Source organism: Bradyrhizobium sp. YCK136 (assembly GCF_044570075.1).
Taxonomy (GTDB): Bacteria; Pseudomonadota; Alphaproteobacteria; order Rhizobiales; family Xanthobacteraceae; genus Bradyrhizobium; species Bradyrhizobium diazoefficiens.
The window spans coordinates 8,434,595-8,545,564 of sequence record NZ_CP172424.1 but is presented as its reverse complement, the minus strand read 5'-3'; the positions used below and the strand labels follow the sequence as shown (position 1 = coordinate 8,545,564).

The following is a 110,970-nucleotide window of genomic DNA, read 5'->3' as shown; positions in this document are numbered from 1 at the left end:
GTCCCACGCGATCGGACGACGCTCCTGCGCCGGCGCAGCCGCGCAGCCCATGAGCGCTGCGCAAAAAGTAAGCAAGACGAAGCCGTGTCGCATCATGCCGAACCCTCAGTGCGGTACGCGACACACAAAGTCCGCGTGAGGGATTTTGCATCGCGTCGGTTAAATGGAACCTAAGGGAAACGAAGTGGCCGGCATGGCCGGATAGGAATATGGAGTCTCGATTCGCATGACTTTGCGAGAGCAGTGGGGCCGCTTCGTGAAATGATCGGGACCGCATCGCACAACAACTGGCGCAATAATAGGCTGTGAACTGCCTGTCAAAATCGCTAATCATTCCTTCATAAATTCTACAAACTGGGATGGGCGTACTTACAAGGGGAGCGACCGATGGCAGCGGCGCTACAGATCAATTTTGCACTTTGGGGTATGCTTATCTGCGCGAGCATGGAATTGGCGCAGATGATCCAGAGGTTCTTCTAGAACCCGGCGACCGCGTGACCGGCGTAATTTCGCCGGCGTGCTTGCGTGCTAGCTCACGAGCAATGCGATGAGCGTGAAGCTGACGCTTGCGATCACAATCATCGAAACGACGTAGTTGCGCGGCCGCGCCGTCCGCGAGGGCGGCGGTCTCCTCGGTCGTAGCGGCGCGATGTCGTGCCGGGCGGGTTCCGTCGGCGCGAGTGCGGCTTCTGCGCCCGAGCCGATATACTTCACGTAGGGCTCGAGCAGCCGCAGTTCGGACGGCAGGTCCATCAGGCCCTCGCGGTCGCGCCGCGTCAGCAGCTCGAATTCGACGGTTTCCTCGGCGCTCAGCTGGCCAAGGACGATCCGTCCCCGGTCCGACAGGCGGTAGCGAAAATCGATGGGCTGCATACCGTGCGACCCCTTTTAAAAATGAGCAATCTTGAAAAAAAACGGGACCATCCTCGTCCGTGACCGCCGCTGAGATCGTGACGCCGCCGCGGCCTCAGTCTGAGCCGCGACCATCATAGACTGCAGGGAAAGGCTGGAAACCGCGTAAATTGTGCAGGCATTGCGAAGCGGTTGAGCGGATTCGGCGTCCGGAAAGTCGAAATTCTGCAAAACTGCTCAATCGTCGGACAGCGGCGGACGCAACCTGGTCAAGCGGCTGGTGGCCGCCTGATCCTCACCGGCAGCGCGGATAGATCGCGGCGAGGTCGCGCCCCTTCAACAGCAGCAACCGTGAGGTGAGGCCGCCGCGGTGGCTGATCCAGTCGCGCACCGGCCCCGGATAGGCTTGGAGCACCGCGTCGGAGGCTTCCGGCTCGGCATAGAAGCGCCCGCGCCGGTCGACCGAACGCGCGGCATGGAAGCCGAGCACGGCGCGTTTGGTGACACAGATGCGCTCGCCCGGCACGATGCTCAGCACCAGCGTGCAGGCGGACAGGCAGGGACCGTCGATCACCACGCGCTCGCCGCTCTCGCGCACCTTCTCGAACAGGTCGAGGAACGGCCCGACCCGTCCGCCGGGTGACTGGATGATGCGGATTTCGGCGGCAACCGGTGCGGAGGCGAGCAGGGCGGTCGCGAGCATCAGGGCTTTGACCAAAGCGGCGCGTTGCATCGTACTCTCCGCACATTCGACGTCGTCGGGCGGGCAAAGCGTCGCGCGCCCAACAATGGCACCCAAATCCGGAGACGGTGATGGGCACGGCGCGTCGCGCCTTTGTCCACCCTACAAATCCTGTGCCTACCCGTTGCGGCGCTGGCCGCGCAACGTGGGCAGGCCGATACCCGCTGCATCGAAGCCGCCATCAACGGCCAAAATTTGACCGGTGATGTAGCTCGCGCGTTCCGAGCACAGGAAATAGATCGCTTCCGCGAGTTCCTCCTCGAGGCCGTAGCGGTTGAGCGGAATGGCGTCGTGATAGTCGGCGCGGATCTCCTTGGTGTGCACCTGCTTGGCCATCGCGGTGTCGACCGGCCCCGGCGCGACCGCGTTGACGCGGATGTTGAGCGAGGCGAGCTCGACCGCTAGCTGCTTGGTCAGGTGCGCGAGCCCCGCCTTGCTGGTGCCGTAGGCCGAGCGCAAGGTCGAGGCACGCACCGCCGAGATCGAGGTGATGTTGACGATGGCGCCGCCGTCGCTGTCGCGCATCAAGGGCACCGCGGCCTTGGTGCAGAGGAACGGGCCGGTGAGGTTGACCTCGAGCACGCGGCGCCAGTCGGCATCCGGCGTCTCCATCAGCGGCGCGAACACGGCGATGCCGGCATTGTTGACGAGCGCGTCAAGCCGGCCGAACCGCCGCTCAATCGTCGTCATCGCGGCACCGACCAACGCCGCGTCGGAGACATCGCAGGTCAGCGCGAGCGTCGCCTCGCTTTGGCCGATCTCGGCGACGGCGCGGCCGAGCAGCTCCCCCTCGATGTCGAGCAGCGCCACGCGCCAGCTCTCGCCAAGGAACTTCTTCGCGGTCGCAAGCCCGATGCCGCGCGCGGCTCCGGTGACGAGGGCGACTTTTTGCGGGGCCTGCGGCATTTGCTAATCTGTCCTGTGTTCGAAAGGCTGTTCCCACGCGAGGGCCGGTCTCTTTTACTTCGCTTTGGTCCCGACGAGAAAGGCCCTGGCGATGCCCATCGATCTGGACGAGAACCACTCGACATATTCTTGCGTTCTGCCGGCCGAACGCCTGGCGCGATGTCGGCACGGCCGCCGCTGCATCGTCTTCTAAGCGACGTCTGCCGAGGAGACCGACCGATGCCTGACGACCACGCCCGCCTGATCCGAGACCTCTTCGCCGCCTATCTTGCCAATGACCGGCAACGGGTGAGCGAGGCGCTCGCCGACGACTTCCGCTTCACCAGCCCGTTCGACGACGACCTCGACAAGACGACCTATTTCGAACGCTGCTGGCGGGACACCGGCTGGATCGCGCGCCACGAGATCGAGCGCATCTTCGTCGTCGGCGACGAGGCTTTCGTCACCTATCGCTGCCTGGCGACCGATGGCAGGAGCTTTCGCAACACCGAGTTCCTCAGCTTCGCCGGCGGCCGGATCCGCCGCGTCGAGGTCTATTTCGGCGCCGCCTTCCAGGACGGCCGGTTCCTGCCGCAGCCGCGCTGAGGCAGGAACTTCCGAGGCATGACCTCCGGAATAATTTTCCGCCACGGTGTCGATTCCATAGCAAGGCATTCGTCTTACAGGGCAGCGCGGGCTGGTTCGGCCCGCTGATCTCCCCCGGATTCCGGGCCTGCGCCTCGCGGCGCATCCCGGAAGGACCAGGTAAGCAAGGAACTGCCCATGCGATTCATGATGCTGATGATCCCGCTCGGCTACGAGACGGCGCCGCCGGACGTGCAACTCGATCCCGAGCGCGTCGCCGCGATGATGCGCTACAACGAGGCGCTGAATGACGCCGGCGTCCTGATCACGCTCGACGGCCTGCATCCGCCCGCGATGGGCGCGCGCGTGTCGTTTGCGACCGGCGAGCCTGTTGTGACCGACGGCCCCTTCACTGAAGCCAAGGAAGTGCTGGGCGGCTACTGGATGATCGAGGTCGCCTCGCGTGCCGAGGCGATCGGGTGGGCGAAGAAGTGCCCGGCCGCGGTCAATGAAGTCATTGAGATCCGGCAGGTGCAGGAGATGACCGACTTTCCGCCGGACGTGCAGGCCGCGGCCGCCGGCTTCGGCGGTCTGAAGAACTAGCCAGAGCGGGCGCGATTGGAATTCGCGGCCGTCATCAACAAAGTCATCAACAGAGGAGAGAACCAATGAGCACCGACACCTATCTCGCAGTCTTCCTCGGCAGCAAGACCAGCCCGAAATGGGCTGCATGGAACGCGATGTCAGACGCCGAGCGCAAGGCGAAGGAACTGGAGGGCATCGCGGCCTGGAAGGGTTGGGCCGAGAAGCATCAAGGTGCGATCCAGGCGATGGGCGGTCCGCTCGGCAAGACCAAGCGGGTCGATGACAAGGGCATCGCCGACATCGCCAACGAGATGGGCGCCTTCACCGTGGTCCGCGCCGCGTCCCATGAAACGGCCGCGAAGATGTTCGAGAACCACCCGCACTTCGCGATTTTCCCCGGCGAGCGCGTCGAGATCATGCCGGTGCTGCCGATCCCGGGCGGTTAGGCAGCTTCGTCATTCCGGGGCGCGCGCGAGCGCGCGAACCCGGAATCTCGAGATTCCGGGTTCGGCTCTTTCGAGCCGCCCCGGAATGACGGTGGAAATACGGGTTCACCAAATCCCGCTTGCGCTAGTGACCTTCACGCCCAGCTCATGTAAAGCTCGTTCACATGAGCTGGCGCAAGGAGACGCGCCGCGCCGAGCGCGGCTACCACCACGGCAATCTGAAGGAAGCCCTGTTGCAGGCGGCCCTCGGGTTGATTGCCGAGAAGGGCGCGGCCGGCTTCACCTTCGCCGATGCGGCGCGCATGGCCGGCGTCAGCGCAGCGGCGCCCTACCGGCATTTCCGCGACCGTGACGAACTGTTGTCCTCGATCGCCCAGCGCGGCTTCGAGCAGTTCGAGGCGCGCTTGACCGCGGCCTGGGACGACGGGCGGCCCGATACGGTCACGGCGTTCGAGCGGGTCGGCAGGGCCTATCTTGCCTTCGCCCGCGAGGAGCCGGCGTTCTACAACGCGATGTTCGAGTCCGGCCTGCCGGTCGATGCCAACCCGGCGCTCCAGGCCGCGAGCGAGCGTGCTTTCAACATCATTCGCGCCGCCGCGGAGCGCCTTGCGGCACTTGCACCGCCCGGCACGCCGCGGCCGCCGGCGATGATGATGGCGCTGCACATCTGGTCGATGGCGCATGGCGTGGCCTCGCTGTTCTCGCGCGGCGATGCTGCGCGACGAAAACTGCCGATGTCGCCGGACGAGCTGTTAGAGGCCGAGGTGCTGATCTATCTGCGCGGTCTCGGCTTCCCGACCGACCGCCGTCCGCCCGCCAAAGGCGCCGAGCCGCCGCCGGTGCCTCCGGAGGCATCCTCCGGTTCTGGCGTGCCGCCGGGCGGCCCCTGGGGCAAGCCGAAATAAAATTGCGCAAATAATTCGCCAGGCCTGTCGGGTGGCCGGCTTGACAAAATCGCGGGATGGTCTAGCTATGTAAATGTTATTTACATTCACAACGGCGCAGATGCCGTCATGGAGATGGGAAATGGCCTACACCGCTGATGTCAATCGATGGCGCGGCCCCTCGGACCAACACTATGAGCGCCCCCATATGCTCGACACGCCCTGGCATCCCGGCTGGATCGCCGTGACCATCCTCGGCTTCATCATCTGGTGGCCGATCGGACTTGCCCTTCTCTTTTTCACACTCGGGAGCAGAAAAATGGGTTGCTGGAGCCACCAGGATCGCTGGCAGAACAAGATGGAGCGGATGCAGTACAAGATGGACCGCATGCGCGGCCGCATGGAGCGCCGCGGCTTCGGCTTTGGCTTCGGCCCGCCCTCGAGCGGCAACCGCGCCTTCGACGAATACCGCACCGAAACGCTGCAGCGGCTCGAAGAGGAGCAGGTCGAATTCAAGAACTTCCTCGACCGTCTGCGTCACGCCAAGGACAAGGAAGAGTTCGACCAGTTCATGGCCCAGCACAAGACGCGTCCGACCCCGCCGCCGACCGACCAGCAGCAGGGTTGATCCGGACACCTCTCAAAGCCTTCAGGCGCATGTCCCCAAAGTCCTGATGGCCCCGAGCCGCCCGCCTGCGCATCCCGCAGGCGGGCGGTTTGGTTTTTGGGGGCGCTTTCACCTCGCCCCGCTTGCGGGGAGAGGGAGTAGACCGAGCCACTGCTTGGCTACGAGCCGCCAGAACCCAGACCTGCTCATCCGACACCAAGACTTGCGCGTCCCGTCTCACCGGGCGGCGCTTCTCATGTTGGACGACAGCATCATGGACCTCTGGACCCGCCTGCTCCTCGGCGTGACCGCCTTCGCGGTGCTGGGCTATATCGGCGTCGTCTATGGCGGCTGCGCGGCCGATCCCGACTGCCATTTTAGCCTGTGTCCCGGCCGGCATTCGCTATGTGGCGTTGATCACGCACATGTGCAGGACCGGTAGAACCCGACTCGCGCCCGGCCCGACCAAGCCCTGACAGCGCGCTTCCCGCGCGCCAACAGGGCCGACCATGATGAACGCCGAACGTAAGGAGATCAGACAGCGGCTCGCGCTTCTCGAGCGCGCGTCTGCGCTGTTCGATCGATTCGGCGTCTCAGTGCCGCTCGCAATCGCGTTCCTCAACCACTGGCCGACGGAGATCAAGTCCTATCAGGACCTCGTGACCACCGATGCCTGGAAGATCTTTCTCAGCTGCGCCCTCTACGAGCTTGCCGCGTTCGCGCTGCGGCGCGCCGTCAAGTTTGCGACAGCGGACCTTGCCCCATGATCCTGCTCCGCGATTTCGCGCTTTACGTCCTGCCGGCCCTCGTCGCAGGCGGCGGTTGGCTGTATGCGCTGTGCCTGCGCAAGCGGGCGCGGTCGGGTCGCGCCCCCGAGCGGCGTTGCGTCCCCCCGGCATCACTGGCGCCTTGATCCGGACCGCCTATATTCGCCTGCACAAACGAAGGGCGCACCGGAGGCGGCGATGGCGGAGGCTGCGATCATGGTGAGCGACGGCCTCTGGCAACGGGTCCGCGGCGAGGCGCAGCGCGGGGCGGATGCCGATCCCGTCTTCGGCAAGGCGCTTGCCGGCACCATTCTCGCGCATGACGATTTCGCCGCGGCCTTGTCCGATCTGATCGGACGCCGGCTCGGCGGCAGCGCAGCCGAGCGCGCGCGCTTCTCGGCCTTTTCCTTCGATGCCTTTCGCGGCTCGCCCGATCTGATCGAGGTGGCCGGCCGTGACTTGCAGGCGATCGCGATCCATGATCCCGCCATCGCCGACCTGTTACCGCCACTGCTGCATTTCAAGGGCTATGTCGCCCTGCAAGCCTGGCGCGTCTCGAACTGGCTCTGGCACCACGACCATCGCGATGCGGCGCTTCTGTTCCAGAACGAAGCGTCGAATGCCCTGCAGGTCAGCATTCATCCGGCCGCCAGCATCGGATCGTCAGTCTATCTCGACCACGCCACCGGCATCGTGATCGGCGCCAACGTCGTGATCGGCGACGAGGTCACCATCCTCCAGAACGTCAGCATCGGCCGCGGCAGTGAGCTGCCGACGCGCTCGCCGCGGATCGGCCGCGGCGTCTATATCGGCGGTGGTGCGACCATCCTCGGCGACATCAGCATCGGCGATTTCGCCAAGATCGGCGCCGACGCGCTCGTGACGTCAGACGTTCCTGCTGGCTGCACGGCCGTCGGCAATCCCGCGCGGCTGACCAACTGCCCCGAACCTGCCTCGGCGGCCTGATCCCATCATTGTACGGAGCCACCCCATGAAGACCGCAATCGTGATCGGTGTCGGCCCGGACCGCGGGCTCGGGGCCCGGCTCTGCAAGCGCTTTGCGGCCGATGGGCTCAAGGTGATCGTCGCGGGCCGCACGCTGTCCGCGTTGCAGGCGGTTGCAGGCGACCTCATCAAGGCGGGCGGAGCGGCCGTGCCCATCGTCGCGGACGCGACCAGCGAGAGCGACGTTGTCGCTCTGTTTGATGCCGCCGGCGAAGACCTCGATCTCGCCATCTACAACGCCGGCAACAATACGCCCGGCAAGATCATCGAGATGGACGCCGACTATTTCGAGCAGGCCTGGCGCGTCGTGTGCTTCGGCGGCTTCCTGTTCGGCCGCGAGGCGGCGCGTCGCATGGTGCCGAAGAAGGCGGGCACGCTGCTCTTCACCGGCGCCAGCGCCTCGCTGCGCGGCCGCGCCGGCTACGGCGCCTTCAACGCGTCCAAGGCCGGCCTGCGCACGCTGGCGCAGGCCATGGCCAAGGAATATGCGAGCGACGGTATCCATGTCGGCCACGTCGTGGTCGACGGTGCGATCGCCGGCGACAAGATTTTTTCGCGCTTTCCCGATGCGGCGAGCCGCGAAGACAGCCTGATCGACATTGAAGGCATCGTCGATGGCTTCGCGTTCCTCTACCGCCAGCCCGAACGCGCCTGGTCGTTCGAGCTCGATGTGCGGACCTCGAAGGAGAAGTGGTGAGGGGGCGGCCCTCGACCATTTCTACCCCGTCAGTGCCCGGGTATGACCGTCTTAGGGGCGGCGTAGACGATCAATACCCGTCCGCCAGTCCACTGTTGCGGCGTGGATCGTTCGCCCCGTAGTAGCGATTGTTGCCGACTTGCTCGCCGTTAAGCGACGGCGCGCCGACGATGATCACCGCGAGGTGGTTCGCCGGTTGCGGCGGCCCGAATTTGTGGCCCATGACCTCGAGAATCTTGCGCGTGTCCGGCGACAGCGCATAGTCCTCGACATTGGTCAGGTCCGGCAGCCATTGCTGGTGGATGCGCGGCATGTCGACGGCTTCCTGTGCGTTCATGCCGTAATCGATCGCGTTGATCATGGTCTGCAGCACGGCCGTGATGATGCGGCTGCCGCCGGGCGTGCCCACCACCATGACGGTCTTGCCGTCCTTGGTGACGATGGTCGGGCTCATCGAGGACAGCGGCCGCTTGCCCGGAGCGATGGCATTCGCCTCGCCCTGCACCAGGCCATAAAGGTTCGGCACCCCGACCTTGGCGGTGAAGTCGTCCATTTCGTCGTTCAGCAGCACGCCGGTCTTGGCCGCCGTCACCTTGGCGCCGAACCAATCGTTCAGCGTGTACGTGACCGATACCGCGTTGCCGTCCTTGTCGGCGATTGAATAATGCGTTGTGTTGCTGCCCTCGTGCGGCGCGACGCCCGGCTTGATCTCCTTGGATATCCCGGCCTTGTTCGGATCGATCACGTCGCGGATCCTGGTCGCGTAATTCTTGTCGAGGAGGCGGTCGAGCGGATTCTTCACGAAATCCGGATCGCCGAGATAGCTGTTGCGGTCCACGTAAGCATGCCGCATGGCCTCGATCTGCACGTGCACGGCCTGCGCGGAATGGTAGCCCAGCTCCTTCAGAGGATAGCCCTCCAGGATATTGAGGATCTCGCAGATGATGACGCCGCCCGAACTCGGTGGCGGCGCGGAAATCACGTGATAGCCGCGGTAGTCGCATTCGACAGGTGCGAGCTCGCGCGTCTTGTAGCCGTCGAGGTCGTCCTGCGTCAGCAGGCCCTTGCCGGCCTGGCTCGATGCCACGATGGCGCTGCCGACCCATCCCTTGTAGAAACCGTCGGTGCCCTTGCTGCTGATCTCGCGCAATGTCTTGGCAAGCTCGGGCTGTATCAGCCTCTCACCCACCTGGAACGGCTGACCGTTGTTGAGGAAGATGGCGGCCGTTGCGGGATCGTCTCGAAAATCCGCGGTGGCGGTACGCAACAGGTCGATATCGCCCTGGTCCAGCGCAAAGCCCTGCTCGGCGAGCTGGATCGCGGGGGCGAGCAGGTCGGCGCGCTTCATGGTGCCGTACTTTTCGCGCGCATATTCCATCCCCGAGACGGATCCTGGCACGCCGACAGCCAGATGCCCCTTGGTCGAAAGGCCCTTGATGACGTTGCCATCCTTGTCGAGATACATGTTCGCAGTCGCGCCCTTGGGCGCCGTCTCGCGAAAATCGAGAAAGGTCTTGCGGCCGTCGGCGAGCTGGATCGTCATGAAGCCGCCACCACCGAGATTGCCGGCGGCCGGATAGACGACGGCCAGGGCATAACCGACGGCCACGGCGGCATCGACGGCATTGCCGCCGCGCCTGAGCACATCGACACCTACCTGGGTCGCCAGATGCTGCGCGGACACCACCATGCCGTTTTGCGCGGCGACCGGCGCGACCGACGCCGCACGCACGGCGCTGAATGTGATGAGGCTGACCGATACGATCGCTGCGGCCATCCACCGCACATTGGATTGTGGTTTTGGCAAGGGACGCTCCTCGGGCTGGCCGGTGATGCCGGCATATTCATATTATTGTCAGCGAACTCAGCCTGTCAGCTCGTGCCCGCCGTGACATGCGAGATGGAGCATGTGGACGTGGTGTAGCTGTGGCGCACGCTACGCCTTCTGCGATTTCGGGCTGGGCAGGGGAGGAGGTTCCAGAAGGGGCGTCCGCTGTGCAGTGTCGTAGCGCCACGAGTCCCATTGCGCTCCCTCCCGCCGGGGGGGGGGGGAGGGAACCGGCCTCGCCAGTGGCACGTGGCTCCGGTCCGTCGGCCGCCATGTACCGCCATGTCCCGCAGCAAAACGGCCAACCGTCTGTGCCGCCTCCCTTTCCGGCAGCCAAATTCAGCTCCGGTAACCCCGCATTAACTATCGCCGGGCTCTGGTAAGGTTGGACAATCGCGCCCATAGCCGTCGTCGAGGCCCATAGTTTTGACATCTTGGCAGGGAATGCAGGCGGCCGGCTTTGGACAAGCCCCCTGCACCCCAGAAAGACAAGGCTTTGAGCGGGCTTGCCGGCCGCGCCGGTTCTAGCGCGGCAGTTGGGGAACCGGCGGTCATTTGCTGCCACGGAACATCGGGTAACGATCGCCTTGAGAGGATACAGCTTATGAATCCGGCCGACGTGGCTCAGTCAGCCCTTCCGGTTGCCGCTTCCGCGGACGTGTCGCTGATCGCGCTGTTCTGGCAGGCTCACTGGATCGTGAAAGCGGTGATGCTGGGACTTTTGTCCTGCTCGGTCTGGGTCTGGGCGATCGCCATCGACAAGATCTTCCTGTTTGCCCGTACCCGCCGCTCGATGGACCGTTTCGAGCAGGCCTTCTGGTCCGGCGAGTCGATCGAGGAGCTCTATCGCACCCTCTCGGCCAAGCCGACGCATTCGATGGCGGCCTGCTTCGTGGCGGCGATGCGCGAGTGGAAGCGCTCGTTCGAGAGCCACGCCCGCTCGGTCGCGGGCCTTCAGATGCGCATCGACAAGGTGATGAACGTCTCGATCGCACGCGAGGTCGAGCGCCTGGAGCGCCGGCTGCTGGTGCTCGCCACCGTCGGCTCCGCCGGCCCCTTCGTCGGCCTGTTCGGCACGGTCTGGGGCATCATGTCGAGCTTCCAGTCGATCGCGGCGTCGAAAAATACCTCCCTGGCGGTGGTCGCCCCCGGTATCGCCGAGGCGCTGTTTGCGACCGCCGTCGGCCTTATCGCCGCCATTCCTGCCACTATTTTCTACAATAAGTTCACCTCCGAGGTGAACCGGCAGGCCCAGCGGCTCGAAGGCTTCGCCGATGAATTTTCAGCCATTCTGTCGCGTCAGATCGACGAGCGGGGCTGACGGACGGCATGTATAGTGTGAAGGGCAATTTGGGCACCAGACCATGGGCATGAACGTCGCGAGTTCGTCCGGAGGCGGCGGCCGCCGCAGCCGGCGCAAGCCGGTCATGGCCGAGATCAATGTCACGCCGATGGTCGACGTGATGCTGGTGCTGCTCATCATCTTCATGGTGTCGGCGCCGCTGCTCACCGTCGGTGTGCCCCTCGACCTGCCGCAGACCCAGGCCAAGAGCCTCGAGCAGAACGATCAGAAGCCGATCCAGATGTCGGTCGACATCAAGGGCAAGGTGTTCATCAACGACGCCGAGATCGCGATCAACGAGCTGGTGCCGAAGCTGAAGGCGATCACGGACGCGCGCGGCGGTCTCGAGGAACGCATCTATCTGCGCGCCGACAAGAAGGCGGATTACGGCACGGTGGCCAGGGTGATGGGCCTGTTGTCCGGCGCGGGGTTCAAGAAGCTGGCGCTCGTCATGGAAGCGGACCAGGGGTAAGCCGTGAAGGTGAACGTCGACAAGACACTCGTTGCGTCGATTGCCCTCCATGTCCTCGTGCTTGGATGGGGGCTGGTCACCTTTAGCAGCAGGGCCTACGTCGCGCCGGAAGAGTCGCTCCCGATCGACATCATCTCCTCCGATCAGCTCGCGAAGATGATGTCGGGGCAGAAGACCGGCGAGAAGGACAAGCCGAAGCCCAAGGTCGAGAAGATCGCCGAGCCCAAGCCCGAAGAGGACGCCGTCGGGAAGGTCACCGAGAAGAAAGAGCTGATCAAGACCAACTCGACGCCCGAGCCGCCGCCGAAGCCCGTCGAGAAACCGGTCGAGAAGAAGCCCGAGCCGCCCAAGCCCGTCGCCGAGGCGAAGCCGAAGGAAGAACCGAAGCCGCAGGAAAAGAAGCCCGATCCGGCCAAGGAAGATCCGATCGCCGAGCTGCAGAAGAAGCTGGAAACGAAGAAGCCGCCGCCCAAGCCGGTGGAGCAGAAGGTCGCGGCGGTGCAGCCGCAGCAGCAGCCGAAGCCCAAGGAGCGCAGCTTCGATCCCGCGCAGATCCAGCGCGACCTCGACAAGCGCGCTGCGACCCGGCATGAACTCGCTGGAACGGCGCTGAATGCGTCGGCGTCGCTGGGATCGACGACCGGGACCGCCGCCAACAACGTTGCGACCTGGCGAGGTGCGTTCCAGGGCGCGGTCAAGCGCTGCTTCACGCCCACCTATAACGGGCAGGACGCCGATCAATACGAAGCCGACATCGACATTCCCATGAAAATCGACGGATCGCTGGCGTCCGAGCCCATCGTGGTTGCGGTGAGAGGACCGTCGCGGTCGATTGCCCAGGCGGTGGCCGAGAGCGCCAAGCGCGCCATCGTGCAATGTCAGGTCTATTCGTTCATGCCGAAACAGCAGTACGAGAGCTGGAAGCTCATCCCGATGACTTTCGGCCTGAAAGACATGTTGTGACATCCGAACAAAAGAATTTTGCAATGAATGACGCTCGATCGATCACCCGCCGCCGCTTCATGACCCTGACCGGGTCGGGACTTGCGATGCTTGGGGGCGGACATGCGTTCGCTCAGGGCCAGCCGCGGCTCCGCATCGATCCCACCGAATTCCAGCCGGTCCCGATCGCGATCACCAACTTCCTGCCGGGCTCACCGTCGGACGGCGACGTCGGCAACGGTGTCACCCAGGTCATCACCAACAATCTGAAGCGCTCTGGCCTGTTCGCGCCGATCGACCAGGCCGCGTTCATCGAGCGCATCAGCAACATCGACGTCGCGCCGCAATTCCAGAACTGGAAGACCATCAACGCCCAGGCGCTGGTCACCGGCCGCATGACGCGGCAGCCGGACGGAAGGCTGAAGGCCGAATTCCGCCTCTGGGACGTGGTCTCCGGCCAGCAGCTTGCCGGCCAGCAATACTTCACCTCGCCGGAATACTGGCGCCGCATCGCCCATATCATCTCCGACCAGATCTACGAGCGGATGACCGGCGAGAAGGGCTATTTCGACAGCCGCGTGGTGTTCGTGGACGAGACCGGGCCGAAGGAGCGCCGCGTCAAGCGGCTCGCCATGATGGACCAGGACGGCGCCAATGTGCGCTATCTGACCCGCGGCTCCGACCTCGTGCTGACGCCGCGCTTCTCGCCGAACTCGCAAGAGATCACCTACATGGAGTTCGGCCAGGGCGATCCGAAGGTCTATCTCTTCAACATCGAGACCGGTCAGCGCGAGATCGTCGGCAACTTCCCCGGCATGACCTTTGCGCCGCGCTTCTCGCCGGACGGCCAGCGCGTCATCATGAGCCTGCAGCAGGGCGGCAACTCCAACCTGTTCGTGATGGATCTGCGTTCGCGCTCGACCACGCGTCTCACCGACACGCCGGCGATCGACACGTCTCCGTCTTACTCGCCGGACGGCACCCGCATCTGCTTCGAGTCCGATCGCGGTGGCCGGTCGCAGATCTACGTCATGGCCGCGGGCGGGGGAGCTGCGCAGCGCATCTCCTTCTCCAAGGACGACACCAACGCCACCTATTCGACGCCGGTGTGGTCGCCGCGCGGCGACTACATCGCCTTCACCAGGCAGGGCGGCGGACAGTTCTCGATCGGCGTCATGAAGCCGGACGGCAGCGGCGAGCGGTTGCTCACCTCCGGCTTCCACAACGAGGGCCCGACCTTCTCGCCGAACGGCCGCGTGCTGATGTTCTTCCGCGATCCCGGCGGCAGCGGCGGACCGTCGCTGTACAGCGTCGACATTTCCGGCCGCAACGAGCTGAAGGTGCCGACGCCGGGCTTCGCCTCCGACCCGGCATGGTCGCCGCTGTTGTCGTCGACGGCTGGTCAATAGATCGCGCGTTTGGACGCGCGATCTTTTCGAAAAATCACGCCGATCTTTTCGGGTTCTGCGCGCGCGGCAAGCTTTCCTTCACCTTGCGCTCGGCAACGCTTGCCTAGTTGCTTGATATTTCAGCGAAAATCGGTTCGCTATTGCCGAAAAACAACCCGACTTTAACGATGTTCCCTCAGGAAAGCTTCACCTGGGCTGAGTAAAAGTACGCTCCAAACAGGACGCGTAACAAGCCGATGCAACTGGCCGACCAGAAGCAGAGCGATCGAGACGAGCTGGAGCCGATACTCTACGCCGCTCTCATCAACTCTATGGTGCAGAATTTCTGGGCGATTTTCCTGGGCTCGGCCTCCGCGGCCGTGGCCGCGGTGATGACTGCGCTGAAGACCGGCGACGTCTGGCTGTGGCCGATCGCGTTTCTCCTGATCGCCATCGGCACCGCGCGCGCATTCCAGATGCGCGGATACGAAAACCGGACGCAGGGACTGTCATTCGAAGAGGCCAAGCATCTGGAGCCGCGTTACTGGATCGGCGCGCTCAGCTATGCGGCGGTGCTCGGCATATGGGCCTTCGTCGTCATCTACAACAACGAGGATCCGGTCGCCGACATGCTCTGTGTCGCCATCGGCATCGGCTACACCGCCGGCGGCGCCGCCCGCAATTACGGCCAGCCCCGGGTGATCCAGTGGCACGTCGCGCTCGCCTGCGGTCCGATGTCGCTCGCCCTGCTGCTGCATGGCGGATTCTACCACATCGGTCTTGCGATCCTGCTCGTGTTCTTCTTCATCGGCCTGAAGAACATCAACCTCAGCCTGCACGCGATCTTCGTCAAGGCGCTGACCTCTAGCTTCCGCGAATCCGCGCTGGCGAGCCAGTTCGATACCGCGCTCAACAACATGCCGCACGGGCTGTGCATGTTTCGCGCCGATGGGCGCCTTGCGGTGATGAACCATCGTTTCGGCGAGCTGATGAGCTTGCCCGAGGATCTGGTCAAGCGCGGCGCCACCGCCGTCGATATCGTGTCGGCCTGCGTCGCCGCAGGCTCCATCTCGGCGGAGAGCGGCAACCAGATCCTGGCCGAGATCGAGCACGCGCGAATCCGCGAGATCGCCACCGCGGATCCCAATCCCGCGCGGGGCCGCTCGCTCGCCTGGACGTTCCAGCCGATGACCGGCGGCGGCACCGTGCTGCTGCTGGAAGACATCACCGAACGCACCAACGCGGAAGCCCGGATCAGCCATCTCGCCCGCTATGACGAGCTCACGGCGCTGCCCAACCGGGTCTCCTTCCGCGACGAGATCGAGCGGCTGCTGGCGATTTCGCACCATGCCGAGCGGCTCTCCGCACTGCTGTTCGTCGACCTCGACCAGTTCAAGCAGGTCAATGACACGCTGGGTCATCCCTGCGGCGACCAGCTGCTGTGTGCGGTCGCCAACCGCCTGCGCGAGATGCTGCGGCCGGAGGATTTCGTCGCCCGCTTCGGCGGCGACGAGTTCGTCGTGTTCCAGCAGGACATCAGCTCGCCCGAGGATGCCGCAAGCCTCGCCCGCCGCATCGTCGAGCGGCTGAGCGAGCGCTACCGCATCGACAATCACCTGGTCGAGATCGGCGCTAGCGTCGGCATCGCGCTGACCTCGCCGGACGGCATCAGCGCCGATACGCTGCTTAAGAACGCCGACATGGCGCTGTACCGCGCCAAGGCCGACGGCCGCGGCACCTTCTGCTTCTTCCGCGACGAGATGGCGGCGACCGTCGAGGCCCGCCGCATCCTCGAGCTCGACCTGCGCAAGGCGCTCGCCAACGAGGAGTTCGAGCTGTTCTACCAGCCGCTGGTCAATCTCAAGTCCGGCAAGATCACCACATGCGAGGCGCTGCTGCGCTGGAATCATCCGGTGCGCGGCACGGTCTCGCCGGTCGACATCATCCCGGTCGCCGAGGACATGGGCCTGATCGTCGATCTCGGCCGCTGGATCCTGCGCCGCGCCTGCATGGAATGCATGAAGTGGCCCGAGGGCGTCAGCGTCGCCGTCAACTTCTCGCCGCAGCAATTCCACCAGCGCGACGTGCTGAGCGAGATTCGCTACGCGCTGGAGGTCTCGGGCCTGCCGGCGCATCGGCTGGAGATCGAGATCACCGAGTCCTCGCTGCTGCGCAACACCCAGCTCACCCACGACATCCTCTCGCAGCTGCATGCGCTCGGCGTGCGCATCTCGCTCGACGATTTCGGCACCGGCTATTCGAGCCTCAGCTACCTGCATAATTTCCCGATGCAGAAGGTGAAGATCGACCGCTCCTTCCTCGAAGGCATCGACACCGACCGGCCGCTGACGCTGTTGCGCGGCGTGGCGCGGCTGTCCGCCGACCTCGGCATGGCGGTCGTGGTGGAGGGCATCGAGACCAACGAGCAGCTCGAGCTGATCAGCGCCGACGGCACCGTCTCCGAGGCGCAGGGCTATCTGTTCAGCCGCCCGGTGCCCGCCGTGCGGATGCGCCAGCTCCTCAACGCCTCGCATGGACGGCGCGACGAAGCCCTGCTCCAGGTTGTCGGCTCGCGCTCCTTCGCTTAAGTCCGCGTCCGAGATTTTCCCGTCGTTTCAGTCTGTTGCCCGGCACCGTAGTGCTACGGGGGGATTAACCCTAACACTTCGATTGCTTTGCTTCGTTGTTAAGAAGCTGTTAATAAATCATCACGCGCGTGGAGGTTGTTCCCGCGCGCATGCGGTGAGCGGTGGTGGGTAAGGAGTTGGAATGCAGTCCTCAGCCAGAGCGATCATTTCGGCTGTAGGACGGGGCGCCGAGCTCCTGACTGACGTCGATTATCATCTCGCCGACACGGTCGCGGAGAAGGAGAAGATCTACAATCTCCGCTACCGCGCCTATCTGCGCGAAGGCGCCGTCAAGGAATCCGCGGACGCGCGCGTCACCGACCAGTATGACGAATTGCCGAACGCGTGGACCTTCGGCGTCTATCTGCACGGCGAGCTTTGCAGCTCCGTGCGCATCAGCGTGCTGACATCGGAGTGGCGGCAGTCGACCTCGGCCGATGTCTTTCCCGAGATCCTGCTGCCGCGACTCGATCGCGGCGAGGTCATGATCGACCCCACCCGGTTTGTCGCCGATCCCGACCAGGTGAAGCGGGTTCCGGAATTGCCCTACCTGACGACCCGGCTCGCCTACATGGCCTGCGAGCATTTCAATGCCGATCTTGGCCTTGCGATCGTGCGGCCCGAGCATCAGGCCTTCTACCGGCGGGTGTTTCTGCACGAGACCATTGCCGAGCCGAGGCTGGTTCCCGGTCTCACCAAGCCGTTCGGACTGATGGCGGCGGATTTCCCGACCTTCCGCAAGAAGGTGTTCGAGCGTTATCCGATCATGCGGTCCACCGCCTTCGAGCGGCGGATGCTGTTCGGGCGCAGCGCGCAGCGCCAGGCGCCGCAGCAGCCGCTGCGGGTGCCGCTCACGCCTGATTCCCGGCGGGCCGCCTGACGAAGGCGCTCCGGGATTTCCCGGGGCTCAGGCCCAAAATTCAAGCAAAGCCAGCGATTTTGCCGGTGAACGCGGCTTGCTTTCACCCTCGCGCCACATTTACAACCCATTAACCATGACGGGTGCTTTTCGCCGGTGGGGGGTATTTGACCGGCTCTGGCAACATCCCATCAAGGTTGACGGAACGTTCGCTTAACCAACCCCCTGTAGACCGGACAGCAGTGGACTAACGCGAGCGTGGAGGCTCCGGAATGAAACATCCTATGCGTATCCTCCAGGGATTGAAGCTGGCCGCGGTGCTTGCCGTCGCGCTGTCGATGGGCGCCTGCGCCAACAAGAACTCTGCTGCGGATGCGATGGCCAACGCGGCGACGCCGGGCAGCCAGCAGGACTTCGTCGTCAACGTGGGTGACCGCGTGTTCTTCGAAAGCGACCAGACCGATCTGACCCCGCAGGCGATCGTGACCCTGGAGAAGCAGGCGCAGTGGCTGCAGACCTATCCTCGCTACTCCTTCACCATCGAAGGTCATGCCGACGAGCGCGGCACCCGCGAATACAACATCGCGCTCGGTGCCCGCAGAGCCCAATCGGTGCGTTCGTTCCTCGCCTCGCGCGGCATCGATCCGAACCGCATGCGCACGATCTCCTACGGCAAGGAGCGGCCGGTGGCCGTCTGTAACGACATCTCCTGCTGGTCGCAGAACCGCCGCGCCGTCACCGTGCTGAACGCGAGCTCCTGACGCTTCAAGTCAGGCGCCGTTCATCTTCAGAATTTGATTATGCCGGCGCCCTCACGGGCGCCGGTTTCGTTTCAGCGATCTGTGACAGAAACCCCGTGGTGCCAGTCACATTTTTGGCGTACTCCCCTTCAATGTGTGGCGCGTCGAATGTTCCGTCGCAGGCCATTTCGCTTTCGTCGTCAGGGCAAGATGTCATCCAGATTTAAGGTCTTTACCGGCACCGTGGCGACCGCCGCGCTGCTCTCCTTGTGTTCGCCTGTCCTCGCGCAGTCGGACGATGACCCCGAGATGCGGATCGAGCGGCTGGAGAACCAGCTGCGCCAGCTCACCGGCCAGAACGAAGAATTGCAATACCGCAACCGCCAGCTCGAAGAGCGCCTGCGGGCGCTCGAAGGCGGTGCGCAAGCTGCGCCCGGACAGGCGACGGTGCAGCCCAGTGTCGCCGCCGTGCCACCCGCGCAGGCTGCGCCGGCCTATCGCCAGCAGCAGCCGCAACCCGCCCAGCCGAATTACGAGCAGCCGCAGATCGCGTCTCCCCCGCCGATCGTTCAGGAGCAGCCGGCGCCCGGTGCCCCCGGCACGCGCCGCCGTGGCGATGCCTTTGACCCCAGCCAGAATCCGAGCGCGCCCGGCGCGCCGCGCGCGCTCGGCGGCGGCCAGCAGCCGATGTCGGCGGGAGTCCCTGGCGGAGCGCCCGGAGGGCGCAACGCCGGCGAGCCGCTCGATCTCGCCAACACCAGCCCGCGCTATCAGCAGGGCGTGCCGCCGGCAGCCCAGCCCGGCTATCCGCCGGTCCAACAGGGTTCTCCTGCGCCAGCCGCCGGCACCGGCCTGACCACCCTGCCGCCGTCGGCGACGCCGCGCGACGAGTTCGATCTCGGCATCGGCTACATGCAGCGCAAGGACTATGCGCTCGCCGAGCAGACCATGAAGAACTTCGCGCAGAAATATCCGAGCGACCCGCTGCTCGGCGACGCGCAATACTGGCTCGGCGAGAGCTACTTCCAGCGCCAGCAATATCGCGACTCCGCGGAAGCCTTCCTCGCCGTCACCACCAAATACGAGAAGTCGGCCAAGGCGCCGGATGCGCTGCTGCGGCTCGGCCAGTCGCTGGCCGCGCTGAAGGAGAAGGAGGCCGCCTGCGCCGCCTTCGGCGAGGTCGGCCGCAAATACCCGCGCGCCTCCGCCGGCGTCAAAGCCGCCGTCGACCGCGAGCAGAAGCGGGTGAAGTGCTGACCGCGCAGCGTTGATCGCTGACAACGCGGATGGTGCTGCGCTAAACAGTCGGTCCATCCGCTGGCGATTGCTGGGCAGCGTCATGTCAGACGACGACAATTCTCCGATCTCCGCGCGCGAGGCGAAGCAGCTCTTCGCCGAGTTGAAAAGTGCGCCCGCACTGGTGCTCGCGGTGTCCGGCGGGCCCGACTCGATCGCGCTGATGTGGCTCGCCGCGCGCTGGCAGCGCAGCCTTGCGCGCGGCCCGCGTCTCACCGTCGTCACCGTCGATCATGGCCTGCGGGCCGAGGCGGCGCGCGAGGCGCGCGAGGTGAAGCGGCTCGCTACCGAGCTCGGCCTGCCACACCGGACCCTGCGCTGGCGCGGCGCCAAGCCGAAGACGGGACTGCCCGCGGCCGCGCGCGAAGCCCGCTACCGCCTGCTCGTGCAGGCCGCGCGCAGCGCCGGTGCGAGCCATGTGCTGACCGCCCACACCCGCGACGACCAGGCCGAGACGCTGTTGATGCGCCTCGTCCGCGGCAGCGGACTTGCCGGGCTGTCGGCGATGGCGCGCCTCACGGAGCGCGACGGCATCGTGCTGGCGCGTCCGCTGCTCGACGTCCCGAAGGCGCAGCTGATCGCGACCCTGAAGCGCGCGAAGATCGGCTTTGCCGATGATCCCACCAACCGCGACACCGCCTTCACCCGGCCGCGGCTGCGCGCGCTGTTGCCGCAGCTCGCGGCCGAGGGCGGCGACGCCCGCAGTCTGGCGCGGCTCGCAGCCAGGCTGGCGCGCGCCAATGCGGCGGTGGAGGTGCTGACGGACGGGGCCGAGCGCTTCCTTCGCTTGAGGGATCGCGACGATGCGCCGCATGGGCCGGATATGCGAAGCTTTGAGGCCGGCGCGTTCGCCACCCTACCGGAGGAGGTCCGGCTGCGGATGCTGCTTCGGGCCATCAACGCGCTCGGGCACGAGGGGCCGGCGGAACTCGGCAAGGTCGAAACCCTCCTGGCCGCGCTCGATCAGGCGATCGCTGCTGGTATGGCCGCAGGTCCCCGCGCAGCCGCAAATGGCCGGCCGGTCCTGAAGCAGACCCTTGCGGGAGCCTTGATCAGCCTTGCCGGCGGGCGTATCCAGATCGCGCCGGCGCCGGCCCGGCGGCGCAAGGGCGATAGGCGTCAGGTCACCTTAACCAGGCAGGAAAAACCCCGGGTCCATTATTTCAGCGGGAATCGCCCTAAGATGGGATAAATAGTCCCATCTCGTTCCCTTGGCAGCGACCGGGGCGGCACCTAAATTGTATGCGTCTAACCGAGAGGATTCCTTGGGGATTTCCTCGTACTGCCCAAGGATTCAGGCCGCGATCCGCGCGACCACGAAGGAAGATCGATGAACGCCAATCTGCGCAATTTCGCCCTCTGGGTCATCATTGTCTTGCTGCTGTTGGCGTTGTTCACGCTCTTCCAAAATCCGGGTCAGCGCGCCTCCTCGCAGGACATCGCCTTCTCCCAGCTCCTGAGCGAGGTTGACCGCGGCAATGTGCGCGACGTGGTGATCCAGGGGCCGGATATCCACGGCACCTTCACCAACGGCTCCAGCTTCCAGACCTATGCGCCGAACGACCCGACGCTGGTCAAGCGCCTCTATGACAGCAAGGTCCAGATCACCGCGAAGCCGCCGGGCGACAACGTGCCCTGGTTCGTCTCGCTGCTGGTCTCCTGGCTGCCCTTCATCGCGCTGATCGGCGTGTGGATCTTCCTGTCGCGGCAGATGCAGGGCGGCGCCGGCAAGGCGATGGGCTTCGGCAAGTCGCGTGCGAAGATGCTCACTGAAGCGCATGGCCGCGTCACCTTCGAGGACGTCGCCGGCGTGGACGAAGCCAAGCAGGACCTGCAGGAGATCGTCGAATTCCTGCGCGACCCCGGCAAGTTCCAGCGCCTCGGCGGCCGCATTCCGCGCGGCGTGCTGCTGGTTGGCCCTCCCGGCACCGGTAAGACCCTGATCGCGCGTGCGGTCGCGGGCGAAGCCAACGTGCCGTTCTTCACCATTTCGGGTTCTGACTTCGTCGAGATGTTCGTCGGCGTCGGCGCGAGCCGCGTCCGCGACATGTTCGAGCAGGCCAAGAAGAACGCCCCCTGCATCATCTTCATCGACGAAATCGACGCTGTCGGTCGTCATCGTGGCGCCGGTCTCGGCGGCGGCAATGACGAGCGCGAGCAGACGCTGAACCAGCTGCTGGTCGAGATGGACGGCTTCGAGGCGAACGAGGGCGTGATCCTGATCGCCGCCACCAACCGTCCTGATGTGCTCGATCCTGCGCTGCTGCGTCCCGGCCGCTTCGACCGTCAGGTCGTGGTGCCGAATCCGGACGTCGTCGGCCGCGAGCAGATCCTCAAGGTTCACGTTCGCAAGGTGCCGCTGGCGCCGGATATCAACCTCAAGACCATCGCGCGCGGCACCCCGGGCTTCTCCGGCGCCGACCTGATGAACCTCGTCAACGAAGCTGCGCTCACCGCCGCCCGCCGCAACAAGCGGATGGTGACCCAGGCCGAGTTCGAGGAGGCCAAGGACAAGGTGATGATGGGCGCCGAGCGCAAGTCGCTCGTCATGACCGAGGAAGAGAAGCTCTTGACGGCCTATCACGAGGGCGGCCACGCCATCGTCGGCCTCAACGTGCCCGCGACCGATCCGATCCACAAGGCGACGATCATCCCGCGCGGACGTGCGCTGGGCATGGTCATGCAGCTGCCCGAGCGCGACAAGCTGTCGATGTCGCTGGAGCAGATGACCTCGCGCCTCGCCATCATGATGGGCGGCCGCGTCGCCGAAGAGCTGATCTTCGGCCGCGAGAAGGTGACCTCGGGTGCCGCCTCCGACATCGAGCAGGCCACGCGCCTCGCTCGCATGATGGTGACGCGCTGGGGCCTCTCGGAAGAGCTCGGCACGGTCTCCTACGGCGAGAACCAGGACGAGGTGTTCCTCGGCATGTCGGTGTCGCGCACGCAGAACGCTTCTGAGGCGACCGTCCAGAAGATCGACTCCGAGATCCGGCGTCTGGTCGAGGAAGGCTACAAGGAAGCCACCCGCATCCTCACCGAGAAGCACGGTGATCTTGAGGCGCTGGCCAAGGGCCTGCTCGAGTTCGAGACGCTCTCCGGCGACGAGATCGTCGATCTGCTCAAGGGCAAGAAGCCGAACCGCGAGTCCGTGCTCGAGCCGACCACGCCGCGCGCCTCCGCCGTGCCCCCGGCCGGCAAGTCGCGCCCGCGGCCCGATCCGGATCCGGGCCTGGAGCCGCAACCGCAGGCATAACGCCTCTCGCGTCGTGGCCGGCTGTTCCGGCAAACCGTTAGTGCAAAAGCTCGGCATCAAGCCGGGCTTTTGTATTTTCGTGGACGGCCTTTCGTCGGCCTATCGCGATGTCGTCGGTGAATTGCCCGATGACGTGAAGATCGCAAAGACCGCCAAGGCGCCGCTCGACATGGTGCATGTCTTCGCGACCGAAGCCAAAGGCTTTGCGGTCAAGCTGCGCAGCTACCGCAAGGCGATCGCACCTGATGGGATGATCTGGGCGTCATGGCCGAAGAAGGCCTCGGGCGTCGCGACTGACGTGACGGAAACGCTGGTGCGCGAGGCCGCGCTCGCGAACGGCCTCGTCGACATCAAGGTCTGCGCCGTCGACGACGTCTGGTCCGGCCTCAAGCTCGTGATCCCCGTGAAGGACCGCCCGGCGAAGAAGTAGGCTGGGCAAAGGCGCCTTTGCGCCGTGCCCACCACCTATCGGCAAGCGAGACAGAAGTCGTGGGCACGCTTCGCTTTGCCCACCCTACGATATTTCACTTCGCCGCGGCTCCCGCCCTCTCGCCGCGCCGCTCGAGAAAGCGCAGCACATCGTCGTTGAACTGCTCCGGATCCTGCAGAAACGAGAAGTGACTGACCTCCGGCTGGATCAGCAGGCCGGCGCCCGGGATGTTCGCCGCCATGAACTCGGTGTTCTCGCGCTTGATCGCCTCGTCGTGATCGCCATCCACGATCCAGGTCGGGACCTTGATCGCCGCGAGATCCGACGCCGTCCATTTCGGCTGGCTCTCCCACATCTTGGTAATCTCCGCGACGAAGCTCTTGTACTCCGTCGGGGTCGGCGAGAGACGCTTGTACTCCTCGCCGGCTCTGGCGATGTAGGCGTTGAAGACGTCGCTTGACGCAATATCGGCAACGCCCGACGGATCCGAGTTGGCCGCGAAAGCGAACAGCTTGGTGACCCGCTCCGGGTGCTTCATCGCGATGTCGAGGCCGATGATCGCGCCGTCGCTCCAGCCGACGATCGCGGCCTTCCTGATCTTGAGATGGTCGAGCAGCCCGACCACGTCCGAGGCCATCAGATCGTAGCCATAGGGCTCCTGGTCGCGGCTGCTGCGCCCGTGCCCGCGGCTCTCCATGACGATGACCTGATAGCGCCGTTGCAGCGCACGGACCTGGTGACCCCAGTAGTTGGCGTTGGCGAGGCCGCCATGCAGCAAAAGCACCGGCTCCCCGCGGCCGAACACGGCGTACCAGACCTTGATGCCGTTGACGGGCGCGAAGCCGCTCTGCGCCGCCTTGGGCAAGGTCGGCGTCGGCGGCAGGCTCAGCCATTGCGGCGCCGCATGCGCAGCATTGATCGAGACCATGACGAGAAGGGCGGTGAGGAGTTTGCGAAACATCATGACACGTCTTCCTGTTCGTCCACCGGACATTAGCGCATGACAAAGTGGCGGCGTCACGTTCCAAGACAAAAACCAGGGCGCGGGCTTTCGTCCCTCCCTCGCGTTCCACAAACAAACGACGCTTTCCGTATTTGAACGACCAGATCGCGCCTGGTGGCGAGTCCGCCATCACGGCGAGCTTGTCCAGCACACCATGTCGGCCCACCTCCTGCCGCACCGGCCGCACGATGCACCGGCCAATGATGGAGATCGACTATGACTGGGCTTAAAATCCTCGCTGCCGTGGCTGTGTTGTCGGCCCTGACTGCAACCACCGCCTACGCGCAATCCGGTTTTGCGAGCAGTCATCCGGACACGTACGAAGCGGAGAACCCCAATCGCAATCTGAATGGCACGCTGACGCCGGCGGGCCGGCTGGGCCTCGAGTTGCCGGACGGCGCGGCTCCCGCGCAAGGCGCCGACAGCGCCATGGCTCGCGCGGACGGCGCCGCTTCCCGTTCTTGCTCCGAGCGTTACCGGTCCTTCGATCCGGCGACGGGCACCTATCTCGGTCTGGACGGCAACCGCCATCCCTGCAGGTAAGGCAAAGCGGCAAATCACCGGATCAATTGGACCTCCGGCCGGTTGGCCGGAGGACTCCATGCAAGATGCTGCCGGGATGAAGCTGGAGTCGCATCCTCACTTCGACGATTTCGCGGCCGCGCTGTCGTCCCGCACATGGATCACCGCGATGTCGTCGGCATAGATTCGTTTCCAGCCCGTGAGCTGATCGAGGATCTGGGGGCCGGGCGCATCGGCGACCAATAGCGTCGCGTCGATCTTGTACTCATCCAGCAGGCGCGGAAGCAGCTCGGGCTTCTTGCCCTCGGTCGCCTTGAAGAAGTCCATCACGAATTTCTCGCCATAGAGCTCGGCGCGGCCGTCGACGTAGACGGGGATATCGCGCGAGATCAGATAGCCGCCGAACTGATAGGCGTTGAAGATGCGCTGGACCTTGCGCTGCTCGAGCAGGTCGACGGCGGCAACCGGCGTCTGCGTCATCGTGAAGGTGAAGCGGTGGTGCCTCATGTAGAGCGAGGTCGAGGTCCAGCCTGCGGCCACGATCATCAGCGCGCCAAGCGCGGTGACATAGTGGGCCGGCCATGGTCGGTGCCGGTGGAGTCCGGCTGCGGGCGCGGGACCAACTCGCCGAGCGGCTTCGCCAGCACCAGCGGCACCAGGAAGGCAAAGGCCTCGATGCTCCTGACATGGGTCAGCGCGCTCCAGGTCAGGAACAGGATCAAAAAGATCCTCGGCGCCGAGAGCACCAGGCCGCGATAATAGCCGAAGGCGATCAGGCCGAGCAGCGCGCCTTCGAACGAGGTGAACGTGGCAAAGTTCGCCGGCATCCATTCGAAGATCAGCGACAGCAGCTCGCCGAGGCTGAGGATGTTGGTCGCGCCCAGCAGCGTCTTCCAGCCGTACGGCGTGCAGCAGCTCGCGATCACTGCGCCGATGCCAAACAGCACCCAGCGCATGAACAGTCGGAGCCGTTGTCCCTTCTCGGCATGCTCGACGGCCTCGAGCGAGATCGGACCGATCAGCGCCAGGCCGAGCACGAAGCCGCCATGCAGGTTCGCCCAGAGCGCCATCAGCGGCAGCCAATACCAGGACGGCGCACGCCTGCGGTCGGCGGCCGCCATCAGTAGGCCGACCCACGCCACCATGACCGGCAGCGCCAGAATATGCGGGCGCGCCAGGACGTGGTGCAACGACAGCAGCAGCGCCAGCATCGCAAACAGCACTGCCCGCGGTGCCTCGATCTGCGCGTCGAGCAGATAGACGAAGATTGCGGCCGTGAGTGCGGTCGCCATCGCAGTGAGGATGACGGGACCCGCCCAGTCCCATTGCGCATGGGAGAAGGCGAGCAGCACTTGCGACAGCCACGACGTCGAAATCCACGGCGCGCCAGTCCGCGTGAAGGAATAGAAATCCGTGGTGGGCACGGCGCCGTGATCGAGGATCCATTGCCCGACCTTGATCTGCCAGAACGAGTCGGAGTCCTGAAGCAGCGTGTCGCCGACATAGAGGAAGAACAGATAGGCGCCGGCACCGACGCACAGCGGCACCAGGGCTCGCGCGCGGCCCTGCATCGCGATGCTGTTGGCAAAGGAAAGGGACATTCCGCCTCGTCGTCCTGTTGTTCTTGTCGGTTCGGCGGCAGTGGACCACGGCGGTCATAACTTCGGGTAAATCGGGGCCGGGTCGGCGTCTCGTTCGGATGATTTAACGGGTTGTTTTAGATTTCGGTTTACCATCGACGAATACACGCAAACCGCCCAGTGTTTACGCAGTCGAATTAACTGCGGCGCAATTCTTTGCCTCTACGTTCGGTTCCATGGTCGGGCGGCGCTGGGAAGCCGAAGAGACCAGACCAGTTGTAGCCTCGTGTACTTTTTGGGAGCACTCTATGAAGAACCTCGTTGCGCGCTTTGTGAAGGATGAATCCGGCGCCACCGCCATTGAATACGGCCTGATCGCTGCCGGCATCGCGCTGGCGATCATCACCGTCGTCAACAACCTCGGCAGCACGCTGAACACCAAGTTCACCTCGATCTCGACCAGCCTCAAGTAAGGCCGGACAAATTGAGAGTTGAAAGAGCCTCGTCCGAGACGAGGCTCTTTTCTTTTGTGCGGGGAGCTTTGCAGCCAGGGACCGAGGGTTAACGGACGTGGTCGCGTTTTGGTCTTGCTGCGGGGTGTCTGGCCCTCATGGTGCGGGGCCAGCCACCACAAGAACGCGGCGAAGCGTCCGCGCAAGGCCGCGAGAGCTGGCGGCCTGGAGCGTGATCCGGACCCGCAGGGCCGCGTTTGCCTAAAATGTGCGGCGGTATTCCCGAGAGTTCATGCTCTAGCAACACGCCAAGACGCGATGACGATTCACTCCAATCTCGTCGCGCTTTGGTTCGTGGCTCACCGTGACGGGGAGGGGAGCGGTGTGTCGTCGCGGACGTGGACCACGGCGACGTCATCCGCATAGAGCCGCTTCCAGCCCGGCAGATGGTCCATGATCCTCGAGGCGGGCACCGTGGGGTTCAGCAGCGTCGCGTCGATCCGGTAGGTATCGAGCAGACGCAGGAGCGTCTCGACGTTCTTGCCCTCGACAGCGTCGAAGTAGTCGAGCACGAACTGCTCGCCATACAGCTCGGCGCGGCCATCGATGAAGGTCTTGATGTTGCGGGTGATCAGATAGCCGCCGATCGGAGCGGTGCTGAAGATCCGCTGCGCGTGCCGCCGTTCGAGCACGTCGACCGCGGCCGCGGGGGACTGATTGCCGATAAAGGCATACCGGTACGGCGTGGCATAGGACCGCGTGATGCTCCAGCCGGCCGCGACGATCGCGAGCGCAGCGATTGCGCTCACTGCAAAGGAGGACCGGGCGTCTGCCGCCCTCAGCGCGACCGCTCTCGTCACGCCCAATTGCTCGGCGAACGGCTTCGCCAGCACGAGCGGCGTCAACAGCGCAAAGGCCTCGATGTTTCTGACGTGATTGAGGGCCGCCCAGACCAGGCCGAGCAGCAGAAGAATACGGGTCCAGGACAGCACCAGCCCGCTGTAGTAGCCGATGGCGATCAATCCGAGCAGGCTGGCTCCAAACAGATCGAGCGAGCTGAAGTCGGCGGGCATCCATTCCCAGATCATCGAGAGCAGCTTGCCGAGGCTGAGGATCTTCGTCGATGCGAGTAGCGTGTTCCAGCCATAGGGCGTGCAGCAGGCTGCGGCCAGCGCAGCAAGCCCGAACACGGCCCAGCGCGCCGCCAGCGCAAATCGATCCTTGCGATCGGCGGATGCGAGCGCATCGAGGCCGATGGCCCCGATCAGCGCCAGCCCCATGACGAAGCCGCCGTGAAGATTGGCCCATAGCGCCATCAAGGGCAGCAACAGCCAGGAGGGCGCGGTGCGCCGGTCGGCGGCCGCCAGCAGCCCGCCGACAAAGGCCACCATGACCGGCAGGGCCAGCATGTGCGGGCGCGCGAGGAAATGCCCCATCGACATGAAGAGGAGCGGGGTGACGAGCAGAAAGGCGCGCGCCGGCTCCAGATAAGGCTCAAGCAGGTGAACGAAGATCGCCGCGGTCGCTCCGATTGCGAGCGATGTCAGGATAACCACGCCCGACCAGTTTGACGGCTCGTAAACCAGCGCGAACAGGACTTGCGACAGCCAGGAGCTGGAGATCCAGGGCTCACCGGCGCGCGTGAACGAATAGATGTCGGTGGTGGGCAGCGCACGATGTTCGAGAATCCACTGTCCGATCTTGATCTGCCACAGCGTATCGGAATCCCGCAGCATGATGTCGCCGACGCCGAGGAAGAACAGGTACACACCGGCGCCGATGCAGAGCGGCACGAGCCAGCGCGCAACGCTGCGGACGGGAACGCTGCTTGTAACGGAAACCGACATTGGACTCTCGGGGTTGAACGACCACGCACAACAGCAGGTCCGCACCTGAGCATGAGCGCTTTTAAGTTGGGGTAAACCGGGCCGGTTCGCCGCCGCCACGCGGTGCAAGGATGCGTTTACTACCTGCTCGCGTGCGCCTCGGAGTTGCGTGGCGCCCGTATCCTCATTTGTTCCTTGTCATTCGTCCTGAATAGTTGTTCAGTCCTTGCGGGGCGATTTGCAGCGATTGAGTGACGAAGCGTTCGGCCGCAGGGCGTGCGGCAGGCGTGTGGGACAGGAAGCGCGCCATGGTTTATCGGCGGACGCATCAAGTGGTTAAGCGCCTTGCGGCCCGGCGCAGTGCGATCTTGGCGGCGGCGCGCGAGGCTGCGGCGGAAGGCGGGATGGCGGCGGTGCAGATCGCGCCGGTCGCGGTCCGGGCCAATGTCGCGGCCGGCACGGTCTACCGCTACTTCCCCTCCAAGGCCGAGTTGATCTCCGAATTGATCGCCGAGGTCTCCCGCGACGAGCTCGCGGCGATCCGCCGGGCGGCCGATGCCGCGCCGGGTCCGTCCTCGGCGCTGGCTGCTGCCGTCACCACGGTGGCGGTCCATACCCTGTCGCAGCGCAGGCTGGCCTGGGGCATCCTGGCCGAGCCGGTCGATGTCGATGTCAGCGCCTCCCGGCTTGCCAGCCGGCGCGAGATCGCGGGCGAGATCGCAGGCCGGATCGATGCGGCCGTGCGCGCCGGTCACCTGCCGGCGCAGGACACCGCGCTGGCCGCCACCGCGCTGCTCGGTGCGCTGCATGAGGCCCTGGTCGGGCCGCTCGCGCCTGACAATCTCGAAGATCCCGTCAAGATGCGCGATGCGGTGCAGACCGTGACGCTGCTCGCGCTGCGCGCCGTCGGCGTCATGGACGCCCGCGCCCGCGGCCTGGTGGTGCAGCAGACGCTGCTCCCGACCACGAAAGCGCTGGTCGGGGCCTGAATCGAGGGCGCGACCAAGGCCGGGGGCCTGATCGCGCTCAGGCCGTTGTCCGGGCGCGCCTTTTCGAAAAACCCGAGCAGGCATGCCGGACAGGCCGGCTACTGTGCATGGGGTTGTTTTCGACGTTTTTGTTTGCCGGGGTCCCGCGGACCTAGCCCGATCTATTCACGAGAGCACGGTCGTTCTTGACGTCTGACGGGGGCTGGCGGCTGGCGTGGGTGACCGTCCGGCCTTTTCTCACCGGGTTCTACATCAAGCTGTTTTGTAGGCGATGGAGGAGTGGGGCGGGTGAGCGGGCGCAGGCCCGGTCGGTTACGGACCGAGCGGGAGCAGCGCGCCGGGCAAGCAGCGGATCAGGTCGGCTTCGGGACATGCCGCGGCAAACGCAAGGCGAATGCGGCTCGAGGTCTCGACCACACGGGCGGCGAGCTTCAAGAGCCGAAGACGCAGCGTCGCGAACTCGGCAGCGGCCAATTCCCGGACTTTGGGAATGGCGTCGCGCACGGTCAGCATCAGCCAATAAGCGGCCGTATGGAGCACGAGACGGACCTGGTTGGCGAGCGCCGAACGGCAGCTGGTGCGGTCGGAGGCGAGCTGCGTCTTATGCAGCTTGATCAGATTCTCTGCTTGGCCGCGCGCGCAATACAGGCTGTCGTAGATCCACTCGGCCGAGCCGACATCGAGGCTGGTGACGACGAAACGGATGTCGAGGCCGAGCATCGTCGCCTCAATACGGGCGACGGTGCGCCGTTCGCGATCCCAGGACTTTGCCTTGTGGCGCGTCTCGGTATAGCCACGCAGAACCGGCAGGTTCTCGATGGCGCGTCGGGTGCGGATGTCGTCGGCGACCTCGTCGACTTTTCTGGCGAGAGGCTTGGTGCCGGACAGACCGAAGATGTAGTCGATGCCGTTGGTCTCGCACCACGCCATTGCCTCCGGCCGGGCATAGTGCCCGTCGCCACGGAACGTAATTTGCGTGTTGTGCCATCGCGTGCGGATATGCCGTACCAGGCGGCGCAGATGGGCACGCACCTCGACGCCGCCCGGCGTCTTGCCGGCCGCAGCACGACGGCCACGGGCCGGCTCTTCTCCGTGTCGTAGACGTGGATCGGCAGAAAGCAGCGTTCATCATAATGAGCGTTGAACAGCGAGAGCTGCTGATGGCCGTGGACGACGTCGCAGGTATCATCGATGTCGAGCGTGACGGATGCCGGCTCGTGGGGGTAGCTATCCATCCATGCGTCGACCAAAATGTAGGTCAGCCGGATCACGTCGCGCAGGCGCGGAGCATTCTCCAGCCGCGACAGCGTCGGCTGGGAACACAAATATCGGCCCGTGTCCGGTAGGCGACCGCAGGCCAGCTTGAATGCCGGATCGGACCGCAGATGATCGAGGTCGTCGGCGTCCTCGTAGCCGCAGCAGATCGCGAACATGCGCGCGCGGAACATATCGACCAGGCTGTGCACGACCCGCGTCGGATCGCGCCGATCCGGGAACACCCGGGCCAGATTGTCGGCCAAGCCGAGACGCCGCTCGGCCATCGCCAGAAGCATCACGCCCCCGTTCGAGGTTAGGCGCCCACCATCGAAGGCAGCTGTGACTTTCTTGGCGTGAATGGCTGGAAACGAGAAGGGCGGAATCGTATCGTCGGTCATGGCGGGCGTGGCGTTCGCGGTTGGAGGTGATGGGGTTGGCTTCACAACCGAATCCTACGCCGTATCAGCGCTTTACACCACGCTCGCCAGCCTCTCGGGCGCCTCTTACGAATAAGACAGGCTAGATATCCGCGCCGCCCTCGGGGCCGACGGAGGCGATGCGCACCATGTTGGTGGTGCCGGGGATGCCGAGCGGCACGCCGGCGACGATGATCACGCGCTGGCCGGCGCGGACGAAGCCGTCCCGGAACGCGATCTGGCCGGCGCGGCTCACCATGTCGTCCTGGTCGCGCGCGTCTTCCGCCACCACGCAATGCACGCCCCAGACCACCGCCAGCCGGCGTCCGGCCGCGATGTTCGGCGTGATCGCCACGATCGGCGGCTTCGGCCGCTCGCGCGCGACGCGCACCGCGGTCGAGCCCGAGCTGGTCCAGCAGATCAGGGCCGGCAGGTCGAGCGTCTCGGCGATCTGGCGGGCGGCGTCCGCGATGGCGTCGCCGGCGGTGGATTCCGGCGCGGGGCGCTGCGCGGTCAGCACGGACCGATAAATCGGGTCGCGCTCGACCTCTTCGCCGATGCGGTTCATGGTCGAGACCGCCTCGACCGGGAATTTGCCGGCCGCCGATTCCGCCGACAGCATGATGGCGTCGGCGCCTTCGTAGACGGCGGTGGCGACGTCGGAGACCTCGGCGCGGGTCGGCACCGGCGACTGGATCATCGATTCCAGCATCTGGGTCGCGATCACCACCGGCTTGCCGGCGCGGCGCGCCATGCGCGTCATCTGCTTCTGGAGGCTCGGCACGCGCTCCAGCGGCAGCTCGACACCGAGATCGCCGCGCGCCACCATCAGCGCGTCGGAGGCCTCGATGATGTCGGCGAGGCGGTCGATCGCCTGCGGCTTCTCGATCTTGGCCATGACCGCGGCGCGGCCGCGGATCATCTTCTTGGCCTCGATCACGTCGTCGGCGCGCTGCACGAAGGACAGCGCGATCCAGTCGACGCCGGTGACCAGCGCCGCCTCGAGGTCGGCGCGGTCCTTCGGTGTCATCGCCGAGACCGGCAGGTCGGTGTCGGGCAGGCTGACGCCCTTGCGGTCGGACATCCGTCCGCCGACCACGACGCGCGTCACCGCGTGCTCTTTCGAGGTCTCCTCCGCGATCAGCCGGACCTTGCCGTCATCCAGCAGCAGCGCATGGCCGGGCCGCAGCGCGGCGAGGATCTCCGGATGCGGGAGATTGACGCGCGTGGCATCGCCCGGCGCCTTGTCGGAATCGAGCGTGAAGGTCTGGCCGTTCTGGAGCTGGACCGAGCCTTCGGCGAAGGCGCCGAGCCTGAGCTTCGGTCCCTGAAGGTCGACCAGGATGCCGATCGGCCGGCCGTAGCTGCTCTCGACATTGCGGATCGTCGCCACCAGCTCCCGCATCTTGTCATGCGGGGTGTGGCTCATGTTGATGCGGAACAGGTCGGCGCCGGCCTCGAACAGGCGGCGGATCATCGCGAGGTCCGAAGAGGCAGGTCCAAGGGTCGCGAGAATCTTGATACGGCGAAGACGCCTCATGGCTTATTCCCAGGCGGAGGGGGAGCTGCGGCCGGTGGCAGGCCGGGCGAGCCCGGGGGCGTAGCACCGGGCGGGCCATTGGGCAAACCCGGAACGCCGCCACCCGGGCCAACCGGGCCGGGCATGCCAGGCACGCGCGGCTGTGCCGGCTGCTCGTTGGCATCGGTGAGCTGCACCGTCCAGGCGCGCTGCTCGCCGGTATCGACCTCGAAATAGCCGGTGCGGTCATAGCCGCGCGCCAGGCAATCCTCGGTGCCGCGGATGGTGAATTCCTTGTCGCGCGAGCACATGAAGGCCTGGCCCGACCATTCGCCGCCGCGGTCATAGTCGATCGCGTAGATGTAATAGTAGCGGGCGACCAGCGTTCCCCGCAGCAGGGTCTCGCAGGAGCGGGAGGAGATGTTCCACCAACCCTCTGTGGTCCAGCCCTCGGCGTCCTTGTAGCCGAGCGCAATGCCGACCCGGCTCGAGGTGTTGTTGCAGAGCCGGAAATCGGCGGCGGCCGGGCTGGCCCAGAGGCACAGCAGGCCAACCACCAGCACCGGGACCAACCGGGCGAGCAGGCGAAACGGGGAACGGGGAGATTCGGCGATCATTGTCGCGGAACGTATACCAGATGATTGACGATTTGGCGTAGGGCCGGGGAACTGCCGCGAGAGGCGGCCCGGGGCCCGTTTGCGCCGCGATATGGCAAAATCTGTGACAGGACCCCACCTGATCCCGTAAGGGTGACGACATCAGGGGTAGCCAAGGGATTCAGTGATGGCAATCGACGACAAAACCAGAACGGAACTCGAAGCGGCCGCTTTCCGGCGCCTGGTCGACCATTTGCGGGAACGGACGGACGTCCAGAATATCGACCTGATGAATCTGGCGGGCTTCTGCCGCAACTGCCTGTCCAACTGGCTCAAGGACGCAGCCGACGCCCAGGGCGTCGCCTTGAGCAAGGACGAGAGCCGGGAGGCCGTCTACGGCATGCCCTATGAGACCTGGAAGGCGAAGCACCAGGGCACGGCCACGCCCGAGCAGATCGAGGCGATGAAGAAGGTCCACCCTCACGGGCACTAGTCTTTCTCCGTCATTCCGGGGCGATGCGCAGCATCGAACCCGGAATCTTGAGATTCCGGGTTCGCCCTTCGGGCGCCCCGGAATGACGACAATCTCCGGTATCTTCTCATCTCCTGTGGGCGCGCTGTGGACGAGCGCGATGCTTGCTTGAACGCGGGGGGCACGAACCCTAAGGGTTCAGGCAGCACGCGCGGTGAGGGATGCCGGCGTCACCTCGTTTTGCCAGTTTCATTGGGAGTACCAAGATGGCCACCTCCGCCGCCGTTCGCGACGACGAGCCCGCGACGAAATTTGCCAAGGACCAGCTCAAATCCATCATCGAGCGCATCGAGCGGCTGGAGGAAGAGAAGAAGGCGATCTCCGACGACATTCGTGACGTCTATGCCGAGAGCAAGGGCAACGGCTACGACGTCAAGGCGCTGCGCACCATCGTGCGGATGCGCAAGCAGGATCCCAACGAGCGCGCCGAGGCCGAGACCATTCTCGAGACCTACATGCAGGCGCTGGGAATGATCTGAGGTCTGTACTGTCGTCCTGGCGAGAGCCAGGACCCATAGCCACAGGCCGTGGTTATTGCGAAGGCCGGCAGTTGCATTATCGTCGTGCGGGATTGGTACCGCGCTTCATCGATAGATTCCGCGGTATGGGTCCTGGCTTTCGCCAGGACGACACCAGTGTCGTGGGTCCATCGAGGGAAACGCCGTGACTGCGCCGCCGCTACCGCGCGAGGTGAGCCGTGCCTTCGACGCTCTTCCGGCGCCGATCGGCAAGCGGCTGCTTCAGGTGCGTGCGCTGATCTTTGCGACCGCTGCGGCGCATGACGACGTCGGCCCGCTCACCGAAACGCTGAAATGGGGCGAACCCGCTTATCTGACCGATGAGACCGGCAGCGGCTCTACGATCCGGCTCGGGCGCGTGAAGGACTCCGATCGCGCCGCCATTCTCGTCAACTGCAGGACGACGCTGGTCGATACGTTCCGCGAGCGCTTTCCCGATCAGTTCGACTATCGGCAGACGAGGGCGTTGCTGTTGCCGGTATCCGGCGCGCTTCCGAAGCAGCAGCTCACCGTCTGTCTCTCGCTGGCGCTGACGTATCATCTGGATCGGCGGGTCAGGAAAGCGAGATAGAAGCTGCGGGTTTCGACACTATAGTCTTGGAAATGGCGAGCACGCCGTTGCGCCGGTCCGGCGCGCAGCCTCTATCGGCAGGATTGTCGGTCTCGTCTCAATTGCCGCGTCCGCGTTTGGAGTCTCGTCCCGCCTGCGCCCGCTTGTTGGCCTGCGAGACCCTTCCGATTTTTCCGGCGGAAGTTTCTTGATCCGGCGACGGCTTGGGATGGGCCGCATGCCGTCATGCGAAGTTGGGGTCGTCTGCGGTCGGGAAAACTGACGTGTCCGACGAAGTGCCAGCGCCCGTCGCGCCGCTTCCCCGAGCTCTCGTCGTGCCTCAAACTTTCGGATGCGCCTCAGCTCGTTCTTGACGCGCTTGATGGCGGCAGCGAAGACCGATTGGCGCCGGTTTGCGTGCTCTGCCGTTCCGGAGAAACTCTTGCCGCGCGGGTCGGTCGTCCCCTTTGTTTCGCGGCGTCGATGCCGCGACAATGTACGCTCCCTGTCGCGCAGATCCCGTAGCCGGTCGCGAAGGCCCTCAAGTCCATCGCGCCCCATCTCTCCAACCACGGGATGGTGCGTATTCAATATGACTTCGCGCTCGTCCTGGTTCAGAAGGCTGAGCTCAGACTTGCATGGAACTGACATCGCACGCTCCCTTCCGGGTTTTTCGCGCACTGCCATAATGCGCGTTTGGAATGCGCAGCGATACCGGGTGATTACCCGTTAAAAGTGGGGGAATCCTCCTTAGTGCATATGCGCACCAGGCTTGGGCAGAATCCGTTCATCTGTCGTCACGGACAAGTAAACCCAGTGCGCGCGTACCATCCGGGCCACGACATTGTGTTCGTGGAAATACCGCCTCAGCGCAACGCGGCGGTGCGAACGACGAAGGAGGTCGTATCGAGCTTCGCGGTGGCGCTGCCCGAGAAGCTGTCGCAGGACAGGCCCTGCATCGGATCGTCGGTGAAGCCCATGGCGATCACGGCCTGCGGCTTGACGAAATAGCCGCGCAGCGCGGTCATATCGAGCTCGCCCATCAGCGTCACCGACATCGCGCGGCTGGCGCTCGGCGACAGCATCACGATCTTGAGCCAGATGCTCTCGCCCTTGGCCGCGGAGAGCCGGGTCGCGGTTGCGACCATGCCGTCGACGCTCTTGCCGACCACCGTGTTGATCTCGGTTGCCTGGGCGCCGCTGCGGGACGCGGCGGCGGGACGGGCCGAGCGCGGGATCGGCGCGGAAGCGGCAACGACGTTGGCGCGATCGACCGGGGAGGCGGCCGGTGCGTAAGCCAGCGCCTGGCGGGCCTTCAGCGCGGCGATCTGCGCCGGTGTCGCCTGCTGCGGCGTCGCCGGAGTGTCCCAGAAGCCGCGGGCATTGATGATGTCGGCCGGGGTTTCAGGCTTGCCGGCCGCCGGCTTGTCAGCCACGGGCGCCGGCTTCGGCTTGGGCGGCGCAACGATCTGCGCATCGGCCGAGGCGAGCTGCAGCGTGGCGGCGACCTGCGGCTTGGCGCGCGGCGTCGGCACCGGATCGGCCGGCTTGGCCGCAGCGGCGACCACGGTGGGCGCCACGGGCTTGGCGGCCGGGGCTGGTGCGCCCTCGTCATCCTCGTCGCTGCTGCTGGCTGCCGGCGCCGACTTGCTCTTGAACAGGGCGGCAAAGAAGTTCGGCTTGCTGGCACCGTCGTCACCGTTGCCGCGGCGCTCGATCTCGGCCTTGGCGAGCTCATAGCCCTTCAGCGGCGTGCCGTCGGTCGGCAGATGCACCGTTTTTCCGTCCGGGAAGACGCGGGCGAGCTGGTCATGCGTCATGCGCGGCCAGTGCCGGATGCTGCCGGTGTCCAGATGCACGAAGGGCGAGCCGGAGGTCGGGTAGAAGCCGACACCGCCGCGCTGGAGGCGCAGGCCGGCGAAACGGATCTGCTCCAGCGGCACGCCCGGAATGTAGAAGTCCATCGCATGCCCCAGCATGTGCTGGCTGAAGCGCGCCACACCGGAGGAACGGCGGCGGAGCATCGCGTTGGTGGCGGGGGAGCGGTAGGAGGAGATGATCTGGATCGGCTGCTTGCCGTCGACGTCGCGATAGACTTCCCAGAGGATGTCGAACAGGTGACGGTCCATGACCGTCTCGTCCTGGGTGCGCCAGTCGCGGAGGAAGTGGTTGAGCTGCTTCAGCGACGCGTCGTCGTAGCGGCCGTCGCGCTTGAAGGTGACGGTGAGGTCTTCGCCGGAATGGGTGTGGTGGAAGGAGAGCGTCTTGGTCTCGTTCAGCGCGGCGGCGTTATGGACCGAGCCGGCGGCAGCCAGCAGCAATACGGAGGCGAGGCCGATCCGGGATCCGGCCTTCACTCCCGCATGGGACAACGACAGCACAGCGAATTGGCGTGCAAGACCAGTCAGCACGTATGAGCCCACCCAGTCGACGAGCGTTCAAATGGACTCTCCCGCCAACCCCGTTAGCGCGAGAAAGAGGATGAACGCTTTATTAAAGCGAGAAGGTTAATTCGAGGTTGACCTTCCCGCCCCCAAACCAAGTCAGAATACAAACCTAACCGGTTGAGTGTGGCAAAAAAACGCCCGCTGCCCGGGGTCCGGGTCGAGAATGGTTAACGCGAAACGCCCCCATCCAGGGGACGGGGGCGTTGATTTTATTGCAGAATTTCAGGAAGCGAGCGGCCGGGCCGGGCTCAGCGGGTAAACACCCGCTGCGGCCTGCGGCCGACCGGAGCCGGCGGCGGGGTCGGGGCGCCGAACAGCCGCTCGAAGAAGTTCGGACCGGACGAGCCGAAGCCGCCGCCATTGTTGGCCACTGCCACGCCCGAGGGCAGCGTCGTTGCCGGGCGCGAATAGCTCGGCTGGGAGTGCGCGACGATATTCTCGAGGTCCTTGCCGCGGCTGTTCTTCAGGATGTTGATCATGGTCGCGTCGCGGCCATAGACGTCCTTGCGGAATTGCAGCTTGCCGGCATCGTCCACGAACGCGGTCTGATAGGTGATGTTGACCGGAATCGGGGTCGGGAATTTCAGGTCGATCTCGCTCTTGCCGTACATGCTGCGCACGCGCTCCGGCGTGTACTTCTCGTTCGGCATGGCGATGTTGAGCAGAACGGAGGCGTACTGATCCGGGTTCTGCACGCGCATGCAGCCGTGGCTGAAGGCGCGGTCTTCCTTGGCGAACAAGTTCTTGTCCGGCGTGTCGTGCTGATAGACCAGGAACTTGTTCGGGAAGTTGAAGCGGATGCGGCCGAGCGCGTTGGCTTCACCCGGCGGCTGCGAGATGTGCACGGAGCCGTCGCGGTTCTGTTCGAGCTTGAGTCCCATGCGCGCAAGCACGGTCGGGTCCTGGTGAAGCGCCGGCAGGTATTCGTTGTAGACGATCGACGGCGGCACGTTCCAGGTCGGGTTGACCGTGATGTACTTCATCGTTTCGGTGAGCAGGGGCGTCGCGTGCTGGCCCGGCTTGCCGGTGACGACGCGGGTGGTCCAGACCTGCTGGCCGCGCTGCATCACCTTCAGCGTGTAGTCGGGAATGTTGAGGATGACATAGGCATCGCCCAGCGAGGGCACACCGAGGTCGCGCGGCAGCCAGCGCCAGCGCTCCATGTTCACCAGCACCGTGTCGATCTGCTTGTCGCGCTTCGGGGTGTTGAGCGCCTTGACCGTCTTGTCGTCGAGGATACCGGTCGCCTTGATCTCGGCGCTGTTCTGGAATTTGCGCACGGCTTCCGCGACCGTGGCGTCATAGCGGGTGTCGCTCGCATTCTCGGTGATGCCGAGCTTGCTGCGAAGCTGCGGCACGCGCGGATCCTCGACGACGATTTCAGCCTGCTTCTTGCCGGCGGGGGTGTATTTCAACGCCGGGCCGTCGGCGATCTCGATCACCGGGCCGCTGCCCTGGCCGCGGAGCTCCGCGAGCTTCGCCTTCAGTTCCTTGTAGAGCTTCTGCGGCGGGTTGTAGCTGTCGAGCGCCGCGGAGGCGTCAGCCGCGGTCGTGACCTTGGCGAGCACCTCGCCCGGGTCGACCGGATGCTCGGGATAGAGGATGTCGGCGCTGACCTGCGACCAGTGCATGCGGCCGCTCTGGGCCTGGCGCGCATAGTCGAACATGCTGGCGGTGAGCTTGAGCTCGGCATCGGCGAGCGCATCGGGGGTCGTGGCGGCGGCGAAATCCGGCACCGGATAGTCGGTCGGATTGAGGCCGTCGGAGGCTGCATCCTTCAGCCGCGCGATCACGCCCTTGGCCGCGGCGGTCAGGCTGCCGGCTTGCGTCCACACCGGCGCGAAGTCGCGGGCGCCGTAGAACTTCTCGATCGCCGCGCGCTCGTTCTTGCGGTCGAAATGGCGCGAGGTCTTGGCGCCGATGATATCCTTCAGCTTGTCGGCGACCGGCTGGTCGGCGGCGGGCACGCTGCTCGCAGCCTTGACCGGCTCGGCGGCAGGAGCCGCTGCGGTGGCGGGAGCCGCAGGCGCAGCCGGCGCAGTGTCGGCCTTTGCTGGTTCAGATTTGGCGGGCTCGGTCGTCGCGGGCTCCGTTTTAGCCGTCTCGCTCTTCGGCGCCTCGGTGGCGGGCGTGGTGGCGACGTCGGACGGCTTCGTCTCAACCTTGTCCGGCGCGGGAGCGGCTTCGGCCTTCACGGGTTCCTTGGCCGGCTCCTTCGCGGAGTCCTGGACCGTGGCGGTGGCGTCGAGCTTGATGTCGGAGGCAGTCGGGGGCGGGACGTTGGCGGGCTCGGGGCGCGGGATCGCGGCTTCGATCGCGAGCTCGGCGGCGCTGCTGCGCGCCTGATCCTGCGCCAGGGCCGAGCTGGCCGACACCGTGAGGAAGGTTGCTGCGACCGTCATCAAGACACGGTCAAAGCCTGCACGGTGGTTCAAACAGTCACGCATTGTGTCGCACCCCTCGGGTGAACTGTCCCTCGTGGAACAGCTTTGTTATCGCCTAATTGAGCTTCGGCTAAACCGCGCCGGCCTCTCGAAAGTTGCACGCCTGCACGCAACGATTCATACGCAGACGATATACAGGCCCCGATTTTGCAGCCAGCGCTACCCGGGACAACTCACGACAAACTGACTTCAAGGGAGCCTCTTGGCAACGGATTGTGCGCCTTTGCCGCGCGCTTTTCCCTCTGTCTGTCACTTCCAAGTCACGGTTCAAATCGCAGTCGAATTCTGTCGTCATGCGAACGGCTTACAGTCGCCTCGCGCCGTCGCGCGAACCTCCGTTCGCATGAGGCTCAGTGCGTCTCCTCGCCGCTTTTCCCGCCATGTCCGGGAACCCCGGCCTCGTCGAGTTTTCGGTAGAGCGTGGACCGGCCGATTTTGAGGCGGCGGGCGACCTCGGACATCTGCCCGCGGTAATGCGAGATCGCGAAGCGGATGATCTCGTTCTCCATGTCCTCCAGAGGGCGGACGTCGCCGGTCGCGGTCAGCATGGGAAGAGTTCCCACTGAGGGGAGCGGCGCAATCGGTATTTCGCTACCCGACGACACAACGGAAGGCGCCGCGATCGGCTCGAGCATCAGCGGCGCGGTCGGAATCTCGGTTGCGGGATACGGCTGCGAGGCGAGCAGCGGGAAATCGCCAAGGCCAAGCTGGTCGCCCTCGCTCATCACCACCGCGCGGTACACCGCATTTTCGAGCTGGCGGATGTTGCCGGGCCAGTCGAGCTGGGCGAGATGCGCCACGGCCTCGCCGCTGATGCCGGTGATGGAGCGGTTCTCCTCGGCGGCAAAGCGCGCCAGGAAATGCCGGAGCAGATGCGGGATGTCCTCGCGCCGGGTCCGCAACGAGGGGATCGTCAGCGGCAGCACGTGCAGGCGATAGAACAGGTCTTCGCGGAAATGTCCCTGCTTCACCCGTTCCAGCAGCCTGCGATTAGTTGCCGAGATGATGCGGACGTCGACCTTCACCGGCTTGCGGCCGCCGAGGGCCTCGACCGCGCCTTCCTGGAGCGCGCGCAGCAGCTTGACCTGCGCAGCCAGCGGCAGCTCGCTGACCTCGTCCAGAAACAGCGTGCCGCCGTGGGCCTCGACGAACTTGCCGGTGTGGCGTTCGGTGGCGCCGGTGAAGGCGCCCTTCTCGTGGCCGAACAGGATGGACTCGACGAGGTTGTCGGGGATCGCGCCGCAATTGACCGCGACGAACGGCTTGGCCTTGCGCTCGCCGCTGCCATGGATCGCGCGCGCGAACATCTCCTTGCCGACGCCGGACTCGCCCTCGATCAGCACCGGGATCGAGGAGTTCGCCGCCTTCTGCGCGGTGCGCATCACGCCGGCCATCGCCTCGGCGCGGGTGATGATGTCGGAGAAGGTCAGCCGGCCCTCGCGGCTGTGACGGATGCGCTGCAACTCGCCCTTCAGCGCGGAGGCGTTGAGCGCGTTGCGAAGCGAGACCTGGAGCCGCTCCATGCCGACCGGCTTGACCACGAAATCAGCAGCACCGGCGCGCATCGCCGAGATCACGTTGTCGATGCCGCCATGGGCGGTCTGCACGATGACGGGCACGCTGAGGCCGGCTTCGCGGATCTTCGCCAGTACGCCCATGCCGTCGAGGCCGGGCATCACGAGATCGAGGATGACGCCGTCGATAGCGGGTGCATCGAGGGCGGTGAGGGCGGCGATCGCGGCATCGCCGGAGTCCACGACGACCGTCTCATAGCCGCATTTCTGCACCATGTTCTCGATCAGCCGGCGGGCTACAGCGTCGTCGTCGGCGATCAAAATACTGGCAGCCATGGTGTTCCCCGCACGCTACTACTATCTGTCTCGAATCGGGGCACTCTGGCCGAAGCCGATTAACGCACTCTTAAACCTTGATGCCCCCGCCCGCCGCCGCGCTTGTTGAACACAGGTTTCCCACAAAATGAATTCGCGCTCCAAGTCCGCTCTCGGAAAGTCTGCCTTGAAGAAGCCCGCTCCCAGCAAACCCGCTCTCCGCAAGCCGAACACCAGGACATCCGCCGCCAAGAAAGCCATCGTCAAGGCAAAGCCCTCCAAGTCGTCACTCGCCAAGTCTTCACTCGCCAAGTCTTCACTAGCCAAGCCTGCGAGCAAGACCGGCAGGCTTCCGGAATGGAACCTCGCCGATCTCTATTCCGGGATCGACGCGCCGGAAGTGGCGCGCGATCTCGAAAGGATGGATGCCGATTGCGTCGCGTTCGAGACCGACTACAAAGGCAAGCTCGCGACAGGGACAGCAAATGAAGATGGCGGAAAATGGCTCGCCGAGGCCGTGCGACGCTATGAGGCGATCGACGATCTCGCCGGCCGTCTCGGCTCCTATGCCGGTCTCGTCCATGCCGGCGACAGCGTTGATCCCAAGATTTCAAAGTTTTACGGCGATGTCTCCGAGCGGCTGACGGCGGCGTCCACCCATCTTCTGTTCTTCGCGCTCGAGCTCAATCGTGTCGATGACGATATTTTGACCCGTGCGATGCAGGCGCCGGAGCTCGCACATTACCGTCCCTGGATCGAGGATCTGCGCAAGGAGAAGCCCTATCAGCTCGACGACAAGCTCGAGCAGCTTTTCCTGGAGAAGGCGCAGACCGGCTATTCCGCCTTCAACCGGCTGTTCGACCAGACCATCTCCGGCCTGCGCTTCAAGGTCGGGCCTAAGGAGCTCGCGATCGAGCCGACGCTCAATTTGTTGCAGGACCGCGACGGCGCCAAGCGCAAAACCGCGGCGGAGGCGCTGGCGAAGACCTTCAAGGCCAATGAGCGCACTTTCGCGCTGATCACCAACACGCTGGCCAAGGACAAGGACATCTCCGACCGCTGGCGCGGCTTCAAGGACGTCGCGGATTCCCGCCACCTGAACAACCGCGTCGAGCGCGAGGTGGTGGATGCGCTGGTGGCCTCGGTGCGCGCGGCCTATCCAAAGCTGTCGCATCGCTATTACGCGCTGAAGGCAAAGTGGTTCGGCAAGAAGCGGCTGGCCTATTGGGACCGCAACGCGCCGCTGCCGTTTGCGGCGACGGACGTCATCGGCTGGCCTGATGCGCGCAACATGGTGCTGACGGCCTATCGCGGCTTCTCGCCCAAAATGGCCGACATCGCCGAGCGCTTCTTCACCGACCGCTGGATCGACGCGCCGGTGCGTCCGGGCAAGGCGCCGGGCGCGTTCTCGCATCCGACCACGCCGTCGGCGCACCCCTACGTGCTGATGAACTACCAGGGCAAGCCGCGCGACGTGATGACGCTCGCCCACGAGCTCGGCCATGGCGTGCATCAGGTGCTGGCGGCCAAGAACGGCGCGCTGATGGCGCCGACGCCGCTGACGCTGGCGGAGACCGCGAGCGTGTTCGGCGAGATGCTGACCTTCAGGCGGCTCCTGGCGCAGACCAAGAGCGCCAGGCAGCGCCAGGCGCTGCTCGCCGGCAAGGTCGAGGACATGATCAACACCGTGGTCCGGCAGATCGCCTTCTATTCCTTCGAGCGCGCGGTCCACACCGAGCGCAAGAACGGCGAGCTCACCGCGACGCGGCTCGGCGAGATCTGGCTGTCGGTGCAGGGCGAGAGCCTGGGGCCGGCGATCGAGATCAAGGCCGGCTACGAGAACTACTGGATGTACATTCCGCACTTCATCCATTCGCCGTTCTACGTCTATGCCTATGCCTTCGGCGATTGTCTGGTGAACTCGCTCTACGCGGTCTACGAGAACGCGGCCGAGGGCTTTGCCGAGCGCTATCTCGATATGCTCGCCGCCGGCGGCACCAAGCACTATTCCGAGCTGCTGCGGCCGTTCGGGCTCGATGCCAAGGATCCCAAATTCTGGGACGGCGGCCTTTCGGTCATTGCCGGGATGATCGACGAGCTGGAGGCGATGGGCTGAGGCGTCGGGCGCGCGGGCGCCTGGCCGCCTCGGGTTCCCGCGCCGGCGTTGAACGTTCGCGCCGGAGGCGAGACTAATCCTGTAGATACTTGATGTATTTTTTCAACTCTTGATTGCCGATCGCTTTTTGTTGCTCGGGAGAGGCTCGCATGCCCGACCAGGGACAGGTCCCGCGACCTGGCGCAGCACGGAACGCCGCAGCCTTCGAGGAGGAAACGCCCTGGTGCGAGAAGCATCAGCAGATCGTGCGCGACGAGATCGAGGCCATCAACACGCGCCGCGAGGAGGCTCGGCAAATCGACCCCGACGGTATCGTCGCCTGCCAGATGCTCGACGTCGTCGGGCTCGCCTTGTCGGGCGGCGGCATCCGCTCCTCGGCCATGTGTCTCGGCGTGCTCCAGGCCCTGAACCACCACGATCTGATCGGACGGATCGACTATCTCTCCACCGTATCGGGCGGCGGCTACATCGGCACCTCGCTCAGCACGACCATGACGGTGACAGGCCGTTTCGTGTTCGGCGAGCGGCCGACCGGGGAAACCGTGACCGCCAGCGAGATCAGCGACACGCCGTCGGTCGGGCACATCAGGAATTACTCCAACTACCTGGTCCCGGCTGGCTTCCGCGATCTCCTGACCGGGATTGCGATCGTGGCGCGCGGCCTGATCGCCAATATCGGGCTGACGCTGCCGGCGGTGCTGCTGCTCGCCGCCGTTACCATCTGGTCGACCCCGCTGCGGAGCTGCCTGACGGTCGCGAACTTCTTCGGTGTCGATCTTGCCGACGGCGCTTCGCCGCAATGTGAGCTGCACCATTTCGGCTGGATCGCGGACCGTTTCGGTTTCGCCGCCATCGGCGCGATCTTTGCGCTGGTGCTGCTTGCCTGCGGTGGAATTGCCTATCTGCTCTCACGCGCGGAGCGGGGCATCGGCCCGACCGTCTTCCGGACCTATGCCGCGGGCATCGCATTCCTGCTCGGCATCGCGTGTGACTTCGCCCGCGTCCTTCAGATCAGGAATTTCGCGCTGACGCTGGCAACGGCGATCATCGGCATCGGCCTGTTCTTCGGTTGGGCGCTCAAGCAGTCGTTTGCAAGTCCCGAGAACCGCCAGGAGTTTCGCTCGCATTGGCCGACCGCCGGCGCGACCTTCCTGGTGCTGCTTGCCGTGATCGCGTTCTTCGAGTTCCAGCCCTTCATGCTGTTGCAGATGTTCGATGTCGTCGACAGCAACACGATCGGCGGGCCGGTCGGCGGCGTCGCCGTCACCTGGATCAAATCGCTCGCGGCGCTCGCCGCGCCGATCGGCATATTCGTCACGGCTTTCAGGCAGCAGTTCGCCGAATTCCTGAAGGGCAACAGCGTATCCTCGCAATGGGGCTCGCTGGTGCTCGCGATCATCGCCAAGGTCGCGCTGTGGATCGCCGGATTGGCGCTGCCGCTGATCATCTGGGTCGCCTATCTCTATCTGTCCTATTGGGGTATCGCCAACGATCCGATCGAAAAATGTCAGGCGCCTCTGACCGCAATTGCGCAGAAGGGCTGTCTCGCCGCCAACAAATCGACTGTGCCCGCGTCGGCAAACCTGTCGGGCAAGATCGAGTTCGACGCGGCTGCCGGCACCCTCTCGGCCGAGATCACGCCAAAAGCTGCCGCAGCGACGGCGACGACGGACTGGTTGACGCCGGTATCCCACGTTCCGGCGTGGCTCGCATTTGCCGCGGGCAATGTCGCAAGACAATTCGATTGGACGGATCGAGGCTCCGGCTACGCGCACAGCCTGCCCGTGGTGATCCTGTACACGCTCGTCGGCATGCTGCTGTTTGCGATCTCCTGGTCCCTGACACCGAATGCGAATTCGCTGCACCGTCTGTACCGCGATCGGCTGAGCAAGGCTTTCCTGTTCGACCCCGGCCGCTCCGCAGACGGCAATATCGCGCGCGCCGAGGCGAGCCTCGACCAGGGGCGCGATTTCAAGCCGCTCGATCGCATGAAGTTGAGCGAGCTCTTCGTGGTCGCGGACGACGGTGCCACGACGACCGATCGGCCGGCCGCGCCGAAGCTGCGGGCGCCCTATCATCTCATCAACACGGCGCTCAACATCCAGGGGTCGGACTTCGCCAACCGGCGCGGCCGCAATGCGGACTTCTTCGTCTTCTCGCCGCTCTATGTCGGCAGCGAGGCGACGCGGTACGCCAGGACGCCGGCGGTCGAGCGTCTGGAGCAAAGCCTCGACCTTGCCACCGCCATGGCGATATCGGGGGCGGCGGCGTCGTCGAATATGGGCTCGAACTCGATCAAGGCGCTGACGCCGACGCTCGCGCTGTTGAACGTGCGGCTGGGCTACTGGCTGAACAACCCGCGCTATGTCGAGGCCACAGCCCGGCCGCAGCGCCGCTCCACGCCGCTGTTCCTGTGGTCGGAAATCTCAGGCCGTCTCTACGAGAACAGCGACGGCGTTTATCTCACCGACGGCGGCCACATCGAAAATCTCGGCGTCTACGAGCTGCTGCGCCGGCGCTGCAAGGTGATCGTCGCGGTCGACGCGGAAGCCGACGCGCCGATGAATTTCTCCTCGCTGATGAAGCTGCAGCGCTATGCCCGCATCGACCTCGGGGTCCGGATCGATCTGCCCTGGACGCCGATCCGCGACCGCACCCGCGCCATCATGGCGGAGAACGCCGACAGGAAGTCCGCACAAGCGTCCTCCGGCGCCGCGGACGAGGCCCCGCACGTCCATGTGGCGATCGGCAGCATCGACTATGGCGGCGATGACAAGGGCTATCTCGTCTATATCAAGTCCTCGCTCTCCAGCGACGAGAACGACTACATCCGCGACTATGCGCGGCGGAACGACACCTTCCCCCACGAGACCACCGGCGATCAGTTCTTCTCGGAGGAGCAGTTCGAGGTCTATCGCGCGCTGGGGTTCCACATGACCCATGGCTTCCTGGCCGGCGACCATTCCGTGGCGGTCGGTCCCGGTACGGATCCGCGCATGGCGCGATTTACCGAGGCGGGCGAGAAGGCGATCGACGCGGTCCGCGCGGCGCTCGGTCTTCCGGAGCCCCGGCGACCGACCGTGAGTGTCACCGCCACGATGATCGATCAGGGCTGAGCGGCGCGAGAGCCCGAATTCCCGGCAATCGGAATTCCAAATGACCTGATTTGCGGGAAAACCGCGCTTGCCTGCCGTTGCCCTGCCCGAAAGATTAAGGTATCCCAGCCCCAGAATTCGACTTTCGACTGGGGACAATCCATGGCTGACCATAGCGAAGTGGCGTACACCACTGCCGACGGCAACGACTACGTTGCCCACGAGCAGACCTATGAGGGCTTCATCAAGCTGGTGAAATACGGCACGGCCTCGGTCGCGCTCATCGTGATCCTGATGGCGATCTTCCTCACCTGATCCATCGTCTGCCGCACCGACAGCGCCGTCGGTGCCCATAAAAATTGCATTCAAACCGGTGCCAAAACCGGTATCCAACGTTGCGGGAGTGACGCTAAGTTTGCGTGCGCGCTTTTTCCCGCGCCGCCGGAGGGCCTATGAAGATCGCCGTTGCCAAGGAAATCGATCCGTCGGAGCCGCGCGTTGCCGCTTCGCCTGATACGGTGAAGAAGTTCAAAGCGCTCGGCGCCGAGATCGCCGTCGAGCCGGGCGCCGGCCTCAAGTCGGGGCTGCCGGACTCCGAATTCACCGCCGTGGGTGCCACCGTCAGCACTGACGCGCTGAAGGACGCCGACATCATCATCAAGGTGAAGCGCCCCGAGGCATCGGAGCTTGCGCAATACAAGCGTGGGGCGCTCGTCATCGCCATCATGGACCCTTACGGTAACGATGCCGCGCTGAAGGCGATGGCCGATGCCGGCGTTTCCGCATTCGCGATGGAATTGATGCCGCGCATCACGCGCGCGCAGGTGATGGACGTGCTGTCCTCGCAGGCCAACCTTGCCGGCTACCGCGCCGTGATCGAGGGCGCCGAAGCCTTCGGCCGCGCCTTCCCGATGATGATGACCGCCGCCGGCACCGTGCCCGCCGCGAAAGTGTTCGTGATGGGCGTCGGCGTCGCCGGCCTCCAGGCGATCGCGACCGCGCGCCGCCTCGGCGCCATCGTCACTGCGACCGACGTACGGCCCGCGACGAAAGAGCAGGTGGAATCGCTCGGCGCCAAGTTCCTCGCCGTCGAGGACGAGGAGTTCAAGAACGCGCAGACCGCGGGCGGCTACGCCAAGGAAATGTCCAAGGAGTACCAGGCCAAGCAGGCCGCGCTCACCGCCGAGCACATCAAGAAGCAGGACATCGTGATCACCACGGCGCTGATTCCGGGCCGGCCGGCGCCCATGCTCGTCTCGGGCGAGATGGTCAAGTCGATGAAGCCGGGTTCGGTGCTGGTCGATCTCGCCGTCGAGCGCGGCGGCAATGTCGAAGGCGCCAGGGCCGGTGAGGTCGTCGACCTCGATGGCATCAAGATCGTCGGCTACACCAATGTCGCAGGCCGCGTCGCGGCCTCGGCCTCCAGCCTCTACGCGCGCAATCTGTTCTCCTTCATCGAGACCATGGTCGACAAGAAGGAGAAGAAGCTCGCCGTGAATTGGGACGACGAACTCGTCAAGGCGACCGCGCTGACCAAGGACGGCGCTGTCATCCACCCGAACTTCCAGCTGAAGGTCTAAGGAGAGCCGCCATGGAGCATGCAGCACAGGTCGTCGACCCCTTCGTCTTCCGGCTGTCGATCTTCGTTCTCGCCGTCTTCGTCGGCTATTTCGTGGTGTGGTCGGTGACGCCGGCATTGCATACGCCGCTGATGAGCGTGACCAACGCGATCTCCTCGGTGATCGTGGTCGGTGCGCTGCTCGCCGGCGGCGTCGCGAACGTCTCGAGCGGCTCGGGCTGGGCACGCGCCTTCGGCTTCGTGGCGCTGATCTTCGCCTGCGTGAACATCTTCGGCGGCTTCCTTGTCACCCAGCGCATGCTGGCGATGTACAAGAAGAAGTCGAAGTAAGCGGCCACCTCGGGCTGAAGGGATCAATGGGGACCTGAGATGAACGCCAATCTCTCTGCATTCTTGTATCTCGTGGCGGGGGTGCTGTTCATCCTGTCGCTGCGGGGATTGTCGAGCCCGGCTTCTTCCCGCCAGGGCAATTTGTTCGGCATGATCGGCATGGCGATCGCGGTCGCCACCACGCTCGCCAACCATCCGCCGGCTGACGGCCTGGCCTGGGTGCTGGTCATCGTCGGCATCGCCATCGGCGGCGCCATCGGCGCGGTCATCGCGCGCCGCGTGCCGATGACCTCGATGCCGGAACTGGTCGCTGCCTTCCACTCGCTGGTCGGCATGGCCGCGGTGCTGGTCGCTGCCGGCGCGTTCTACGCGCCTGAAGCGTTCGACATTGGGACGCCCGGCAACATCCACGGCCAGAGCCTCGTTGAAATGTCGCTCGGCGTCGCCATCGGCGCGCTGACCTTCACCGGTTCGGTGATCGCGTTCCTGAAGCTGTCCGCGCGGATGAGCGGTGCGCCGATCATCCTGCCGTTCCGTCACATCATCAACATCGCGCTCGCCGTGGCGCTGGTGTTCTTCATCGTCGGTCTCGTGCTGACCGGCAGCGCGTTCGACTTCTGGATGATCGTTATCCTCGCGTTGGCGCTCGGCGTGCTCATGATCATCCCGATCGGCGGCGCCGACATGCCGGTCGTGATCTCGATGCTGAACTCCTACTCCGGTTGGGCCGCGGCTGGTATCGGCTTCACCCTCGGCAACTCCGCGCTGATCATCACCGGCGCGCTGGTCGGCTCCTCCGGTGCGATCCTGTCCTACATCATGTGCCACGCGATGAACCGGTCCTTCATCTCGGTCATCCTCGGCGGCTTCGGCGGCGAGACGGCTGCCGCCGGCGGCGGCACCGGCGAGCAGAAGCCCGCCAAGCTCGGCTCGGCGGATGACGCGGCCTTCATCATGAAGAACGCCTCCAAGGTCATCATCGTGCCCGGCTACGGCATGGCGGTGGCGCAGGCCCAGCACGCGCTGCGCGAAATGGCCGACATGCTGAAGAAGGAAGGCGTCGAGGTGAAATACGCCATTCACCCCGTGGCCGGCCGCATGCCCGGCCACATGAACGTGCTGCTGGCCGAAGCCAACGTGCCCTATGACGAGGTGTTCGAGCTCGAGGACATCAACTCCGAGTTCGCGCAGGCCGATATCGCCTTCGTGATCGGCGCCAACGACGTCACCAACCCGGCGGCCGAAGAGGACAAGACCTCCCCGATTTACGGCATGCCCGTGCTTCAGGTCTGGAAGGCCGGCACCGTGATGTTCATCAAGCGCTCGCTGGCCTCGGGCTATGCCGGCATCGACAATCCGCTGTTCTACCGCGACAACACCATGATGCTGCTCGGCGACGCCAAGAAGGTCACCGAGAACATCGTCAAGGCGATGTAGCCCGCGAGGGAAGCCGGATCGTGGCCATCAACAAGGAATGGCACCGGTCTCATCGCATGCCACCCAAAGCGACGCGCGAGTAGCGCGTCAAATGGCACGCCGCGCATGCGGCGGCGTGCGGCTGCCGCGACGTTCCCGCGAGCATCCGGCTCGACGTCATGAAATTGCTGCGGAGCCGGCGCAAGCCCTGAGCCGGAGACCGGCCGCATCATCATGACCATCGTCAAGTGGATCGCCATCCTGCTCGCGGCCGTCTATTGCGCCGGTCTCGTCGTGCTGTATGTCCGGCAGCGCGAGATGCTGTTTCCGATCCCACCCGTCGGTCGCACCGCTCCGGATGCCGCCGGCCTGCCTGAGGCGGAAGAGCACGTCCTGACCACGTCCGATGCCGAGAAAGTCATCGTCTGGCACGTGCCGGCCAGGCCCGGCCGCCCCGTGATTCTGTATTTTCCGGGCAACGGCGATTTTCTCGCGGGCGGCGTCAGCCGCTTCAAGGCGATGACCGCCGACGGCACCGGCCTCGTCGCGCTGTCCTATCGCGGCTATGCCGGCTCCTCCGGCGCGCCGAGCGAGGAGGGCCTGCTGCGCGATGCCGCGGCCGCCTACGCCTTCACGACGGCGCGCTACGCGGCGGAACGAATCGTCTCCTGGGGCTTTTCGCTCGGAACGGGCGTTGCGGTCGCCATCGCCGCCGAACATCCGGTCCGCAAGCTGGTCCTGGAGGCGCCGTACACCTCGACGGTCGATGTTGCTGCCGCGGCGTTCCGCTTCGCTCCGGTCCGCCTCCTGATGCGCGATCAGTTTCGCTCCGACGAGCGGATCGCGCGCGTCACGGTGCCGCTCTTGGTGATGCATGGCACCAATGACCTTGCCATTTCGATCATGTTCGGAGAGCGTCTGTTCGCGCTCGCGCATGAACCGAAGCAGTTCGTTCGCTTTGCGGGCGGCGGACACGACAATCTTGATGCTTTCGGTGCGATTGAAACAGCAAAGCGCTTCATTGCTTCCTAGACGGCTCGTGATGCTGCGCGGCGACCTGTCCGTCGCTGCGATCCTCGCGCTGTTGCCGCAGCAGGCATGGGCCGCGACGGAACTCGACGGCGCGGCGATGCGCTGGCCCTATGCACTGCCCTTTGCCGGTCTCCTGCTGTCGATCGCGCTCGGGCCGCTGCTGTTTGCAAAGTTCTGGCACCACCATTACGGCAAGATCGCCGCGGCCTGGTCACTGCTGGCACTCGGCTCGCTGGTCTGGCTCGCAGGAGGCATGGCGACGCTGGCCGCACTCGTCCACGCCATGCTCGCCGAATATCTCGGCTTCATCGTGCTGCTGTTCTCGCTCTATGTCGTGGCCGGCGGCATTCTCATCACGGGCGACATCAGGGGCACGCCGGCGGCGAATGCCGGCATCCTCGCGCTCGGCACGCTGATGGCGAGCGTCGTCGGCACCACCGGGGCGGCGATGATCCTGATCCGCCCCCTGATCCGGGCCAACCGGCCGCGGCGCCGCAACGCTCATGTCGTCATCTTCTTCATCATCCTGGTCGCCAATGTCGGCGGCGCGCTGAGCCCGCTCGGCGATCCCCCGCTGTTCGTCGGCTTCCTGCACGGCGTCGACTTCTTCTGGACCACGCGGAACATCTGGCTGCAGACGACGATCGTTGCCGGACTGCTGCTCGTCATCTTCGTCGCCGTCGACGTCTGGCGTTTCAGGAGCGAGCCGCCGCCCGGCGACACGGGTCCTTTGAAGCCGGTGCGGATCCGCGGCCTCGTCAACCTCGTGCTGATTGCAGCCATCGTCGCGAGCCTGCTGGCCTCGGCGATGTGGAAGCCCGGCATTGCCTTCGACATTCTCGGAACCAGGCTGGAGCTGGAAGACATCGCCCGCAACGTGGCGCTGCTGGCCATTGCGGCGCTGTCGGTGTGGCTGACGCCGGACGAGCACAGGCAGGCCAACGGCTTCACCTGGGAGCCGATCCGCGAAGTCGCAAAGCTGTTCGCGGGCATCTTTGTCGCCATCATCCCGGTCATTGCCATGCTCGATGCCGGGCACCACGGCGCCTTCGCCTGGCTTTTGTCCGCCGTCACGGCACCGGACGGAACGCCGCGCGAGGTCGCCTATTTCTGGTTCACGGGTGTGATGTCGGCGTTCCTCGACAATGCGCCGACCTACCTGCTGTTCTTCGAGCTCGCCGGCGGCGACCCGCAGGTGCTGATGCATGCGCTCTCGCGCACGCTCGCCTCCATCTCCATGGGCGCGGTCTACATGGGGGCGCTCACCTATATCGGCAATGCGCCGAACTTCATGGTCGCCAGCATCGCCCGCGAGAACGGCGTCGAGATGCCGAGCTTCTTCGGCTATCTCCTGCGCGCCGGCGCCGTGCTGATCCCGCTGTTCCTGCTGCTGACCGTCCTGCCGGTCGCGCCGTTCCTGCACTGGCATTGAATCTGCCGGCCGATTTGCTACTGCTCGGATCTACAACTGGAGCTGGTGGATGAGCGCGCATAATCCGATGCCACGGTCGGCCTGGATCTTCCCGGCGCTGGCCGTGCTGTTGTTTGCGGCCGTCAGTGCGACGGGCTACGTCTTCACGCTCTCGCTGGGCGGGCTCGTCTTCGCGATCGTCCTACTGGTCATCCTGTTCGGCACGGTGTTCGCCGCCGTTCATCATGCCGAAGTGATCGCCGAACGGGTCGGCGAGCCCTATGGCACGCTGGTGCTGACGCTCTCGGTGACCATCATCGAGGTGGCCCTGATCACCACCATCATGCTGGGCGACAAGCCGGCGCCGGAACTGGCGCGCGACACCGTGTTCGCCGTGGTCATGATCGTCTGCAACGGTCTCGTCGGGCTCTGCATCTTTATCGGCGGCCTGCGCTATCGCGAGCAGGGTTTTCAGCTCTCCGGGGCCAACGTCTATCTCAGCGTCCTGTTCGCACTCGCGACCATCACGCTGATCATGCCGAATTACACCACCACCACGCCGGGCCCGGTCTATTCGGCGGTTCAGCTCGGCTTCGTCGACGTGGTGACGCTCGCGCTCTACGCGGTGTTTCTCTACACCCAGACCGTCCTGCACAAGGACTACTTCGTTCATGAACGGGCGGAGGGCGAGGGCGGGGAGGCGCACCCGTCGGCCGGGGCGCTCGCGCTCACCGTGGGGCTGCTCCTGGTCTCGCTCCTGGCAGTCGTGCTGCTGGCCAAGAAATTCTCGCTCGTGGTCGATGCCGTCGCCGCCAGGATCGGCGCGCCGCCGGCCTTTGCCGGCCTTCTGGTCGCGCTCCTGATCCTGATGCCCGAAGGTGTCTCGGCCATTGCGGCGGCCCGCAAGAACGATCTCCAGAAGAGCATCAACCTCGCCCTCGGCTCCTCGCTGGCGACCATCGGTCTCACCATCCCGGCCGTCGGCATCGCTACCTACGCCTTCGACAAGGAGCTCGAACTCGGCCTCAGCGCCCAGGGCAGCGTCCTTTTGCTCCTGACCTTCTTTTTGAGCATGCTGACCTTCGGCACGGGCAGGACCAATGTCCTGTTCGGGCTGGTCCATATGGTGGTATTTGCCGTCTACGTGTTCATGGTTTTCGTGCCCTGAAGCGCGGTCGCGCTTCTGGTTATTGTTTGAGCATGGTCTTTCCGGAAAACCGCCCCACACTTTTCCGGATCATGCCTGAAGGAGTTCCCGATGCTTGCCGCCAAGTCCGAGGTTCAGATCGACAACGAAGAGGTCCGGGTGACCGAATGGCGGCTCGCCCCGGGCAGCGCGACCGGGCATCACACCCACGGGATGGACTATGTGATTGTTCCCATCGTCGCCGGCGAAATGACCATCGTGGCCCCCGGCGGCGAGCGTTCCAAGGCGCAGCTTGCGGCCGGAAAATCCTACTTCCGCAAAGCCGGCGTCCAACACGACGTACTTAACGAAACCTCAACTGAGATCGTGTTCCTTGAGATCGAGCTGAAGCTGTAAGTCCGGCGTTACCGTTTGCCATCGATCCGTCGCAGTTGATCCCTTACAATGCCCCAAAGTTCCCGCATCAGATCGCGCGGGGAGCGGCCGAGAAATGCTGAAATACCTCGCTAAAATCTCGATGGATATTTTCCCCTCGGTGCTCGCGACGATCATCGGGGCGTACATCGTTAATCACTACATCAACGCCAAGCCGGCGGCCGATACCCCTACGGCCGTGGTGGCACCCGCCGAGGCTGGCAAGAACGGGAAGCCCGCCGACGTCGCCAACCTGCCGGCGCCCGGCGTCAAGGCCAAGGGTGTCTCCGAAAAGAGCGTTTCCGAGAAGACTGCGACGGACAAGGCTGCGGCCGAGAAGCCCGCCGACAAGCCTGAGACCAAGGCTGCGGACGTCGCTCCCGCCGACACCACCTCGCATGGCCGCCCCCCGGCGCGCGAGAAAGCGGCCGCGAAGTCGATCCCGGCAGCTACCGCCCCGGTGGTGGAGGCCAATTCTGCGCCGGCGGCGGCGTCCCCGGCTGCGGCCCCCGACGCCAACGATCTGGCGCGTGCCGCCATCGAGCGTCTTCGCAAGTCGCCTGAGGGCAAGGCTGCCGAAGCCAAAGCCGCCGAGACCAAGCCGGTCGAGCGGACCCCCGAGCCCGCGGTGCGCGAGGCCACCCGCGTCCCCGAGGCCCCGCGTGTCGTCACGACGGAGCCGTCCGCGGTCCGTCCGCTGCCGCCGCCGATCACGGTGTCCACGCCCTCGCCCGAGCCGTATGGCAATGGCGGTTCGTCGCCGTCCTACACGGCCTCGGTCGGCAATGACGACCCGAATCGGATCACGCCGCCGGCTGACATTCCCGTGCCGGTGATCGCGCCTCCGCTCGATCTGCGTGCCGATGCCGATGCCGGTGTGTCCGTGCCGCGGCCGAAGAAGACCAATGTCGCCGACGAGATGCTGTCCGGCGTCAAGTCGATGTTCCACGCCGTTCTGCCGAAGAGCGCCACCCCCGACTAAGACGGCCCTTGCGCCGCGCTGTCAGCCGCCGACGCGGGCGAGGCCGCTGCGGGCGGCATCGTCGCGCGGACGAAGTGCGACCGCCTTGGTGTAGGACGCTGCCGCCTTGGCCTTGTCACCCAGCCGCTCATAGGCCTGCCCGCGCGCGGTCCAGACCTGGGCATTGTGCGGATCGGCCTCGGAAGCCTCGTCGAGATCGGCCGTAGCCTCCTTGATCTTGCCGAGGGCGAGATGGCTGATGGCGCGGCCGAGCAGGGGCTCGGCCTTTTGCGGGTTGAGCCCGCTCGCGGCGGTGAAATCGGCGACGGCGAAATCGTGCTGGTTGTTGCCCTGGTAGATCAGCGCGCGACCATACAGCGCCTGCGCGTTGTAGGGATCGAGCCCGACCGCGCGATTGAATTCGTCGAGCGCTGCTGCCGTCTCGCCTGACTTGGCCAGGGCTTGGGCCTTTGCGGTGTGGGTCTGGGCCTCAGTGACGTTGCCAGGGCTGACCGCGCTCTCCGTGGCGGCCGCCGCCTTGGGGGCCTCCTGCGGCTTTTCCTTCTCCGGCATCAGCGATCCCAGATCGAAGGAGCAGCCGCACAGTGCGATCCCCATCAAGGCCAGTGCGAACGGTTGCTGCCAGATCTGGCGCAGTCGCGCCAAGCCACGCTCGGGGAAAGGGGAGGCCATCTACGGTTCGCTCGCGCTAGAGCATGATCCGGACCCGAAGGGCCGCGTCAGCGCAAAGTGTGCCGCGGCTTTCCGAAAAGATCATGCTCAAACAACAATCTAAAGCGCGACGACCAACCTCGTCGCGCTTTAGCGCCGCATCGGTAGTGCCCCGTCCCAGAAAGGCACCGCTCACAAACAATAACGCGGGCCAGCGGCCCGCGTTATCGAAAACTGAGGTCTTACAAATTCGGCAAATCAGCGCGGTCCGCGCGGACCAGCACCCGGGCCGCCACGGCCGCCGCGCTCACCACCGGCGCCAGCGCCGAATACCGGCTTCGGCTTCATCGGCAGCAGGCCTTCACGCTGAAGCTTCTTGCGGGCCAGCTTGCGCGCGCGGCGCACGGCTTCGGCCTTTTCGCGGGCCTTCTTCTCGGAGGGCTTTTCGTAGTGACCGCGGAGCTTCATCTCGCGGAAAATACCCTCGCGCTGCATCTTCTTCTTCAGCGCCTTGAGGGCTTGATCGACATTGTTATCGCGAACGAGAACCTGCACGCGGCATCCTCTTCAGTGGATCGGATTTGAATTCTGATAAGTCAAAGGGGATGGCAAAACGCACAAGCCCTTAGCCTTGAGCGCGCGGATGTATCAGACAAAACCCTGGATGTCCACCTGCCAAGCGGGTTTTCGGGCCAAGTTCAGCCATTAAATGGGGCGAAAATACCTCTGTGCGGCCCCGATTTGGGAGATTTGGTGCCTTTGGCGGGGCGGCGACCGGAGCTTTGTTCCGGAAACTTTGAAATGAGGGGACGACACATGGATATGAAGAAATATGCTGCCGAGGCCATCGGCACCTTTTGGCTCACATTCGCAGGTTGTGGCAGCGCGGTGATCGCGGCCGGTTTCCCGCAGGTCGGAATCGGCCTGGTCGGCGTGTCCCTGGCTTTCGGCTTAAGCGTCGTCACCATGGCCTACGCGATCGGTCACATCTCGGGCTGTCATCTCAATCCGGCCGTCACGGTCGGCCTTGCCGCCGGCGGGCGCTTTCCGGCCGGACAGATCCTGCCTTACGTGATTGCGCAGGTCTGCGGTGCGATCGTTGCCGCCGAACTGCTCTACATCATCGCCAGCGGCGCCCCAGGCTTCGACGTCACCAAGGGCTTCGCGTCGAACGGGTACGACGCGCATTCGCCCGGCCAGTACAGCATGATGGCCTGCTTCCTCACCGAGGTGGTGATGACCATGATGTTCCTGTTCATCATCATGGGTGCCACCCATGGCCGCGCGCCCGCGGGCTTCGCGCCGCTCGCGATCGGGCTTGCGCTGGTGATGATCCATCTCGTCAGCATTCCCGTCACCAACACGTCGGTGAACCCGGCGCGCAGCACGAGCCCCGCGCTGTTCGTCGGCGGCTGGGCGATGGCGCAGCTCTGGCTGTTCTGGGTCGCGCCACTGATCGGCGGCGCGCTTGGCGGGGTGATCTATCGCTGGCTCAGCGAGGAGCCCACCGGCGTCGTCGCAGGCGCGAAGGCGGCCTAGAGCGTTTTCGAGCGAAGTGGATACCGGTTCGCGTCAAGACAACGCGTCAAAACAAAATCCAATCGGCAAGGGATCGCGGCGGTTGCCGCGGTCCCGTCACTTGTCCCGGGGCGGCCGGACCTCGGTGACATGGCCCATCTTGCGGCCGGGGCGCGGTGCGCCCTTGCCATAGATGTGGATGGTCGCGCCCGGAACGCTCAGCCACTTCTCGTAATCGCTGATCTCGTCGCCGATCAGATTGGTCATGGTGACGATCTCGCCGTGGCGCACCGGCTTGCCGAGCGGCCAGCCGGCAATGGCGCGGATGTGCTGCTCGAATTGCGAGACGGAGGCGCCGTCGAGTGTCCAGTGTCCGGAATTGTGCACGCGCGGGGCGATCTCGTTGACCAACACCTTTGGTCCGGTGCCATTGGCGAGCACGAACATCTCCACCGCCAGCACGCCGACATAGTCGAGCGCGCTTGCGATCTTGCTTGCGATGCTGCGCGCCTCTTCGGCGAGCGCGTCCGGGATCGGCGCGGGCGCGCGCGATATCTTCAGGATGTGGTCGCGGTGCTCGTTCTCGGTGACGTCGAAACATTCCACCTGGCCCGCGACCGAGCGCGCGGCGATCACGGAGATCTCGCGCTCGTACGGCACGAAGGCCTCCAGGATCGCCGATTTGGTGGCGAGGCTGGTCCAGACCTTGGCGATGTCGTCGCCCGCGCGGATGATGGCCTGGCCCTTGCCGTCATAGCCGAAGCGGCGGGTCTTCAGCACGGCCGGAAGACCGATCCTTAAAATCGCCTCGCGCAACGAGGGGACGGAGGTGACGTCGGCATAGGCTGCGGTGCCGATGCCGAGCCGCGTCACGAAATCCTTCTCGGCGAGCCGGTCCTGGGTGGTCTCCAGGATCTTGCGGTTGGGCAACACCGGGCGGCGCGCGTCCAGCACCATCGCGGCGGCCGCCGGGACGTTCTCGAATTCGTAGGTGATGACGTCGACGTCGTTGGCGAACAGCTCGAGCGCCTCGACGTCGGCATATTCGGCGCAGGTCGCGTTCAGCACGACGTCGAAGGCCGGCGAGTCCGGATCGGGCGAGAACACCTGGCAGCGCAGTCCGAGCCGCGCCGCGGCCATGGCCAGCATCCGCCCCAATTGTCCGCCGCCGAGGATTCCGATGGTGTCGCCGGGCTTCAGCTTCACCTGCTTTGCGTCAGTCACGCCTTGTCCTCCGGGCGCTCGGCGACCGCCTCGGTCTGTGCCTTGCGCCAGGCGGCGAGGCGGTCGGACAAGGCTGGGTCGGACAGCGCCAGCACGGCGGCAGCAAGCAGCGCCGCGTTGATCGCGCCGGCCTTGCCGATGGCAAGGGTGCCGACCGGGATGCCCGCGGGCATCTGCACGATCGAATAGAGCGAATCGACGCCCTTGAGCGTCTTCGATTCGACGGGAACACCGAAGACCGGGAGCTCCGTCAGCGCCGCCGCCATGCCCGGTAAATGTGCAGCGCCGCCCGCACCGGCGATGATGATCTTGTAACCCGCCGCCTTCGCGCCCTTGGCGAAAGCGACCAGCCGGTCGGGTGTGCGGTGTGCCGAAACGATGCGGGTCTCGGCGGCAACGCCGAGCGCCTCCAGCGTGTCGGCGGCATGCCGCATCGTGTCCCAGTCCGACTGGCTTCCCATGATGATGGCGATCGGCGCGGTCATGACGTTAATTGTGCTCGGGAAAACAGAAACATAGGCCAGATTAACGGTTCCGACCGGCGGCTCGCAAGGCGGTGGCAAGGAGAAGGGAATGCACTATCCTGTCTTGGTGAATCCCCGCAAGCCTTCATTGAGCAGGATGCCCATGAAGAAACCAAAAAGGGCGAGCGCTGCGAAGGCCAAAAAGGGCCGGAAAATCAGCGCCAGCCGGTCCAAACCTGCCACCAAGCGTCCGGCCAAGCCGCCGCAGCGCGGAGCGTCGCTTGATGGCACCAAGGACAGTGCAAAGATCATCCGCGGGCTGCGGAGCAAGCTCAAGGCGGCGGAGCGGCGGGTCGCGGAACTGGAAGCTGCCGCCGACACCGATTTCCTGCTCGAGATTCCGAACCGGCGCGGCTTCGAGCGCGAGCTCACACGCGCCATCGCCTACATGAAGCGCTATCGCGCCACCGGCGCGCTGATCGTGCTCGATGTCGATCGGCTGAAGCCTATCAACGATTCCTTCGGCCACGCCGCCGGCGACGAGGTGCTCAAGGCGATCGTCGGCGCGCTGACGCGGCAGGTCCGCGCCTCCGACGTAGTCGGCCGGCTCGGCGGCGACGAGTTCGCGCTGCTGCTGTGGAATCTCAACGAGACCGATGCCAAGGCGAAGGCCGCGGCCTTCGAGCAGGCGATCGACGAATTATCCTTCGTCTTCCGCAGCCAGAATGTGACCGCGGGCGCCTCCGCCGGCGTCGCGTTGCTGGGGGCGCATTCCGACGCAGGCCGCGCCTTGGAGGAGGCGGATGCCGCAATGTATGTGCGCAAGGCGCGCCGGCGGCACGAGCCGCGGATCAGGCTGGTCAGCAACTGAGCATGATCCGGACCCGAAGGGCCGCGCTAGCGCAAAGTGTGCAGCGATTTTCCTCGCGACAAATGCGAAACGCGTTTGCGCGGAGATCATGCTCAAACAATAAATGCCCTACAACGTGGCCAGATCTTCCGGCACGTTGCCGAATTTGCGCAGCAGCGTCGCGTCGCCGAATTCGCCGGTCATGGGATCGCCGCTGCGGCAAAATGCGACCGCGCCGATGTGGCCGGCGCCGCGCGCCAGAATTTCGGCGCGCCGCAGCGCGGCCGTCGAGGACTGACATTCCTCCGCGGCGCCGGCGACCGGCGATCCGTCGTCATCGATCAGGAAGGGCATTGCAACGTAGTAGGTGACGTCCGACATGGCGTTGCTCCGATCATCAACATCAGGCGGCGCTGCTCCGCGCCTTGCTGCGAGAGGTCTCCGGAATGCAGCCGGCTGAAATCGCCGCCTGCAATTCCTCGAGCTCCGCCTCCAGATATTCGTTGGCCATGATCAGCGCCTTGATGGTGCTGCGCAGATTGCCGTCGCACAACGCGATCGCCCGATCGCAGGCCTGTTCATAATGGCTGTTGTCCAAAAGGGCGGTTGCCGACATCTGCGTTGTCCTTGCTAGGTTCCTTGGGCGTTTCTCTGGGGCGTTTCCTGGGGGCGTTTGGTGCCTGAATGTTCCTATTTTGTTCTTTTGGAGTCAAGAGGATTCACCCGGCTCGCCCCGCCGCGAAAAGCCCGCTGGGGATCAGGCGATGATGTCGGGCGTGATCTGGTCTTCGATGAAGGCGATGCGGTCGCGCAACAACAGCTTGCGCTTCTTCAGCCGCTGTAACCGCAATAGGTCGGGGGCAGGCGATTGATGCAGTGCATCGATCGCCGCGTCGAGATCTCGGTGTTCCTGCTGCAACCGGGCGAGCTCGGCTTCGAGTTCGCTCTCGTCTTCATGGGTCATGTCTGCGGTGGCCGAAAAACCGATAGTCGTGAGATTAAGGCTGTGGATGCCCTGTGGAAATTATCGTCCTTGCGCGCCGTGACCGCAAGCGATCTCGGGCCGTCGCTCACCGATCTCTCGCAAGATATTTCGACGGTTCGCTGCGGCGCTGCGCAAGCGCATTGATATCATGGATTTTTCCCAGCGCGGTTCCTTACTCACGCTTCGCTACATATGAATTTTCAAAAATGACACGACGACGACGGATATCCATCGACAGAACGAATCGGTGATGTACACTTCGTCGTCCGGATTGAATCCAAGGTCACCCCTACCGAGGAGGTTTCGAATGACAATTCAGGCACATCTGGTTGAATTGGAACGGAAGCATAAAACTCTCGAAAACGAATTGCACGAAGCTCTCGTGCACCTTTCAACAGACGACCTGCAAATTGTTGAGTTGAAGCGCCGGAAGTTGATGGTCAAGGACCAGATCGAGCGTCTGAAGCACACTGGCGACACGCTTCACTAGTAAACCCCGTATTCAGCGTAGAGTTTGATCGTACCCCTTCAGGCAGGGGTGAGTGCTGTTGCGCTCATCCCTGTTGGAAGATGCGAAGCCGCGCAAGGACATTTGCGCGGCGTCCAGAGCTATTTCCGTTCCGACGGAATCGGAACGGAAATAGCTCCGGCTTCTTGTTTGGACGCGTTTTCTTCTTTGCGCGAAGTGGTATCCGCTTCGCTTGAAGACGCTTTAGATATTTGCGAGCTCGGCGACGTGATCGGCGATCGCGAGCGAGGACGTCAGTCCCGGCGATTCGATGCCGAACAGGTTGATCAGGCCTGCCACGCCGTGATCGCGCGGACCCTGCATCAGGAAATCCTGCGTGGCGACCGCCGGCGGCACGATCTTCGGGCGGATGCCCGAATAGCTCGGCATCAACGCGCCGTCAGGCAGCGTCGGCCAGTATCTCCGGATCGCCGGATAGAAGCGCTCGGCGCGTGACGGATCGACCTCGTAGTTGATCGTCTCGATCCACTCGACGTCAGGGCCGAAACGCGCCTGCCCCGCCATGTCCAGCGTCAGATGCACGCCGAGGCCGCCGGGCTCGGGCACCGGATAGATCAAGTGCGAGAACGGCGCCTTGGCGTTGCAGCTGAAGTAATTTCCCTTGGCCAGATAGGCCAGCGGAATCCGGTCCAGCGGCATGCCGTCGATATTGCGCGCCACCGTTGTCGCCGCGAGGCCCGCAGCGTTGACGAGGAGGCTGCATTGCAGCGCCATCGGTGCCTCGCCGCCGGCCTCGACCTCGATCATGCCGGCGGCCGCCTTGGCACGGATCAGCGGGGTGTGAAACGCGAAGGCCGCGCCGGCTTCCTCGGCCTCGCCGCGCAGCGAGAGCATGTAGGCGTGGCTGTCGATGATGCCGGTCGAGGGCGAGAGCAGCGCGGCGTCGCAGGCGAGCGCCGGCTCCAGCGCGCGTGCGGCCTCGCCCGTGAGCAACTGCATGTCGAGCACGCCATTGGCCTCGGCGTGCGCCTTGATCGATTGCAGCTTCTCGGTTTCCTTCGCATTGGTCGCGACGATCAGCTTGCCGCAATTCTTGTGCGGGATGCCGCGCTCGCCGCAGTAGCGGTAGAGCGCGTGCTTGCCGCTGACGCACATGCGCGCCATCCAGCTTCCGGCGCGGTAGTAGATGCCGGCATGGATCACCTCGCTGTTGCGCGAGGAGGTGATGGTGCCGATGGCCTCGGCTTCCTCGAGCACGATGACCTCGCGCCCGGCCTGGGCCAGCCTTCGAGCCACCGCGAGCCCGACCACGCCGGCTCCGATGACGATGCAGTCGACCCTATCCATGGTTGTGCAGGAGGTCCGCTGGAAGCGCCGGTGGCATCAAGCCCGGGAACGAGGGCGCGGGGTCATTTTCCGTTAAGGAAGCATTTATCATGTCAGGGCAATTGCCGTATTTAACGTGACATTTTTCTGTTGCGCGTACAGGCGTTTACCCGATCCAAACCCGTGAGGCCAGACAATCCGACGTTGAAATCGCGGGTGGCTGATGGCTGAGAAGAACTGGCACGCGGACAGCACGATTCTGATTGCTGTGCAGGCCGTTGTGTGCCTGATCGGCACGGTCGCGCCTGCGCGTGCCTTTGCGCTGTCGGACAGCTTCGCCCCGCCGAGCTCGCTCGACAACCTCGATCCCAACCTGATCTGGGAAGCCCTGATCGGGGGCATCGTCGTCTGTGCGTTCCTGGTGGCAATCGCGTTGTGGATCCACTCCGCGCTGCGCCGGACCAGGCGGTTGCAGCTGCGGCGCAACGCCTTCGTCTCCTCCGCCATGAACAATCTCAACCAGGGCGTGGTGATGACCGATGCGCAGCGGCGCGTCATCTTCTGCAATGACCGCTATCTCGAGATCTATGGCCTGTCACGGTCGGATCTGTGGGCCGACATGAACGGCCACGACATCCTCGAGCTGCGGCGCAAGCGCGGGGTCCTTGGTGGCGTCTCCGATAAGGAATTCTACGAGAAGGCGGCAAGCGGCAACGGTCTGATCACCGAACTGCCTGACGGCCGGGCCATCCTGGTAAAATACTTCGTGCTGCCGAACGGCGGCTCGGTGGCGACGCATCTCGACGTCAGCGAGGAGCGCAGGCTGTCGCGGCAGCTCGCCTCGACCAAGCAGTTCCTGGAAACGGTGCTCGACAACGTGCCGGCCTGCGTTGCCGCGAAGAACATCGAGGACGGCTGCTACATCTTCGCCAACACCGCCTATGAGCGGTTCTGGGGGTTTACGCGGGACCAGGTCGTCGGCAAGAACGCGCGCGAGCTGTTTGCCCCCGTCTCAGCGGCCAGCATCGAGGCGACCGACCGGGCGGCGCTCAATTCGCCGGACGGCCAGTTCCGTAATGAGTTCGAGGTCGACCGCGGCGGTGAACGGCGCATGGTTGCCTCGATCCGGATCGTGGTCCGCAACGAGAACAACAAGCCCGAATTCCTGATGCTCGTGTTCGAGGACATCACCGACCGCCGCTCACTGTCGCAGGAGCTGGAGAGCACCAAGAAATTCCTCGAGCTCGTCGTCGACAACATCCCGGTGGCGCTGATCGTCGAGCAGGTCAAGGACGGCCGCTATCTGCTCGCCAACCGCAGCGCCGAGACGATCCTCAACCGCAGGCGCGAGGAAGCCACGGGCCTGACCGCGTCCGACATCTTCAATCCCAAGGAAGCCAAGCTGATCATCGCGCGCGACGAGGCTGCGATCAAGAAGCGCGGGATGATCACCGAGGAGCACCCGATCTCCACCAAGGACGGCCTGCGGCTGTTCCTGACCCGGCGCGCCACCGTGCTCAGCGATGCCGGCGAGCCGCAATACCTGATCAAGACCCACGAAGACGTCACCGACCGCCGGCAGACCGAGTCGCGCATGGCGCACATGGCCTATCACGACGGCCTCACCGATCTGCCGAACCGTGCCGCCTTCCTGCAGGCGCTGACCCAGATGATCGAGGCCTGCGAAGGCACCGGCGAGGAGTTCGCCGTCCTCTGCGTTGATCTCGACGGCCTCAAGGAGGTCAACGACGTCTTCGGCCATGCGCTCGGCGACAAGCTCCTGATCGAGGTGGCCCAGCGGCTCCAGGACTCCGCGCGCGGCGGCGTGGTGGCGCGCCTGTCCGGCGACGAGTTCGGCCTGATCATCGACGGCAAGCAGCCGGAGGCGGGTCTTGCGCTGGCGCAGCAGCTCGGCGAAGCCGTCGCGCGGGAATTCCAGATCGACGGCCGGCCAGTCCGTGCCGGCGCCACCACCGGCATGTCGATTTTCCCGCACAATGGCGCCGACGGCGCCTCGTTGCTCGCCAATGCCGGTGCGGCGCTGTTCCGCGCCAAGCAGAAATCGCGCGGCACGATCAGCCTCTACCAACCGGAGATGGACCAGCAGATCCGCGATCGCCGCGTGCTGCATCAGGACCTGTCGATGGCGATCAAGAACGGCGAGCTCTCGCTCGCCTTCCAGCCGCAGGGGGCCGCCGGCCATAGCGTCGCCGAGAGCGAGATCATCGGCTTCGAGGCGCTGGCGCGCTGGCAGCATCCGGTGCGTGGCCAGGTCTCGCCGGCCGAATTCATCCCGATCGCCGAGGAGAGCGGCCTGATCGTCGAGATGGGCGAGTGGATCCTGCGCGAGGCCTGCCGCGAGGCGGCGTCCTGGCCGAAGCCGCTCCAGGTCGCGGTCAATCTGTCGCCGGCGCAGTTCATGCACGGCGACGTGGTCGGGCTGGTCCATTCGATCCTGATCGAAACTGGCCTGGCGCCCGGCCGGCTCGAACTCGAGATCACCGAGGGCGTGCTGATCGAGGATTTCGACCGGGGCCTGGCGCTGCTGCGCCGGCTGAAGGCGCTCGGCGTGCGCATCTCCATGGACGATTTCGGCAGCGGCTATTCCTCGCTGAGCTATCTCCAGGCGTTTCCGTTTGACAAGATCAAGATCGACCGCGCCTTCATCATCAATCTCGGCCGCAACCCGCAATCGGCGGCGATCGTGCGCGCCGTCATCGATCTCGGCCACGGCCTCGAAATGTCCATCATCGCCGAGGGCGTCGAGACGCTCGACCAGCTCGCCTTCCTCGCCAAGGAGGGCTGCGACGGCGTGCAGGGCTACCTGCTCGGCAAGCCACTGCCGATCGGGAAGTATGCCGGCCTCGTCGGCCGCGCCGAAGCCATGGAGCTTGCGCTCAAGACCGGCTAGTGATGGGAGCGCTTCGTTTCGCTCGCTCTCGACGGCTTCATGGCGGATTACGACTTTGCGATCATCGGCGGCGGCCTGAACGGTGTCAGCCTCGCGCGCGATGCGGCCGGCCGCGGCCTGCGGGTCATTCTGTTCGAACAGGGCGATCTCGGCGGCGCCGCCTCGTCGGCGACGCCGCGGCTGATTCATGGCGATCTGTCGGTGCTGGAGCGCCGCGGGTTCTGGCGGGTGCGCCGGGCGCTCGCCGAGCGCCGGATCTGGCTCCGGATCGCGCCGCATCTGGTCCGGCCGATGCGCTTCGTGATTCCCGCCCATTCCGAGGAGCGTCCGCCATGGCTGCTGCGGGCCGGCCTGTATGTTTATGACGGCCTCACGAACCGGGGTGGCCTGCCGCCATCAGCGACCCTCGACATTACGCATCGTCCGGTCGGCAACGCGCTGAAGCGTCCGTTCGGCACGGCGTTCGAATATTCGGACTGTGTCGTTGACGATTCCCGCCTGGTGGTGCTCACGGCGCTGGATGCCGCCGAACGCGGCGCCGCGATCCATACCGGGGCACGCTGCGTGCGCGCTGACAGAACCGACACATGGCGCCTCGCGGTGGTCGATCGCGGCCACCGCCGCACGATCACGGCGCGGGCGCTGGCCAACGCCACCGGTGGCTGGACGTCGATGGTGGCGGACACCGTGCTGCGGGAGCCGCAGCCCGCCATGGCCGCGATGCAGATGAGCCAGATCATCGTGCCGCGGCTGTTCGATTCCGAGAACGTCTACGTCTTCCAGAACAATGATGGACGGCTGATCTTCGCCCGGCCCCTAGAGCGCGACTTCACGCTGATCGGCACGGTTACGCACGCTTTCACCGGCGATCCCGCGATCGTCGCGATGCCGGGCGCCGACGTCAGCTATCTCTGCGAAGCGGCCAGCCGCTATTTCCGCGAGCGCGTCGCCCCGACCGACGTGGTCCGGACGGTCTCGGGCGTCAACCTGACGCTGGCGTCCGCGCGAGGACGCGACGGCACGGCGCTGTTCCATGCGCGCCGGCGCAAGGCGCCGCTGATCACGATGTTTGGCGGCGATGTCACTACTTCGCGCCTGCGTGCGGAGCGGGCGGTGACGCGGCTGACGCCGTTCTATCCGATGTCGCCGCCCTGGACCGCCGGGGCGGTACTCCCCGGCGGCGATTTCGCCTGGCACCGTTTCGACACCGAAGTCGACCTCGCACGCGATCGCTGGCGCTTTCTCTCGGAGCCGGAGGCCCAACGCCTGGTCGCGGCCTACGGCTCGCGACTGCCGGCCGTGCTTGGCGAGGCCAGGACGCGCGATGAGCTTGGCCCAACCTTTGGCCCTGAGCTGACCGGCGCCGAGGTGCGTTATCTGATGAGCCACGAATGGGCGCGTTTTCCAGAGGACGTCTTGTGGCGTCGCTCCAAGCTCGGTCTGACCATGCCCAAGGCCGATCGTGATGGGCTTGCCGCGTTCATGGCGGATGTGAACGATCGCCCCGAACCGGTTGAGCAAAGGCCGATCGGCCGCTAGTACCCGGAATCAGAGCTGAGTGATACGGCGGCCTTTGAAACGGCGTTGACGGACCTTTTTCTTGGTCCAGACGAAGGGCTCGGCTCTGTCGTCCCCGCGGGTCACTTCAAATTCCTCCGGGTGTGGTCAGTCAAATTCCTCCACCCGCGAGGCAGGACAAGGGACTGTTAGTTTGAGTTTGTTTCCCGGGCAAGAGCTTCAGCGGCTTCTTTGAGCCGATAGCTGCGTCCGTCGAACTCAAGCAGATGGCAATGATGCATAAGGCGATCGAGGATCGTCGTGCTCATAGTGTTGTCCCCAAGGTATGCCCCCCAATCCTGCACGACGCGATTGGAGGTGACGATGACGCTGCGGCGCAGTTTGTAACGCTGATGGATCAGGGTCTGCAGCAAAGTGCCGGCGTCGTCGGGGATGGCGCGTGCGAGGAATAGATCGTCCAGCACGAGGAGATCGCAGTCGATGATGGTTCGCAGCCGGACCTCGCGTTGTGCCGGAGAGTTCAGGGCGTAGCGGTGAAAGAAGTCGTCGGTCTCAAGATACTGGACCTTGTGGCTTTGCAGGATCGCCTGATAGGCAATCGCCTTGGCGATGTGCGACTTCCCGGTGCCAGGTTTGCCAACAAGCAGAGCGTTCTCGCCAGCGGCAATGAACGCCAGGGTGTGGAGCTGGAAGCAGGTCTGACGTGGCAGTTTGGGATTGAAGGACCAGTCGAACTCGGCGAGCGTCAGCTTTTCGTCGAGCCCGGATTGCTGGTATCGCCGCTCGATAAGACGGGACTGACGACGGTCCAGTTCATCCTGCAGGATAAGGGAGAAGGTCTCGAGGAAGGGCTGGTTGGCGCCCTGCGCCTGGAGCACGCGCGTCTGCAGCGTGTCGCGGACACCCGACAGGCGCAGCTGTCGTAGGCAACGCTCAATTTCCGGCATGGTCATCATGTGGCTAGGTCTCCAGTTTAAGGTGAGAAGGTGCAGCGGGAGCGCTCGTGGCGCCGGAGTTGGCCGGGGTTGCGCAGGCGACACGAGCGCGGATTGCCGTGGCGTGATCGTCGTGAGCCTCGGCCTGCCGACCATTGTCGTCGGCGTCGCGCCGCACAGCGCGGCTGAAGAGGTCGCCGTATTCCGCGGGGGTACGGATCAGCGGATGATCCTGGGTGAGCGGCGATGCCGGCTGTGGCGTCACTCCAACCTGCTCGATCGCCTGTTCGAACAACCGCTCGACGGTCGCACGCACGTGCTTGTAGCGGTAGATGCGGTTGTCGATGGCGTGCGCGCAGGCCTGCTCGACCAGCCGCGCCGGATACTTCCGGCCCAGCCCGACAATGCCCCACATCGCGCGCTGTCCGGGGCGCCCTTCGGTGTCGAACACCTGCTGGCACAAGGCCCTGGTCTGCGGTCCGATGCGCTCGGCGCTCGCCAGCAGCACGGCGGTTTGCCGCGACGGGTTGAACGGCCGTTCGCTGGTCGGCAGGACGACAGAACCGGGGTGCGCCATCCGGGAATGAACACGCAGCAGCGCACGGGTGTGGCGATCACGGATCTCGATCGTGGTGGTGTAGATGCGCACGACGACCTGGCTGCCGATCGGCGCGGGCCGCGCGGCGTAATAGCTGTTGTCGACGCGTACGGTGGTGTCGTCGCAGACAGTCCGGACGACTTCGGTGAAGATGCGGAAGGGAGCGACAGGCAGCGGCCGCAGGTGCGGCTTCTCTTCCTGGAACATCGCCTCGACCTGACGGCGCGTGCTGCCGTGGATGCGTTTGGAAGCCCAGTTCTCCTCCCAGTGCCTCAAGAACTCGTTTTGCGCCTCCAGCGTCTCGAAGCGCCGTCCGGCCAGCGCAGTGCCCTGGGTATGTTGAATCGCATTCTCGACGCATCCTTTCCGATTTGGATCGGCCACGCGCGCGGGATCGGCGACCACGGCGTAATGAGCCAGCATCGCGCTGTAAATCGGGTTGAGCTGGGGCTCGTACAAATCCGGCTTGAGGACGCCTTCCTTCAGGTTGTCGAGCACGACATAGCTGGGGACCCCGCCAAAATACCGGAACGCCTCTTCGTGGAGCTGCGCCCAGACTTGTTGGCTGGACTTCCAGACTACCCGCCGGAAGCTGCGCCGCGAGTAGCGTAGCGTCATCACGAACAGGCGGGGACGACGGTACCGCCCGCTCTTCGGATCAACCGTCGGCGCGCCCTCGCCATAGTCGACCTGAGCTTCCTCGCCGGGGAGGAACTCAAGACGATCAAACTGCTCAGGATCAGCGTGCCGCAACCGGCGCACAAACCGCTTGACACTCTGGTAGCTGGACGGAAAGCTAAATTGATCAACCAGGTCCTGGTAAATCGCCTGCGCGTTCCGCTTCAGCCGGACCTGTTCTTCGATCCACGTCCGATGCGCTTCGCAAGCCGAACGGGCCAGGCTGCTGGTGACCGTCGCTTCCGATGTCCCAAAAGCCGGTGGTCGGGGTGGAGGAATTTGGCCGTCCGCGCTCACCGAGCCGGTGGTCACTTCCCCGGGGGAATTTGCCTCCGCACCGGCCCGCAGCGCCTGATAACGCCGGATCGTCTTGCGATCGACACCCGTCAGCCGGTGAATCTCGCGCTGGCTGGTGTTGCGATCAAGTAATGTAAGTACGGTGCTTTGCAGATGTCGCTTCAAGACGTTCAACTCCCCGGCCCCTTGCTGGCTAAAGGGGTCGAACATAAACGTCCTGCCTGACCGGCTACTGCTGTTCAGCGGCGCTGACGGCGATCATCAGGTGGGGGAGTTTCAAGTGACCATACCCGGGGGATTTTGACCGACCCACGGGGCTGTCGTTGTATGCGTTGGCGTAGGCATCGATGTGTTCCTGAAGCTGCTTGAGGCTCGTGAAGGAGGTGCCGCTGAGCGACTGCCCCTGCAAGATGGAAAACCATACTTCGACCTGATTGAGCCATGACGCACTTGTCGGCGTGAAATGAAATTGCACGTTGGGGTGGGCCTTGAGCCAGTCCTCGTTCTTTTTATGGGTGTTGAGGTTGTCGAGGATGACGTGAAGCTTGCGGTTCGGAAAAGCCGCGGTGACGCTGTTCATGAAATCGAGAAACTCGACGCGGCGCCGGCGTTTTGAATGGGTCGCGATGATCTTTCCGGTGGCGACTTCGAGCGCCGCAAACAATGTTGTGGTGCCATGCCGCTTGTAATCGTGGCTTTGGCCGGTCAAGGCGCGGCCATTGGGCAACTTCAGATAACCCTGCGCTCGCTCCAAAGCCTGGATCGAGGGCTTCTCGTCCACGCACAGCACAATGGCCTTCGCCGGCGGCGCGACATAGAGGCCGACAACATCGGCGGCTTTGGCCGTAAAGTTCGGGTCGTTGCTCTCGCACCAGGACTTGCGAGCCACCAGGTCAATCTTGTGGCTGCGCAGGAACCGCCAGACATATTGGACATCGACATCGCCCAGCGCCTCGGCCAGCAGGGGGCCGGTCCAGCGCGCAAACCCTTGCGGTGGCGGCTTATCCAGCAGCTTCAGAATCCGCTTGTCGGTCGTCTTCGTATAGATCGGCTGCTTGCCAGGCCGCGGCTTGTCTTGCAGCCCTTCAAGGCCATGGTCGGCATAGCGATGCCGCCAAAGGCTGACAATCCGCGGCTGGACCCCAACTTCCTTGGCGATCGACCGGGTGCTGCGCCCATCCGCCGCCAACAGAACTATCCGCGCCCGCTTCAAATCGCGCTGCAACGTCACCGGTGAGCGACAGCACGCCTCAAGCACCTTGCGATCTTTCCTCGAAAGGTGGACTTCTCTTGCTTCGGGTATCATCCCGACCTTTCTAGCGTGCGGCGGAATCGGGGTTGGCAGGGACCATGGCGGAAGAGTTGCCCGGAACGGACGTCGCAGCGGATACGGCCGCTGGAGCTGCATTTCCCGTAGCGGGTCAGCCGTTGCTGCGCATCGAGGGCGTCGCCAAGACGTTCGGGACGTTCCGGGCCGTGGACGGTGTCTCGCTCGACATCAAGGCCGGCGAGTTTTTCGCGCTGCTCGGGCCCAGCGGCTGCGGCAAGACCACGCTGTTGCGCATGCTCGCCGGCTTCGAGGCGCCGGATGAGGGGCGTATCCTGCTTGGCGGCAAGGACATCGCGCAGGCGCTGCCGCATGAGCGTCCGATCAACATGATGTTCCAGAACTACGCGTTGTTTCCGCACCTCTCGGTGCGCGACAACATCGCCTTCGGCCTGAAGCGCGCCGGCTTGGCGCGCGCCGACATCGCCACGCGCGTTGCGGAGATGCTCGCATTGGTGAAGCTCGAGGGCCTGGAGAAGCGCAAGCCCGACCAGCTCTCCGGCGGCCAGCGCCAGCGCGTGGCGCTGGCCCGCGCTTTGGCACGCCGGCCGCAATTGTTGCTGCTCGACGAGCCGCTCGCCGCGCTGGACAAGAAGCTGCGCGAGAGCACGCAAGGCGAGTTGATGGAGCTCCAGCGCCGGCTCGGCATGACCTTCATCATCGTCACCCACGATCAGGAAGAGGCGATGACGATGGCGAGCCGGATCGGGGTGATGAAGGTCGGCAAGCTCGCCCAGGTCGCGAGCCCCCGCGAGCTCTACGAGGCGCCGCGTTCGCGCTGGATCGCGGAGTTCGTCGGCGACATCAATCTGTTCGACGCCGAGTCCAGATTGCGCGACGGCCATCGTCTGGTCATCGGCACGCGTGATGCGGGGACGCTGGTGGTGGCCGAGCCGCGCGAGCCGGTCGGCGCGGGAAAATTGTCGGTCGCGATCCGTCCCGAGAAGGTCAAGCTGTCGCGCCGCGGCCCGGTGAGCGAAGCCGGCCATGAAACGGCGATCAACCGGCTGGACGGCGTGATCGCCGACATCTGCTATCTCGGCGGCACCACCACCTACAAGGTGAAGCTCGACACCGGCGGGATGGTGCAGGCGTCCGTCGCCAACAGCGCGCGCCTCGACGTCGACGCCTACAGCCTGAACCAGCACGTGGTCGCCTGGTTCACGCCCGACGACTGCGTGGTGCTGCCGTCATGAGCGGACGCCGGATCTTCGCGCGACCGGCGCGCTTCGCCGCGATCGCCCCCTATGTCTGGATGGTGCTGCTCTTCCTGGTGCCGTTCGCCTTCGTGCTGAAGATCAGCCTGTCGCAGACCGCGATCGCGCAGCCGCCCTACGAGCCGGTGTTTGACCTGGCGGCGGGATGGGAATCGCTCAAGGCGGCCTTTGCCGCGCTGTCGCTCGACAATTTCAGGCTGCTCGGTTCCGACGACATCTATGTGTACGCCTATGTGCGCAGCCTGACCGTCGCGGTCACGGCGACGGCGCTGCTGCTCCTGATCGGCTATCCCATCGCCTATGGCATGGCGCGGTTGCCGAAGCGCTGGCAGGCGGTGGCGATGGTGCTGGTGATCGTGCCGTTCTGGACCTCGTTCCTGATCCGCATCTATGCCTGGATCAACATCCTCCAGCACGACGGCCTGCTCAACCAGATCCTGCTCGCGCTGCATCTGGTCAGCCAGCCGGTGGTGTGGCTCTCCACCGATACCGCGATGTATATCGGCATCGTCTACTCTTATCTTCCATTCATGATCCTGCCGCTCTATGCCACGCTCGCCAAGATGGAGCCGGCGCTGGAGGAGGCGGCCTCCGATCTCGGCGCGCCGCCCTGGCAGGTGTTCTGGCTCGTCACCTTCCCGCTGTCGCTGCCCGGCGTCGGCGCCGGCGTGCTCTTGTGCTTCATCCCCATTGTCGGCGAGTTCGTGATTCCGGACCTCCTGGCCGGCTCCAATTCGCTGATGATCGGCCAGACCCTGTGGCTCGAATTCTTCACCAACAAGGATTGGCCGGTCGCTTCCGCCGCGGCGATCGTGCTGCTGGTGGTGCTGCTGGTGCCGCTGTTGCTGTACGAACGGCTGCAGAAGCGACAACTGGAACAGGGGCGGTGAGCCGATGCGCAAGGTCTCTCGCCTGTCCCGCTTCAATATCGCCTCGCTCGCGCTGGGGCTGGCGTTCCTCTATCTGCCGATCCTCATTCTCGTCATCTATTCCTTCAACGCCTCGCGGCTGGTGACGGTGTGGGGCGGCTGGTCGCTGCGCTGGTATCACGAGTTCTTCAATGACCGCGCGATGATCGAGGCGGCCTGGATGAGCCTGCGGGTCGCGGTCTCCTCGGCGAGCATCGCCACGCTGCTCGGCACGCTCGCCGCAGTGGCGCTGTCGCGCGGCGAGAGGTTCCGCGGCCGGACACTGTTCTCCGGCATGCTCTATGCGCCGCTGGTGATGCCGGAGGTGATCACCGGACTGTCGCTGCTGCTCTTGTTCGTCGCGCTGAACGCCGAGCGCGGCTTCTGGACGGTGACGATCGCCCATACCACGCTGACGATGTGCTTCGTCGCCGTGGTCGTGCAGTCCCGCCTCGGCTCGCTGGACCGCTCGCTGGAAGAGGCGGCGATGGACCTCGGCTGCAATCCGGTGCGCGCGTTCGCGGCCGTCACGCTGCCGTTGATCGGGCCCGCGATCGTCGCCGGCTGGATGCTGGCCTTCACGCTGTCGCTCGATGATCTCGTGATCGCGAGCTTCACCACCGGTCCGGGCTCGGCCACCTTGCCGATCCGGATCTATTCCGAGGTGCGCCTTGGCGTGAAGCCCGAGATCAACGCGATCTGCACGCTGGTGATCGGCCTGATCGCGGTCGTCATCGTGATTGCTTCGCTCGCTTCGAAGCTGTCGAGCTCGCAGGGCGAGAGCGCGGCGCCGCTGTAGCCGTTCGTGCAGCGTGCCATCCACGCGCCGAGCCTTGTATTGCGGCGCCGAGCTGGCGCAGCGCGAGGCTGTCGAGCGGAAACTCGAGCAGGATGTGGATCAGGCTCAGCGCCAGCAGGAAGGTGAAGCCGAACGCATAGTCGTAGAAATAAAGCGCGGTGGATGCAGCGCTGGCGGCGGCCATCGCTGCCAGCCGGGCCTTCGGCACCTCGGTCCAGCGGATCACGTCGGCTTTGATGAACCAGTTGAGGTAGTGATAGGTGTAGACGAAGGCGAGCAGGCTGGTCAGCCTGGTGTCGAGGACGAGGCCGGGCACACCGAACAGCCGGCCGAGAGCCGGGCCCACATTTCCGAAATAATCCTGGCCGACCCGGCAAAGCTCGCGATCCGGATTTCGGCGGTCTGCGGCAGCAGCAGGATCGTGGCAATTGCGGCGAGGTAGACGACCACCAGCGTGGCCTGCACGCGGCTGCCGGACCGATAGGCGCCGAGCATCATGAAGATCAGCGTGAACAGCGAGACGTGAACGAGCGTCGGGATCAGGATGCCGATCACGGCGAGCGACGATCCGCTCGAATACATGATCGCGGACAGGGCGATCGCCGCCATGAACAGCAGCATGCTCTCGACCGCGGATGTGGTCGCCGCCTGCATGGCGCAGACGATCAGCGCGCCCCACATCGCGAAGCCGAACCACGAGGCGTTGTCGATCAGCGCCGCGACCACGGCGACGATTGCCAAGGCTACGGCAATCCCGCGGTGAGGCAGATAGTAGCTGCGATCATGCAGCCAGGATATCTCGGTGAAATAATGCGCCGGGCCGAGCACGACATAGGCCAGCAGCAACAGCTCGAACGGCACCAGATAGGCTGCCGCGAGCGCGAGCAGCATCAGGCCGAGATGGATCGCGTCGTTGCCGCGCATGATGACGAGCCCGTGACAGGGCTTCGAGGTTAGAGCAGGCGTGGACAATCTTCAATTGTCCACGTTGTCGCTCGAACGCTGCTTGCGGCGACCGGATGCGTCCTGTCGCGTCAGGACTTCACTGCACCCGCGGTGAGCCCGCCAACCATGTAGCGGCGGAAGGCGTAGTAGATCGCTGCCGGTGGCAGCGCGTAGATGAAGCCGGTGGTCATCAACAGCTCCCACGGCGAATCGTCGGCGGCGAGGAAGTTGCCGAGCGCGACGGGCAGCGTGATCTCGCGGTCGTTGGAGAGCAGCAGGAACGCGTAGAGATATTCGTTCCAGGCCAGCAGCACCGCATAGGTGCCGATTGCGACCAGCGAGGGCATCATCAGCGGCAGATAGACCAGCCGGAATATCTGGAGCGTCGTCGCGCCGTCCATCACGGCGGCTTCATCCAGCTCGACCGGCAGCTTGTCGGAGGCCTGCTTCAGCACCCAGATCGCGTAAGGGCTGGCGATCGTCACCATGGCCAGGATCAGCGACCAGTGATTGTTCAGGAGGCCGTAATTGCCCATGGTGCGGTACATCGGCACGGCGAGGAACGCCGCGGGGATGAAATAGGTGAAGAGCGCCAGGTTCATCACGATGCGCCCACCGGGCACCCGCAGCCGCGAGATCGAGAACGCGGCGGCGGTGGCGATGAACAGCGTCAGCACGCCGACCGACGCCGCAATCACCAGCGAGTTCCAGAACTGCACATAGAAGTCGCGCAGGAAGTAGTGCTGCTGCTTGAACACGATCTCGAAGTTGTGCAGCGTCGGATGGTCGGGCCAGAGCTTGCCCGAGAACGCGTCCTCCTTCGGGGAGATCGCGAACAGGAACATGTGATAGATCGGCACCATCGTCCAGATGAAGACGGGAATGCCGATCAGCAGCAACCGCGCTTCGGTCGCGACTTCGCGTAAGGAGGGAAGCTTCATCGCGACAACCGTTTCATCATGAAGTACACGAGCGGCAGGACGAACGGCATCGCACAGACGATCGATGCCATTGCCAGCGAGAGCTGGTCGAGCCGGAGATAGCGGATGCCGAGCGTCGCCAGCACATGCGTGAGGTCGGCCGGGCCACCGCCGGTGAGGAGGTAGACGCTGTTGAAATCGCCGAGCGTCCAGATCATCGAAAGCAGCGTGCAGGTGATGTAGAGCGTCTGCATCGACGGCCAGGTGATGAAGCGGAACTTCTGCCACCAGCTCGCGCCATCCACCTCGGCGGCCTCGAACAGATCGTGCGGTATCGCAAGGCGTCCGGTGATCAGGATCAGCGTCCAGAACGGCAGCGACTTCCAGATGTGGACGCCGATCGCCATGGTCAGCGCCACCGTCGGGTCGTTCAGCCAGTTCGGGCCGTCGTCACCGGTGAACGAGAAGATGAGGTGGTTGATCACGCCCCATTCGGGATTGAGCATGAAGCGCACGGACAGGATGGTCGGGATCGACGGCACCGCCCAGGGCAGGATGAAGATCACCGAGAGCCATTTGATCCAGGTGCGCTGCTGGGCGAAGAAGCCGGACAGGAACAGCGCGATCAGCATCTTGATGTTGATGCCGATGACCAGGAAGATCAGCGTGTTGACCGCGGCGCGCGCGAAGATCGGGTCGTTGTAGAGCGCGACATAGTTCGCCGGCGCCCGCGCCAGCCACAGCCCGTAGCAGACGGGATAGACGACGAAGGCGAGGAAAACCAGCAGATAGGGCGCGAGCAGCGCGATGCCCCAGGCCTGCGCCGGGGTCAGCCGCGACGACAAGGGCGGCGCGGGGATTGCCTGATCGCCAGAGAGCGTGATCGCCATTCTTTTCGGACTCTTCAAAGAGTTGCCGGCCGCGAAACGCGGCCGGTGTTGTTCTTATACCTCTCCCCGCAAAGCGGGGAGAGGTAAAGGATGAATTAACCCGCGACCTGCTTGATGCGGGCGATCAGTTCGTCGACGGCCTTGTCGACCGGGACCTTCTCGCTGACGACCCGGTTCATCGCCTTGGCCCACACGTTCTCGTTGTTGAGGATCGTGAACTTCCAGTTCTTGGTGAAGTCGAACGCGGCGGTGCCGCCGGTGAACTGGGCGTAGACCGCCTTGCGGTGCTTGTCGGCCTGCCAGAATGGGCTGGCCTGGCTTTCCTTGGTCACCGGGAACCAGCGGCCGAGCGCGCCCTCGATATAGGGACGGACGTTGTCTTCCTGGAGCAGGAAGCTGATGAACTGCTTGGCCTCGGCCTTGTTCTTGGCCGCGGTGAAGACCAGCCCGGTCTTGACGTCGGAGCGGTAGCGGATGGTCGACCCGTCAGGCGCCTTCGGGAAGGACGCCGTGACGATGTCCTGCTCATAGGCCTTCTTGCCGGCCTCGCGCTGCTCGGGCGTGAGCGCCTGGTTCTGGGAGTCCTCGTACCACTTCGCCGCGATCGAGATCGTGAAGTTGTGGGTCATCACGATGGTCTTGTTGTGGAATGCGACGTTGTTGTCCGGATCCTTCCAGGTCGTGGACGAGGGCGGGGTGCAGCCCTTGATGTAGGTGTCGGTGTAGTCCTTCATCGCCTTGATCAGGTTCTCGCGGACCTTGGGATCGTCGACCAGCAGCTTGCCGTCGTCGTCGACCAGCTTGACGTGGTAGGCGTCCATGAAGGTGTAGAACGACTGGAAGGCGTCGGTGGATTCCACGCCCATCGGCTGGCCGACGGCGTAGATGCGCTGGCCGGTGGCCTTGCGGATCCCCGGCTGCACCTTGTCGCACCAGAACGACCAGTAGCCTTCCCAGTCGGTCGGGATGTCGGCGAGCTTGAAGCCGGCCTTCTCCAGCATGTCGTTCCAGATCTGGACGTGCATGCTCTGCTGCTTCAGCGGGAAGCCGTAATAGGCCTTCTTCTTGGTAACGTCGTTATAGAGGATCGACGCATCCAGCGTGTTCTGCACGAACCGATCCTTGATCGGCTCCATGACATCGGTGAGGTCCTCGAGCTTGCCCTCATAGGCCCACTTGCCCTGCGCCTGCACGTCATAGGAGTCGGAATAGGCGACATCGGGCACGGTGCCGGCATCGAGCGCGGCGACCGTCTTCGGAATCATGTCCTGAATCGCGTACTGCGACAATTCGACCTTGATGCCGGTCTTGGCTTCGAACTTCTTGATCGTCTCGATCAGCGCGTCGTCTTCGGAGCGGTAGAAGCCCTTGCCCCACCAGACCGTAATCGTCTTCTGCTGCGCAAATGCGGGTGCAGCGGCTGCGAACAGCCCGGCCGCAGCGACCGCCAGTGTGACTGCGCCAATAACCTTGGATCTCACGTTTTTCTCCCTCAAACGGCCGGTGTTTTTAACCGGTCGTATAAAACACTAGCGCATGGCCGTCAGCCGATCTAGCGGCATGTTGTCAGACCTAGGTCGTGGGAACGGCGCTTGTGGAGATGATTAACGTGCGCATCGATCCAATCGCCGCATCAATTAGCGGCAATCAATTCGGGTTCTGCGTTCTGATCGCCTGACCATGTGCATCCGTACCTGCTCGCGACTGGCGAAGCCCGGCCTTGTAAGCGGTATGAGGACTGAACGCAACGCAGTCGGCTGGCCACGCTATGGTGCTGCGGCCGGAGGACGCAAAATGCCTCTGAAAACACGGCGGGGCTGATCCGAGGAACTTCCGGTTCGACAGGGGAACGGTCTTGCAGCGCTGCGCTGCCGACCTATTAGCGTTTCCTCTTCAGGCCCGCCGAATCGAGTTTGCCTGAGCGGATCGGGGCTTCGGCTTGTCTTGCCCGCGCGTCCCGGAAGGCGTGTGCCACGCCTCGAGAAGCATCTTGAGAAACTGGCTCGCGTGAGGAGATAGCGTCGCCCCGTGCCTGCGCACGATTCCGATCGTCCGCGACACCTCCGGCTCGATCAACCGAACGGTGTGAATGATGGGGTGACCGGCGGCGGGCGTCGCAAGCTTCGGCAGCACCGCGATGCCGAGTCCCGCTTCGACGAGGCCAAGCGAACCGGAGAGGTGAGCGACCTCATAGGACCAGTTCAGCTGCAGGCCGTGTCGCGCGAGCGCATTGTCGATCAGCGCGCGATTGCCGCTGTTGCGACCGACGGTGATGACCCGGTGTGACACAATCTCTGACCAGCTGACCCGTTTGCGTGATGCCAACGGATGGTCATGACGGCAGGCCAGGACGAAGGGATCCTCAACCAGTTTCTCGAATTCGATCTCGGCATGCGAAGCACCGATGAAATTGATGCCGAAGTCGGCTTCTCCGCGCGCGACCGCTTCCAATCCTTCATTGGCACCGATGTCCAGAATCCGGATGCGAATGCGTGGATACGTTTCGGCAAACCGGCCGATCGCACGCGGCAGGAAGTAGAACACCGCTGTCGGCACCGCAGCCACCGAGACCAGGCCCGAACTTCGCGCGCCGATATCGTGGATGGCGAGCACCGAGGTCTCGAACTCGTCGATGAGGCGGCGCACCTTCGGCAGGAAATCACGGCCGGTCATGGTGAGATTGACGTGACGCGTCGAGCGTTCGAGCAGCGGCGCACCGAGGCTTTCATCCAGCTTCTGAATGCGTCGGCTCAGCGCCGGCTGCGACAGGTTCAGCGCCCTGGCGGTGCGCACGAAGCTTCCCGTCTCCGCCACGGTGATGAATGCCTTGAGGTCGAGAAGTTCTGCGTTCATGGCAAGCTCAATTGTATCGATAATCGGAATAATACATCAGATATTTGCATTTCACAAAAGAGTTCTGTCGAGGGATAGCGAAGTTGTCGCGAACGGAACAGCTCCATGAACGATCAGATTGCCATTCGCTGTGTGGTCATGCGCGGGGGCACCTCGCGCGGGCCGTTCTTCCTGGCCCGCGATCTTCCGGCCGACCCCAAACTGCGCGACGCGATCCTGCTATCTGTGATGGGAGGGGGGCACGATCTTGGAATCGACGGGATCGGCGGCGGCAATGCCGTTATCAACAAGGTCGCGATCGTTGGACCGGCATCGGTGCCAGGCGCCGATGTCGACTACCTGTTCGCCCAGGTGCGTGTTCGTGAAGGCATCGTCGATACCTCCCCGAACTGCGGAAACATGCTCGCGGGGGTGGGGCCATTCGCAATCGAAGCCGGCCTGGTCGCCGCCGCCGCGGATCGCACCCATGTGCGGATCCACAATGTTAACACCGGCAAGCTGATTGACGCGACCGTTCCGACCCCCGCAGGGCGCGTGACTTACGACGGCGAGGCGCGGATCGACGGCGTACCGGGAACGGCCGCGCCGATCGAGCTGTCGTTCCCCGACGCGGCCGGCGCAAGCACTGGTCGTCTCCTGCCCACCGGACGACCGGTCGATCGCATCGAAGGGATCGATGTGACCTGCATCGACGCGGCGATGCCCGTTATGCTGGTCCGCGCGGCGGATCTGGGGTGGACCGGCCGTGAGGCTCCCTCGGACTTCGCCGACGGCGGCTTTCGCGCGCGCCTCGAAACTTTGCGCATCGAGGCCGGATGCCGGATGGGCTTTCCAAATTCCGCGACAATGGTGATTCCGAAGCCGGTTCTGATTGCGCGCGGAGGCGAGGCGACGTTGAGCACCAGGTATTTCATGCCGCATGACTGCCATAACGCGCTGGCGGTGACCGGCGCTGTCGCGATCGCGACGGCATGCGTCACGCCCGGGACGATCGCGGCAGAGATGGTCGGACCCATGGCGCCGCCGGTGCCGATCACCCTCGCCCATCCCTCCGGCCAGCTCGTGGTTCGGCTGGAGCCCGGCCCGGTTGCCCGGGTGCTGCGGACGGCCCGGCGAATCTTCGAGGGCCACGTCTTCGCCCGTCGATCGCACGTGCCTCATTTGGTGCTGGCGGCCTGAAGCCGGGCTGCTTTTAAACCTCAAGAATAACACAAGGGAGAAACGAGAATGCAGATGCGAGCGCCGGCTGGGTCCGCGAGCAGCGAGCCGCGAAAGCCGTTCTACCGGATTCTCTACGTCCAGGTGCTGATCGGTCTCATGCTGGGTGTCTTCACGGGCCATTTCTGGCCCGAATTCGGCGCCGCGCTGAAGCCCTTTGGCGACGGCTTCGTCAAGCTGGTCAAGATGATGATCGCGCCGATCGTATTCTGCACCATCGTGAGCGGCATCAACAGCATCAGCGATTCCCGCGAGGTCGGCCGCGCGCTGGTGAAATCCATGGCGCTGTTCTACCTGCTGACCGTGCTCGCGTTGCTGGCCGGGCTGATCGCCGTGTCACAGATCCAGCCGGGCGTTGGCATGCATGTGTCCGTCAATACGCTGGATCCGTCGGTGGCCGCGAAATTTACCAAGCAGGCAGGTGCGACCGGATTTGCGGACTTCATGCTGCACATCATCCCGCACTCCTTCTTTGGAGCGTTCGCCGATGGCGAAGTGCTGCCGGTGTTGCTCGTCTCCATCCTGATCGCCTTTGGCCTGAGCCGTGCCGGCGATGGCGGCGTTGTGGTGACGAAAGCGGTCGAGTCGTTCTCACAAGTGCTGTTTGTGTCCTTCGGCTTCATCATGAAGCTCGCTCCGCTCGGTGCCTTTGGGGCCATGGCGTTCACCGTGGGGCGCTACGGCATCCGATCGATCGGCTCGCTCGGACTGCTGATTCTGACCTTCTATATCGCCTGCTCTGTCTTCGTGGTCGTCGTGCTTGGGACGCTGGCGCGGCTGAACGGCTTCAGCCTGTGGAAGACGATCCGCTACTTCAAAGAAGAGCTGCTGATCGTGCTCGGCACGTCGTCGTCGGAGCCGGCGCTGCCGGGCGCGCTGCGCAAGCTGGAGCAGCTCGGATGCCGGAAAGGCGTGTCAGGGCTCGTGTTGCCGTTGGGCTATTCCTTCAATCTGGACGGCAGCGCCATTTACCTCACCCTGGCGTCCATCTTCATCGCGCAAGCCTGCGACATTCATCTGTCGTGGGGGCAGATCGCGGCGATGCTCGGCCTGATGCTGCTGACGTCCAAAGGGGCGGCAGGTGTCACCGGCAGCGGCTTCGTTGCGCTTGTCGCGACCCTCTCCGTCATGCCGGATCTGCCCGTGACCGGCGTGGCGCTGCTCGTCGGCATCGACCGCTTCATGTCGGAAGCGCGGGCGCTGACCAGCATGATCAGCAACTGTGTCGCGGCCATCACCATTTCGCTGTGGGAGGATGCCTGTGATCGCGAAGTATTGGCCCGTGAACTGGGGCAGAGCGTCACGCGCGAGGTCGCGGCGGGGACGGCGATCGGCGGAGCAACCGTGGTGCAGGAGAACGAGAGCTGGATTTCGACGACGCAATCGGCCGCTTGAACCCGAAGAGAGCGACGCCGATCACTCTAGTTGGACTTGGCGTTTTCCTTGGCGTTCTCCGCCGTCGGCGAGTCTGCCGGGGCGGGACGCTTGCCGGTGCCGGTGATGCGCTCGATCGCGGAGCGCACGGCGTCGCCCGCCTTGCGGTCCTTGAGCATGTCGAGCAGGGGCGCGGACGCGGGCGAGCGGCGGATCAGGCTTTCCGGATCGGGAAAGATCAGGGGATCATCCCAGGGGCCCTGCACAACGAAGGGCAATTCGAAGCCCGAGGCGCTGTTGAGGCTCGCCACGCCCTTCATGTCGTATTCGCGCGTCGGCACCGAGGCGGTGCCGGTCATCGTGATCTTCGCCGCCGGTCCTTCGACGCGGATGTCCTCGGCGGTAGCGACCCCGTCGGAGAATTTCACCGCGATGGTGAGATTGTCGTAAGGCGTCGAGCCGTTGCGGAAATTGCCGCCACCGGACAGCGGCCGGCGCTCCAGCCGCTTCAGGAGCTGTTCGGCATTGAAGCCCGAGATCGCGCCGTCATGCCCGGTGACGGTGGCGCTGCCGTCGAGCGACTGCACGAGGCCGAACGGGCTCGAGCCGGAGGCAACGAGGGAGACGTTGATGTTGCCGCGGCCGGACAGCTTGTTGAGGCCGAACAGTTCGGAGGCGCAGGCCTGGAGGTCGACGTCGGTGAACTGGAATTGCGCCTTGATGTCGGCGACGGTGTCGGCGCGCGCGATGCCGAACGAGCCCTTGGCGATACCGCCATAGACCTGGGCCTCGCCCACCGAGAGCGCCAGCGTGCCGTTGCGCAAATTGGCGCCGATCGCGGTGCGGCCGAGCTTCGACGGCCCGACCGTCAGCCGCGCCGCCGACAGGCGCATGTCGAGGTCGGTGGTCGAGAGCCCGTTGAGATCGAACAGCTGCCTGTTCCAGTCGCGCGCGCCGCTCGCGAGCAGGCGGAAGGTCGAGATATAAGGCGTGAAGTCGAGCGCGTCGGCGGCGAGCGTCGCCTGGAGCGTCTGCCGGCCGTTGTTGGCGTAGGTCATGACGCCCTCGGCGGCGTTGCCGTCGAGCTCGACATTGACGTTGGTAAGCGCGATCGAGGCGCCGACGACATTGGCGCGTGCCTTCAGCGCGAAACGGCCGAAGCCGCCGCTGCCGGGCTGCGGCTGGCCGGTCCAGCGCAGCGCGTTGCGCAAGGACGGGCTGTCGATCGTGAGCGTGCCTTCCATCATCGGGCTGGTGCGGTTGGCGACGCTGCCGTCGAAGGCGAGCTTGAGCGGGGCGCTGGCGATCCGCGCCTTCAGGCCGGAACGGTCGCCGGAGAGGGCGGCGACGAAGTCGGCGAAGCTGATCGAGCCGTCGACGCGTTCGCCGCGCCAGTCGAACTGGCCGGTCGCGGCGAAGGAGCGCGAGATCGAGGGCCAGGCCAGCGACAGGTCGATGTCGTCGAACTGCTCGGTGGCGTGCGTGGCGGCGTCCTCGTAATTGAGCACGCCGTCCTGGATCCGGATCTCGGAGAACGAGACCTGATTTTCGGCGCCGGGCTTCATGGTGCGCGCAATGGTCTGGATGAAGGGCGTCCAGTTGCTCTCGCCGTCCGGCTTCAGGCTGACATGGATGCGCGGCCGTAGCAGCGTCAGGTCGGCGATCTCGAACCGTTGCAGCAGCAGCGGCAGTAGCCGCAGATTGGCGGTGAGCACGTCGACACGGAGCGCGGGGTCGCTGGTGCCGCCGCCCTTCAGGCCGACGTCATGGAAGGAGATGTAGCTCGCCGGCAGCACCGAGATGTCGATGGGGCCTGCGACACTGAGCTCGAGCCCGGTGACGTCGCGGATCTGCGCTTCCACGGCCTTGCGCAGCGCCTCGCGGTTGATGAGCCAGGAGGTCGCGATCAGGGCGATCAGCGCGACGCCGAGCAACGCCGCGATCGGCGTCCCGAGGCGCTTCATTCCTTGGGCCATGGTCAATGGCGTGTCCTGATCGGGTTGGTCGTTGGAGCCAAAGGGGCGGGCCGGGAAACCCGCGCGCCCCACGCCCAAGCCTTGTTACGTCACAAGTCCTGTTATGTTAAGTGCTGCAACTTGATGGGTTTTCTTGTCGCTTTCAAGGCCGGGGGCGATCCTGCCCACGGCGTGGGCAGCTTCTACCACCGCCCCGCGGAGCGGAGAACCCCGTATCATTGACGGCTTCGGACGATTTCGCCTAATAATCGCTGCCAATAAGGCGCGACGCCCGCAAGCCGAAGGTTCAGTCGAGGTTTTTGCATGAACAAGGTCTATCCCGACGCCAAGTCGGCTCTCGACGGCATTTTGAAAGACAACATGATGATCATGTCGGGCGGCTTCGGCCTCTGCGGCATCGCCGAGGAGCTGTCGGACGCGATCCGCGAGTCCGGCGTCAAGGGGCTGACGGTCGTCTCCAACAATGCCGGCGTCGACGGCATCGGGCTCAGCCGCCTCCTGGAAACCCGGCAGATCAAGAAGATGATCTCGTCCTATGTCGGCGAGAACAAGCTGTTCGCCCAGCAGTTCCTGGCCGGTGAGCTGGAACTCGAATTCAACCCGCAGGGCACGCTGGCCGAGCGCATCCGCGCCGGCGGCGCCGGAATCCCGGCCTTCTACACCAAGACCGGCGTCGGCACGCTGATCGCCGAAGGCAAGGAAGTGAAGGAGTTCGACGGCGAGAAGTACCTGATGGAGCGCGGCCTGTTCGCCGACCTCGCCATCGTGCACGCCTGGAAGGGCGATACCGCCGGCAACCTCATTTACCGCAAGACCGCGCGCAACTTTAACCCGATGATGGCGACCGCCGCCAAGATCACGGTGGCCGAGGTCGAGCATCTGGTTCCGGCCGGTGAACTCAATCCCGACCACATCCACACGCCCGGCATTTTCGTGAAGCGCATCGTCGAGGTCGGCACGGCCAAGAAGCGCATCGAATTCCGCAACACCCGCCCGCGCACCGCCGCTTAAGCGTCAGGAGACTCACATGGCCTGGACCCGTGAACAGATGGCTGCGCGCGCCGCCAAGGAACTGCGTGACGGCTACTACGTCAATCTCGGCATCGGCATCCCGACGCTGGTCTCGAACTTCATCCCCGATGGTGTCGACGTCAGCCTCCAGAGCGAGAACGGCATGCTCGGCATGGGCCCGTTCCCCTATGAGGACGAGGTGGATGCCGACCTCATCAATGCCGGCAAGCAGACCGTGAGCGAGCTGCCCTCGACCTCGTATTTCTCGAGCGCGGATTCCTTCGGCATGATCCGCGGCGGCCACATGGATCTGTCGATCCTCGGCGCCATGCAGGTGGCCCAGAACGGCGATCTCGCCAACTGGATGATCCCCGGCAAGATGGTCAAGGGCATGGGCGGCGCGATGGATCTCGTCGCCGGCGTCAAGCGCGTCGTCGTTGTGATGGAGCATTCCGCCAAGGACGGCTCGAAGCTCCTGAAGAAGTGCAATTTGCCGCTGACCGGCGAGCGCGTGGTCGACATGGTCGTCACTGATCTCGCCGTCTTCACCATCGACAAGCACGGCGACGGCGGCATGGCGCTGATCGAGCTCGCCGACGGCGTCTCGCTCGACGAGGTCAAGGCCAAGACCGAGGCCGAATTCCGCGTCGCGCTGAAGAACACGTAAGGTCGTCGCAGAGGGGGCGCGCATGACGATACGGTCTGCGCGTCCCGAAGACGCCGGTTTCATCGCACAAACCATCCTGCGATCGATGCGTGGCTACCGGCCGCGCGGCTGGTTCGACGTCGCGCTCGGCTGGCCGGAAGCGGAATGCCTCGATTTCATCGCGCGCGTCGCGGCCACGCGCGCGGTATCGATGTGGCATGTCTCGCAGTATTGGATTGCCGAGGTTGATGGTGCGCCGGGCGCGGCGCTATGCGCCGTGCCAGCGTCCGGCACCGGTCCTGCGGCCTGGCGCGCGATCGAGGAAGTCGCAGCCGCGATCGGGCTCACCGCGTCGGAGCTGGAAGCGATCCGCCAGCGCGGTGGCTATGCGCGCGGCTGCTGGGTTCAAGGCGGCGAGGGCGATTGGATGATCGAGCATGTCGCGACCGATCCTGCATATGGCGGCCGCGGCCTCGTGCAGGCACTGATCGCGCATGCGCTGGATCAGGGGCGCGCGGCTGGGTTTCGACGGGCGACGATCTCGTTCCTGATCGGCAACGTGCCCGCTGAACGCGCCTACGCCAAGGCCGGCTTTGTCCTTGCGGAGGAGAAGCGTGATACCGCTTTCGAGGCGATCATCGGCGCACCGGGATTTCGCATGTTTGCGCGCGCGATTTAAGCGCGCTTGGTCTCCGCATTCGACACTGTCATGCTCCGCGTAGGCCTGGAATACCGGATTGCCCGCCTTCGCGGGCAATGACGGCAGGAGGGCGGCTACGACCTCGCCGCCCACGTCTTGCTCCACCGCGCCGACACGCTCGCGACCCACGACGGCTCCTCGCGCACCAGGCGGAAGCCGAGATTGGCGGGCGGCACGCCCTGCGCGCAGCCGCCAGCGCGGGCGTCGCGGATGAAATCGGTGACATAGGCGCGGTGGGCGCCTTCCGCGATGCGCACGCCGCAATTCACGGTCGCCCGGCCGGCATTGCCGGCCGCGTCGGTCCGCGAGCGCACGAAGCAGGTCGAGGTCCACTCCCAGACGTTGCCGGCGAGATCTTCGATGCCGTGCTCGTTCGCGCCGAATTTGCCGAACGCATAGGCCGTCGTGTCGGAAAGGTCCCGTTCGGATTCCCGCTCATAGCGGCTGATCCAGCGCTTCGAAGGATTGTCCGCGTCCACCGGCGCGCCATCGTCCTTGAAGCGCGAGCCCGCCGCAAACGCCCATTCCGCGTCGCTCGGCAGGCGCCACGTCTTGCCGGTCCGGTGCGAGAGCCAGCCCGCATAGGCCTGTGCGTCGTGCCAGCTCACCTGCACCGCGGGGCGATCGGTGGCGATCGCCACGTCGCGATCGAGCGCGCGGCAGGCGCCGTCCTGCACACAAAGCTGGTAGTCGGACGACGAAACCTGATGCCGCATGACATGCAGCGGCCTCGTGAACCGCATCGCGCGCAGCGGCGCTTCCGCCTGCTGTCCGCCCCGCGTGAAATCGCCCGCCTCGCGATAGGACAGATTGCCCGGCGCGATCTTGACGATCGCGGGCTCCGTCGCCGTGCCGCGGACCGCCATGTCCGAGACCAGCGGCGCCACCGCGATCGGTCCTGCGAGTCCGGCCGCGCAAGCCAGGACCAGTTTCAGCTTGAATGCGATCAGCATGTTGTCCCCCGAAAGGAAGAAGGGGCCGGTGATCCACCGGCCCCTTGTCGCGTCTAGTTGGTGTTGGCCGGGATTTCCGCAGGCGCCTTCACCTGGGTCATCAGATCGTCGTTCCACTTGCCTTCGACTTTGAAGTGCGCGGTGGCGCCGAGGTCGGCGGCCTCGATCAGGTTGTGCGTGACATAGGCGTAGATGCCGGGCTGCATGAACTTGTACATCGCAGCCCCTGCCGAGCCGCCGCGGATGAACCAGGTCTCCAGCCCGACCTCGGGTGCATTGCCGAATTTGCCGGTCTCCCAGACATAGTCGCCATGGCCGCCGATCAGATGCGGGCGGCTGTCGCGATTGGCCTGCGAGTGCACGATCAGCACGTTCTCGCCGACATTGGCGATGAGCGCATTCTTGCCGGTAAGCGCGCCGACCTTGCCGTTGAACACGACATGGGATGGGATCAGCTTCTTCATCACCTCTTCGGTGTCGGTGAAGGCTTCGCCCGGCGAGTCATACGACTTGAAATTGCCCTTCTCGTCGCGCGGCACGTACATGTCCTGCTCGCCGACATAGTAGACCTTGTCGTATTTCAGCGCGTGGCCCTTGCCGTCGTTCAGTCCATCGCGCGGCAGCACCATCACGGCGCCGTTCATGCCGGAGACGACGTGCCAGGGGATCATCGGGCCGCCCGGCGCGCAGTGATAGACGAACACGCCGGTCTTGGTCGCCTTCCAGCGCAGCACGACCTGCTCGCCGGGATTGATCAGGGTGAGCGCGCCGCCGCCGAGCGCGCCGGTCGCGGAGTGAAAGTCGATGTTGTGCGGCATGGTGTTGGTCGCGGGATTGACCAGCGTCGTTTCGACGTAGTCGCCTTCATGCACCACCATCAGCGGGCCCGGCATCGAGCCGTTGAAGGTCATCGCCTGGAAGGTGGTACCCTTCTCGTCGATGACGACCTTCTTCTCCTCGATCGTGAGCTTGAACTCCACGATCTTGGGGCCCTGCTTGGTCGCCTGCTCGTGCGCATGCACGAACGGCGGGGCGACCAGCTCCACTTTCTGGCGCGGCAGTTTGAGATCGTCGGCGGCCAGGGCGGGTGTCGCCAGCATCAGGGCGGTCGCGGCGGCGCTGATCAATGCGGCTCTGCGGGTGAACATCGGAAGCATCCTTCATCTGAAATGGTTTTGATGACGGGATGCAGTGTGCGCCTGTTACGGCAAGAGTGTTTGCGCTGCAACAAGCTTTCGCCGGATTCGCCTCCGCAACAGTACTTAGATCCTTCAACGGAGCAGGATCGGTGACACCACGTTGACCGCGTCCGACGGCGTGATGCGGATGTCGAGGCCCAGCGACCAGCGGCCAGACAGCGGCGCCGACATCCTGACTCGCCACTGATCGTTGCCGACGCGTTCGGCGTTTGCGGTCATCGGCGCCACGCCGTGCTCGGGGTTGCCGAGCGTGACTGCAACGGCGTCGGCGCTCAGCGGCAACTCGTTCGGCATCTTCGAGCTGGATTGCGATCTCGACCGGACCGGCACGACCGGGTGAGACCGTGACGTTCGCCATGGCCTTCTCGGCATGAAGATGGGTGAAGAAACTTTCGTCGGCTTCGGAAACCATCGTGGGCGGAGTGGCCGCCGCCGGCTCGGGGTGGTGCGCGGGCTGCGCGATCTCCGTGCGCTCTGTTTTCTCCGGTGCCTGCGCGCCGATAGCCTGTACGTCGAGCGTCACTTTCACTTCGCCGGCATGCTCGAACGACAGCGTCACCGGTACCTGGTCGCCGACACGAAGTGGAGCATCGAGGCCGATGAACATCAGGTGTCCGCCGCCGGGGGCAAGTTCAACGATTTGTCCGGGGGCGATGACGAGCCCGTCGATGAGCGGGCGCATGGTCATGACGCCGTTGTTGACGGCCATTTCGTGGATTTCGGTTCGAAGCGCATGGGCGGCCGATGCGGTCTGCAACCGCTCCGGCGCGTGGCCCCTGTTCTCGATCGTCAGATAGCCGCCGGCGACCTTGGCTCCCCCGGGCGTCGCCCGGCTCCAGGCCCTGGTGATGACGAGATCGCCGCTGGTCGTGTCGGCGGCGAAGGCGGGCGGCCAGACAAGGCATGTCAGGGCGACCGCGCCGGCAAATGCGCGCTTGGATGAGATCATGATCGAGGCCTTCGCGAAGACGCGGCTAAAGCAAATGAATGGCAACCCAGACCGCGGCCCAGATCGCCAGCGACAGGACGGCGAGGACGGCGATTACGGCGGCCAGAGTGTGCACGATACCGGCCGGGGCCGGCGAGGCCGGAACCGGCCGGAAGTCGTCGAAACGCGGGATATGGCCGCGGACGTCGAGCAGGGAGAAAATCAGTTCGAGTGCGAGAAGCCTCATGGCAAACGCTCCGGATGCCGTGCGAATTGCCCGTGATCATTGCGCGGAACCGTCCGCTGCGCTTTGCGCGAGCGCAATGTTTGCGGTGCCCCGGTCCGACTTTGCGCGAGCGCAAGGTCGCTTCCGCAAATCCGGGTTAGCTGAATACATTCCGTGATTTGCCGCGGCTCCGCAAGCGGCCGAAATTTACGAATGGGTAAGATATGAGAGCTGATCTCGCAGTGAGCTACGGCGAAGAAAGACTGCCTCGCTACACGAGCTATCCGACCGCGCCGCACTTCTCGCCGGTCATCGACGCCGGTACCTACGCCCGCTGGCTGTCCGAGCTCCCGGCCGGTGCCAGCGCGTCACTCTATCTGCACGTGCCGTTCTGCCGCGAGATGTGCTGGTATTGCGGCTGCCATACCCAGATCGTCCGGCGCGACGATCTGATTGCGGCCTACCAGCGGACGCTGCGCAGTGAGATCGCGCTGGTCGCCGAGACCATCGGCCGCCGCATCAAGGTCGAGCATATCCATTTCGGCGGCGGCACGCCGACGATCATGGCGCCCGAGGCTTTTGCCGAGTTGATGGCGGCGATGCGCCAGGCGTTCTTCGTACTGCCATCGGCCGAGATTGCCGTCGAGATCGATCCCCGCACGCTGACCGCCGACATGGTCGAGGCCATGCGGCTGTCCGGCGTCAATCGCGCCAGCCTGGGGGTGCAGAGTTTCGACCCCATCGTGCAGCGTGCGATCAACCGCATCCAGAGCTTCGAGCAGACGGCGGCCGTCGTCGACATGCTCCGGCGCGCCGGCATCGCGGGAATCAATTTCGACCTGATCTACGGGCTGCCGCATCAGACCGTCGCCTCGTGCCTGGACACGGTGCGGCGCAGCCTCTTGCTCGCGCCCGATCGCTTCTCGGTGTTCGGCTACGCTCACGTGCCTGATTTCAAGAAGCACCAGCGCATGATCAACCAGGGCGCGCTGCCCGACGGCCCGGCGCGTCACGACCAGGCCTGTGCGATCGCGAATGCCCTGAAGGAGGCCGGTTACGTGCAGATCGGGCTCGATCATTTCGCGCGACCCGACGATTCCATGGCCGTGGCCTTCGAGGAGCGGACGCTGCGGCGCAATTTCCAGGGCTATACCACCGACCAAGGCGAGGTCCTGCTCGGCTTCGGCGCGAGCGCGATCGGACATCTGCCGCAGGGTTACGTCCAGAACGAGGTGCAGATCGGCGCCTATGCGCAGAGCATCGGCGCCGGCCGCCTCGCTACCGCGAAGGGCTATGGGCTCACCGACGACGACCGGCTGCGCGCCGACATCATCGAGCGCATCATGTGCGAGTTCAGCGCCGACCTCGGTGATATCTGCGCGCGCCACGGCGCAGAGCCCGAGGCGATGCTCAAATCGGCGTCGCGTCTGAAACCGCTGATTTCTGACGGCGTCGTGAGGCTGGACGGCGACCGGCTCGCGGTCGCGAACGACTCGCGCTTCCTGGTCCGCAGCGTCGCCGCCGCGTTCGACGCGCATCTGGATCCGGGCAAGCAGCTGCATAGCCGGGCGGTGTAGCTGCGTCATTCCGGGGCGCGCCGCTTGGCGCGAACCCGGAATCCATTTCACCGCACAGCTTGCTGCCCGATGGATTCCGGGTTCGCGCCATTCAAGTCGGCCGTTGCCGACTTGGATCTTAGAGTCTTCCGAACTCGGGTAAACCCGGGTTCGGTGGCGCGCCCCGGAATGACGAGCCGAGGAACTGGCAACAGCTTGCGCTCCAACAAAGAAACCACAGCCCGCTCCGCTATCGTCGTTTCGGAACGGAGTTGTCCATGCCTTTTGGATCCGACGATCTGGTCGATGACATCATGCGCACGGCGCCGCACACGATCCGCGTGTTTCTTGCTTTCAGGCTGGCCTGCGTCGGCTGCCCGATCGCAACCTTCCACACGGTGGAAGACGCCTGCCGCGAGCACGGCATCGACCGCGACAAATTCCTCGCCGCGCTCTGCGACTGCGTGCCGGCGTGAGACGGTCTGGAATTCGCGCGGGCCGCGTGCGGATTCCCGGGTGAGGGAGCGCTTTCGCCGTAAGCGAAAGCGGCTCTCACCCCAATCTTCGGGAGCAGGGTGAACCTGCCGGCGCAGCCCTCATGGCGCGCCGCTATCGGGGCTCCGCTCCGCCAGCACGACGATCCTGTGCGGTTCGCGCAGGATGATGCGCTGGCGGCCGCTCTCGACGAGGCCCTGCTGTTCCCAGCCGCTCAGGATGCGGCTCACGGTGTGCAGCGTGGTGCCGGTCATCTGCGCGATGTCCTGGCGGCTGATCGGGAAGTCGATCTCGATGCCGTGGTCGAGCTTCTTGCCGGATTGCTTGGCGAGGCGCAGCAGCGCATGCGCGATGCGTTGCTCGACTTGCTGGGTCGACATTTCCAGGATGCGGGTGTGGCTCTCCTGGAGCCGCGTGCCGACGGTTTGGAGCGTGTTGGCGGCCAGCGCCGGAAACCGCTCGACCAGTCGCGGCCAGGCCGAGGTCGGCCAGATCAGCACCACGCTGTCGTCGACAGCCATCGCAGTCGCGGGGTAGCGCCCGGCTCCGATCGCCATCGCGAGCCCGAAAGTCTCGCCGGGCGCGACGTAGCGCACCACGATCTGCTCGCCGGTCGGCGTGGTCTTGGCCGCGCGGACATGGCCGTGCAGCAGCAGGAAGAAGGACTGCGCGTCTGCGCCCTGCTCGAAGATGGCGCTGTTCTTGGGATAGCGCGCCGAGCGGGCCTCGCGCAGGATCTCGTCCAGGGCTTCCGGCGTGACCCCGGCAAACAGCGGCAAATGCGCAACCAGCGATGTGTCGACCTTGGCCATTCTGCCTCCTCCTTGGCGCTCTGGAGTGTGATGGCACCTGCAATCGTCCGGTAGTTTGCGATAGCGCAAAACCCGCCGGCCGGGGCGGCAGTATTTTTCCAAGCAACGGTCTGAATTTACAGGAGTTGCCCCCATGGCTGGCGCCCGATCCCGCAACTTTGCGGGCTGGCCGCTGTTCGCGAACAGCTTTCGGCCCTTTTTCCTGCTCGCCGCCATCCAGGCAGGGCTCTCGATCCTGGCCTGGCTGCCGATGTTCTACGGCGAATTGTCGGTGACGTCGGCCTTCGCGCCGCGCGACTGGCACGTCCACGAGATGCTCTATGGCTTCCTGCCGGCGGTCATCACCGGGTTCCTGTTTACGGCGATCCCGAACTGGACCGGGCGGCTGCCGATCCAGGGCACGTCGCTGGGCGCGTTGCTGGCGGTGTGGCTGGCCGGCCGCCTCGCGGTGACGCTGTCCGCCGAGGTCGGCTGGGCGTTCGCGCTTGTCGTCGATGCCGCGTTCCTGGCGCTGGTCGTCGCCGCCGCGACGCGCGAGATCATCGCGGGCGGCAATTGGCGCAACCTTCCCGTGGTGATCCTGGTGCTCGTGTTGCTCACCGGCAATGTCGGCTTTCATCTCGAAGCGCACTACGCGGGCGCGGCCGATGTCAGCATCCGCGTCGGCATCGGCGTGGTCGTGCTGCTGATCGCGCTGATCGGAGGCCGCATCATTCCGAGCTTCACCCGCAACTGGCTGGTCAAGTTCAATCCCGGCCGCCTGCCGGTCCCGTTCGGCCGCTTCGATGGCTCGGTGATCGCATTGAGCGCGTTGGCGCTGATCTCGTGGATCGTGGCGCCGTTGAATGTGGTGACCGGTGCCGCGATGGCGCTCGTCGGCGTGCTGCATCTGGTGCGGCTTGCGCGCTGGGCTGGCGACCGCACCTCGCGCGAGCGGCTGCTCCTGATCCTGCATGTCGGCTATGTCTTCGTGCCGCTCGGTTTCCTCCTGCATGCGTTGGCCGTGTTCGGTGCGTTGCCGCCGAGCGCGGGGATTCACGCCTGGATGGCGGGCGCCGCCGGAACGATGACGCTTGCGGTGATGACGCGTGCGAGCCTCGGCCACACCGGACAGACCCTGACGGCCTCGCCGGCGACGCAAGGTATCTACGTCGCGATCATCGCCGCGGCGCTGGCGCGGGTTGCTGCCGTGGTGTGGCCTGCGCATGCCGATGCACTGCTGCACATTGCCGCCTGCGGCTGGGTCGTCGCCTTCCTCGGCTTTGCGATTGCGTTCGGCCCGCTGCTCGCCGGCAGCAGCCGGCGCGCACTGGCCATCATGGGCCTGCCCGCTCCGGCACGATAGAGCTAAGCCGCGGATGCCGAAGGCACGTCGGCCGGCTTGGCCAACGGGCGCACGCCCTTGCGCCATGCGGTGATGGTGCAGCCGAAGCGGCCACGGAACCAGCGGGCCATCGCGCTTTGCGCGGAGAAGCCGAGCTGCGCGGCGATATCGGCCAGCGGCCGGCCGGGGTCGTCGATCAATTTGACGACGAGATCGGCGCGCTGCGCGTCGAGGATGGCCGAGAAGCTGGTGCCTGACGCGGCGAGGTGGCGGTGGATGGTGCGGCGGGTGCAGGCGAGATGCTCGGCCACGCGCTCGACCGTGCAGTCGCCGCTGGCGAGCAGCAGGCGCACGACCTCGTCGACCTTCTCCTCCCAGCTTGCCGGACGCGTCTCGATCGCCTCGATCCGCTTGCGCAGATAGCTCGCGATCAGCGGATGCGCGCTCGGGATCCGGCGCTCCATGTCGTGCACCGACAGCAGGATCGCGTCGTCCTCGGCGTTGAACGTCACGCGGCAGCCGAAGAAGTCGCGGTAGCGCTTGCGGTCGTGCGGCGGCGGATAATGCAGATGCACCTCCTGCGGCCGCCAGTCATGACCGAACAGCGACTGGATGATGCGGTGGACGCTGCCGAGCGCCATGTCGATCGACTGGCGCGGCGCGCTCGGCTGCCGTCCGCGCAGATGCAGTGCGACGGTCACGGTCTGCTTGTTGCGTGCAACGTCAAGCCGCATGCCGTCATGATGGATATGGATGAAACGCGAAAACGCCTCGATCGCTTCGCCGACGGTCGCCTGTTCGCGCACGATCAGGCCGACCGCGCCGAAGTTGGTCAGGCCGCCGCGTTCGGCGAGGCGCAAGCCGAAATCTTCGGCGCCGGACATCTGTGCCGATAGTTCGAGCAGGCGGCGCAGGCCGGTCACGGCAATGGGGGTATCCGGCTTGTCGAGGCAGGTCAGCGGCAGCCTGACCTTGCGCATCATCTGTTTGGGGTCGAGCCCGACCGACCGGGCGACCTCCGGGTAATAGCTCAAGCCTGCGCTGCGAATGAGGTCGGTCATGCAAACCGTTCCTGCCAGCCATTCCCGCAGATGTCCCGAAATGTAAAGTTTCTGTCCCGTTCCGTCAAATCCAGGAACATGACGGAACATACATAAGGGAAACCGAAGCACGGGCGTGAATGCCGTGCTCATGACGCCGGGCGCGATGAGGCCCCGGCCGTCTCGGATCATTTGACCAAGACATTGCTGGATCGGGATTATGCCGGGGAACATGCTTTCCAAGGGCGAGGTATTCGTCATCGACACCGACGCCGCCTCCCGCGAACAACTTTCCGCCGCGCTCCAACAGAGCGCCTATGACGTGATCTGCTTCGCCGACGGCGCGTCCCTGCTCTCGGAAGCGAGGGCGCGGATGCCGGCCTGCGTGCTGCTCGAGATGCCGCCGGATCGCTCCGCCCTCGACGTGCTCAGGCGGCTGCGCGAGGAGAATTGCATGGCGCCGGTTCTGGTGACTTCGGCGAACGGCAGCATCGCCATGGCGGTCGACGCGATCAAGAGCGGCGCGGCCGACTTCATCGAAAAGCCGTTCCGCACCCGCGACGTCGTCAACCGGATCGATGCCGCCATCGACGAGTTCGGGCAGCCCAACTCAAACCGCCAGCGCTGGTTGCCCGGCTGCGAGCCCCTGACGGCGCGCGAAGGCGACGTGCTCGAGCACCTTGCGGTCGGCCTCACCAACAAGGAGATCGCCCGGCGCATGCATCTGAGCGCTCGGACGGTGGAAGGCTACCGTGCCAGCATTCTGAAGAAGGCCGGCGCCCGCAACGTGACCGATCTGCTCCGCCGCATCTTCGGCCAGGGTTCGCCGACCCAAATGTAAAGCTCGGCGCGCGACGCGTTCCGCGGCCATGGTGCCGCCGCAGCGGCGCCCCACGGAAACCCCAATCGAACCAGTTCCTTCCCTGCCGCGTCTCACCACGATGGCGAGGCATTTGATCGCGCGTCCGGCTGGCGGCGCAGCGATCCCGGCAGGAGGGACTTCATGCGCATCACCGCAAAATGTCTGGCAACGACGAGCCTGGTTCTGGTGACCACGGCATTCGCGTTGCCGTCGTGGGCCGCCGATGTGGACGCCACATCGGCCATCGATACCGTCACGGTTTACCCGGATGGTGCCACCGTCACTCGCATCATCACGGTCGACCTGCCGTCCGGTGACTCGACGCTCGTTGCCAAGGACTTCCCGCTTGGTCTCGATACCTCCTCCATCCGGGTGGAGGGTGAGGGTGGTGCAAAGCTCACCATCGGCACGATCGATGCGCGAACGCCGCGTGCGGCGCCGGTCAACCTGCCCGAGCTGGACAAGCGCATCGAGGCCCTGAATGACCAGCGCGCCGACCTGCAAGGCGCGATCGACTCAGCCAATGCCCGGCGCAAATTTGCGGAGCACTTTGCGGAAGCGTCCCCCGCGGGCATCGGCGACAAGGGCGAGGCGCGGCCGATCGCCGAATGGCGCACGGCCTTCGCCGCGGTCGGCGAGGAAATTGCGAGCGCCGATACCGCTGTTCGCGACGCCACGCGCAAGATGCGCGAGATCGATCGGCAGATCGCCCAGCTCGAAGTCGAGCGCAAGGCCAAACCGCCGAGCAAGCTCGAAGTCCGTATGGACATCGCCGCGCCGGCCGCGGCCAAGGCGACGTTGCGGGTCACTTACAATGTGCGTAACGCGCGCTGGCTGCCGCTTTACGACGCCCGGCTCGACACCGGCGCGCCGACGACAAGGTCAAGATCGAGCGCGCTGTGCTGAAGCGCAACGAAGGCTCGGCCGGCTTGCTCGTCACGACGTCGAAGACCGACGAGCGTTCGTTCAAGACCACCGTTCGCAACGGTCACGACTTTCCGATTCGTGTCGCGATCGAGGATCAGCTGCCGGTCAGCGAGAACGAGGACATCGTCGTCGAGATGCTGCCCTCGACCACGCCGCCGACCGCGAGCAACATTCGCGACAAGCGCGGCGTGCTGGAATGGTCGTTCGACGCCAAGCCCGGCGAGGTCAGGGACGTCAACTTCGCCTGGCGCATCCGCTGGCCGAAGGACAAGGGCATGGTGATCGTGCCGGCGGGTTAAATCCTCGCCGCAGACGCAGCCGCCCGCATCGATTGCGGCAGCACGTAAGGAACGCCGTCGGCCTGGTGGACGACGGCGTCGATCTCGAAGATGTCGCGGATGGTCTCGCGCGTGACGACCTCGGTGCGCGGGCCGTCGGCGGCGAGCTTGCCGCCGCTCAGCACGACCAGCCGGTCGGCGAAGCGGATCGCCAGGTTGAGATCGTGCAGGATCGCGATCACGGCGGTGCCGGTGCCAGCGCGGCGGCGCGCGGCCTCGACGAGGTCGATCTGGTGGCGCAGATCAAGGCTCGAGGTTGGCTCGTCCAGCAGCAGAAGCCCCGGTCCATGCTCGGCCTCGCCGCAGGCGAGCTGCACCAGCACGCGGGCGAAATGGGCGCGCTGCTGCTCGCCGCCCGACAGCGTCGGCAATTGCCGTTCGCGGAAATGCGCCAGCCCCACCTCGTCCAGCGCGGCATCGACGAGCCGGCCTGCCTCGCGCGCGCTGCGGTCGCCTGCGCCCATCAGCACGATCTCCTCGACGGTGAAGGGGAAGGTGACGTTGATGTGCTGGGACAGCATCGCGCGTCGCGCGGCAAGCTCGCGCGGCGTGTAGCTGCCGATGTCGCGCTGCTTCAGCCATACCTCGCCCTGGCTCGGACGGAGGTCGCCGGAGAGCAGCCGCAGCAGGGTCGACTTGCCGGCGCCGTTCGGGCCGATGATGGCGACCATCTCGCCGGCCGCAACCGTGAGGCCGACGCCATCCAGCAGCTTCGCGCGGCCGGCGCGCTTGCTTAGGTGTCGCGCCTCGATCACCGCGCTCATAGCGAGGCGAGCCCGCGTTGCCGCAGCAGGATCCCCAAGAAGACCGGGGCGCCGACCGCCGCGGTCAGAATGCCGATCGGCATCTCCGCCGGCGCCACGATGGTGCGCGCCAGCGTGTCGGCGCCGACCATCAGGATGGCGCCGAGCAGCACCGAAGCCGGCAGCAGCAGGCGATGCGCCGGTCCGATGACGAGGCGAAGGAGATGCGGCACGACGATGCCGACGAAGCCGCTGATCGACACCGCGACCCCGGTCATGGCGGAAACCATGACGATCGAGATCCGCTTGAGGCGCTCGACGTCGACGCCGCCGTGAAAGGCGTCAGCCTCGCCAAGCACCAGCAGATCGAGGCCGCGTCCGATGAAGGCGCAGGCGGCAAGCCCGATGACGAGGATAGGCGCCAGCACGGCGGCCTTGGTCCAGGTCGCGCCGCTCATCGAGCCCAGCAGCCAGAACGTGATGTCGCGAAGCTGGCGGTCGTCGGCGATGAACACCAGCAAGCCAATGCCGGCATTGGTGATGGCGGTGATGGCGACGCCGGCGAGCAGGAAGATCGCGATCGAGGTCCGCCCCGCGCGGCTGCTGATCCCGTAGAGGATCGCGGTCGTAGCCAGCGAGCCTGCGAAGGCGGCGAGCGGCAATAGCTCCGTCTGGAGGACGCGCAACGTCTCGCCGAAACGCGAGTCCGTGAAGACGATCGCGCTTGCAGCGGCCAGCGCGCCGCCGCTGGAGACGCCGACCAGGGCCGGATCGGCGAGAGGATTGCGGAAGAGGCCCTGCATGATCGCACCGGCCGCGGCGAGAAGTCCGCCGACCATCGCGGTCGCCACAATCCGGGGGATGCGGATCGACCACAGCACGAGCTGGTCGCGTGCCGTCATGGCATCGGCGGTCGTGCTGCTCATGACGCCGAGCGCAGCAGGCAGCCGGGAAAGGGGAATGCCGGCTGCGCCGACCGTCAGGGCGACGATGGCGGTGGCTGTGAGCACCGCGAGCAGAAGCGGAATCGCGAACGATGCTGACCGCCGTCCCGCGCTTCGTCGCAGGCTCCGTGCCTCGGTTCCGATCGCGACGCTCATTGCCGGCAATTCGCCGCTGACAGAGCCGACGTGAACGCGCCGCCCGGGTCGGCCAATGCCGGATAGAGCTTGACGGAGAGATCGCGCGCGGCCGCCGCCGTGCGCGGCCCGAAGCCGAGCAGATAAAGCCCGTCCATGGTGATGAAGCTCTTGTTGGCCGCGACCGGCGTCAGCGCGAAGCCGGGATGGGCATAGACCGCGTCGGCCTGGAGCGACTCCTTGCCGCGCTCGATCGACAGCACGAATTCGGGCCTGGCCGCCACGATCGCCTCGTCGCCGATGATCTTGTAGCCGTCGTAATCGTCGACCGCGTTGGCGGCGCCGGCGAGCTGGATGATCTCGTCGGCTGCGGTCTTGTGGCCGGCGACCATGGCACGCCCGTTCTGCAGCGACATCACAAACATCACGCGCACCGGCTTTTTCACCTTGGCGCGCAGCGCGCGGAGCTGGGCGAGATCTGCGCCGACTGCGGCGCTGAGGCATTCGGCGCGTGCATCCACGCCCATGGCGTGGCCGACCAGCCTGATCTTCTCGATCAGGCCGTCCTCGGAAAAGGTTTCGGGCACCAGCACCAGCGGCACCTTCGCCGTCTCCAGGATGTCCATGGTCTCGCGCGGGCCCGATCCCTGGATCGCCAGGATCAGCGTGGGATTGAGGCCGAGCACGCCCTCGGCCGAGATCTGGCGCATGTAGCCGACGTTGGGTTTGTCGTGCAGCGCCGCCGCCGGATAAAGGCTCGTGGTGTCCACGCCGACCAGCCGGCTCTCGAGCCCGAGCGCATAGAGGATCTCGGTGATGGCGCCGCCGATCGAGACCGTGCGTGCGACGTCGGCAACAGGGACGTCGCGATTGCGGGCGTCATGCACGGTGATCCCAGCGGCGTGTGCGGCGGATGCGACTGCGATCGTACCGGTCAGCAGGATCTGTGTGAGGGTGCGGCAAAATGTCATTGCAGGTTACTTCGTCAAGATCAGCTTGTTCTGCGAGGTCAAACGCAGGCGATAGGCGTCCTCGCCATGCGCGATGGTGATCTCGCGCTCGTGCGCAAAGAGCTCGCGGCTGTCGATCCGGCTCCCGCGCACGGTGAGGGTTCTCGTTGTCGCGGAAGGACTTTCTGCCGGCCCTGCCGCGCCGCTGCCGCTGTCTCCTGATTTTGCTGACATTGCCCGTGTGATGCGCCTTCGAAATTTCAGATGCCGCCTGTTTGTATAGGCGGCATCAGGCGCATTCCAACGGTGGAAATTTACAATCGATATAAACTGCAACCTGACGTCATTGACCGTCAGAGTGTTGCCACGTTACCAATCATGACAGCGGGCAACATGCCCGCGTCTTAAGAAGATCAGCCAGCCAGTCGTTCGCTTTGCGAACGCACGCCAGCCAAACGACTCCAAAAACTAAAGTGAAGTGCAGGCTGGGGCTGATATGGCTGACGGGGCTAAGTATTCGCGCGCCTTGATTTTGGGTGCGTCGGTGGTTTCAATCGCGGCATTGGCGACGGAGAGCGGTCTCGCGCAGACCGCATCGCCGCAGGCCGAACATGGGTCGCCGGAACGGCCGAAGCAGGCCAAGCGCAAGCCGGCCAAGCCGCTGGCTGCACAGCAGGCAACGCCTGACGCCTTGAACGCCCGTGCGCAGGCGGGCAGCGCCGCGCCGGTGCAGACGCTCGACACCATCACGGTCGCCGCAACCAAGACCAGGGAGCGAGCGATCGACGCGCTCGCGCCCGTCAGCTCGATCTCGCTCGACCAGATCCAGGGTCTTCAGCCGAACCGGCTGTCGGACGTCTTCTATTCGGTTCCCGGTGTTTCGTTCCAGGAGCGCGGCGACGATCCCGCGACCGTTATCAACATTCGCGGCTTGCAGGATTTCGGCCGCGTCGCGGTCGTGGTCGACGGCGCGCGGCAGAACTATCAACGCACCGGCCACAATGCCAACGGCTCCTTCTTCCTCGATCCTGAATTGATCGGCGGCGTCGACGTCGTGCGGGGACCGACCGCCAACATCTACGGCTCCGGCGCGATCGGCGGCCTGGTCTCGTTCCGCACCAAGGACATCAACGACGTGCTGCGTCCCGGCGAGCGCTGGGGTGTCGATCTCTCGGGATCCTACGGCTCCAACAACAATCGCGGCCTCGGCTCGGTATTCGGCGGCGTGCGCGCCACGCCCGATGTCGATATCTTCGGCGGCGCGGTCTACCGCACGCAGGGCAATTACAAGGACGGCAACGGCACCGAGATCGGCAACACCGGCAACCAGGTCGAGGCCGGCCTGATGAAGCTCACCGTGCGGCCGGCCCTCGGTCACGAGGTCAAGTTTGGCGCCGTGTTCCAGGACTATCAATACGATATCGGGCAGTTCAATCGCGGTCCGACGACCACCCAGGCGCTGATTGCGTTGAATCGCGGGTCGTCGGTCTACGCGTCCGATGCCAAGAACTACTCCGGAACCGTCACCTGGAACTACTCGCTTCCGAGCGACAATCTGTTCGACTGGCACATGTCGGTCTACGGCAATCGCACCGACAACGACCAGACCAAGACTTATCACTACGGCACGACACCATCGGCCTATTGCAACGGCGGCTTCGGCAACAACGTCTCGGGCTGCGTCGGCGACAAGCGCGGCTACGTCCTCAATACGTATGGCGTCGACGCCAACAACACCACGCGCTTCAACGTCGGCGACTGGCGCAATGCGCTCACCTGGGGCGTCGACGGGTTCCAGGACGACGTGATCACGACCGACAGCCGCGGCAATTCCAACATCACCACGCCAAGCGGTATCCGCACAGTGTCGGGTGGCTTCCTCCAGCTGAAGCAGAATTACAGCACCTGGTTCGAGGCGGTGAGCGCGATCCGCTACGACCGCTATAACCTGGATTCCGGCAAGACCAGCACCGGTGGCGACCGCTTCTCGCCGAAGATCACCCTGGGTGTGACGCCGGTTCCGGGCTTCCAGCCTTATGTCAGCTATGCCGAGGGCTATCGCGCCCCATCGATCACCGAGACCGTGATCTCGGGCGCGCATGCGACCGGTGGCGGACCGGCCTTCTTCGTCTGTCCGGACGGCACGGCCGGCCTGTTCTGCTTCCTGCCCAACCCGAACCTTCGTCCCGAGGTCGGCAAGAACAAGGAAGTCGGCATCAACCTGAAATACGACAACATCTTCAGTGCCAACGATTCGTTCCGCGGCAAGATCAATCTGTTCCGCAACGATGTCGGCGATTACATCGACCTCGTTGCTTCGGCGCCGGTCGCGGTGCCGCCATTCGGCTCGTTCAGCCAGTTCTATCAGTACCAGAACATCGCCAATGCTCGCATCCAGGGCTTCGAGGCGGAGACGATGTACGATGCCGGCGACTGGTTCATCGGTGTTGCCGGTCACTACATCCAGGGCAAGAACGTCGCGACCAATATCGGGCTTGCGACCATCACCCCGCGCAAGGTCGTCACGACCGGCGGCGTCCGCCTGCTCGATCGTACGCTGATCCTGACGGCGCAGTGGGCCTCGTACGGTCCCAACAACGACGTGCCCGCCGGCTATCTGCCCGCGACCGGCTACGAGCTGGTCAACCTGTACCTGACCTACAACGCGACCAGGGACATCGTGTTGTCGGCCTCGATCGACAACCTCTTGAACCAGTACTACCGGCCTTACGCCATTCCCGGCAGCTCGACCGACGGCACCACGCAGAACGACGTGCTGTGGTCGAGCCCGGGACCGGGCAGGGTCTACAAGGCCGGCATGAAGATCCACTTTGGAGGTGCGTGAGCCGACAGGCGTCGCAACGCCAGCCATCTCCGCCGGGCCGCGCTGATGCTCCAGCGCGGTTTCGGCGCGTTTTCATCTTGATCAGAAGGAGAGACTTTTATGTTCATCGCCATGAATCGTTTCCAGGTGAAGAAGGGCGCGGAGACCGCGTTCGAAACGGTCTGGGCCACGCGCGAATCCTATCTCGGCACCATGTCGGGCTTCGTCGAGTTTCATCTCCTGAAGGGCCCCGAGGCCGAGGACCACACGCTCTACTCGTCGCACACCACCTGGGTCGACAAGGCGGCGTTCGAGGCCTGGACGCGCTCCGAGGAATTCCGCCGCGCCCATGCCCGCGCCGACAATCGGACCGGCGAGAGCCTCTATCTGGGCCATCCCAAGTTCGAGGGCTTCGAGGTGATCCAGAGCGAAGGCAAGGCCGCGGCCGCCTGAGGCCGCGACGCAGGAGAGGAGCTGGACATGTTGAGCACCGATCTCGCCGATCTCAAGGCGTACATGGCCGACAATCCCGGCGCGGTGATCGAGGACGTCGCGCGGGGGCGCAATGTCACGCCACGTGCCGTGATCGAGGCACTGCCCTCGTCGATGGTGCGCATGGGAGGCGGCGAGCATTTTGCCGCCGCCATGCAGGACATCGCACAATGGGGCGAGGTCACGCTGATCGTGCACACGGATGACGCGATCTTCGAATTCACCGGATCAATTCCCGCGGGCGAGATCGGCCGCGGCTATTTCAACCTGATGCAGCCGAAGGGCCTGCATGGCCATCTGCGCCATGAGCGTTGCGCAGGCATCGCCTTCGTCGAGCGCCCCTTCATGGGCAAGAATTCGGCCTTCGTCGCCTTCGTCAATGCCGACGGTGGCATCATGTTCAAGGTCTTCGTCGGCCGCGACGAGACCCGGGCGCTGCGTGCGGACCAGCTCGCGCGGTTCCGCCAGCTCGCGGATCGGATCGCGGCATAGCTTCCTTCTGTCTGTCGGGTGATCAGGATGCAAGGCAAGTCCAGGCTTCGGCACGTGATCCTAACCATCGCGCTGGCGCTCGCGCCGGCGCCGGCCTTCGCGATCGACGAAGCGCTGTTGCCGCGCAATCTGTCGCCGTGGGGCATGTTCCTCGGCGCCGACATCATCGTGAAGACGGTGATGATCGGGCTGGCCGTCGCCTCGGTGGTGACGTGGACGGTGTGGCTCGCCAAGACCGTCGAGCTGCGCCGCAAGAGTGCGCTCGCCGTGCAGCGGACGCGCGCGCTCGAGGGCCGGATGAAGCTGGCGGAGGCGGCGGAGCGGACCGGGGACGCCCATGATGCGGTCGCCCAGCTCATCCAGTCCTGCGCGAAGGAGGCGGAGCTCTCCGGCGGCATTGTCGACGACGGTCTTCAGGAGCGCGTGGCGCTGCGGCTGGAGCGGGTCGAGGCGGCGATGTCCAGGCAGATCGCGCGCGGCACCGGCGTGCTCGCGACCATCGGCGCCACCGCGCCGTTTGTCGGCCTGTTCGGCACGGTGTGGGGCATCATGAACGCCTTCATCGGCATCTCCGAGAGCCACACCACGAGCCTTGCGGTGGTCGCGCCCGGCATCGCGGAGGCGCTGCTTGCCACCGCGCTCGGCCTCGTGGCCGCGATCCCGGCAGTCGTGATCTACAATCATCTCGTCCGCGGCATCGCCAATTACCGCGCGCTGCTTGGCGATGCCTCGGCGCAGCTGATGCTGCTGGTGAGCCGCCAGCGCGATATCAGTGATTTCCGCCTGGCGCGGGCGGCGGAGTAGGCCATGGCGGCAAAGCTCGGCGCAGGTCCGGGATCGCCGCTCAAGCGCGGCGACCCCGGTGATCTCGACGTCACCCATGAGATCAACGTCACGCCGTTCATCGACGTGATGCTGGTGCTGCTGATCATCTTCATGGTGGCCGCACCGCTCGCCACCGTCGACATCGGCGTCGAGTTGCCGGCAACCGCCGCCGAGCCGGCGCCGCGGCCGGACAAGCCGGTGTTCGTCACCGTGAAGCCGGACCTCTCGATTGCCGTCGGCGAAGACGTCGTGGCTCGCGAGGCGCTCAGTTCCTCTCTCGACGCCGCCACCAGGGGCCGCAAGGACGAGCGCATTTATCTCCGCGCCGACAAGGCCGTCTCTTATGGCGATCTGATGGAGGTGATGAACAGCTTGCGCAATGCCGGCTACTTGAAGGTCGCCCTGGTCGGCCTCGACGGACGCAGCTGATGGCCGCCAACGCCTTTGTCCTGCACGAGCCGCTCGGCGAGTGCGAGGGCGCACGCTGGGGCGTCTCGGGAGCAGTGATCGTGGCGTTGCATGTTGCCGTCGCGCTGCTTGCGATGAGCTGGCTGAAATCGCAGCCGGAACAGGGCGTCAGCCTTCCCGCGATCATGGTCGACATGGCGCCGGTGACCTCGGCACCGCAGCTAATGCCGGACGACGTCGCGCCCGGGCCGGTGATGCAGGAGGCCGACGCTTCGCCGCCGGAGCCCGCGCAGCGGCAAGCCGTCGAAGAGACCATCGCGCCGACACCGCCGCAGGACAAGCCTGACGTGGTGGCGCCGCCTGAGCAGAAGCTGGAGCCGACACCAGCCAGGCCGGAGCCCGCGAAGATCGTGCCGGTTGAAAAGCCTGTGCCGGAGAAGCCGAAGATCGTTCGCCGCGAGTCAAAAAAGCCCTCGGAGGCGACGCCCGCGCCGCGCACCAGCGCGCCGCCGCGCGCCGAGCGCGAGGCGCCCATGGCGTCCGCGATGAGCGCGGGCGCGGTGGCCTCGGCGATCGCGTCCTACAATCAACGCGTCCGCGCGCATCTGATGCGTTTCCACCAATATCCGTCCGGTGGCGGCGGTCTGGCGTGGCCAGGCTGAGCTTCACCCTAGGCCGCAGCGGGCAGGTCACGTCGAGCCGTCTCGGCGGCTCCTCCGGCGTTGCCGCCTTCGACGCCCAGGCCATGTCGATGATCCGTCAGGCCTCGCCGTTCCCTCCGTTTCCCGACGAGATCAAGAACGGCGCGATGAGCTTTTCGATCCCGGTGGAGTTTACGGTGAGGTAGGGCGCGGTCTCCACAAACTCCGCCGTCGTCCCGGACAAGCGCGCCCTAAGCGCGCGCAGATCCGGGACCCATAACCACAGGGTCGCGTTTGGCGAAGATTCGTCACCACCATCTCGTGCCACAACTCCGGCCTGGGGTTATGGGTCCCGGATCTGCGCTTGCGCTTGTCCGGACGACGGCGGAGTTTGTGGCGGCTGAAGAGAGACCGTTGCCTTACTTCGCCTTCAGAAAGTCCGCGACCTCGAGCAGCATGAACTCGTCGTCGTCGGCCTTGTTGGGATCGCGGCTGGACGAGAACGGCAGGTTGTTGTCGTTGCCGACGATGATGTGGGTGTCGTCGACGCGATCGACGTTCTCGATGGTGAAGAACGGGAAAGTGTAGACGCCGTCGTTGAGCGGCTTTCTCGCCTTCTTGTCGGGATCCTTGATCTTCATGAGGTCGATATAGCCGATCTTGCGCACGGGCTTGCCGATATTGGCCTCGGTGAGCTCGATCTTGTAGATGCGCTTGAATTTGGCGAGATCAGGAAAGCAGTTGTCGCCGCGAGTGCCCTGCGGGCAGGCCTTGTCGGGCGTGCCTTCCCCATTGTCGCGCTCGATGATGAGGCCGTTGGTTGGATCGATCATGTTGAAATCGCCGATGGCGTTGCCGTTCTGCTCGAACACATATTGCCAGTAGCGGCCGGTGAATTTTTCCGCAGCGACGTCGAATTCGAGGATGCGGGAGGCTTCCTTGCCGTCGACCTTCTCCCAGTCTTTCTTGTCGGCGTCCCACAGCGGGCCCTCGAGCAGGCCGTAGAGGAATTTGCCGTCCTTGGACGAGGCGAAGCCTTCATAGCCCTTGGAGCGCCGCAGGTTGACGTTGGTGTAGGTCGCGCCCGGCGCGCCCGGCGTTGCCACGGCCCAGTTGTCTGGCGAGCGCACCGGCTTGCCGTCGGCAACCGTCTCGAACACGCCCAGGATCTTGCCTGACTTGTCGGCCTTCAGGATGTAGGGGCCGAACTCGTCGCCGATCCAGAACGTGTCGCCGATGATCTGGAAACCTTCGGTGTCGAAATCGGAGCCGGTGAGGTAACGCTTCTGCGTGTCCTCATGGACGATGCGGAACGGCACGCGTCTGTCGGGATCGTGCAGGAAGATCGTCTCTAGCCGCTCGATCTTGCCGCTCGCCCAATCGATCTTGTAGCGGTTGAGATACAGCATCGAATCCGGCGAGTTGGCGCGTGCGCGCATGCCGTTGTCGGTGATGACCCAGTAGCTGCCGTCGGGCATGGTCTTGATGCCGGAATGGCCCTGGAGCGGCTGGCCCTTGAACGGCAGCGATACGCCGGTCGCCCGCTCATAGGATTTGCCCATCACGGTGCCGAGCGCGTCGACGCGCTTGCCGGTGGTGTACTTTCCGGAGGTCTTGAGATCGGCGGGCGCATCCGCCGGCGCGTCGATGAACGATTCGGCCGGCATCACCACGTGGCCGGCGAGCTTCGCCGGGAATTCACCTTCGCTCTGGGCGAGCGCCGTGCTCGCGGTGAGAATGATCGTTGCGACGGTGGCAAGAAAACTCGCGCGCATGTGCGTCTCCTGTTGGCGGACGCATGCCTTATGCGGATCCCTTGTTTCAGTTTTGTGAATGCGGGCCAAAGGCCGCAGCCAAAGCCCCGGCGCGTTGCCGGGGTTTTGTCACTCCTTGCTCGGCGCTACCCGCCGTAACACGGTTTGCCGGCCATCTGATTTGCGCGGCTGCACCGCGGCAGATTTTTGGTCTGTGGTTGCTTGCTGCTCTTCTTGGTTGCAGTCGACGTTCCGGTTTGGGCCTGCGCGCTCGACGCAACGGGGACGAGAAACAGAACAGCGATGACGGTCAACACCAATGTCTTCATGTCAAATGCTCCAAAAAATCAAAAAATAATGTTCTGGAGCCTATGCAGCAGATCGTCGTCTGTAAAGGCGCCCGAGAACGCGATCCGGGCGCGTTTCGTGCGCCTCACAGGCTTGAATTCGTCCTACTCCTTTACCGCGCCGGCGAGGGCGCTGGCTTTGGCTGTGGCGGAATCTCGAAGCTGACCGTCTTGCTGTCGATCACGCGGTGTGTGGGATCGGCCAGCTCGAACAGCACCTTGTGCGGGCCCGGCTTCAGTCCGACCACGATCACGGTCTCGCCACTGGCATCGACAAAATGCCACGGCGCGTCGTCGACCGTAACGTGGACGTGGCCGATGCGTGGCGATACGTCGAGCGCGCCCTTACCGAACACCGGCACCACGCGCAGGTTTTCCGTCGCATACTGGATGAAGACGAGGCCTCGCGCCAACTGCTCGGCGAGCGGCGGATCGACGATCAGCCGGGCGGGCGCCTCGTTTTCGATCGCAACCAGCGGGGAGGGGCCACGCACGTCTCTGGCGGTCTGGGCGACGGCGGTCGCTGCAAACAATGTGGAGGCCGCCAGAACGGCCATGCAGTCGAGGGGGGCGTACATGGCCGTTCCTTCCGAAAGGATCAGGCGATCTTGCGGGCGAGGAAGTCGCGGATCAGCGGGACCATTTCGTCGAACTTGTCCTCGAGCGCGAAATGGCCGGTGTTGATGAGGTGAAATTCCACCTGGGGCAGGTCGCGTTTGTAGGGATGGGCGCCGTCGGCGGGAAAGATGAAATCGTTCTTGCCCCAGACGATCAGTGTCGGCGGCTTGTGCTTGCGGAAGTAGGCCTGCACCGCGGGATACAGCGGCAGGTTGGTCCGGTAGTCGTAGAACAGGTCCATCTGGATTTCGCTGTTGCCGGGACGGTCGAGCAGCGCCTGATCGTGCACCCAGTTGTCCGGTGAAATCCGGCTGACGTCGGACATGCCGTCGGTGTACTGGAATTTCGTGGTCTCCAGCGTGACGAGCTTCATCAACGCCTGCCGGCTCGCATCGGATCCGTCGGCCCAGTATTGCTTGATCGGATCCCAGAACTTCTTCAGCCCTTCGTCATAGGCGTTGCCGTTCTGCACGATCAGGCCGCTGACGCGCTCGGGATGCTTGAGCGCCAGCCGCCAGCCCACGGGAGCGCCGTAATCCATGACATACATCGCATAGCGGGTGACGCCGAGCTGATCGAGCAGGCCGTCGACGAGCTCACCGAAACGGTCGAACGTGTACTTGAACGACGCGCGCGGCGGCATGTCGCTCTGGCCGTAGCCGGGGTAGTCGGGAGCGATCACGTGGTAGCGATCGGCCAGAGCCGGGATCAGGTTGCGGAACATGTGCGAGGAGGTCGGGAAGCCGTGCAGCAGCAGTACCGCAGGTGCGTCCTTCGGACCCGCCTCGCGATAGAAGATCCTGATGCCGTCGACGGTCGTGGTTCGATGATGGACGACCGGATAGCCGCCGCCTTGCGCGCCGGCTTGCGACTTGGCCGATGCAGCCTGCGGAGCCGCGGCAACAGCCATCCCGGACAATCCGAGAATCAGGCGCCGCCGATCGAGCCGGGCTGGCGCCGGTGTGAATTCTGCGATGCTCATGTCGGTCTCCCCGTTAAACTCGGTGGTCGGACGTCAGTCGTCCGCTCCTCAAACGCCTTGGTAGACCAGCCTGGTGAAGAAGCCGGGGTCGATCACGAACTGCCCCCATTGCGCGTCGAAGGCCGCGGTTGGCTTCGCCGCGACGGTTTCGTCCCGGGTGCGTCCCTGCGCCTTCAGGCGGGCGACGTTGTCGCGGATCGCGACCAGCATGTCGCGGAACGCCTGAAGCTCGGCCTTGTTGCTGACCGGCCTGCCATGACCGGGAATGATGATCGTATCCTTGTCGGTCGCCGCGAGATTGGCGTCGCATGCCGCGATCATCCCGTCGATGCTGCCGCCGGTCGAATAGTCGATGAACGGATAGATGCCGTTCCAGAATGTGTCGCCGACGTGGACGATGTTGGCTTCCACGAAGGTGACGGAGATGTCGCTGTCGGTGTGTGCGGGCCCGAAATATTTCAGGCTGATCGAGGCGCCGTTGAGACCGAGCTTGTGGCTGCCGGCAAACACTTCGCTCGGAATCCCGCCGGGTCCGAGCGGAAGGAAATTGTAGTCCCAGTCTTCGACGCGCTGAACGCCGAGGAGGTGCTTCCGGGTGTTCTCGTGTGCGATGATCTTCGCGCCGGCCGAATGCAGCCACTCATTGCCGTCGGCATGGTCGAAATGCCAGTGGGTGTTGACGAGATGGGTGACGGGATCGGTGCCGAGACCGGCCAGCGCATTGGTGAGCTGGGCGCGCGACACGCGGATGCCGGCATCGACCAGGAGCTTGCCGTCGGACCCGGTCAGGACGGCGATGTTGCCGCCGGAGCCTTCGAGCACGCTGATATTGTTGCGAAGCCTGGAGGCCGTGATCGGAGAAATTGCCGCACTGTCCTTGATCAGGCTGACGAGGCCGCGCGCCTCGGCGTAGGCCTCGCGCGGTGTGAGCCATCCGGCGGAGGCGGCGAACGTGGCGCCGCCGACGCAACACAGGCAAAAGCCGCGTCGCGATAACGAATTTGGCGATCCCATGCAATTCTCGCTTTCTCGAGCGATAAATTGACGGCGCCAGCGATCGACCCGCCATCACCGTGACATGATGGGACGGAAGAAGTGAGCAGTCTATCGCGATTGCACGATCGTCGCGTGCAACCGCCGATTACTCCTTTACCGCGCCGGTCAGCGAGGACACGTAGTAATCCACGAACAGCGAGTAGAAGATCGCAACCGGCAGCGAGCCGAGCAGCGAGCCCGCCATCAGCGCGCCCCATTGGTAGACGTCGCCGGTGACGAGCTCGGTCAGGATCGCGACCGGCACGGTCTTGTTGGCGCCGCTCTGGATGAAGGCGAGCGCATAGATGAACTCGTTCCAGGACAGCGTGAAGGAGAAGATGCCGGCCGAGATCAGGCCGGGCACGGCGAGCGGCAGCGTGATCCGGCGCAGGATCTGGAGCCGCGTCGCGCCGTCGACCAGCGCGCATTCCTCGAGCTCGTAGGGGATCGACTTGAAATAACCGATCAGGAGCCAAGTGCAGAACGGCACCAGGAAGGTCGGGTAGACCAGGATCAGCGCCATCGGTGAGTCGAACAGGCCGAACTGCACCACGACGGTGGCGAGCGGAATGAACAGGATCGACGGCGGCACGAGGTAGGCGAGATAGATGCCGAGGCCGACATAGGGGCTGCCGCGGAAGCGCAGGCGTTCGATCGCATAGGCGGCAAGCGTGCTCG

The 110,970-nt window shown here is 64.9% G+C and carries 103 protein-coding genes and 6 pseudogenes (2 of these 109 only partly in view); 61 read left to right on the top strand and 48 right to left on the bottom strand.

The genetic code is table 11. From position 1 onward, the window contains the following. From ACFLEY_RS41255 to ACFLEY_RS41240, 4 genes are all read right to left on the bottom strand, one after another. Positions 1 to 96 carry the beginning of a hypothetical protein gene (locus tag ACFLEY_RS41255; RefSeq protein WP_028172998.1) on the bottom strand. Its footprint begins 255 nt before the window's first position, so 96 of the gene's 351 nt are visible here — the first part of the coding sequence; its start codon is at positions 94 to 96; its stop codon lies beyond the left edge, outside the window. A 432-nt stretch (positions 97 to 528) separates the two neighbouring features. Next, positions 529 to 873 (bottom strand): hypothetical protein, encoded by a 345-nt coding sequence (locus ACFLEY_RS41250; RefSeq protein WP_060910239.1) that lies wholly within the window; start codon positions 871 to 873, stop codon positions 529 to 531. Positions 874 to 1,147: 274 nt separating this feature from the next. Continuing rightward, positions 1,148 to 1,585 carry a hypothetical protein gene (locus ACFLEY_RS41245; protein WP_060910240.1) on the bottom strand — a complete coding sequence of 146 codons (438 nt, stop codon included), beginning with the start codon at positions 1,583 to 1,585 and terminating at the stop codon, positions 1,148 to 1,150. A 126-nt stretch (positions 1,586 to 1,711) separates the two neighbouring features. After that, complete coding sequence (locus ACFLEY_RS41240; RefSeq protein ID WP_060910241.1) at positions 1,712 to 2,500, bottom strand: SDR family NAD(P)-dependent oxidoreductase; 789 nt, start codon at positions 2,498 to 2,500, stop codon at positions 1,712 to 1,714. 219 nt (positions 2,501 to 2,719) lie between these two features. Here ACFLEY_RS41240 and ACFLEY_RS41235 point away from each other — a divergent pair, with 219 nt between their 5' ends. From ACFLEY_RS41235 to ACFLEY_RS41195, 9 genes are all read left to right on the top strand, one after another. Continuing rightward, positions 2,720 to 3,085, top strand: a complete 366-nt coding sequence (locus tag ACFLEY_RS41235; RefSeq protein WP_060910242.1) for a nuclear transport factor 2 family protein — start codon at positions 2,720 to 2,722, stop codon at positions 3,083 to 3,085. A gap of 177 nt (positions 3,086 to 3,262) precedes the next feature. Further along, positions 3,263 to 3,667, top strand: a complete 405-nt coding sequence (locus ACFLEY_RS41230; protein WP_011089898.1) for a YciI family protein — start codon at positions 3,263 to 3,265, stop codon at positions 3,665 to 3,667. Between the two features lie 65 nt (positions 3,668 to 3,732). Further along, positions 3,733 to 4,095 carry a hypothetical protein gene (locus tag ACFLEY_RS41225; protein WP_060910243.1) on the top strand — a complete coding sequence of 121 codons (363 nt, stop codon included), beginning with the start codon at positions 3,733 to 3,735 and terminating at the stop codon, positions 4,093 to 4,095. Between the two features lie 164 nt (positions 4,096 to 4,259). After that, positions 4,260 to 5,000 carry a TetR/AcrR family transcriptional regulator gene (locus tag ACFLEY_RS41220; protein ID WP_011089896.1) on the top strand — a complete coding sequence of 247 codons (741 nt, stop codon included), beginning with the start codon at positions 4,260 to 4,262 and terminating at the stop codon, positions 4,998 to 5,000. 121 nt (positions 5,001 to 5,121) lie between these two features. Further along, on the top strand, positions 5,122 to 5,607 hold the full coding sequence (locus tag ACFLEY_RS41215) for a DUF2852 domain-containing protein (protein WP_028173002.1): 486 nt from the start codon (positions 5,122 to 5,124) through the stop codon (positions 5,605 to 5,607). 235 nt (positions 5,608 to 5,842) lie between these two features. After that, on the top strand, positions 5,843 to 6,028 hold the full coding sequence (locus ACFLEY_RS41210; RefSeq protein WP_060910244.1) for a hypothetical protein: 186 nt from the start codon (positions 5,843 to 5,845) through the stop codon (positions 6,026 to 6,028). Positions 6,029 to 6,095: 67 nt separating this feature from the next. Beyond that, positions 6,096 to 6,353, top strand: coding sequence for a hypothetical protein (locus ACFLEY_RS41205; RefSeq protein ID WP_028173003.1), 258 nt, complete (start codon positions 6,096 to 6,098; stop codon positions 6,351 to 6,353). 198 nt (positions 6,354 to 6,551) lie between these two features. Next, positions 6,552 to 7,319 (top strand): serine acetyltransferase, encoded by a 768-nt coding sequence (locus ACFLEY_RS41200; protein WP_060910245.1) that lies wholly within the window; start codon positions 6,552 to 6,554, stop codon positions 7,317 to 7,319. 25 nt (positions 7,320 to 7,344) lie between these two features. Further along, the gene (locus tag ACFLEY_RS41195) at positions 7,345 to 8,055 is read left to right on the top strand and encodes an SDR family NAD(P)-dependent oxidoreductase (RefSeq protein WP_060910246.1); all 711 of its coding nucleotides are present in this window, start codon (positions 7,345 to 7,347) and stop codon (positions 8,053 to 8,055) included. A gap of 70 nt (positions 8,056 to 8,125) precedes the next feature. Here the strand turns inward: ACFLEY_RS41195 and ggt are convergent, their stop codons facing one another. Continuing rightward, the gene (gene ggt, locus ACFLEY_RS41190; RefSeq protein ID WP_060910247.1) at positions 8,126 to 9,832 is read right to left on the bottom strand and encodes a gamma-glutamyltransferase; all 1,707 of its coding nucleotides are present in this window, start codon (positions 9,830 to 9,832) and stop codon (positions 8,126 to 8,128) included. 655 nt (positions 9,833 to 10,487) lie between these two features. On the opposite strand from ggt, the gene tolQ reads away from it, so the two are divergent. The 11 genes from tolQ to ACFLEY_RS41135 all read left to right on the top strand — a co-directional run bounded on the left by tolQ (position 10,488) and on the right by ACFLEY_RS41135 (position 23,232). Next, the gene (tolQ, locus tag ACFLEY_RS41185) at positions 10,488 to 11,204 is read left to right on the top strand and encodes a protein TolQ (RefSeq protein WP_018641591.1); all 717 of its coding nucleotides are present in this window, start codon (positions 10,488 to 10,490) and stop codon (positions 11,202 to 11,204) included. 43 nt (positions 11,205 to 11,247) lie between these two features. Beyond that, entirely contained in the window at positions 11,248 to 11,697 is a 450-nt protein-coding gene (tolR, locus tag ACFLEY_RS41180) for a protein TolR (protein ID WP_211433646.1), read from the top strand. Positions 11,698 to 11,700: 3 nt separating this feature from the next. Next, entirely contained in the window at positions 11,701 to 12,660 is a 960-nt protein-coding gene (locus tag ACFLEY_RS41175) for a cell envelope integrity protein TolA (RefSeq protein WP_060910248.1), read from the top strand. 23 nt (positions 12,661 to 12,683) lie between these two features. Beyond that, complete coding sequence (tolB, locus tag ACFLEY_RS41170) at positions 12,684 to 14,048, top strand: Tol-Pal system beta propeller repeat protein TolB (RefSeq protein ID WP_028173006.1); 1,365 nt, start codon at positions 12,684 to 12,686, stop codon at positions 14,046 to 14,048. A gap of 236 nt (positions 14,049 to 14,284) precedes the next feature. Next, positions 14,285 to 16,615: a bifunctional diguanylate cyclase/phosphodiesterase gene (locus tag ACFLEY_RS41165; protein WP_028173007.1), complete on the top strand. Its 2,331-nt coding sequence runs from the start codon at positions 14,285 to 14,287 to the stop codon at positions 16,613 to 16,615. Positions 16,616 to 16,796: 181 nt separating this feature from the next. Then, the gene (locus ACFLEY_RS41160; protein WP_060910249.1) at positions 16,797 to 17,534 is read left to right on the top strand and encodes an N-acyl amino acid synthase FeeM domain-containing protein; all 738 of its coding nucleotides are present in this window, start codon (positions 16,797 to 16,799) and stop codon (positions 17,532 to 17,534) included. Between the two features lie 251 nt (positions 17,535 to 17,785). Next, positions 17,786 to 18,274 (top strand): peptidoglycan-associated lipoprotein Pal, encoded by a 489-nt coding sequence (gene pal / locus ACFLEY_RS41155; RefSeq protein WP_028173008.1) that lies wholly within the window; start codon positions 17,786 to 17,788, stop codon positions 18,272 to 18,274. Positions 18,275 to 18,463: 189 nt separating this feature from the next. Next, on the top strand, positions 18,464 to 19,510 hold the full coding sequence (gene ybgF, locus ACFLEY_RS41150; protein ID WP_060910250.1) for a tol-pal system protein YbgF: 1,047 nt from the start codon (positions 18,464 to 18,466) through the stop codon (positions 19,508 to 19,510). An 82-nt stretch (positions 19,511 to 19,592) separates the two neighbouring features. Then, positions 19,593 to 20,741 carry a tRNA lysidine(34) synthetase TilS gene (gene tilS, locus ACFLEY_RS41145; protein WP_249162949.1) on the top strand — a complete coding sequence of 383 codons (1,149 nt, stop codon included), beginning with the start codon at positions 19,593 to 19,595 and terminating at the stop codon, positions 20,739 to 20,741. Between the two features lie 138 nt (positions 20,742 to 20,879). Next, positions 20,880 to 22,802 (top strand): ATP-dependent zinc metalloprotease FtsH, encoded by a 1,923-nt coding sequence (ftsH, locus tag ACFLEY_RS41140; protein WP_011089881.1) that lies wholly within the window; start codon positions 20,880 to 20,882, stop codon positions 22,800 to 22,802. Between the two features lie 40 nt (positions 22,803 to 22,842). After that, positions 22,843 to 23,232: a DUF3052 family protein gene (locus ACFLEY_RS41135; protein WP_060910252.1), complete on the top strand. Its 390-nt coding sequence runs from the start codon at positions 22,843 to 22,845 to the stop codon at positions 23,230 to 23,232. 94 nt (positions 23,233 to 23,326) lie between these two features. Here ACFLEY_RS41135 and ACFLEY_RS41130 read toward each other — a convergent pair whose 3' ends face one another. Further along, positions 23,327 to 24,196, bottom strand: a complete 870-nt coding sequence (locus tag ACFLEY_RS41130) for an alpha/beta fold hydrolase (RefSeq protein WP_211433645.1) — start codon at positions 24,194 to 24,196, stop codon at positions 23,327 to 23,329. A 255-nt stretch (positions 24,197 to 24,451) separates the two neighbouring features. Between ACFLEY_RS41130 and ACFLEY_RS41125 the strand changes: the two genes are divergently transcribed. Then, positions 24,452 to 24,778 carry a BA14K family protein gene (locus ACFLEY_RS41125; RefSeq protein ID WP_028173012.1) on the top strand — a complete coding sequence of 109 codons (327 nt, stop codon included), beginning with the start codon at positions 24,452 to 24,454 and terminating at the stop codon, positions 24,776 to 24,778. Between the two features lie 96 nt (positions 24,779 to 24,874). Here the strand turns inward: ACFLEY_RS41125 and ACFLEY_RS41120 are convergent. After that, positions 24,875 to 26,358 (bottom strand): annotated as a pseudogene (locus ACFLEY_RS41120) (hypothetical protein). Positions 26,359 to 26,645: 287 nt separating this feature from the next. On the opposite strand from ACFLEY_RS41120, the gene ACFLEY_RS41115 reads away from it, so the two are divergent. Continuing rightward, complete coding sequence (locus ACFLEY_RS41115; protein WP_028173014.1) at positions 26,646 to 26,810, top strand: Flp family type IVb pilin; 165 nt, start codon at positions 26,646 to 26,648, stop codon at positions 26,808 to 26,810. Between the two features lie 338 nt (positions 26,811 to 27,148). Here the strand turns inward: ACFLEY_RS41115 and ACFLEY_RS41110 are convergent, their stop codons facing one another. Beyond that, positions 27,149 to 28,636, bottom strand: coding sequence for a hypothetical protein (locus ACFLEY_RS41110; RefSeq protein WP_060910254.1), 1,488 nt, complete (start codon positions 28,634 to 28,636; stop codon positions 27,149 to 27,151). A gap of 287 nt (positions 28,637 to 28,923) precedes the next feature. On the opposite strand from ACFLEY_RS41110, the gene ACFLEY_RS41105 reads away from it, so the two are divergent. Continuing rightward, positions 28,924 to 29,604, top strand: a complete 681-nt coding sequence (locus ACFLEY_RS41105) for a TetR/AcrR family transcriptional regulator (protein WP_008136878.1) — start codon at positions 28,924 to 28,926, stop codon at positions 29,602 to 29,604. 312 nt (positions 29,605 to 29,916) lie between these two features. On the opposite strand, the pseudogene ACFLEY_RS41100 reads toward ACFLEY_RS41105, so the two are convergent. The 3 genes and pseudogenes from ACFLEY_RS41100 to ACFLEY_RS41090 form a co-directional block, all read right to left on the bottom strand. Further along, a pseudogene (locus ACFLEY_RS41100) lies at positions 29,917 to 31,259 on the bottom strand (IS1380-like element ISBdi2 family transposase). Positions 31,260 to 31,380: 121 nt separating this feature from the next. After that, positions 31,381 to 32,817: a pyruvate kinase gene (gene pyk, locus ACFLEY_RS41095; RefSeq protein ID WP_011089873.1), complete on the bottom strand. Its 1,437-nt coding sequence runs from the start codon at positions 32,815 to 32,817 to the stop codon at positions 31,381 to 31,383. Continuing rightward, positions 32,814 to 33,413 carry a DUF1036 domain-containing protein gene (locus tag ACFLEY_RS41090; RefSeq protein WP_060910255.1) on the bottom strand — a complete coding sequence of 200 codons (600 nt, stop codon included), beginning with the start codon at positions 33,411 to 33,413 and terminating at the stop codon, positions 32,814 to 32,816. Before ACFLEY_RS41090 ends, pyk begins: the two co-directional genes overlap by 4 nt. A 166-nt stretch (positions 33,414 to 33,579) precedes the next feature. On the opposite strand from ACFLEY_RS41090, the gene ACFLEY_RS41085 reads away from it, so the two are divergent. The 3 genes from ACFLEY_RS41085 to ACFLEY_RS41075 all read left to right on the top strand — a co-directional run bounded on the left by ACFLEY_RS41085 (position 33,580) and on the right by ACFLEY_RS41075 (position 35,013). Then, a complete protein-coding gene (locus tag ACFLEY_RS41085) occupies positions 33,580 to 33,885 on the top strand; it encodes a DUF1244 domain-containing protein (protein WP_028173016.1) in 306 nt (101 codons plus the stop codon). A 245-nt stretch (positions 33,886 to 34,130) separates the two neighbouring features. Then, positions 34,131 to 34,403 (top strand): DUF2312 domain-containing protein, encoded by a 273-nt coding sequence (locus tag ACFLEY_RS41080; RefSeq protein WP_008136868.1) that lies wholly within the window; start codon positions 34,131 to 34,133, stop codon positions 34,401 to 34,403. Between the two features lie 184 nt (positions 34,404 to 34,587). Continuing rightward, complete coding sequence (locus ACFLEY_RS41075) at positions 34,588 to 35,013, top strand: hypothetical protein (RefSeq protein ID WP_060910256.1); 426 nt, start codon at positions 34,588 to 34,590, stop codon at positions 35,011 to 35,013. Between the two features lie 845 nt (positions 35,014 to 35,858). Here the strand turns inward: ACFLEY_RS41075 and ACFLEY_RS41070 are convergent. The 3 genes from ACFLEY_RS41070 to ACFLEY_RS41060 all read right to left on the bottom strand — a co-directional run bounded on the left by ACFLEY_RS41070 (position 35,859) and on the right by ACFLEY_RS41060 (position 41,733). Then, positions 35,859 to 37,415: a DUF882 domain-containing protein gene (locus ACFLEY_RS41070; RefSeq protein WP_060910257.1), complete on the bottom strand. Its 1,557-nt coding sequence runs from the start codon at positions 37,413 to 37,415 to the stop codon at positions 35,859 to 35,861. Positions 37,416 to 37,687: 272 nt separating this feature from the next. Further along, entirely contained in the window at positions 37,688 to 39,886 is a 2,199-nt protein-coding gene (locus tag ACFLEY_RS41065; RefSeq protein ID WP_060910258.1) for a L,D-transpeptidase family protein, read from the bottom strand. Between the two features lie 347 nt (positions 39,887 to 40,233). Then, a complete protein-coding gene (locus tag ACFLEY_RS41060; protein WP_060910259.1) occupies positions 40,234 to 41,733 on the bottom strand; it encodes a sigma-54 dependent transcriptional regulator in 1,500 nt (499 codons plus the stop codon). 127 nt (positions 41,734 to 41,860) lie between these two features. Here ACFLEY_RS41060 and ACFLEY_RS41055 point away from each other — a divergent pair, with 127 nt between their 5' ends. The 11 genes from ACFLEY_RS41055 (at position 41,861) to ACFLEY_RS41005 (ending at position 55,234) form a co-directional block, all read left to right on the top strand. Further along, on the top strand, positions 41,861 to 43,828 hold the full coding sequence (locus tag ACFLEY_RS41055; protein ID WP_011089865.1) for a M3 family oligoendopeptidase: 1,968 nt from the start codon (positions 41,861 to 41,863) through the stop codon (positions 43,826 to 43,828). A 149-nt stretch (positions 43,829 to 43,977) separates the two neighbouring features. Then, on the top strand, positions 43,978 to 46,944 hold the full coding sequence (locus ACFLEY_RS41050; protein ID WP_211434107.1) for a cell division protein: 2,967 nt from the start codon (positions 43,978 to 43,980) through the stop codon (positions 46,942 to 46,944). Between the two features lie 141 nt (positions 46,945 to 47,085). Beyond that, on the top strand, positions 47,086 to 47,238 hold the full coding sequence (locus tag ACFLEY_RS41045; RefSeq protein ID WP_008136857.1) for an aa3-type cytochrome c oxidase subunit IV: 153 nt from the start codon (positions 47,086 to 47,088) through the stop codon (positions 47,236 to 47,238). A 137-nt stretch (positions 47,239 to 47,375) separates the two neighbouring features. Beyond that, positions 47,376 to 48,503: a Re/Si-specific NAD(P)(+) transhydrogenase subunit alpha gene (locus ACFLEY_RS41040; protein WP_060910260.1), complete on the top strand. Its 1,128-nt coding sequence runs from the start codon at positions 47,376 to 47,378 to the stop codon at positions 48,501 to 48,503. An 11-nt stretch (positions 48,504 to 48,514) separates the two neighbouring features. Further along, the gene (locus tag ACFLEY_RS41035) at positions 48,515 to 48,832 is read left to right on the top strand and encodes a proton-translocating transhydrogenase family protein (RefSeq protein ID WP_011089862.1); all 318 of its coding nucleotides are present in this window, start codon (positions 48,515 to 48,517) and stop codon (positions 48,830 to 48,832) included. Between the two features lie 39 nt (positions 48,833 to 48,871). After that, a complete protein-coding gene (locus tag ACFLEY_RS41030; protein WP_011089861.1) occupies positions 48,872 to 50,269 on the top strand; it encodes an NAD(P)(+) transhydrogenase (Re/Si-specific) subunit beta in 1,398 nt (465 codons plus the stop codon). Between the two features lie 213 nt (positions 50,270 to 50,482). Continuing rightward, a complete protein-coding gene (locus tag ACFLEY_RS41025; protein WP_060910261.1) occupies positions 50,483 to 51,280 on the top strand; it encodes an alpha/beta hydrolase in 798 nt (265 codons plus the stop codon). Positions 51,281 to 51,290: 10 nt separating this feature from the next. Next, the gene (locus ACFLEY_RS41020) at positions 51,291 to 52,712 is read left to right on the top strand and encodes a sodium:proton antiporter (RefSeq protein WP_249163268.1); all 1,422 of its coding nucleotides are present in this window, start codon (positions 51,291 to 51,293) and stop codon (positions 52,710 to 52,712) included. Positions 52,713 to 52,761: 49 nt separating this feature from the next. Then, positions 52,762 to 53,859 (top strand): calcium:proton antiporter, encoded by a 1,098-nt coding sequence (locus tag ACFLEY_RS41015; protein WP_011089858.1) that lies wholly within the window; start codon positions 52,762 to 52,764, stop codon positions 53,857 to 53,859. 90 nt (positions 53,860 to 53,949) lie between these two features. Then, positions 53,950 to 54,234, top strand: coding sequence for a cupin domain-containing protein (locus tag ACFLEY_RS41010; RefSeq protein WP_028173024.1), 285 nt, complete (start codon positions 53,950 to 53,952; stop codon positions 54,232 to 54,234). 94 nt (positions 54,235 to 54,328) lie between these two features. Next, positions 54,329 to 55,234 (top strand): hypothetical protein, encoded by a 906-nt coding sequence (locus tag ACFLEY_RS41005; protein WP_211434108.1) that lies wholly within the window; start codon positions 54,329 to 54,331, stop codon positions 55,232 to 55,234. A gap of 21 nt (positions 55,235 to 55,255) precedes the next feature. Here ACFLEY_RS41005 and ACFLEY_RS41000 read toward each other — a convergent pair whose 3' ends face one another. Further along, positions 55,256 to 55,906 (bottom strand): tetratricopeptide repeat protein, encoded by a 651-nt coding sequence (locus ACFLEY_RS41000; RefSeq protein ID WP_211434109.1) that lies wholly within the window; start codon positions 55,904 to 55,906, stop codon positions 55,256 to 55,258. 237 nt (positions 55,907 to 56,143) lie between these two features. After that, positions 56,144 to 56,440 (bottom strand): 30S ribosomal protein S21, encoded by a 297-nt coding sequence (rpsU, locus tag ACFLEY_RS40995; protein WP_011089854.1) that lies wholly within the window; start codon positions 56,438 to 56,440, stop codon positions 56,144 to 56,146. 261 nt (positions 56,441 to 56,701) lie between these two features. Between rpsU and aqpZ the strand changes: the two genes are divergently transcribed. Further along, entirely contained in the window at positions 56,702 to 57,424 is a 723-nt protein-coding gene (gene aqpZ / locus ACFLEY_RS40990; RefSeq protein ID WP_211434110.1) for an aquaporin Z, read from the top strand. A 96-nt stretch (positions 57,425 to 57,520) separates the two neighbouring features. Here aqpZ and ACFLEY_RS40985 read toward each other — a convergent pair whose 3' ends face one another. Further along, on the bottom strand, positions 57,521 to 58,627 hold the full coding sequence (locus ACFLEY_RS40985; protein WP_211434111.1) for a 5-(carboxyamino)imidazole ribonucleotide synthase: 1,107 nt from the start codon (positions 58,625 to 58,627) through the stop codon (positions 57,521 to 57,523). Next, positions 58,624 to 59,112 (bottom strand): 5-(carboxyamino)imidazole ribonucleotide mutase, encoded by a 489-nt coding sequence (gene purE / locus ACFLEY_RS40980; RefSeq protein ID WP_011089851.1) that lies wholly within the window; start codon positions 59,110 to 59,112, stop codon positions 58,624 to 58,626. The genes ACFLEY_RS40985 and purE overlap by 4 nt, the downstream gene beginning before the upstream one ends. Before the next feature lie 142 nt (positions 59,113 to 59,254). Here purE and ACFLEY_RS40975 point away from each other — a divergent pair, with 142 nt between their 5' ends. Next, the gene (locus tag ACFLEY_RS40975; RefSeq protein WP_171901201.1) at positions 59,255 to 59,962 is read left to right on the top strand and encodes a GGDEF domain-containing protein; all 708 of its coding nucleotides are present in this window, start codon (positions 59,255 to 59,257) and stop codon (positions 59,960 to 59,962) included. A gap of 108 nt (positions 59,963 to 60,070) precedes the next feature. On the opposite strand, the gene ACFLEY_RS40970 is transcribed toward ACFLEY_RS40975, so the two are convergent. The 3 genes from ACFLEY_RS40970 to ACFLEY_RS40960 all read right to left on the bottom strand — a co-directional run bounded on the left by ACFLEY_RS40970 (position 60,071) and on the right by ACFLEY_RS40960 (position 60,905). Then, positions 60,071 to 60,322 carry a hypothetical protein gene (locus ACFLEY_RS40970; protein ID WP_011089849.1) on the bottom strand — a complete coding sequence of 84 codons (252 nt, stop codon included), beginning with the start codon at positions 60,320 to 60,322 and terminating at the stop codon, positions 60,071 to 60,073. A gap of 22 nt (positions 60,323 to 60,344) precedes the next feature. Further along, the gene (locus ACFLEY_RS40965; protein ID WP_396604416.1) at positions 60,345 to 60,557 is read right to left on the bottom strand and encodes a hypothetical protein; all 213 of its coding nucleotides are present in this window, start codon (positions 60,555 to 60,557) and stop codon (positions 60,345 to 60,347) included. A gap of 141 nt (positions 60,558 to 60,698) precedes the next feature. Further along, on the bottom strand, positions 60,699 to 60,905 hold the full coding sequence (locus tag ACFLEY_RS40960) for a YdcH family protein (RefSeq protein WP_011089847.1): 207 nt from the start codon (positions 60,903 to 60,905) through the stop codon (positions 60,699 to 60,701). Positions 60,906 to 61,233: 328 nt separating this feature from the next. Here ACFLEY_RS40960 and ACFLEY_RS40955 point away from each other — a divergent pair, with 328 nt between their 5' ends. Beyond that, the gene (locus ACFLEY_RS40955; RefSeq protein WP_008131172.1) at positions 61,234 to 61,416 is read left to right on the top strand and encodes a YdcH family protein; all 183 of its coding nucleotides are present in this window, start codon (positions 61,234 to 61,236) and stop codon (positions 61,414 to 61,416) included. A gap of 222 nt (positions 61,417 to 61,638) precedes the next feature. Here ACFLEY_RS40955 and ACFLEY_RS40950 read toward each other — a convergent pair whose 3' ends face one another. Then, entirely contained in the window at positions 61,639 to 62,742 is a 1,104-nt protein-coding gene (locus ACFLEY_RS40950) for an NAD(P)/FAD-dependent oxidoreductase (protein ID WP_060910265.1), read from the bottom strand. A 202-nt stretch (positions 62,743 to 62,944) separates the two neighbouring features. On the opposite strand from ACFLEY_RS40950, the gene ACFLEY_RS40945 reads away from it, so the two are divergent. Both ACFLEY_RS40945 and ACFLEY_RS40940 read left to right on the top strand, forming a co-directional pair. Beyond that, the gene (locus ACFLEY_RS40945) at positions 62,945 to 65,632 is read left to right on the top strand and encodes an EAL domain-containing protein (RefSeq protein WP_211434495.1); all 2,688 of its coding nucleotides are present in this window, start codon (positions 62,945 to 62,947) and stop codon (positions 65,630 to 65,632) included. 39 nt (positions 65,633 to 65,671) lie between these two features. After that, positions 65,672 to 67,171, top strand: a complete 1,500-nt coding sequence (locus ACFLEY_RS40940) for a glycerol-3-phosphate dehydrogenase (RefSeq protein WP_060910266.1) — start codon at positions 65,672 to 65,674, stop codon at positions 67,169 to 67,171. 167 nt (positions 67,172 to 67,338) lie between these two features. Here the strand turns inward: ACFLEY_RS40940 and istB are convergent, their stop codons facing one another. The 3 genes and pseudogenes from istB to ACFLEY_RS40925 all read right to left on the bottom strand — a co-directional run. Next, positions 67,339 to 68,106 carry an IS21-like element IS1631 family helper ATPase IstB gene (istB, locus tag ACFLEY_RS40935; RefSeq protein ID WP_038952109.1) on the bottom strand — a complete coding sequence of 256 codons (768 nt, stop codon included), beginning with the start codon at positions 68,104 to 68,106 and terminating at the stop codon, positions 67,339 to 67,341. Between the two features lie 4 nt (positions 68,107 to 68,110). After that, positions 68,111 to 69,868 (bottom strand): IS21-like element IS1631 family transposase, encoded by a 1,758-nt coding sequence (gene istA, locus ACFLEY_RS40930; RefSeq protein WP_129557431.1) that lies wholly within the window; start codon positions 69,866 to 69,868, stop codon positions 68,111 to 68,113. A 109-nt stretch (positions 69,869 to 69,977) separates the two neighbouring features. After that, positions 69,978 to 70,964 (bottom strand): annotated as a pseudogene (locus ACFLEY_RS40925) (IS630-like element ISRj1 family transposase); the annotation flags it as partial. A gap of 44 nt (positions 70,965 to 71,008) precedes the next feature. Here ACFLEY_RS40925 and ACFLEY_RS40920 point away from each other — a divergent pair. From ACFLEY_RS40920 to ACFLEY_RS40910, 3 genes are read left to right on the top strand one after another with little or no spacing between them, the layout of a single operon-like run. Further along, positions 71,009 to 72,181, top strand: a complete 1,173-nt coding sequence (locus ACFLEY_RS40920) for an ABC transporter ATP-binding protein (RefSeq protein ID WP_060910269.1) — start codon at positions 71,009 to 71,011, stop codon at positions 72,179 to 72,181. Continuing rightward, positions 72,178 to 73,092 carry an ABC transporter permease gene (locus ACFLEY_RS40915; protein ID WP_011089841.1) on the top strand — a complete coding sequence of 305 codons (915 nt, stop codon included), beginning with the start codon at positions 72,178 to 72,180 and terminating at the stop codon, positions 73,090 to 73,092. Before ACFLEY_RS40920 ends, ACFLEY_RS40915 begins: the two co-directional genes overlap by 4 nt. Positions 73,093 to 73,096: 4 nt before the next feature. Next, positions 73,097 to 73,909: an ABC transporter permease gene (locus ACFLEY_RS40910; protein ID WP_060910271.1), complete on the top strand. Its 813-nt coding sequence runs from the start codon at positions 73,097 to 73,099 to the stop codon at positions 73,907 to 73,909. On the opposite strand, the gene ACFLEY_RS40905 is transcribed toward ACFLEY_RS40910, so the two are convergent. From ACFLEY_RS40905 to ACFLEY_RS40880, 6 genes are all read right to left on the bottom strand, one after another. Continuing rightward, on the bottom strand, positions 73,842 to 74,225 hold the full coding sequence (locus ACFLEY_RS40905) for a hypothetical protein (RefSeq protein WP_249163134.1): 384 nt from the start codon (positions 74,223 to 74,225) through the stop codon (positions 73,842 to 73,844). The two genes, ACFLEY_RS40910 and ACFLEY_RS40905, sit on opposite strands and share 68 nt — an antisense overlap. Then, positions 74,195 to 74,881 (bottom strand): hypothetical protein, encoded by a 687-nt coding sequence (locus tag ACFLEY_RS40900; protein WP_249163133.1) that lies wholly within the window; start codon positions 74,879 to 74,881, stop codon positions 74,195 to 74,197. Before ACFLEY_RS40900 ends, ACFLEY_RS40905 begins: the two co-directional genes overlap by 31 nt. Positions 74,882 to 74,943: 62 nt before the next feature. Beyond that, positions 74,944 to 75,795, bottom strand: a complete 852-nt coding sequence (locus tag ACFLEY_RS40895; protein ID WP_011089838.1) for a carbohydrate ABC transporter permease — start codon at positions 75,793 to 75,795, stop codon at positions 74,944 to 74,946. Continuing rightward, complete coding sequence (locus ACFLEY_RS40890) at positions 75,792 to 76,664, bottom strand: carbohydrate ABC transporter permease (protein WP_011089837.1); 873 nt, start codon at positions 76,662 to 76,664, stop codon at positions 75,792 to 75,794. Before ACFLEY_RS40890 ends, ACFLEY_RS40895 begins: the two co-directional genes overlap by 4 nt. A 95-nt stretch (positions 76,665 to 76,759) precedes the next feature. Beyond that, a complete protein-coding gene (locus ACFLEY_RS40885) occupies positions 76,760 to 78,145 on the bottom strand; it encodes an ABC transporter substrate-binding protein (protein WP_011089836.1) in 1,386 nt (461 codons plus the stop codon). A gap of 412 nt (positions 78,146 to 78,557) precedes the next feature. After that, positions 78,558 to 79,517 (bottom strand): LysR family transcriptional regulator, encoded by a 960-nt coding sequence (locus ACFLEY_RS40880; protein ID WP_211433932.1) that lies wholly within the window; start codon positions 79,515 to 79,517, stop codon positions 78,558 to 78,560. 105 nt (positions 79,518 to 79,622) lie between these two features. Here ACFLEY_RS40880 and ACFLEY_RS40875 point away from each other — a divergent pair, with 105 nt between their 5' ends. Continuing rightward, positions 79,623 to 80,696: a 4-oxalomesaconate tautomerase gene (locus ACFLEY_RS40875; protein WP_060912878.1), complete on the top strand. Its 1,074-nt coding sequence runs from the start codon at positions 79,623 to 79,625 to the stop codon at positions 80,694 to 80,696. Between the two features lie 54 nt (positions 80,697 to 80,750). Continuing rightward, positions 80,751 to 82,130, top strand: a complete 1,380-nt coding sequence (dctA, locus tag ACFLEY_RS40870) for a C4-dicarboxylate transporter DctA (RefSeq protein ID WP_129557651.1) — start codon at positions 80,751 to 80,753, stop codon at positions 82,128 to 82,130. 26 nt (positions 82,131 to 82,156) lie between these two features. Here dctA and ACFLEY_RS40865 read toward each other — a convergent pair whose 3' ends face one another. Beyond that, the gene (locus ACFLEY_RS40865; protein WP_060910274.1) at positions 82,157 to 84,085 is read right to left on the bottom strand and encodes an AsmA family protein; all 1,929 of its coding nucleotides are present in this window, start codon (positions 84,083 to 84,085) and stop codon (positions 82,157 to 82,159) included. A 303-nt stretch (positions 84,086 to 84,388) separates the two neighbouring features. Here ACFLEY_RS40865 and ACFLEY_RS40860 point away from each other — a divergent pair, with 303 nt between their 5' ends. The 3 genes from ACFLEY_RS40860 to ACFLEY_RS40850 are packed head-to-tail and all read left to right on the top strand — an operon-like array spanning position 84,389 to position 86,421. After that, complete coding sequence (locus ACFLEY_RS40860; protein WP_011089830.1) at positions 84,389 to 85,096, top strand: CoA transferase subunit A; 708 nt, start codon at positions 84,389 to 84,391, stop codon at positions 85,094 to 85,096. A 16-nt stretch (positions 85,097 to 85,112) separates the two neighbouring features. Continuing rightward, entirely contained in the window at positions 85,113 to 85,763 is a 651-nt protein-coding gene (locus tag ACFLEY_RS40855) for a 3-oxoacid CoA-transferase subunit B (protein WP_011089829.1), read from the top strand. A 22-nt stretch (positions 85,764 to 85,785) separates the two neighbouring features. Next, complete coding sequence (locus ACFLEY_RS40850) at positions 85,786 to 86,421, top strand: GNAT family N-acetyltransferase (RefSeq protein ID WP_060910275.1); 636 nt, start codon at positions 85,786 to 85,788, stop codon at positions 86,419 to 86,421. Positions 86,422 to 86,516: 95 nt separating this feature from the next. Here the strand turns inward: ACFLEY_RS40850 and ACFLEY_RS40845 are convergent, their stop codons facing one another. From ACFLEY_RS40845 to ACFLEY_RS40825, 5 genes and pseudogenes are all read right to left on the bottom strand, one after another. After that, positions 86,517 to 87,395, bottom strand: a complete 879-nt coding sequence (locus ACFLEY_RS40845; protein WP_028173041.1) for an SUMF1/EgtB/PvdO family nonheme iron enzyme — start codon at positions 87,393 to 87,395, stop codon at positions 86,517 to 86,519. A 53-nt stretch (positions 87,396 to 87,448) separates the two neighbouring features. Beyond that, the gene (nirK, locus tag ACFLEY_RS40840) at positions 87,449 to 88,543 is read right to left on the bottom strand and encodes a copper-containing nitrite reductase (protein ID WP_060912879.1); all 1,095 of its coding nucleotides are present in this window, start codon (positions 88,541 to 88,543) and stop codon (positions 87,449 to 87,451) included. 123 nt (positions 88,544 to 88,666) lie between these two features. After that, positions 88,667 to 88,888, bottom strand: coding sequence for a hypothetical protein (locus tag ACFLEY_RS40835; protein WP_060910276.1), 222 nt, complete (start codon positions 88,886 to 88,888; stop codon positions 88,667 to 88,669). A 190-nt stretch (positions 88,889 to 89,078) separates the two neighbouring features. Next, positions 89,079 to 89,543 (bottom strand): annotated as a pseudogene (locus tag ACFLEY_RS40830) (copper chaperone PCu(A)C); the annotation flags it as partial. 25 nt (positions 89,544 to 89,568) lie between these two features. Continuing rightward, positions 89,569 to 89,769 carry a hypothetical protein gene (locus ACFLEY_RS40825; RefSeq protein ID WP_028173043.1) on the bottom strand — a complete coding sequence of 67 codons (201 nt, stop codon included), beginning with the start codon at positions 89,767 to 89,769 and terminating at the stop codon, positions 89,569 to 89,571. 203 nt (positions 89,770 to 89,972) lie between these two features. On the opposite strand from ACFLEY_RS40825, the gene hemN reads away from it, so the two are divergent. Continuing rightward, on the top strand, positions 89,973 to 91,325 hold the full coding sequence (hemN, locus tag ACFLEY_RS40820) for an oxygen-independent coproporphyrinogen III oxidase (protein ID WP_060910278.1): 1,353 nt from the start codon (positions 89,973 to 89,975) through the stop codon (positions 91,323 to 91,325). A 257-nt stretch (positions 91,326 to 91,582) separates the two neighbouring features. Continuing rightward, on the top strand, positions 91,583 to 91,780 hold the full coding sequence (locus ACFLEY_RS40815; protein WP_011089822.1) for a DUF1858 domain-containing protein: 198 nt from the start codon (positions 91,583 to 91,585) through the stop codon (positions 91,778 to 91,780). 120 nt (positions 91,781 to 91,900) lie between these two features. Here ACFLEY_RS40815 and ACFLEY_RS40810 read toward each other — a convergent pair whose 3' ends face one another. Beyond that, positions 91,901 to 92,611 (bottom strand): Crp/Fnr family transcriptional regulator, encoded by a 711-nt coding sequence (locus ACFLEY_RS40810; protein ID WP_011089821.1) that lies wholly within the window; start codon positions 92,609 to 92,611, stop codon positions 91,901 to 91,903. Positions 92,612 to 92,744: 133 nt separating this feature from the next. On the opposite strand from ACFLEY_RS40810, the gene ACFLEY_RS40805 reads away from it, so the two are divergent. Beyond that, the gene (locus ACFLEY_RS40805) at positions 92,745 to 93,956 is read left to right on the top strand and encodes an NnrS family protein (protein WP_060910279.1); all 1,212 of its coding nucleotides are present in this window, start codon (positions 92,745 to 92,747) and stop codon (positions 93,954 to 93,956) included. Between the two features lie 2 nt (positions 93,957 to 93,958). Here ACFLEY_RS40805 and ACFLEY_RS40800 read toward each other — a convergent pair whose 3' ends face one another. Further along, the gene (locus tag ACFLEY_RS40800; RefSeq protein WP_060910280.1) at positions 93,959 to 94,996 is read right to left on the bottom strand and encodes an AraC family transcriptional regulator; all 1,038 of its coding nucleotides are present in this window, start codon (positions 94,994 to 94,996) and stop codon (positions 93,959 to 93,961) included. A 199-nt stretch (positions 94,997 to 95,195) separates the two neighbouring features. Between ACFLEY_RS40800 and ACFLEY_RS40795 the strand changes: the two genes are divergently transcribed. Further along, positions 95,196 to 95,816 (top strand): response regulator transcription factor, encoded by a 621-nt coding sequence (locus tag ACFLEY_RS40795; protein WP_011089818.1) that lies wholly within the window; start codon positions 95,196 to 95,198, stop codon positions 95,814 to 95,816. Positions 95,817 to 95,978: 162 nt separating this feature from the next. Continuing rightward, positions 95,979 to 97,063 (top strand): annotated as a pseudogene (locus ACFLEY_RS40790) (mucoidy inhibitor MuiA family protein). Here ACFLEY_RS40790 and ACFLEY_RS40785 read toward each other — a convergent pair. The 4 genes from ACFLEY_RS40785 to ACFLEY_RS40770 are packed head-to-tail and all read right to left on the bottom strand — an operon-like array spanning position 97,060 to position 100,108. Continuing rightward, positions 97,060 to 97,866 carry a heme ABC transporter ATP-binding protein gene (locus ACFLEY_RS40785; protein WP_011089816.1) on the bottom strand — a complete coding sequence of 269 codons (807 nt, stop codon included), beginning with the start codon at positions 97,864 to 97,866 and terminating at the stop codon, positions 97,060 to 97,062. The pseudogene ACFLEY_RS40790 and the gene ACFLEY_RS40785 sit on opposite strands and share 4 nt — an antisense overlap. Then, on the bottom strand, positions 97,863 to 98,945 hold the full coding sequence (locus tag ACFLEY_RS40780) for an iron ABC transporter permease (RefSeq protein WP_060910281.1): 1,083 nt from the start codon (positions 98,943 to 98,945) through the stop codon (positions 97,863 to 97,865). The genes ACFLEY_RS40785 and ACFLEY_RS40780 overlap by 4 nt, the downstream gene beginning before the upstream one ends. Beyond that, entirely contained in the window at positions 98,942 to 99,895 is a 954-nt protein-coding gene (locus ACFLEY_RS40775; protein WP_211433930.1) for a hemin ABC transporter substrate-binding protein, read from the bottom strand. Before ACFLEY_RS40775 ends, ACFLEY_RS40780 begins: the two co-directional genes overlap by 4 nt. A 6-nt stretch (positions 99,896 to 99,901) precedes the next feature. Beyond that, positions 99,902 to 100,108: a hemin uptake protein HemP gene (locus tag ACFLEY_RS40770; protein WP_060910282.1), complete on the bottom strand. Its 207-nt coding sequence runs from the start codon at positions 100,106 to 100,108 to the stop codon at positions 99,902 to 99,904. A 262-nt stretch (positions 100,109 to 100,370) separates the two neighbouring features. Between ACFLEY_RS40770 and ACFLEY_RS40765 the strand changes: the two genes are divergently transcribed. From ACFLEY_RS40765 to ACFLEY_RS40740, 6 genes and pseudogenes are all read left to right on the top strand, one after another. Then, positions 100,371 to 102,719, top strand: coding sequence for a TonB-dependent hemoglobin/transferrin/lactoferrin family receptor (locus tag ACFLEY_RS40765; RefSeq protein ID WP_171901202.1), 2,349 nt, complete (start codon positions 100,371 to 100,373; stop codon positions 102,717 to 102,719). Between the two features lie 99 nt (positions 102,720 to 102,818). After that, entirely contained in the window at positions 102,819 to 103,151 is a 333-nt protein-coding gene (locus ACFLEY_RS40760; RefSeq protein ID WP_060910284.1) for an antibiotic biosynthesis monooxygenase, read from the top strand. Between the two features lie 27 nt (positions 103,152 to 103,178). Next, the gene (gene hutX, locus ACFLEY_RS40755; protein ID WP_060910285.1) at positions 103,179 to 103,682 is read left to right on the top strand and encodes a heme utilization cystosolic carrier protein HutX; all 504 of its coding nucleotides are present in this window, start codon (positions 103,179 to 103,181) and stop codon (positions 103,680 to 103,682) included. Positions 103,683 to 103,709: 27 nt separating this feature from the next. Next, the gene (gene exbB, locus ACFLEY_RS40750; RefSeq protein ID WP_038965517.1) at positions 103,710 to 104,486 is read left to right on the top strand and encodes a tonB-system energizer ExbB; all 777 of its coding nucleotides are present in this window, start codon (positions 103,710 to 103,712) and stop codon (positions 104,484 to 104,486) included. Positions 104,487 to 104,489: 3 nt separating this feature from the next. Then, complete coding sequence (gene exbD / locus ACFLEY_RS40745; RefSeq protein ID WP_060910286.1) at positions 104,490 to 104,936, top strand: TonB system transport protein ExbD; 447 nt, start codon at positions 104,490 to 104,492, stop codon at positions 104,934 to 104,936. Further along, a pseudogene (locus ACFLEY_RS40740) lies at positions 104,936 to 105,762 on the top strand (TonB family protein). Before exbD ends, ACFLEY_RS40740 begins: the two are co-directional and overlap by 1 nt. Before the next feature lie 213 nt (positions 105,763 to 105,975). Here the strand turns inward: ACFLEY_RS40740 and ACFLEY_RS40735 are convergent. From ACFLEY_RS40735 to ACFLEY_RS40715, 5 genes are all read right to left on the bottom strand, one after another. After that, on the bottom strand, positions 105,976 to 107,331 hold the full coding sequence (locus ACFLEY_RS40735) for an esterase-like activity of phytase family protein (RefSeq protein WP_211433929.1): 1,356 nt from the start codon (positions 107,329 to 107,331) through the stop codon (positions 105,976 to 105,978). Positions 107,332 to 107,770: 439 nt separating this feature from the next. Further along, entirely contained in the window at positions 107,771 to 108,235 is a 465-nt protein-coding gene (locus ACFLEY_RS40730) for a DUF6130 family protein (protein WP_060910289.1), read from the bottom strand. Positions 108,236 to 108,255: 20 nt separating this feature from the next. Beyond that, on the bottom strand, positions 108,256 to 109,257 hold the full coding sequence (locus ACFLEY_RS40725; protein ID WP_011089805.1) for an alpha/beta fold hydrolase: 1,002 nt from the start codon (positions 109,255 to 109,257) through the stop codon (positions 108,256 to 108,258). Positions 109,258 to 109,305: 48 nt separating this feature from the next. After that, positions 109,306 to 110,271 (bottom strand): MBL fold metallo-hydrolase, encoded by a 966-nt coding sequence (locus ACFLEY_RS40720; RefSeq protein WP_060910290.1) that lies wholly within the window; start codon positions 110,269 to 110,271, stop codon positions 109,306 to 109,308. A gap of 127 nt (positions 110,272 to 110,398) precedes the next feature. Then, positions 110,399 to 110,970, bottom strand: partial view of a carbohydrate ABC transporter permease gene (locus tag ACFLEY_RS40715; RefSeq protein WP_011089803.1) — the 3' portion only. It continues 325 nt past the right edge of the window; 572 of the gene's 897 nt are visible here — the last part of the coding sequence; its start codon lies off the right edge, out of view — the gene reads right to left on this strand; the stop codon is at positions 110,399 to 110,401.

Bases quoted from the DNA above. Each gene is read 5' to 3' on its own strand.
- ACFLEY_RS41250 (WP_060910239.1), bottom strand. From the start codon at position 873: ATGCAGCCCATCGATTTTCGCTACCGCCTGTCGGACCGGGGACGGATC.
- ACFLEY_RS41245 (WP_060910240.1), bottom strand. From the start codon at position 1,585: ATGCAACGCGCCGCTTTGGTCAAAGCCCTGATGCTCGCGACCGCCCTG.
- ACFLEY_RS41240 (WP_060910241.1), bottom strand. From the start codon at position 2,500: ATGCCGCAGGCCCCGCAAAAAGTCGCCCTCGTCACCGGAGCCGCGCGC.
- ACFLEY_RS41235 (WP_060910242.1), top strand. From the start codon at position 2,720: ATGCCTGACGACCACGCCCGCCTGATCCGAGACCTCTTCGCCGCCTAT.
- ACFLEY_RS41230 (WP_011089898.1), top strand. From the start codon at position 3,263: ATGCGATTCATGATGCTGATGATCCCGCTCGGCTACGAGACGGCGCCG.
- ACFLEY_RS41225 (WP_060910243.1), top strand. From the start codon at position 3,733: ATGAGCACCGACACCTATCTCGCAGTCTTCCTCGGCAGCAAGACCAGC.
- ACFLEY_RS41220 (WP_011089896.1), top strand. From the start codon at position 4,260: ATGAGCTGGCGCAAGGAGACGCGCCGCGCCGAGCGCGGCTACCACCAC.
- ACFLEY_RS41215 (WP_028173002.1), top strand. From the start codon at position 5,122: ATGGCCTACACCGCTGATGTCAATCGATGGCGCGGCCCCTCGGACCAA.
- ACFLEY_RS41210 (WP_060910244.1), top strand. From the start codon at position 5,843: ATGTTGGACGACAGCATCATGGACCTCTGGACCCGCCTGCTCCTCGGC.
- ACFLEY_RS41205 (WP_028173003.1), top strand. From the start codon at position 6,096: ATGATGAACGCCGAACGTAAGGAGATCAGACAGCGGCTCGCGCTTCTC.
- ACFLEY_RS41200 (WP_060910245.1), top strand. From the start codon at position 6,552: ATGGCGGAGGCTGCGATCATGGTGAGCGACGGCCTCTGGCAACGGGTC.
- ACFLEY_RS41195 (WP_060910246.1), top strand. From the start codon at position 7,345: ATGAAGACCGCAATCGTGATCGGTGTCGGCCCGGACCGCGGGCTCGGG.
- ggt (WP_060910247.1), bottom strand. From the start codon at position 9,832: ATGGCCGCAGCGATCGTATCGGTCAGCCTCATCACATTCAGCGCCGTG.
- tolQ (WP_018641591.1), top strand. From the start codon at position 10,488: ATGAATCCGGCCGACGTGGCTCAGTCAGCCCTTCCGGTTGCCGCTTCC.
- tolR (WP_211433646.1), top strand. From the start codon at position 11,248: ATGGGCATGAACGTCGCGAGTTCGTCCGGAGGCGGCGGCCGCCGCAGC.
- tolB (WP_028173006.1), top strand. From the start codon at position 12,684: ATGAATGACGCTCGATCGATCACCCGCCGCCGCTTCATGACCCTGACC.
- ACFLEY_RS41165 (WP_028173007.1), top strand. From the start codon at position 14,285: ATGCAACTGGCCGACCAGAAGCAGAGCGATCGAGACGAGCTGGAGCCG.
- ACFLEY_RS41160 (WP_060910249.1), top strand. From the start codon at position 16,797: ATGCAGTCCTCAGCCAGAGCGATCATTTCGGCTGTAGGACGGGGCGCC.
- pal (WP_028173008.1), top strand. From the start codon at position 17,786: ATGAAACATCCTATGCGTATCCTCCAGGGATTGAAGCTGGCCGCGGTG.
- ybgF (WP_060910250.1), top strand. From the start codon at position 18,464: ATGTCATCCAGATTTAAGGTCTTTACCGGCACCGTGGCGACCGCCGCG.
- tilS (WP_249162949.1), top strand. From the start codon at position 19,593: ATGTCAGACGACGACAATTCTCCGATCTCCGCGCGCGAGGCGAAGCAG.
- ftsH (WP_011089881.1), top strand. From the start codon at position 20,880: ATGAACGCCAATCTGCGCAATTTCGCCCTCTGGGTCATCATTGTCTTG.
- ACFLEY_RS41130 (WP_211433645.1), bottom strand. From the start codon at position 24,196: ATGATGTTTCGCAAACTCCTCACCGCCCTTCTCGTCATGGTCTCGATC.
- ACFLEY_RS41125 (WP_028173012.1), top strand. From the start codon at position 24,452: ATGACTGGGCTTAAAATCCTCGCTGCCGTGGCTGTGTTGTCGGCCCTG.
- ACFLEY_RS41115 (WP_028173014.1), top strand. From the start codon at position 26,646: ATGAAGAACCTCGTTGCGCGCTTTGTGAAGGATGAATCCGGCGCCACC.
- ACFLEY_RS41110 (WP_060910254.1), bottom strand. From the start codon at position 28,636: ATGTCGGTTTCCGTTACAAGCAGCGTTCCCGTCCGCAGCGTTGCGCGC.
- ACFLEY_RS41105 (WP_008136878.1), top strand. From the start codon at position 28,924: ATGGTTTATCGGCGGACGCATCAAGTGGTTAAGCGCCTTGCGGCCCGG.
- pyk (WP_011089873.1), bottom strand. From the start codon at position 32,817: ATGAGGCGTCTTCGCCGTATCAAGATTCTCGCGACCCTTGGACCTGCC.
- ACFLEY_RS41090 (WP_060910255.1), bottom strand. From the start codon at position 33,413: ATGATCGCCGAATCTCCCCGTTCCCCGTTTCGCCTGCTCGCCCGGTTG.
- ACFLEY_RS41085 (WP_028173016.1), top strand. From the start codon at position 33,580: ATGGCAATCGACGACAAAACCAGAACGGAACTCGAAGCGGCCGCTTTC.
- ACFLEY_RS41080 (WP_008136868.1), top strand. From the start codon at position 34,131: ATGGCCACCTCCGCCGCCGTTCGCGACGACGAGCCCGCGACGAAATTT.
- ACFLEY_RS41065 (WP_060910258.1), bottom strand. From the start codon at position 39,886: ATGCGTGACTGTTTGAACCACCGTGCAGGCTTTGACCGTGTCTTGATG.
- ACFLEY_RS41060 (WP_060910259.1), bottom strand. From the start codon at position 41,733: ATGGCTGCCAGTATTTTGATCGCCGACGACGACGCTGTAGCCCGCCGG.
- ACFLEY_RS41055 (WP_011089865.1), top strand. From the start codon at position 41,861: ATGAATTCGCGCTCCAAGTCCGCTCTCGGAAAGTCTGCCTTGAAGAAG.
- ACFLEY_RS41050 (WP_211434107.1), top strand. From the start codon at position 43,978: ATGCCCGACCAGGGACAGGTCCCGCGACCTGGCGCAGCACGGAACGCC.
- ACFLEY_RS41045 (WP_008136857.1), top strand. From the start codon at position 47,086: ATGGCTGACCATAGCGAAGTGGCGTACACCACTGCCGACGGCAACGAC.
- ACFLEY_RS41040 (WP_060910260.1), top strand. From the start codon at position 47,376: ATGAAGATCGCCGTTGCCAAGGAAATCGATCCGTCGGAGCCGCGCGTT.
- ACFLEY_RS41035 (WP_011089862.1), top strand. From the start codon at position 48,515: ATGGAGCATGCAGCACAGGTCGTCGACCCCTTCGTCTTCCGGCTGTCG.
- ACFLEY_RS41030 (WP_011089861.1), top strand. From the start codon at position 48,872: ATGAACGCCAATCTCTCTGCATTCTTGTATCTCGTGGCGGGGGTGCTG.
- ACFLEY_RS41025 (WP_060910261.1), top strand. From the start codon at position 50,483: ATGACCATCGTCAAGTGGATCGCCATCCTGCTCGCGGCCGTCTATTGC.
- ACFLEY_RS41020 (WP_249163268.1), top strand. From the start codon at position 51,291: ATGCTGCGCGGCGACCTGTCCGTCGCTGCGATCCTCGCGCTGTTGCCG.
- ACFLEY_RS41015 (WP_011089858.1), top strand. From the start codon at position 52,762: ATGAGCGCGCATAATCCGATGCCACGGTCGGCCTGGATCTTCCCGGCG.
- ACFLEY_RS41010 (WP_028173024.1), top strand. From the start codon at position 53,950: ATGCTTGCCGCCAAGTCCGAGGTTCAGATCGACAACGAAGAGGTCCGG.
- ACFLEY_RS41005 (WP_211434108.1), top strand. From the start codon at position 54,329: ATGCTGAAATACCTCGCTAAAATCTCGATGGATATTTTCCCCTCGGTG.
- ACFLEY_RS41000 (WP_211434109.1), bottom strand. From the start codon at position 55,906: ATGGCCTCCCCTTTCCCCGAGCGTGGCTTGGCGCGACTGCGCCAGATC.
- aqpZ (WP_211434110.1), top strand. From the start codon at position 56,702: ATGGATATGAAGAAATATGCTGCCGAGGCCATCGGCACCTTTTGGCTC.
- purE (WP_011089851.1), bottom strand. From the start codon at position 59,112: ATGACCGCGCCGATCGCCATCATCATGGGAAGCCAGTCGGACTGGGAC.
- ACFLEY_RS40975 (WP_171901201.1), top strand. From the start codon at position 59,255: ATGAAGAAACCAAAAAGGGCGAGCGCTGCGAAGGCCAAAAAGGGCCGG.
- ACFLEY_RS40970 (WP_011089849.1), bottom strand. From the start codon at position 60,322: ATGTCGGACGTCACCTACTACGTTGCAATGCCCTTCCTGATCGATGAC.
- ACFLEY_RS40965 (WP_396604416.1), bottom strand. From the start codon at position 60,557: ATGTCGGCAACCGCCCTTTTGGACAACAGCCATTATGAACAGGCCTGC.
- ACFLEY_RS40960 (WP_011089847.1), bottom strand. From the start codon at position 60,905: ATGACCCATGAAGACGAGAGCGAACTCGAAGCCGAGCTCGCCCGGTTG.
- ACFLEY_RS40955 (WP_008131172.1), top strand. From the start codon at position 61,234: ATGACAATTCAGGCACATCTGGTTGAATTGGAACGGAAGCATAAAACT.
- ACFLEY_RS40950 (WP_060910265.1), bottom strand. From the start codon at position 62,742: ATGGATAGGGTCGACTGCATCGTCATCGGAGCCGGCGTGGTCGGGCTC.
- ACFLEY_RS40945 (WP_211434495.1), top strand. From the start codon at position 62,945: ATGGCTGAGAAGAACTGGCACGCGGACAGCACGATTCTGATTGCTGTG.
- ACFLEY_RS40940 (WP_060910266.1), top strand. From the start codon at position 65,672: ATGGCGGATTACGACTTTGCGATCATCGGCGGCGGCCTGAACGGTGTC.
- istB (WP_038952109.1), bottom strand. From the start codon at position 68,106: ATGATGACCATGCCGGAAATTGAGCGTTGCCTACGACAGCTGCGCCTG.
- istA (WP_129557431.1), bottom strand. From the start codon at position 69,868: ATGTTCGACCCCTTTAGCCAGCAAGGGGCCGGGGAGTTGAACGTCTTG.
- ACFLEY_RS40920 (WP_060910269.1), top strand. From the start codon at position 71,009: ATGGCGGAAGAGTTGCCCGGAACGGACGTCGCAGCGGATACGGCCGCT.
- ACFLEY_RS40915 (WP_011089841.1), top strand. From the start codon at position 72,178: ATGAGCGGACGCCGGATCTTCGCGCGACCGGCGCGCTTCGCCGCGATC.
- ACFLEY_RS40910 (WP_060910271.1), top strand. From the start codon at position 73,097: ATGCGCAAGGTCTCTCGCCTGTCCCGCTTCAATATCGCCTCGCTCGCG.
- ACFLEY_RS40895 (WP_011089838.1), bottom strand. From the start codon at position 75,795: ATGAAGCTTCCCTCCTTACGCGAAGTCGCGACCGAAGCGCGGTTGCTG.
- ACFLEY_RS40890 (WP_011089837.1), bottom strand. From the start codon at position 76,664: ATGGCGATCACGCTCTCTGGCGATCAGGCAATCCCCGCGCCGCCCTTG.
- ACFLEY_RS40880 (WP_211433932.1), bottom strand. From the start codon at position 79,517: ATGAACGCAGAACTTCTCGACCTCAAGGCATTCATCACCGTGGCGGAG.
- ACFLEY_RS40875 (WP_060912878.1), top strand. From the start codon at position 79,623: ATGAACGATCAGATTGCCATTCGCTGTGTGGTCATGCGCGGGGGCACC.
- dctA (WP_129557651.1), top strand. From the start codon at position 80,751: ATGCGAGCGCCGGCTGGGTCCGCGAGCAGCGAGCCGCGAAAGCCGTTC.
- ACFLEY_RS40865 (WP_060910274.1), bottom strand. From the start codon at position 84,085: ATGGCCCAAGGAATGAAGCGCCTCGGGACGCCGATCGCGGCGTTGCTC.
- ACFLEY_RS40860 (WP_011089830.1), top strand. From the start codon at position 84,389: ATGAACAAGGTCTATCCCGACGCCAAGTCGGCTCTCGACGGCATTTTG.
- ACFLEY_RS40855 (WP_011089829.1), top strand. From the start codon at position 85,113: ATGGCCTGGACCCGTGAACAGATGGCTGCGCGCGCCGCCAAGGAACTG.
- ACFLEY_RS40850 (WP_060910275.1), top strand. From the start codon at position 85,786: ATGACGATACGGTCTGCGCGTCCCGAAGACGCCGGTTTCATCGCACAA.
- ACFLEY_RS40845 (WP_028173041.1), bottom strand. From the start codon at position 87,395: ATGCTGATCGCATTCAAGCTGAAACTGGTCCTGGCTTGCGCGGCCGGA.
- nirK (WP_060912879.1), bottom strand. From the start codon at position 88,543: ATGTTCACCCGCAGAGCCGCATTGATCAGCGCCGCCGCGACCGCCCTG.
- ACFLEY_RS40835 (WP_060910276.1), bottom strand. From the start codon at position 88,888: ATGCCGAACGAGTTGCCGCTGAGCGCCGACGCCGTTGCAGTCACGCTC.
- ACFLEY_RS40825 (WP_028173043.1), bottom strand. From the start codon at position 89,769: ATGAGGCTTCTCGCACTCGAACTGATTTTCTCCCTGCTCGACGTCCGC.
- hemN (WP_060910278.1), top strand. From the start codon at position 89,973: ATGAGAGCTGATCTCGCAGTGAGCTACGGCGAAGAAAGACTGCCTCGC.
- ACFLEY_RS40815 (WP_011089822.1), top strand. From the start codon at position 91,583: ATGCCTTTTGGATCCGACGATCTGGTCGATGACATCATGCGCACGGCG.
- ACFLEY_RS40810 (WP_011089821.1), bottom strand. From the start codon at position 92,611: ATGGCCAAGGTCGACACATCGCTGGTTGCGCATTTGCCGCTGTTTGCC.
- ACFLEY_RS40805 (WP_060910279.1), top strand. From the start codon at position 92,745: ATGGCTGGCGCCCGATCCCGCAACTTTGCGGGCTGGCCGCTGTTCGCG.
- ACFLEY_RS40800 (WP_060910280.1), bottom strand. From the start codon at position 94,996: ATGACCGACCTCATTCGCAGCGCAGGCTTGAGCTATTACCCGGAGGTC.
- ACFLEY_RS40795 (WP_011089818.1), top strand. From the start codon at position 95,196: ATGCCGGGGAACATGCTTTCCAAGGGCGAGGTATTCGTCATCGACACC.
- ACFLEY_RS40785 (WP_011089816.1), bottom strand. From the start codon at position 97,866: ATGAGCGCGGTGATCGAGGCGCGACACCTAAGCAAGCGCGCCGGCCGC.
- ACFLEY_RS40780 (WP_060910281.1), bottom strand. From the start codon at position 98,945: ATGAGCGTCGCGATCGGAACCGAGGCACGGAGCCTGCGACGAAGCGCG.
- ACFLEY_RS40775 (WP_211433930.1), bottom strand. From the start codon at position 99,895: ATGACATTTTGCCGCACCCTCACACAGATCCTGCTGACCGGTACGATC.
- ACFLEY_RS40770 (WP_060910282.1), bottom strand. From the start codon at position 100,108: ATGTCAGCAAAATCAGGAGACAGCGGCAGCGGCGCGGCAGGGCCGGCA.
- ACFLEY_RS40765 (WP_171901202.1), top strand. From the start codon at position 100,371: ATGGCTGACGGGGCTAAGTATTCGCGCGCCTTGATTTTGGGTGCGTCG.
- ACFLEY_RS40760 (WP_060910284.1), top strand. From the start codon at position 102,819: ATGTTCATCGCCATGAATCGTTTCCAGGTGAAGAAGGGCGCGGAGACC.
- hutX (WP_060910285.1), top strand. From the start codon at position 103,179: ATGTTGAGCACCGATCTCGCCGATCTCAAGGCGTACATGGCCGACAAT.
- exbB (WP_038965517.1), top strand. From the start codon at position 103,710: ATGCAAGGCAAGTCCAGGCTTCGGCACGTGATCCTAACCATCGCGCTG.
- exbD (WP_060910286.1), top strand. From the start codon at position 104,490: ATGGCGGCAAAGCTCGGCGCAGGTCCGGGATCGCCGCTCAAGCGCGGC.
- ACFLEY_RS40735 (WP_211433929.1), bottom strand. From the start codon at position 107,331: ATGCGCGCGAGTTTTCTTGCCACCGTCGCAACGATCATTCTCACCGCG.
- ACFLEY_RS40730 (WP_060910289.1), bottom strand. From the start codon at position 108,235: ATGTACGCCCCCCTCGACTGCATGGCCGTTCTGGCGGCCTCCACATTG.
- ACFLEY_RS40725 (WP_011089805.1), bottom strand. From the start codon at position 109,257: ATGAGCATCGCAGAATTCACACCGGCGCCAGCCCGGCTCGATCGGCGG.
- ACFLEY_RS40720 (WP_060910290.1), bottom strand. From the start codon at position 110,271: ATGGGATCGCCAAATTCGTTATCGCGACGCGGCTTTTGCCTGTGTTGC.